The 115,343-nt window shown below is 62.9% G+C and carries 96 protein-coding genes, 2 tRNA genes and 1 riboswitch (2 of these 99 only partly in view); of the genes, 33 read left to right on the forward strand and 65 right to left on the reverse strand.

All coding sequences use genetic code 11. The features are described from left to right. Positions 1–623, forward strand: partial view of an ammonia-dependent NAD(+) synthetase gene (nadE, locus tag I8746_RS00545; RefSeq protein WP_003249583.1) — the 3' portion only. The gene continues 205 nt to the left of window position 1, outside the view; 623 of the gene's 828 nt are visible here — the last part of the coding sequence; its start codon lies off the left edge, out of view; the stop codon is at positions 621–623. Positions 624–733: 110 nt separating this feature from the next. Here nadE and azu read toward each other — a convergent pair whose 3' ends face one another. After that, complete coding sequence (gene azu, locus I8746_RS00550; RefSeq protein WP_003249580.1) at positions 734–1,183, reverse strand: azurin; 450 nt, start codon at positions 1,181–1,183, stop codon at positions 734–736. A gap of 349 nt (positions 1,184–1,532) precedes the next feature. On the opposite strand from azu, the gene I8746_RS00555 reads away from it, so the two are divergent. Then, positions 1,533–2,120 carry a TIGR00730 family Rossman fold protein gene (locus I8746_RS00555; RefSeq protein WP_003249578.1) on the forward strand — a complete coding sequence of 196 codons (588 nt, stop codon included), beginning with the start codon at positions 1,533–1,535 and terminating at the stop codon, positions 2,118–2,120. Positions 2,121–2,240: 120 nt separating this feature from the next. Here I8746_RS00555 and I8746_RS00560 read toward each other — a convergent pair whose 3' ends face one another. The 8 genes from I8746_RS00560 to rnr all read right to left on the reverse strand — a co-directional run bounded on the left by I8746_RS00560 (position 2,241) and on the right by rnr (position 12,095). Continuing rightward, entirely contained in the window at positions 2,241–4,541 is a 2,301-nt protein-coding gene (locus tag I8746_RS00560) for a YgiQ family radical SAM protein (RefSeq protein WP_003249577.1), read from the reverse strand. A gap of 388 nt (positions 4,542–4,929) precedes the next feature. Continuing rightward, positions 4,930–6,327 (reverse strand): replicative DNA helicase, encoded by a 1,398-nt coding sequence (gene dnaB / locus I8746_RS00565; RefSeq protein ID WP_003249571.1) that lies wholly within the window; start codon positions 6,325–6,327, stop codon positions 4,930–4,932. A 113-nt stretch (positions 6,328–6,440) separates the two neighbouring features. After that, positions 6,441–6,887 (reverse strand): 50S ribosomal protein L9, encoded by a 447-nt coding sequence (rplI, locus tag I8746_RS00570; protein WP_003249568.1) that lies wholly within the window; start codon positions 6,885–6,887, stop codon positions 6,441–6,443. Between the two features lie 20 nt (positions 6,888–6,907). Beyond that, positions 6,908–7,771, reverse strand: a complete 864-nt coding sequence (locus I8746_RS00575) for a hypothetical protein (RefSeq protein WP_012053856.1) — start codon at positions 7,769–7,771, stop codon at positions 6,908–6,910. Between the two features lie 33 nt (positions 7,772–7,804). Next, the gene (gene rpsR, locus I8746_RS00580; protein ID WP_003249563.1) at positions 7,805–8,035 is read right to left on the reverse strand and encodes a 30S ribosomal protein S18; all 231 of its coding nucleotides are present in this window, start codon (positions 8,033–8,035) and stop codon (positions 7,805–7,807) included. A gap of 28 nt (positions 8,036–8,063) precedes the next feature. Continuing rightward, positions 8,064–8,489 carry a 30S ribosomal protein S6 gene (rpsF, locus tag I8746_RS00585; RefSeq protein ID WP_003249557.1) on the reverse strand — a complete coding sequence of 142 codons (426 nt, stop codon included), beginning with the start codon at positions 8,487–8,489 and terminating at the stop codon, positions 8,064–8,066. Positions 8,490–8,778: 289 nt separating this feature from the next. After that, positions 8,779–9,525, reverse strand: coding sequence for a 23S rRNA (guanosine(2251)-2'-O)-methyltransferase RlmB (rlmB, locus tag I8746_RS00590; protein WP_014754614.1), 747 nt, complete (start codon positions 9,523–9,525; stop codon positions 8,779–8,781). Further along, positions 9,522–12,095 (reverse strand): ribonuclease R, encoded by a 2,574-nt coding sequence (gene rnr / locus I8746_RS00595; RefSeq protein ID WP_003249552.1) that lies wholly within the window; start codon positions 12,093–12,095, stop codon positions 9,522–9,524. Before rnr ends, rlmB begins: the two co-directional genes overlap by 4 nt. Positions 12,096–12,367: 272 nt before the next feature. Here rnr and I8746_RS00600 point away from each other — a divergent pair. The 4 genes from I8746_RS00600 (at position 12,368) to I8746_RS00615 (ending at position 15,448) form a co-directional block, all read left to right on the forward strand. Then, positions 12,368–12,454, forward strand: a tRNA-Leu gene (locus I8746_RS00600). An 88-nt stretch (positions 12,455–12,542) separates the two neighbouring features. After that, positions 12,543–12,629: transfer RNA gene (locus I8746_RS00605), tRNA-Leu, on the forward strand. A gap of 240 nt (positions 12,630–12,869) precedes the next feature. After that, on the forward strand, positions 12,870–13,883 hold the full coding sequence (locus I8746_RS00610) for an extracellular solute-binding protein (protein ID WP_003249550.1): 1,014 nt from the start codon (positions 12,870–12,872) through the stop codon (positions 13,881–13,883). Further along, positions 13,883–15,448 carry an iron ABC transporter permease gene (locus I8746_RS00615; protein WP_012053858.1) on the forward strand — a complete coding sequence of 522 codons (1,566 nt, stop codon included), beginning with the start codon at positions 13,883–13,885 and terminating at the stop codon, positions 15,446–15,448. The genes I8746_RS00610 and I8746_RS00615 overlap by 1 nt, the downstream gene beginning before the upstream one ends. 84 nt (positions 15,449–15,532) lie before the next feature. Here the strand turns inward: I8746_RS00615 and I8746_RS00620 are convergent, their stop codons facing one another. From I8746_RS00620 to I8746_RS00680, 13 genes are all read right to left on the reverse strand, one after another. Next, positions 15,533–16,000, reverse strand: coding sequence for a DUF2867 domain-containing protein (locus tag I8746_RS00620; RefSeq protein ID WP_012053859.1), 468 nt, complete (start codon positions 15,998–16,000; stop codon positions 15,533–15,535). A gap of 69 nt (positions 16,001–16,069) precedes the next feature. After that, positions 16,070–18,004: a methyl-accepting chemotaxis protein gene (locus I8746_RS00625; protein ID WP_012053860.1), complete on the reverse strand. Its 1,935-nt coding sequence runs from the start codon at positions 18,002–18,004 to the stop codon at positions 16,070–16,072. 339 nt (positions 18,005–18,343) lie between these two features. Further along, a complete protein-coding gene (locus I8746_RS00630) occupies positions 18,344–19,636 on the reverse strand; it encodes an adenylosuccinate synthase (RefSeq protein WP_003249542.1) in 1,293 nt (430 codons plus the stop codon). Between the two features lie 56 nt (positions 19,637–19,692). After that, positions 19,693–20,880: an ATP phosphoribosyltransferase regulatory subunit gene (locus I8746_RS00635; protein WP_010955481.1), complete on the reverse strand. Its 1,188-nt coding sequence runs from the start codon at positions 20,878–20,880 to the stop codon at positions 19,693–19,695. 301 nt (positions 20,881–21,181) lie between these two features. Beyond that, entirely contained in the window at positions 21,182–22,051 is an 870-nt protein-coding gene (gene hflC, locus I8746_RS00640) for a protease modulator HflC (protein ID WP_003249538.1), read from the reverse strand. Continuing rightward, positions 22,051–23,232, reverse strand: a complete 1,182-nt coding sequence (gene hflK / locus I8746_RS00645) for an FtsH protease activity modulator HflK (protein ID WP_003249536.1) — start codon at positions 23,230–23,232, stop codon at positions 22,051–22,053. The genes hflC and hflK overlap by 1 nt, the downstream gene beginning before the upstream one ends. A 96-nt stretch (positions 23,233–23,328) precedes the next feature. Beyond that, the gene (gene hflX / locus I8746_RS00650; protein ID WP_003249534.1) at positions 23,329–24,630 is read right to left on the reverse strand and encodes a ribosome rescue GTPase HflX; all 1,302 of its coding nucleotides are present in this window, start codon (positions 24,628–24,630) and stop codon (positions 23,329–23,331) included. A 12-nt stretch (positions 24,631–24,642) separates the two neighbouring features. After that, positions 24,643–24,903, reverse strand: a complete 261-nt coding sequence (gene hfq / locus I8746_RS00655; protein ID WP_003249532.1) for an RNA chaperone Hfq — start codon at positions 24,901–24,903, stop codon at positions 24,643–24,645. A 94-nt stretch (positions 24,904–24,997) separates the two neighbouring features. Beyond that, positions 24,998–25,969, reverse strand: coding sequence for a tRNA (adenosine(37)-N6)-dimethylallyltransferase MiaA (gene miaA / locus I8746_RS00660; protein WP_221099809.1), 972 nt, complete (start codon positions 25,967–25,969; stop codon positions 24,998–25,000). A 1-nt stretch (position 25,970) separates the two neighbouring features. Then, positions 25,971–27,869: a DNA mismatch repair endonuclease MutL gene (gene mutL, locus I8746_RS00665; RefSeq protein WP_003249528.1), complete on the reverse strand. Its 1,899-nt coding sequence runs from the start codon at positions 27,867–27,869 to the stop codon at positions 25,971–25,973. Further along, complete coding sequence (locus I8746_RS00670) at positions 27,869–29,299, reverse strand: N-acetylmuramoyl-L-alanine amidase (RefSeq protein WP_003249525.1); 1,431 nt, start codon at positions 29,297–29,299, stop codon at positions 27,869–27,871. Before I8746_RS00670 ends, mutL begins: the two co-directional genes overlap by 1 nt. Before the next feature lie 11 nt (positions 29,300–29,310). Beyond that, positions 29,311–29,784 (reverse strand): tRNA (adenosine(37)-N6)-threonylcarbamoyltransferase complex ATPase subunit type 1 TsaE, encoded by a 474-nt coding sequence (gene tsaE / locus I8746_RS00675; protein WP_003249523.1) that lies wholly within the window; start codon positions 29,782–29,784, stop codon positions 29,311–29,313. Further along, positions 29,772–30,632: an NAD(P)H-hydrate dehydratase gene (locus I8746_RS00680; protein WP_003249520.1), complete on the reverse strand. Its 861-nt coding sequence runs from the start codon at positions 30,630–30,632 to the stop codon at positions 29,772–29,774. Before I8746_RS00680 ends, tsaE begins: the two co-directional genes overlap by 13 nt. 65 nt (positions 30,633–30,697) lie before the next feature. On the opposite strand from I8746_RS00680, the gene queG reads away from it, so the two are divergent. Continuing rightward, positions 30,698–31,762 carry a tRNA epoxyqueuosine(34) reductase QueG gene (queG, locus tag I8746_RS00685; protein ID WP_014754621.1) on the forward strand — a complete coding sequence of 355 codons (1,065 nt, stop codon included), beginning with the start codon at positions 30,698–30,700 and terminating at the stop codon, positions 31,760–31,762. A 140-nt stretch (positions 31,763–31,902) separates the two neighbouring features. On the opposite strand, the gene I8746_RS00690 is transcribed toward queG, so the two are convergent. Next, on the reverse strand, positions 31,903–32,514 hold the full coding sequence (locus I8746_RS00690; protein ID WP_003249516.1) for a trimeric intracellular cation channel family protein: 612 nt from the start codon (positions 32,512–32,514) through the stop codon (positions 31,903–31,905). Between the two features lie 91 nt (positions 32,515–32,605). Next, the gene (gene orn / locus I8746_RS00695) at positions 32,606–33,148 is read right to left on the reverse strand and encodes an oligoribonuclease (RefSeq protein ID WP_003249514.1); all 543 of its coding nucleotides are present in this window, start codon (positions 33,146–33,148) and stop codon (positions 32,606–32,608) included. Positions 33,149–33,300: 152 nt separating this feature from the next. On the opposite strand from orn, the gene rsgA reads away from it, so the two are divergent. Then, positions 33,301–34,332: a small ribosomal subunit biogenesis GTPase RsgA gene (gene rsgA, locus I8746_RS00700; RefSeq protein WP_003249512.1), complete on the forward strand. Its 1,032-nt coding sequence runs from the start codon at positions 33,301–33,303 to the stop codon at positions 34,330–34,332. A 307-nt stretch (positions 34,333–34,639) separates the two neighbouring features. Here the strand turns inward: rsgA and motB are convergent, their stop codons facing one another. Both motB and motA read right to left on the reverse strand, forming a co-directional pair. Beyond that, positions 34,640–35,680: a flagellar motor protein MotB gene (gene motB, locus I8746_RS00705; protein ID WP_221099812.1), complete on the reverse strand. Its 1,041-nt coding sequence runs from the start codon at positions 35,678–35,680 to the stop codon at positions 34,640–34,642. Between the two features lie 3 nt (positions 35,681–35,683). Beyond that, positions 35,684–36,535, reverse strand: coding sequence for a flagellar motor stator protein MotA (motA, locus tag I8746_RS00710; RefSeq protein WP_003249507.1), 852 nt, complete (start codon positions 36,533–36,535; stop codon positions 35,684–35,686). Positions 36,536–36,665: 130 nt separating this feature from the next. Here motA and I8746_RS00715 point away from each other — a divergent pair, with 130 nt between their 5' ends. Genes I8746_RS00715 through asd form a run of 3 tightly spaced genes read left to right on the forward strand, consistent with a single transcriptional unit; the run spans position 36,666 to position 39,928 of the window. Then, the gene (locus tag I8746_RS00715; RefSeq protein WP_003249505.1) at positions 36,666–38,201 is read left to right on the forward strand and encodes an HDOD domain-containing protein; all 1,536 of its coding nucleotides are present in this window, start codon (positions 36,666–36,668) and stop codon (positions 38,199–38,201) included. A 44-nt stretch (positions 38,202–38,245) separates the two neighbouring features. Beyond that, a complete protein-coding gene (locus I8746_RS00720) occupies positions 38,246–39,055 on the forward strand; it encodes a rhodanese-like domain-containing protein (RefSeq protein WP_221099813.1) in 810 nt (269 codons plus the stop codon). A 9-nt stretch (positions 39,056–39,064) separates the two neighbouring features. Continuing rightward, positions 39,065–39,928: an archaetidylserine decarboxylase gene (gene asd, locus I8746_RS00725; RefSeq protein WP_010955490.1), complete on the forward strand. Its 864-nt coding sequence runs from the start codon at positions 39,065–39,067 to the stop codon at positions 39,926–39,928. 76 nt (positions 39,929–40,004) lie between these two features. On the opposite strand, the gene serB is transcribed toward asd, so the two are convergent. After that, entirely contained in the window at positions 40,005–41,219 is a 1,215-nt protein-coding gene (gene serB / locus I8746_RS00730) for a phosphoserine phosphatase SerB (protein WP_221099814.1), read from the reverse strand. Positions 41,220–41,353: 134 nt separating this feature from the next. On the opposite strand from serB, the gene I8746_RS00735 reads away from it, so the two are divergent. Beyond that, complete coding sequence (locus I8746_RS00735) at positions 41,354–42,811, forward strand: AhpA/YtjB family protein (protein WP_003249496.1); 1,458 nt, start codon at positions 41,354–41,356, stop codon at positions 42,809–42,811. A 264-nt stretch (positions 42,812–43,075) separates the two neighbouring features. Here I8746_RS00735 and I8746_RS00740 read toward each other — a convergent pair whose 3' ends face one another. The 9 genes from I8746_RS00740 to I8746_RS00780 form a co-directional block, all read right to left on the reverse strand. Beyond that, the gene (locus I8746_RS00740) at positions 43,076–43,786 is read right to left on the reverse strand and encodes a membrane integrity-associated transporter subunit PqiC (protein WP_003249494.1); all 711 of its coding nucleotides are present in this window, start codon (positions 43,784–43,786) and stop codon (positions 43,076–43,078) included. Between the two features lie 172 nt (positions 43,787–43,958). Next, positions 43,959–46,217, reverse strand: coding sequence for a DNA topoisomerase IV subunit A (gene parC, locus I8746_RS00745; protein ID WP_014754625.1), 2,259 nt, complete (start codon positions 46,215–46,217; stop codon positions 43,959–43,961). 10 nt (positions 46,218–46,227) lie between these two features. After that, positions 46,228–46,746 carry a TIGR02281 family clan AA aspartic protease gene (locus I8746_RS00750; protein WP_003249490.1) on the reverse strand — a complete coding sequence of 173 codons (519 nt, stop codon included), beginning with the start codon at positions 46,744–46,746 and terminating at the stop codon, positions 46,228–46,230. Beyond that, the gene (locus I8746_RS00755) at positions 46,743–47,729 is read right to left on the reverse strand and encodes an esterase-like activity of phytase family protein (RefSeq protein WP_014754626.1); all 987 of its coding nucleotides are present in this window, start codon (positions 47,727–47,729) and stop codon (positions 46,743–46,745) included. Before I8746_RS00755 ends, I8746_RS00750 begins: the two co-directional genes overlap by 4 nt. Further along, entirely contained in the window at positions 47,726–49,630 is a 1,905-nt protein-coding gene (gene parE / locus I8746_RS00760; RefSeq protein ID WP_012053866.1) for a DNA topoisomerase IV subunit B, read from the reverse strand. The genes I8746_RS00755 and parE overlap by 4 nt, the downstream gene beginning before the upstream one ends. Positions 49,631–49,665: 35 nt before the next feature. Continuing rightward, positions 49,666–50,274: a YqiA/YcfP family alpha/beta fold hydrolase gene (locus I8746_RS00765; protein ID WP_003249484.1), complete on the reverse strand. Its 609-nt coding sequence runs from the start codon at positions 50,272–50,274 to the stop codon at positions 49,666–49,668. 241 nt (positions 50,275–50,515) lie between these two features. Next, complete coding sequence (gene cpdA, locus I8746_RS00770; RefSeq protein ID WP_012053867.1) at positions 50,516–51,316, reverse strand: 3',5'-cyclic-AMP phosphodiesterase; 801 nt, start codon at positions 51,314–51,316, stop codon at positions 50,516–50,518. 85 nt (positions 51,317–51,401) lie between these two features. Continuing rightward, positions 51,402–51,854: a DUF1249 domain-containing protein gene (locus I8746_RS00775; protein WP_003249480.1), complete on the reverse strand. Its 453-nt coding sequence runs from the start codon at positions 51,852–51,854 to the stop codon at positions 51,402–51,404. Further along, positions 51,845–52,462 (reverse strand): NUDIX domain-containing protein, encoded by a 618-nt coding sequence (locus I8746_RS00780; RefSeq protein WP_179053250.1) that lies wholly within the window; start codon positions 52,460–52,462, stop codon positions 51,845–51,847. Before I8746_RS00780 ends, I8746_RS00775 begins: the two co-directional genes overlap by 10 nt. A gap of 185 nt (positions 52,463–52,647) precedes the next feature. On the opposite strand from I8746_RS00780, the gene I8746_RS00785 reads away from it, so the two are divergent. Beyond that, positions 52,648–53,394, forward strand: coding sequence for an RsiV family protein (locus tag I8746_RS00785; protein WP_003249476.1), 747 nt, complete (start codon positions 52,648–52,650; stop codon positions 53,392–53,394). Here I8746_RS00785 and cytX read toward each other — a convergent pair. Together cytX and thiC are read right to left on the reverse strand one after the other, a co-directional pair. After that, positions 53,363–54,646, reverse strand: coding sequence for a putative hydroxymethylpyrimidine transporter CytX (gene cytX / locus I8746_RS00790; RefSeq protein WP_221099815.1), 1,284 nt, complete (start codon positions 54,644–54,646; stop codon positions 53,363–53,365). The genes I8746_RS00785 and cytX overlap by 32 nt on opposite strands. Before the next feature lie 165 nt (positions 54,647–54,811). After that, positions 54,812–56,692 carry a phosphomethylpyrimidine synthase ThiC gene (thiC, locus tag I8746_RS00795; protein ID WP_003249473.1) on the reverse strand — a complete coding sequence of 627 codons (1,881 nt, stop codon included), beginning with the start codon at positions 56,690–56,692 and terminating at the stop codon, positions 54,812–54,814. Between the two features lie 154 nt (positions 56,693–56,846). Continuing rightward, positions 56,847–56,953, reverse strand: a riboswitch (TPP riboswitch). Positions 56,954–57,113: 160 nt separating this feature from the next. On the opposite strand from thiC, the gene I8746_RS00800 reads away from it, so the two are divergent. Continuing rightward, positions 57,114–58,547 carry a TolC family outer membrane protein gene (locus I8746_RS00800; RefSeq protein WP_012053869.1) on the forward strand — a complete coding sequence of 478 codons (1,434 nt, stop codon included), beginning with the start codon at positions 57,114–57,116 and terminating at the stop codon, positions 58,545–58,547. Between the two features lie 114 nt (positions 58,548–58,661). On the opposite strand, the gene waaA is transcribed toward I8746_RS00800, so the two are convergent. Then, on the reverse strand, positions 58,662–59,933 hold the full coding sequence (waaA, locus tag I8746_RS00805) for a lipid IV(A) 3-deoxy-D-manno-octulosonic acid transferase (protein WP_221099816.1): 1,272 nt from the start codon (positions 59,931–59,933) through the stop codon (positions 58,662–58,664). An 11-nt stretch (positions 59,934–59,944) separates the two neighbouring features. Further along, positions 59,945–60,835, reverse strand: coding sequence for a LysR family transcriptional regulator (locus I8746_RS00810; protein ID WP_003249460.1), 891 nt, complete (start codon positions 60,833–60,835; stop codon positions 59,945–59,947). An 86-nt stretch (positions 60,836–60,921) separates the two neighbouring features. On the opposite strand from I8746_RS00810, the gene I8746_RS00815 reads away from it, so the two are divergent. The 4 genes from I8746_RS00815 to I8746_RS00830 all read left to right on the forward strand — a co-directional run bounded on the left by I8746_RS00815 (position 60,922) and on the right by I8746_RS00830 (position 64,354). Beyond that, positions 60,922–61,254: a multidrug efflux SMR transporter gene (locus I8746_RS00815; protein WP_004577390.1), complete on the forward strand. Its 333-nt coding sequence runs from the start codon at positions 60,922–60,924 to the stop codon at positions 61,252–61,254. A gap of 88 nt (positions 61,255–61,342) precedes the next feature. Continuing rightward, a complete protein-coding gene (locus I8746_RS00820) occupies positions 61,343–62,518 on the forward strand; it encodes an FAD-binding oxidoreductase (protein ID WP_221099817.1) in 1,176 nt (391 codons plus the stop codon). Beyond that, complete coding sequence (locus tag I8746_RS00825; protein ID WP_003249454.1) at positions 62,515–63,327, forward strand: aldo/keto reductase; 813 nt, start codon at positions 62,515–62,517, stop codon at positions 63,325–63,327. The genes I8746_RS00820 and I8746_RS00825 overlap by 4 nt, the downstream gene beginning before the upstream one ends. A 58-nt stretch (positions 63,328–63,385) precedes the next feature. Further along, the gene (locus I8746_RS00830; protein ID WP_221099818.1) at positions 63,386–64,354 is read left to right on the forward strand and encodes a metal ABC transporter ATPase; all 969 of its coding nucleotides are present in this window, start codon (positions 63,386–63,388) and stop codon (positions 64,352–64,354) included. 81 nt (positions 64,355–64,435) lie between these two features. On the opposite strand, the gene hldE is transcribed toward I8746_RS00830, so the two are convergent. The 3 genes from hldE to I8746_RS00845 form a co-directional block, all read right to left on the reverse strand. Then, the gene (gene hldE / locus I8746_RS00835) at positions 64,436–65,857 is read right to left on the reverse strand and encodes a bifunctional D-glycero-beta-D-manno-heptose-7-phosphate kinase/D-glycero-beta-D-manno-heptose 1-phosphate adenylyltransferase HldE (protein ID WP_003249449.1); all 1,422 of its coding nucleotides are present in this window, start codon (positions 65,855–65,857) and stop codon (positions 64,436–64,438) included. Between the two features lie 130 nt (positions 65,858–65,987). Continuing rightward, on the reverse strand, positions 65,988–67,796 hold the full coding sequence (gene msbA, locus I8746_RS00840) for a lipid A export permease/ATP-binding protein MsbA (RefSeq protein ID WP_012053874.1): 1,809 nt from the start codon (positions 67,794–67,796) through the stop codon (positions 65,988–65,990). A gap of 15 nt (positions 67,797–67,811) precedes the next feature. Continuing rightward, complete coding sequence (locus I8746_RS00845) at positions 67,812–68,987, reverse strand: O-antigen ligase (RefSeq protein ID WP_014859636.1); 1,176 nt, start codon at positions 68,985–68,987, stop codon at positions 67,812–67,814. A 100-nt stretch (positions 68,988–69,087) separates the two neighbouring features. Here I8746_RS00845 and I8746_RS00850 point away from each other — a divergent pair, with 100 nt between their 5' ends. Continuing rightward, entirely contained in the window at positions 69,088–69,693 is a 606-nt protein-coding gene (locus I8746_RS00850; protein WP_076402325.1) for a toluene tolerance protein, read from the forward strand. Positions 69,694–69,696: 3 nt separating this feature from the next. Here I8746_RS00850 and I8746_RS00855 read toward each other — a convergent pair whose 3' ends face one another. The 9 genes from I8746_RS00855 to putP form a co-directional block, all read right to left on the reverse strand. After that, positions 69,697–70,788 (reverse strand): glycosyltransferase, encoded by a 1,092-nt coding sequence (locus I8746_RS00855; RefSeq protein WP_221099820.1) that lies wholly within the window; start codon positions 70,786–70,788, stop codon positions 69,697–69,699. Positions 70,789–70,825: 37 nt separating this feature from the next. Further along, positions 70,826–71,599, reverse strand: a complete 774-nt coding sequence (locus I8746_RS00860) for a glycosyltransferase family 2 protein (protein ID WP_012053878.1) — start codon at positions 71,597–71,599, stop codon at positions 70,826–70,828. A gap of 65 nt (positions 71,600–71,664) precedes the next feature. Beyond that, a complete protein-coding gene (locus I8746_RS00865) occupies positions 71,665–72,621 on the reverse strand; it encodes a glycosyltransferase (RefSeq protein WP_003249439.1) in 957 nt (318 codons plus the stop codon). A gap of 48 nt (positions 72,622–72,669) precedes the next feature. Next, positions 72,670–74,073: a PIG-L deacetylase family protein gene (locus tag I8746_RS00870; protein ID WP_041168539.1), complete on the reverse strand. Its 1,404-nt coding sequence runs from the start codon at positions 74,071–74,073 to the stop codon at positions 72,670–72,672. Further along, complete coding sequence (locus tag I8746_RS00875) at positions 74,070–74,966, reverse strand: antimicrobial resistance protein Mig-14 (RefSeq protein ID WP_012053880.1); 897 nt, start codon at positions 74,964–74,966, stop codon at positions 74,070–74,072. Before I8746_RS00875 ends, I8746_RS00870 begins: the two co-directional genes overlap by 4 nt. Continuing rightward, on the reverse strand, positions 74,966–76,096 hold the full coding sequence (locus I8746_RS00880) for a glycosyltransferase (protein WP_221099822.1): 1,131 nt from the start codon (positions 76,094–76,096) through the stop codon (positions 74,966–74,968). Before I8746_RS00880 ends, I8746_RS00875 begins: the two co-directional genes overlap by 1 nt. Next, positions 76,080–77,837, reverse strand: a complete 1,758-nt coding sequence (locus I8746_RS00885; RefSeq protein WP_003249431.1) for a carbamoyltransferase — start codon at positions 77,835–77,837, stop codon at positions 76,080–76,082. Before I8746_RS00885 ends, I8746_RS00880 begins: the two co-directional genes overlap by 17 nt. Positions 77,838–78,029: 192 nt before the next feature. After that, entirely contained in the window at positions 78,030–78,866 is an 837-nt protein-coding gene (locus I8746_RS00890) for a 23S rRNA (adenine(2030)-N(6))-methyltransferase RlmJ (protein ID WP_221099824.1), read from the reverse strand. Between the two features lie 106 nt (positions 78,867–78,972). Continuing rightward, the gene (gene putP, locus I8746_RS00895; protein ID WP_088513307.1) at positions 78,973–80,451 is read right to left on the reverse strand and encodes a sodium/proline symporter PutP; all 1,479 of its coding nucleotides are present in this window, start codon (positions 80,449–80,451) and stop codon (positions 78,973–78,975) included. Positions 80,452–80,806: 355 nt separating this feature from the next. On the opposite strand from putP, the gene putA reads away from it, so the two are divergent. Further along, positions 80,807–84,760 (forward strand): trifunctional transcriptional regulator/proline dehydrogenase/L-glutamate gamma-semialdehyde dehydrogenase, encoded by a 3,954-nt coding sequence (gene putA / locus I8746_RS00900; protein ID WP_003249419.1) that lies wholly within the window; start codon positions 80,807–80,809, stop codon positions 84,758–84,760. 535 nt (positions 84,761–85,295) lie between these two features. Here the strand turns inward: putA and I8746_RS00905 are convergent. Next, positions 85,296–85,979: a hypothetical protein gene (locus tag I8746_RS00905; protein ID WP_221099827.1), complete on the reverse strand. Its 684-nt coding sequence runs from the start codon at positions 85,977–85,979 to the stop codon at positions 85,296–85,298. A gap of 141 nt (positions 85,980–86,120) precedes the next feature. Here I8746_RS00905 and I8746_RS00910 point away from each other — a divergent pair, with 141 nt between their 5' ends. The 7 genes from I8746_RS00910 to yccS all read left to right on the forward strand — a co-directional run bounded on the left by I8746_RS00910 (position 86,121) and on the right by yccS (position 97,382). After that, a complete protein-coding gene (locus tag I8746_RS00910) occupies positions 86,121–87,923 on the forward strand; it encodes an acyl-CoA dehydrogenase (RefSeq protein ID WP_088513290.1) in 1,803 nt (600 codons plus the stop codon). A gap of 31 nt (positions 87,924–87,954) precedes the next feature. After that, entirely contained in the window at positions 87,955–89,397 is a 1,443-nt protein-coding gene (locus tag I8746_RS00915) for a TldD/PmbA family protein (RefSeq protein WP_088513291.1), read from the forward strand. Further along, a complete protein-coding gene (locus tag I8746_RS00920; RefSeq protein ID WP_221099829.1) occupies positions 89,397–90,716 on the forward strand; it encodes a TldD/PmbA family protein in 1,320 nt (439 codons plus the stop codon). The genes I8746_RS00915 and I8746_RS00920 overlap by 1 nt, the downstream gene beginning before the upstream one ends. Before the next feature lie 109 nt (positions 90,717–90,825). Then, positions 90,826–92,253 (forward strand): multidrug transporter subunit MdtD, encoded by a 1,428-nt coding sequence (gene mdtD / locus I8746_RS00925; RefSeq protein ID WP_003249408.1) that lies wholly within the window; start codon positions 90,826–90,828, stop codon positions 92,251–92,253. 112 nt (positions 92,254–92,365) lie between these two features. Next, on the forward strand, positions 92,366–93,703 hold the full coding sequence (dbpA, locus tag I8746_RS00930; protein ID WP_259674043.1) for an ATP-dependent RNA helicase DbpA: 1,338 nt from the start codon (positions 92,366–92,368) through the stop codon (positions 93,701–93,703). A 122-nt stretch (positions 93,704–93,825) separates the two neighbouring features. Then, on the forward strand, positions 93,826–95,007 hold the full coding sequence (locus tag I8746_RS00935) for an NAD(P)/FAD-dependent oxidoreductase (protein ID WP_054889350.1): 1,182 nt from the start codon (positions 93,826–93,828) through the stop codon (positions 95,005–95,007). Between the two features lie 191 nt (positions 95,008–95,198). Further along, a complete protein-coding gene (yccS, locus tag I8746_RS00940) occupies positions 95,199–97,382 on the forward strand; it encodes a YccS family putative transporter (protein WP_012053890.1) in 2,184 nt (727 codons plus the stop codon). Between the two features lie 18 nt (positions 97,383–97,400). Here yccS and I8746_RS00945 read toward each other — a convergent pair whose 3' ends face one another. Next, on the reverse strand, positions 97,401–98,138 hold the full coding sequence (locus tag I8746_RS00945) for an ABC transporter substrate-binding protein (RefSeq protein WP_041168540.1): 738 nt from the start codon (positions 98,136–98,138) through the stop codon (positions 97,401–97,403). Positions 98,139–98,291: 153 nt separating this feature from the next. Between I8746_RS00945 and I8746_RS00950 the strand changes: the two genes are divergently transcribed. Continuing rightward, positions 98,292–98,744, forward strand: a complete 453-nt coding sequence (locus I8746_RS00950; protein ID WP_012053892.1) for a GNAT family N-acetyltransferase — start codon at positions 98,292–98,294, stop codon at positions 98,742–98,744. A gap of 116 nt (positions 98,745–98,860) precedes the next feature. On the opposite strand, the gene I8746_RS00955 is transcribed toward I8746_RS00950, so the two are convergent. The 9 genes from I8746_RS00955 to tkt all read right to left on the reverse strand — a co-directional run bounded on the left by I8746_RS00955 (position 98,861) and on the right by tkt (position 108,298). Then, entirely contained in the window at positions 98,861–99,157 is a 297-nt protein-coding gene (locus I8746_RS00955) for a helix-turn-helix domain-containing protein (protein ID WP_003249396.1), read from the reverse strand. Between the two features lie 12 nt (positions 99,158–99,169). Continuing rightward, entirely contained in the window at positions 99,170–99,670 is a 501-nt protein-coding gene (locus tag I8746_RS00960) for a M48 family metallopeptidase (protein ID WP_003249394.1), read from the reverse strand. Positions 99,671–99,709: 39 nt separating this feature from the next. After that, a complete protein-coding gene (locus I8746_RS00965; RefSeq protein ID WP_221099833.1) occupies positions 99,710–101,836 on the reverse strand; it encodes a bifunctional diguanylate cyclase/phosphodiesterase in 2,127 nt (708 codons plus the stop codon). 212 nt (positions 101,837–102,048) lie between these two features. Further along, positions 102,049–103,113, reverse strand: a complete 1,065-nt coding sequence (fba, locus tag I8746_RS00970; protein ID WP_010955535.1) for a class II fructose-bisphosphate aldolase — start codon at positions 103,111–103,113, stop codon at positions 102,049–102,051. 100 nt (positions 103,114–103,213) lie between these two features. Continuing rightward, positions 103,214–103,543 (reverse strand): MliC family protein, encoded by a 330-nt coding sequence (locus I8746_RS00975; protein ID WP_004576614.1) that lies wholly within the window; start codon positions 103,541–103,543, stop codon positions 103,214–103,216. A 78-nt stretch (positions 103,544–103,621) separates the two neighbouring features. Next, positions 103,622–103,873: a hypothetical protein gene (locus tag I8746_RS00980; protein ID WP_003249384.1), complete on the reverse strand. Its 252-nt coding sequence runs from the start codon at positions 103,871–103,873 to the stop codon at positions 103,622–103,624. Next, entirely contained in the window at positions 103,873–105,036 is a 1,164-nt protein-coding gene (locus I8746_RS00985) for a phosphoglycerate kinase (protein WP_003249382.1), read from the reverse strand. The genes I8746_RS00980 and I8746_RS00985 overlap by 1 nt, the downstream gene beginning before the upstream one ends. Before the next feature lie 12 nt (positions 105,037–105,048). Further along, positions 105,049–106,110 (reverse strand): erythrose-4-phosphate dehydrogenase, encoded by a 1,062-nt coding sequence (gene epd / locus I8746_RS00990; RefSeq protein WP_003249381.1) that lies wholly within the window; start codon positions 106,108–106,110, stop codon positions 105,049–105,051. Between the two features lie 190 nt (positions 106,111–106,300). Then, positions 106,301–108,298, reverse strand: a complete 1,998-nt coding sequence (gene tkt / locus I8746_RS00995; protein WP_012053896.1) for a transketolase — start codon at positions 108,296–108,298, stop codon at positions 106,301–106,303. Positions 108,299–108,549: 251 nt separating this feature from the next. Between tkt and I8746_RS01000 the strand changes: the two genes are divergently transcribed. The 4 genes from I8746_RS01000 to I8746_RS01015 all read left to right on the forward strand — a co-directional run bounded on the left by I8746_RS01000 (position 108,550) and on the right by I8746_RS01015 (position 113,206). Continuing rightward, entirely contained in the window at positions 108,550–109,542 is a 993-nt protein-coding gene (locus I8746_RS01000) for a metalloregulator ArsR/SmtB family transcription factor (protein WP_003249377.1), read from the forward strand. Positions 109,543–109,560: 18 nt separating this feature from the next. Then, positions 109,561–110,751: a methionine adenosyltransferase gene (gene metK, locus I8746_RS01005; protein WP_003249375.1), complete on the forward strand. Its 1,191-nt coding sequence runs from the start codon at positions 109,561–109,563 to the stop codon at positions 110,749–110,751. Between the two features lie 229 nt (positions 110,752–110,980). Further along, the gene (ligB, locus tag I8746_RS01010; RefSeq protein WP_221099836.1) at positions 110,981–112,681 is read left to right on the forward strand and encodes an NAD-dependent DNA ligase LigB; all 1,701 of its coding nucleotides are present in this window, start codon (positions 110,981–110,983) and stop codon (positions 112,679–112,681) included. A gap of 132 nt (positions 112,682–112,813) precedes the next feature. Next, a complete protein-coding gene (locus I8746_RS01015) occupies positions 112,814–113,206 on the forward strand; it encodes a DUF1090 domain-containing protein (protein WP_012053898.1) in 393 nt (130 codons plus the stop codon). Between the two features lie 188 nt (positions 113,207–113,394). On the opposite strand, the gene I8746_RS01020 is transcribed toward I8746_RS01015, so the two are convergent. Beyond that, entirely contained in the window at positions 113,395–113,853 is a 459-nt protein-coding gene (locus I8746_RS01020; RefSeq protein ID WP_012053899.1) for a cytochrome c, read from the reverse strand. Between the two features lie 119 nt (positions 113,854–113,972). Here I8746_RS01020 and I8746_RS01025 point away from each other — a divergent pair, with 119 nt between their 5' ends. After that, complete coding sequence (locus tag I8746_RS01025) at positions 113,973–115,124, forward strand: murein transglycosylase A (protein WP_004576621.1); 1,152 nt, start codon at positions 113,973–113,975, stop codon at positions 115,122–115,124. 50 nt (positions 115,125–115,174) lie between these two features. Here the strand turns inward: I8746_RS01025 and I8746_RS01030 are convergent, their stop codons facing one another. Next, positions 115,175–115,343, reverse strand: partial view of an MAPEG family protein gene (locus I8746_RS01030; RefSeq protein ID WP_003249368.1) — the final stretch only. It continues 218 nt past the right edge of the window; only the last 169 of its 387 coding nucleotides appear in the window; its start codon lies beyond the right edge, outside the window; the stop codon is at positions 115,175–115,177.

Raw genomic sequence — 115,343 nt, forward strand, 5'->3', positions numbered from 1 at the left:
ACGAGCTGCGCGCCGAGACCGGCGACAAGGCCTACACGTTCATTGCCGTGCGCCTGCCGTACCAGGTACAGCATGACGAGCATGACGCCCAGGCATGCCTGGATGTGATCAAGGCAGATGAAGTTCACACGGTGGATATCGCCCCGGCAGTGCGTGCATTGGCAGCTGAAGTGGCGGCGCTGAAGAATGGCTCGCCGACGTTGGTGGACTTCGTGGTTGGCAACGTCAAGGCACGTACCCGGATGGTCGCCCAGTACACCATCGCTGGCGCCCGCGCAGGTCTGGTGATCGGAACCGACCACGCCGCCGAGGCGGTGATGGGCTTCTTTACCAAGTTTGGTGATGGTGCCTGCGACCTGGCGCCGTTGAGTGGGCTGGTGAAGAATCAGGTGCGGGCGATTGCGCGCAGCTTCGGTGCGCCGGAGTCACTGGTGGAAAAGGTGCCAACGGCCGACCTCGAAGACCTGGAGCCGGGCAAGCCGGACGAGGCGTCACATGGCGTGACCTACGCGCAGATCGATGCCTTCCTGCATGGGCAGCCGGTTGACCAGGCAGCGTTCGACATCATCGTCGCCACCTACCGCAAGACCCAGCACAAGCGCGAACTGCCGTTCGCTCCTTGATAGGCGATAGAAAGACCTGTAGGAGCGGGTTCACCCGCGAATACGAGGGTGAACCCACCGACGCATTCGCGGGTGAACCCGCTCCTACAGGGTTCGCCGTCAGCCTTTGATTACTTGACGATGACCTTGCCTTTCATCATCGAGATGTGGCCCGGGAAGGTGCAGAAGAAGCTGTAGTCACCACCGGCTTCCAGCTTGGAAGTGTCGAACTTCACTTCGGTTTCTTTCTCAGGCGCGCCGATCATCTTGGTGTGGGCGATGATCGCGGCGTTGTCAGCCTTCAGGTAGTCCTTATCCAGACCCTGGCTCATGCCTTCGGTGGCAATGGCCTGCATGTCGGCAGTCTTGCTGATCACCAGGTTGTGGCCCATGACGTTCTTCGGCAGGTTGCCAGAGTGGGTCAGTTTGACGGTGAATTCCTTGCAGCTCTTGTCGACAGTGAATTCCTTGCTGGTGTAGGACATCTGGTCAGTCGAGTCGACAGTGACCGAGCACTCGGCGGCGAAGACAGAAGCGCTGGCGAGGGTCAGCAGGGATACCGCTACAGCTTTCGCAAACATCATGAATCTCCTTGGCAGGGTTTTATCAATTGCGAGACTGCCTGAAACCGTTCAGCCCCTTGCTGATATGGGTCAAGGGGGTGTCAAGCGGTCAGCCAGTAGAATTGTTCAATGGATTGTATACAACCAATCTAAGGGCACATCATGCCCTTTTATTAGACGATGGGACAACCTCTCATTTAGGAGCAATACCAAATGCCCATCTCCAACTTCCTCAATAGCCTGCTCGCTGCCTACGCCCACGGCACCACAGGAGCCATCTGCGAATTCTCCCGACCAGAATGAACCCGGCCTTGGAAGCGACGGGCATGCGCCGTACCCTGTGCGCCTGAGTGACAGGAGATGAGCAATGCCCGTACGTTCCGTTTGTGTGTTCTGCGGCGCCAGCATGGGCGCCAACCCTGCCTACCGTGAAGCAGCCGTCGCGCTAGGCCAGGCCATTGCCCGCCGTGGCTTGACCCTGGTGTATGGCGGTGGCGCGGTCGGCTTGATGGGCGTGGTGGCCGACGCGGCCATGGCGGCCGGCGGCGAAGTGGTCGGGATCATTCCACAGAGCCTGCTGGACGCTGAAGTCGGCCACAAAGGCCTGACCCGCCTGGAAGTGGTGGATGGCATGCATGCGCGCAAGGCCCGCATGGCCGAGCTGAGCGATGCCTTCATTGCCTTGCCGGGAGGGCTGGGTACGCTGGAGGAACTGTTCGAAGTGTGGACCTGGGGGCAGCTGGGCTATCACGCCAAGCCACTCGGGCTACTGGATGTGAACGGTTTCTACGACAAGCTGGGCGGGTTCCTCGACCATATCGTCGAAGAAGGCTTCGTGCGCCCGCAACACCGGGCGATGTTACTGCTGGGGCAGCAGCCGGACGAGCTGCTGGACGGGATGGACAGCTTTGTGGCGCCGGTCGCGCCTAAGTGGGTCGACAAGCAGCCTGATTGAAGCTGAGACTTTTGGGACCGCTTCGCGGTCCTTTCGCGACACAAGGCCGCTCCCACAAAGGCAATGGGGGAGCGGCCTTGTATCGCGATGGGCTGCAAAGCAGCCTCAATAGTCGATCAGTTAACGCGGAATGACAGGCTGACGCGGCTTCTTGTTGCCCTTGCCGCCCTTGCTCGCCTCTTTGCGCTCCTTGGCCGCCTGCTGGTTACGCGCAAACGCCTCGGCCTTGGCCTTTTCGCGCTTGTCCCACGGCTTGCTGCCATCGCTGCCACGCGGCGGCAGGCCGGTGTGCTGGGTGAGGATCTTCTGGTCCTTGCCCACCTTGTGGCTCCCCGCCGGGGTCGAGTTCTTCCGGCGCGCGCTCTGGTAGCTGTCGGTCTGCGGCTGGTGCGCCGGAATCAGCTGGTGCTTGCCCGGCCCGATCAGGTCGGCGCGCCCCATACGCTGCAGCGCTTCACGCAGCATCGGCCAGCCCTTCGGGTCGTGGTAGCGCAAGAACGCCTTGTGCAGACGGCGTTGCTCGTCGCTCTTGACGATCTCCACCCCTTCGCTCTTGTAGGTCACCTTGCGCAGCGGGTTCTTGCCTGAGTGGTACATGGCCGTAGCCGAGGCCATTGGCGACGGGTAGAACGCCTGTACCTGGTCGGCACGGAAGCCATTGCCCTTCAGCCACAGGGCCAGGTTCATCATGTCTTCGTCGGTGGTACCGGGGTGCGCGGCAATGAAGTACGGGATCAGGTACTGCTCCTTGCCCGCTTCTTTCGAGAATTTCTCGAACATGCGCTTGAAGCGGTCATAGGTGCCGATACCCGGCTTCATCATCTTGTCCAGCGGGCCACGCTCGGTGTGCTCCGGGGCAATCTTCAGGTAGCCGCCTACGTGGTGGGTGACCAGTTCCTTGACGTACTCCGGCGATTCCACCGCCAGGTCGTAGCGCAGGCCGGAAGCAATCAGGATCTTTTTCACACCCGGCAAGGCACGGGCCTTGCGGTACAGCTCGATCAACGAGCTGTGGTCGGTATTGAGGTTTTCGCAGATACCCGGGAATACGCACGACGGCTTGCGGCAGTGCTTCTCGATTTCGGGGCTTTTGCAGGCGATGCGGTACATGTTGGCAGTCGGCCCGCCAAGGTCCGAGACCACGCCAGTGAAGCCCGGCACCTTGTCACGCATCTCTTCGATTTCGTGCAGGATCGACTCGTGCGAGCGGTTCTGGATGATGCGGCCTTCGTGTTCGGTGATCGAGCAGAAGGTACAGCCACCGAAGCAGCCGCGCATGATGTTCACCGAGAAACGGATCATCTCGTAGGCCGGGATGCGCTCCTTGCCATAGGCCGGGTGCGGCACACGGGCGTAAGGCATGCCGAACACGTAGTCCATTTCCTCGGTGCTCATGGGGATGGGTGGCGGGTTGAACCACACATCCACTTCGCCGTGCTTCTGCACCAGCGCGCGGGCGTTGCCTGGGTTGGTCTCCAGGTGCAGCACGCGGTTGGCATGGGCATAGAGCACCGGGTCGTTACGCACCTTTTCGAACGATGGCAGGCGGATCACCGACTTTTCCCGGGTCACGGCCGGGCTGTCGAGAATCTGCACCACCTTGGCTTCGTTCGGGTCTTCCTGGTCGCCCTTGGCCTGTTCTATGGCGCAGGCCTGGGTGTCCTGGGTGTTCACGTACGGGTTGATGATCTTGTCGACGCGCCCCGGGCGGTCGATACGGGTGGAGTCGATCTCGTACCAGCCCTGCGGGGTATCGCGGCGCACGAAGGCAGTGCCGCGCACGTCGGTGATGGTCTCGATCTTCTCACCGTTGGACAGGCGCTGGGCCACCTCGACCACCGCACGCTCGGCGTTGCCGAACAGCAGGATGTCCGCGCTGGCGTCGATCAGGATCGAGTGACGAACCTTGTCCTGCCAGTAGTCGTAGTGGGCGATGCGGCGCAGCGAAGCCTCGATGCCGCCGAGCACGATCGGCACATGCTTGTAGGCTTCCTTGCAGCGCTGGCTGTACACCAGGCTGGCACGGTCCGGACGGCTGCCCGCCAGGCCACCCGGGGTGTAGGCATCGTCGGAACGGATCTTCTTGTCCGCGGTGTAGCGGTTGATCATCGAGTCCATATTGCCGGCGGCCACACCGAAGAACAGGTTCGGTTCGCCGAGCTTCATGAAGTCGTCTTTCGACTGCCAGTTCGGCTGGGCGATGATGCCCACGCGGAAGCCCTGGGCCTCCAGCAGACGGCCAATGATGGCCATGCCGAACGACGGATGGTCAACGTAGGCATCACCGGTCACGATGATGATGTCGCAGGAATCCCAGCCGAGCAGATCCATCTCCTCCCTGCTCATTGGCAGGAAAGGTGCTGGCCCGAAGCATTCGGCCCAGTACTTGGGATAGTCGTAGAGTGGTTTGGCTGCTTGCATGTCAGTGACCGGTTCTGGTGTGCAGGGAAATCGCGGGCGCGGAATATAGCACAAATTTTGACCAAATCCGACTGGATTCGTGGGGATTGGTGGGTAGAGCGACAGTTGGGGGGGGCGTCAGGTGGTTGGTTTGGTGGGTGTGGTGAGGGCGCGAGGTGTACGACACAGCAGTTTCAGCGCCTGTGAAATCGAGCGCCGCCCGCGCGGCGCATCGCGACGCAAGGCCGCTCCCACATTTGTTGCAACGCGCCAAACCTGCAAGGCCATGGTCGCCCGTTGCGCGTTGCCCTTTGCCCGCCTTGGCCGAGTTGCAACGAATGCGGGAGCGGCCTTGCGTCGCGATGGGCCGCAAAGCAGCCCCTACAAGGGCCCCTGCTAACGCAATGAGTTATTCGTCGTCATCGAAGTTGTACATACCCGGCGCCAAGTTCTCGAACCGGGTGTACTTGCCGATAAACGCCAAACGCACGAAGCCGATGGGGCCGTTACGCTGTTTGCCGATGATGATTTCCGCCACGCCCTTGTGCTCGGTCTCGGGGTGGTACACCTCGTCGCGGTACACGAACATGATCACGTCGGCGTCCTGCTCGATTGCACCGGATTCACGCAAGTCGGAGTTCACCGGGCGTTTGTTCGGGCGCTGTTCCAGCGAGCGGTTCAGCTGCGAAAGGGCAATGACCGGGCAGTTGAATTCCTTGGCCAGGGCCTTGAGCGAGCGGGAAATCTCGGAAATTTCGTTGGTACGGTTGTCACCGGCCGACCCCGGAATCTGCATCAGCTGCAGGTAGTCGACCATGATCATGGCGATTTCACCATGCTCACGGGCCAGGCGGCGGGTACGTGCGCGCATTTCCGAGGGGCTGATACCCGCTGTATCGTCGATGAACAATTTTCGGTCGTTGAGCAGGTTCACTGCCGAGGTCAGGCGCGGCCAGTCGTCGTCATCCAGCTGGCCGGAACGGACCTTGGTCTGGTCGATACGCCCCAGAGACGAGAGCATACGCATGATCAGCGACTCACCTGGCATCTCGAGGGAGAACACCAGCACCGCCTTGTCGGTCCGCAGTACGGCGTTTTCCACCAGGTTCATGGCGAAGGTGGTCTTACCCATCGACGGACGGCCGGCGACGATGATCAAGTCCGCCGCCTGCAGGCCGCTGGTCTTTTCGTCGAGATCGGTGTACCCGGTGGAAATACCGGTGATGTCGCTGTCGGAGTTGAACAGCGTATCGATGCGATCGATGGCCATGGTCAACAGTTCGTTGACGCCCACCGGGCCGCCGGTTTTTGGCCGCGCCTCGGCAATCTGGAAGATCTGCCGCTCGGCATCGTCGAGAATCTCGGCAGCGTTGCGCCCCTGCGGGTTGAACGCGTTGTCGGCGATGTCGGTACTGATGCTGATCAGCTGGCGCAACGTGGCCCGCTCGCGAATGATCGCGGCGTAGGCCTTGATGTTGGCCACCGAAGGGGTGTTCTTGGCCAGCTCGGCCAGGTAAGCCAAGCCGCCGATCTGCGAGGACAGGCCTTCCTTGTCCAACTGCTCGTGCAGGGTCACCACGTCGAATGGCTGGTTGGCGTCGGCCAACTTGTGCACAGCGCGGAAGATCAGCCGGTGGTCATGCCGGTAGAAATCGCCGTCCGACACCTGGTCCAGCACCCGCTCCCAGGCATTGTTGTCCAGCATCAGGCCACCGAGCACGGCCTGTTCGGCCTCGATGGAATGCGGCGGTACCTTCAGGGCTGCGGTTTGCAGGTCAAGCTGTTCGGAGGTGGTGATCTCGTTCATGGCCACGAAAGAATTCTGGAGGATGAAAAAGACAAAGGGCACGGCCTGTCAAAAACAGGACCGTGCCCGATGTTAACCGCCTGACTCGCAAGGAGCCAGCCAGTTAGCGCAGCTTAGGCAGCTACGACGACCACGCGTACGGTGGCTTCAACGTCGCTGTGCAGGTGCACGGCTACGTCGTATTCGCCAACCTGACGGATGGTGCCGTTCGGCAGACGAACTTCAGCCTTGGCCACTTCAACGCCGGAGGCGGTCAGGGCGTCAGCGATGTCGTGGGTGCCGATCGAACCGAACAGCTTGCCTTCGTCGCCAGCGGTGGCAGTGATGGTCACTTCCAGCTCGGCCAGTTGGGCAGCGCGGCTTTCAGCCGAAGCTTTCTTGTCAGCGGCTGCTTTTTCCAGCTCGGCACGACGCTCTTCGAACGCAGCCAGGTTGGCGGCGTTGGCAACGGTGGCCTTGCCGAATGGCAGCAGGAAGTTACGGCCGTAACCAGCCTTAACTTTTACTTTGTCGCCCAGGTTGCCCAGGTTAGCGACTTTTTCCAGCAGGATCAGTTCCATTTGGTAAAACCTCTTAACTTTTAACCTTCACCGTTCGCGGAGTCTTTCCCCGGAGGGGACTTGCGACCGCGAAAATCAATCAGGCTGTCGACAATGGCCAAAACCATCAGCAACGGATAAATCAGCTGCATGATCAGCGGTAGCGTCACGTACATCCCCACCAGCCAGAAACCGGCCAGTCGGCCCTGTGCCACCAGCCCGTGCATCAAGGCGATGCCGGCCAGCACCAGTACCAGGCTGGAAGCCGATGCCAGGATGATGAACTGCGGGCCGATAAACGGCGCCACCACCATCACTGCCACCAAGACCGCCATGGTCTGTTTCGGCAACTTCAGTTCGCGAAACTCGCGACCGAAGCCTCCAGGGTTGTACAACGCTGCCTGCCAATAGCGCGCCAGCATCAACGCCAGCACACTGAACAATTGCACCGTCACTGCTGTGGAAGCGACCAGCACAGGGCGGATCAGCTCACCGGAGAGCACCGGTTGCCCTTCGATTTGCGGCATGGCTTCGGCAAACGCCTTGGCCAGCACATCGAAGGTTTGCGCCAGCGCCAGATCAAGCACGAGGCTGAAAGCCACGGCGAACACGGCACTGGCGAGCAACACCCGGCTCCAGGGATGCTCGGCACGCAACATGGCGGCCAGGGCCAAGGCACCCGCAATCACCAGAAAGGTGATGGGATCGCCCATGACCCACACGGCCAGCCCGGCCAGCAAGCCGCCGGCGATGACCGATGTAGCATCCTTGAACCCACGCCGCAGCAGCACAAGGCTGCCGGCAGCGGCACTCAACCAGAACAGCAGCGGCAGTACCGCGCTGATGACCACCACCAGGGTGGCCTGCACACGACCGCGCATGATGAAACTTGCTAACGCTCGCATGCTAATCCCTTACTGCTTGTCGACGACCCGGTCTCAGCGGCCGTGGCTGTCGGTGTAGGGCAGCAGGGCCAGGAAGCGGGCGCGCTTGATAGCGGTAGCCAGCTGACGCTGATAACGAGCTTTGGTACCGGTGATACGGCTTGGAACGATCTTGCCGGTTTCGGATACGTAAGCTTTCAGGGTGTTGAGATCTTTGAAGTCGATCTCTTTCACGTCTTCAGCAGTGAAGCGGCAGAATTTACGACGACGGAAGAAACGTGCCATTTAATAGGCTCCTCTAAAGGTCCGTGGATTACTCGTCAGCGTTATCGCTGGAGTCGCTGTCATTGCTGTCGTCGCCTTCGGCGGAGTCAGCATGCTCAGGACGCTCGCGACGCTCACGGCGCTCGCTGCGGTTCTCTTCAGCCTTCAGCATCTCGGACTGGCCGGTAACGGCTTCGTCGCGACGGATGACCAGGTTACGGATAACGGCATCGTTGTAGCGGAAGTTGTCTTCCAGCTCGGCCAGGGCCTTGCCGGTGCACTCAACGTTCAGCATCACGTAGTGAGCCTTGTGAACATTGTTGATTGCGTAGGCCAGTTGACGACGGCCCCAGTCTTCCAGGCGGTGGATTTTGCCACCATCTTCTTCGATCAGCTTGGTGTAACGCTCAACCATGCCGCCGACTTGTTCGCTCTGGTCCGGGTGAACCAGGAAGATGATTTCGTAATGACGCATGAATGCTCCTTACGGGTTAGTAGTCTGCCAGTGAATCTGGTCAGACAAGGAGTGAATGACACTGTATGTCTTGCACGGAGGGGAGGCACATGAGCGCCTGCCAGCTCGGCAAGGGGCGCAATTGTAGAGAAGCCGGGGCGCACAAGCAAGGTGATTGGTGAATATTTGAACAGCCTGAAACATATTTACAGGCTGCGGGCCCTTTCGCGGGTGAACCCGCTCCTACAGGGGAACGCAATCACCCTGTAGGAGCGGGTTCACCCGCGAAGAGGCCGGAACAGGCCGAGAATCAGCGCTTGGCCCGACGCTGACGCACGGCCTCGAACAGGCAAACCCCGGTCGCCACCGACACGTTAAGGCTGCTGACGCTACCTGCCATCGGCAACTTCACCAGGAAGTCGCAATGCTCACGGGTGAGCCGGCGCATGCCCTTGCCTTCCGCCCCCATGATCATCACCAGTGGCCCGGTCAGGTCTTGCTGGTAGATCTCCTGCTCGGCCTCGCCAGCGGTACCCACTACCCACAGGCCACGCTGCTGCAACTTCTCAAGCGTACGCGCCAGGTTGGTCACAGCCACCAGCGGAATGACTTCTGCGGCACCACAAGCCACCTTTCGCACAACCGGCGTCAACGTTGCGGACTTGTCCTTGGGCACGATCACTGCCGTGGCACCGGCCGCATCCGCGGTACGCAGACAAGCGCCGAGGTTGTGCGGGTCGGTCACGCCGTCCAGTACCAGGATCAGCGGCGGCGTTTCTGTGCGCTCAAGCAGCTCTTCGAGCATCAGCTCGCCCCACACCTGGCTCGGACTGACCTCGGCTACAACGCCTTGGTGCACACCTTCGACCCAGGCATCCAACTCACGGCGCTCGGCCTGGCCGACCGGCACGCGGTTTTCCGCGGCCAGCGCCAGCAAGGTTTCGAGGCGTGGCTCACTGCGCCCTTCCGACAGCCAGATCTGCTTGACCCGCTTTGGATGGTGCTGCAGCAATGCCTGCACGGCGTGTACGCCGTAGATTTTTTCCAGCTGACTCATGAATTGCTCTTGTTTTTGCGTGGTGCGCCGGACTTCGGCGGGCCTTTACGGTGCTTGGTCGGTTTGCCGGACGGCTTGCCACCTTTCTCCGATTTGCTGCCAGCACTGCTGCGCGCGTCGGTCATCAGCGCTTTTTTCATCTCGCGGCTTTTACGCACTTCAGCGTTTCGCTGCACAGCATCCTTGGGGAAGTACGCTTCGGACGCTTCGCTTTTGCGGCTGCGCGGCTTGGGCGTGGCTTTCGCTTCGGTTGCCGGCTGCTGCTCGGCTTTTTCGGCAACCGGCGCGGCGCCACGCTGCTTGCGGCCGATCGGTGCGGCGAGGGTCTTTTCCGACACTTCGAAGTCGATCTTGCGCTCATCCAGATCAACACGCATGACCTTGACTTCGATGGTGTCGCCCAAGCGGAAGCTGCGACCGGTGCGCTCGCCAGCCAGGCGATGGTGTACCGGGTCGAAGTGGTAGTAGTCACCTGGCAACGCACTGACGTGCACCAGGCCCTCTACATAGATATCGGTCAGCTCGACGAACAGGCCGAAACCGGTCACCGCCGTGATCACACCCGGGAAGGTCTCGCCCACGCGATCTTTCATGAACTCGCACTTGAGCCAGTTGACCACGTCACGTGTGGCCTCGTCGGCCCGGCGCTCGGTCATCGAGCACTGCTCGCCAAGTTGCTCCAGGGTGTTTTCGTCGTACGGGTAGATACGCGCCTTGGGGATGCTCATGGCGCCGGCACGCTTGACGTGCGGGGTATCGACCTTGGAGCGGATGATGCTGCGGATGGCGCGATGCACCAGCAGGTCCGGGTAACGACGGATCGGCGAGGTGAAGTGGGTGTACGCCTCGTAGTTCAGGCCGAAGTGGCCGTTGTTCTCGGTGCTGTACACGGCCTGGCTCAGCGAGCGCAGCATCACCGTCTGGATCAGGTGGAAGTCCGGGCGACCGGCAATGCTCGCCAGCAGGGCCTGGTAATCCTTCGGCGACGGGTCCTTGCCCTTGTGCAGGCTCAGGCCCAGCTCGCCGAGGAAGGCGCGCAGTTTTTCCAGGCGCTCCGGCGGCGGGCCATCGTGCACGCGGTACAGGGCCGGTACGCCGTGCTTCTGCAGGAACTCGGCCGTGGCCACGTTGGCCGCCAGCATGCATTCCTCGATCAGCTTGTGAGCATCGTTGCGCACGGTCGGGCGAATTTCGGCGATCTTGCGCTCGTCGCCGAAGATGATGCGGGTTTCCTGGGTTTCGAAGTCGATGGCGCCACGTGTGTGACGCGCCTCCACCAGCACCTTGTACAGGTTGTACAGGTTCTTCAGGTCGGGCACGACTTCCTTGTATTCCTCGCGCAGCGCCTTGCCCTCACGGGTACGCGAGTGCTCGAGCATGCTGCTGACCTTGTTGTAGGTCAGGCGGGCATGGGAGTGGATTACGCCTTCGTAGAACTGGTAGTCGACCATCTGGCCGGCTTTGTTCATGGTCATTTCACAGACCATGGCCAACCGGTCGACATGCGGGTTCAGCGAGCACAGGCCGTTGGACAGCTCTTCGGGGAGCATCGGCACCACGCGCTCGGGGAAGTAAACCGAGTTGCCGCGCTGCTGGGCTTCGACATCCAGGGCAGAGCCCAGACGCACGTAGCTGGACACGTCAGCGATGGCCACGTACAGGCGCCAGCCACCGGAGAACAGACGCAGCTTGCCCAGCGGTTCGCAATAAACGGCATCGTCGAAGTCGCGGGCGTCTTCACCGTCGATGGTGACGAACGGCAGATGGCGCAGGTCGACACGCTTCTCTTTGTCCTTCTCCTCGACTTCGGAGCGGAACTTGCGTGCCTCCTTGACCACATCGTTGGGCCAGACGTGCGGAATGTCGTAGCTGCGCAGGGCAACGTCGATTTCCATGCCTGGTGCCATGTAGTTGCCGATGACTTCGACCACATCGCCTTGCGGCTGGAAGCGCGGCGTTGGCCAGTGGGTGATCTTGATCTCGACGAACTGGCCGATCTTGGCACCGCCGTTACGCCCGGCAGTCACCAGCACTTCCTGCTGGATCTTCGGGTTGTCCGGGGTTACGTAACCGATGCCGCCTTCTTCGAAATAGCGGCCGACCACGCTTTCGTGGGCACGGGAGATGACTTCGACCAGCACGCCTTCACGGCGGCCACGGCGGTCGACACCGGAGACGCGGGCCAGGCCACGGTCGCCGTCGAACACCAGTCGCATCTGCGACGGGCTGAGGAACAGGTCTTCGCTGCCGTCATCGGGAATAAGGAAGCCGAAGCCGTCGCGGTGGCCGGAGACGCGACCGCAGATCAGGTCCAGCTTGTCTACCGGGGCATAAGTGCCGCGCCGGGTATAGATAAGCTGGCCATCGCGCTCCATGGCACGCAGGCGGCGGCGCAGGGCTTCGATCTGGTCTTCTTCATACAGACCGAACTCTTTTGCCAGCTCCTCGCGGGCAGCAGGTTCGCCTCGGTCGGCGAGACGCTGCAGGATCAGCTCACGGCTGGGAATGGGGTTGTCGTATTTTTCCGCTTCGCGAGCGGCCTCGGGATCGAGGGATTGCCAATCGGCCATCAGAAGGGGTTCACCTTGGGGTATATAGATATGAATTCTGGCATAGGCGTATTGAAACCGGAAATGTCTGCCTTGGACAGCCCCCGCTGCAGTGCATAAACAGCAGAAATAGGCTTGTGGAATCAACAAGTTGAATTTTTTGAATTTTTTTTCGATTGGGGGCTTTACAGCCTTGGGGAGCGTCCGTATAGTGCGCACCACAACGACGGACAACCCCGAAGTTGTAGTAGAGATGAACGACGCTGTAAAGCATCAAGTAACCTCGAATGTGTGCCCAGGTGGCGGAATTGGTAGACGCGCTGGTTTCAGGTATCAGTGACCGCAAGGTCGTGGAAGTTCGAGTCTTCTCCTGGGCACCAAGTATTTTCAAGTAGCAGATGACCAAGGATCTGTTACTACTGTGTGAAAGCGAACGATAGTCGCCTTCTGCAGATGATGTAAAGCTTTGCCCAGGTGGCGGAATTGGTAGACGCGCTGGTTTCAGGTATCAGTGACCGCAAGGTCGTGGAAGTTCGAGTCTTCTCCTGGGCACCATACAAAAACCCACTAGCTTGCTAGTGGGTTTTTTCTTGCCTGCGTTTTTTGTGCCCCCTCCCCCGATACGCGCACGTCGTAGGAGCGGGTTCACCCGCGAAGAGGCCCGTACAGGCAACACACGCCCAGCCCCCCTTGCACCATGGTCTGACCATGAATTTCTCGTCACCCGGCCACTTGAGAAACAATTTCGTTTACCATTGTTTCCAAATATGTAGCCGTAAGCGAGGAAGTACCCGCATGACGATCCGCCCGCAACCGCTGATGCGTACCCTGGCCGCCGCAGTGCTGAGCCTGGTCATCGGCGCTCCGGCCGCCATGGCAGACGCACCGGTCACGCTGACCATGTACAACGGTCAGCACAAGGAAATCGGCGAAGCCATTGCCAAGGCCTATGAGGCCAAGACCGGCATTCACATCGACATCCGCAAAGGCAGCAGCAACCAGCTGGCCAGCCAGATCATCGAGGAAGGCGACCGTTCGCCAGCCGACATCATCTATACCGAAGAGTCCCCGCCCCTGAACAACCTGGGCGAGCTGGGCCTGCTGGCCAAGATTGACGACGCCACGTTGAACATGATGCCCAAGGAGTACGTTGGCGCCAACGGCACCTGGATGGGTATCACCGCCCGTACGCGCATCGTGGTGTACAACCCCAAGAAAGTCGACGAGAAAGACCTGCCAACCACGGTGATGGACTTCGCCAACCCTGAGTGGGAAGGCCGCGTCGGCTACGTCCCTACCAGCGGTGCGTTCCAGGAGCAGGCCGTGGCCATTCTGAAGATGCACGGGCGTGAAGCCACCGAAGAATGGTTGACCGGCCTGAAAGCCTTCGGCAAGACCTACACCAACAACATGGTCGCCCTGAAAGCCGTGGAAAAAGGTGAAGTGGCTGCGGTACTGGTGAACAACTACTACTGGTACGCGCTTGAACGCGAACGCGGCAAGCTGGACACCAAGCTCTATTACCTGGCCGACGGCGATGCTGGCAACCTGGTCACTATCTCCGGCGCAGGCGTGGTCAAGGCCAGCAAACACCCGAAAGAAGCCCAGGCCCTGCTCAACTGGATGGCCAGCGAAGAAGGCCAGCGCGTGATCACCCAGACCACCGCCGAGTACCCGCTGCACAAGGGCATGGTTTCTGACCGCGGCCTGAAGCCGTTCGACGAACTGCGCCCGCCGAAGATCTCGCCAGCTGACCTGGGCAATGCCGAGGAAGCCATCGAACTTGAGCGTGAGGTCGGCCTGCTCTGATGACTGCCGCCCTGTCCGAACCGGTGCCGGTACGCTTCGTACCGCGCCGCAAGCGCCCTTCCATCTGGGTAGTGCTGCCTGTGCTGTTCCTTGTGGCAATGAGCTTGCTGCCACTGGCTTATGTCGCCATCAAAGCCTGGGAGGCCGGCTGGCGCGAAGCTTTGCACCTGCTGTGGCGGCCCTTTGTCTGGGGGCTGATGCGCAACACCCTGATGCTGATGGTCGGGGTGACACTGACCTGCATGGTGGTCGGCCTGGCACTGGCCTGGCTGCTGGAGCGCAGCAACCTGGCCGGCCGCCGGTTGTGGGGCGTGGTGCTGTGCCTGCCATTCGCCGTGCCGTCGTTCGTCAGCAGCTTCACCTGGGTGTCGCTAAGTTCGGACTTTGAAGGCCTGGGCGGCGCGATCATGGTCATGGCCCTGTCCAAATACCCACTGGTGTTCCTGCCCGTTGCCGCGACCCTGCGCAACCTCGACACGTCGCTGGAGGAGTCGGCACGCACCCTGGGTTGCAGCCGCTGGGGGGTGTTCAGCAAAGTCACCCTGCCGCTGCTGTGGCCGTCGATGCTCGGCGGTGCGCTACTGATTGCCCTGCATATGCTGGTGGAGTTTGGCGCGCTGTCGATACTCGGCCTGCAAACCTTTACCACGGCGATCTACCAGCAGTTCGAACTGGAGTTCAGCAACGCCAACGCGGCCATGCTGTCTGCCGTGCTGCTGGCGATGTGCTTGGCAATGCTGTGGCTGGAACTGCGGGTGCGCGGCAAAGCCCGCCATGTACGTATCGGCCAGGGCGTAGCGCGACGTGCGCAACCGGTGCGGCTGCGCGGCTGGGCGGTGCTGGCGCAACTGTTCTGCGTGGGCCTGGCGGCGCTGGGCAGCGGCATTCCGCTGGCGATGCTCGGTTACTGGCTGAGCGTGGGTTCGTCGGCGGCATTCCCGGTGGCGGCCATCTCGAAGGCGTTGTTCACCTCGCTGTCGGTGTCGCTGGGCGGTGCCGGCTTCTGTGTGCTGCTGGCTCTGCCTATCAGCTTTTTGGTGGTGCGCTACAAAGGCCGCCTGGCGATTTGGGCTGAGCGTCTACCCTATCTGCTGCACGCCCTGCCCGGCCTGGTGATTGCCCTGACGTTGGTGTTCTTCGCCCTGCACTACGTGCCGGCGCTGTACCAGACCACGGCCTTGCTGCTGTTGGCCTATGCGCTGCTGTTCCTGCCGTTGGCGCAATCACCGGTGCGCACCGCGCTGAACAAGGCTTCGCCGACGCTGGAAGAAGCCGCACGCACGCTAGGCGCGAGCAGCTTTGCCGCGTTCTGCCGGGTGACCTTGCCGATCATCTTCCCGGCCATGGCGGCAGCCTTTGCGCTGGTGTTCCTGGATGCCATGAAAGAGCTGACGGCTACCCTGCTGCTCAGCCCGACCGGCATGACCACCCTGGCCACCGAGGTGTGGGCACACACAGCCAACGTCGAGTTCGCGGCAGCGGCGCCTTATGCTGCGTTGCTGATCGTGGTGTCGGGGTTGCCGGTTTACTTGCTGACTACGCGGATGTATCTGAACAAGGCATGAACTTCTTCGCGGGTTTGCCCTCAGGTACAGCACCGGTCTCAGGGCCTGCGCTGTACCTGTGGGGGCTCGCCGATGATCAGGCCATCAGATGTTACGCAGCATGCGCCGCACAATTGGCCCATGGGCCTTGCCGACCGGCAACATGTAAAGCCGGCCGAAGGTGTTGAAGCACTGCACCGAGGTGGTCACGCCCAAGCGCTGACACCCCTCCCCCTGATCATCTAGATCCACACTCACCATTACAGCCAGGTGCGTATCACGCGAGGTCAGGACCAGTTGCTGGTCGCTGATGGCCTCGACAGTGAAGAAGTCCAGGCGCTCACCGACGGCTGGCACATGCGTTGGATCGCCGCGAGAGAAGCCGTGGATATCGGCGACATTGAAACGGCGTGAGATAAAGTCGCGAATGCGGAAGGCCCGGGCCAGCCAGCCGGGGACGTCCGAGGTCATGGCGCAGTAGGCTTGCAGGGCGGTCATCGGGTCAGTGAGCCGTACGCTGTCACTGTGCAGGAAATTCAGGTCGGCCTGGGCAGCGATTAGTTGGGCGGACATGAGCAACTCCTTTTGTCATGTGTCGCCGACAGCATAGCAACACCGCTCCCACAAAGGACCGCGCAGGACTCAGGCCCGGAACTGGCCCAGGCTGGCGCGCAGCTGAGCCGCCAGATCATCCAGCACCTTGCTACTGGCCGTGGTCTGCATCACCACCTCAGCCGAACGCTCAGCCTGAGCATGGATAGTCTCCACTCGCCCACGCACTGCCTGCGCGCCATTCGCCTGCTGCTCGGCCGCACGGGTGGCCAAGCCAATGGCCGCATGCACCTGCTCCACCGCCGCCTGCACTGACTGCTGCCGACGCTCGTTGTCACGCAGCACCAGCAAGCCTTCGCTAGCCTTGAGCCCAGCCTGGCTGATGGTGGCCACAGCTTCCTTGGCGCCCTTCTGCAATGCTGCGATGTGCGCCTGGATATCGCCCGTAGAGCTTTGCGTCTTGCTCGCCAGTGCCCGTACCTCATCGGCCACCACGGCAAAACCACGCCCGGTTTCACCCGCACGGGCTGCCTCGATGGCAGCATTCAGGGCCAGCAGGTTGGTCTGTTCGGCAATCCCGTGAATCACCGTCAGCACCACTTCGATCTGCTCGCTCTGCTTGGCCAAGCGCTCGATCACCTGAGAGCCGGCATCCACCTGCCCGGCCAGGTTCTCGATCAAACCCGCCAGTTGGGTCGAAGTGCGGCTGTTTTCATCCGTGGCCTGGCGGATATCCACCACCTGCTGCAACGCCGCCTGCATCGCATGACTTTCGGCTTGTGCTTCATCAGCCATGCTCGACAGGTCGCGCAGGCTCGCCGCTACTTCGTCGCGCTGCAACGCGGCGGCAGCATCGGCACCGGCATTACGCTGGGCCATCGCGCCAATCTCGACACCGGTGCGCTGCGCCACTTCACCCGCCTCGCGCACAATCGGCTGCAACTTGTCGACAAAGCGGTTCACTGCTGAGGCCATGTCGCCGATTTCATCCCGGCTGTCGAGCGGCACGCGCTTGGTCAAGTCACCTTCGCCGGCTGCCAGGTCATCGAGGGCGGTAATCAACAGGCGCAGCTTGCTCAGTACCCGTCGACCAAGTACCAGGGCCACCACCAGCAGCACCCCAAGGCCGACCAGCACCAGGCCCAGACCGATACGCCAGCGCAGCTCTGCAGCGGCATCGCGCACAGTTTGCGCGGTATTGGCCTGCATGGCGGCAGCACTGCCCTGCGCCTTCTCCAGGCGCTCACGCAGGGTTTTGCCGCTGTCGGCTGCGGCACCCACCAGGCTGTCGCCAACCAGTTGCTCACCGCTGGCAATCAGCGCCGCGAAGCGCTGGTCCAAGGCCTTGAGCTCCTGGTCGATGCCCGCCGTGGAAACCCCCATCACCACCTTACCGATTTCTGCGCCATTGGGGTTGATCGAAGCTTCGACAAAGTACACCGCCGGGTCTTGTCGGGCGGCATTGATCACCTTGTCCAGCGCACGCTCGCCCTGGCCCTTGTCCATCAAAGCCTGGTTGATCGGGTTTTGCCGGTTCAGGTAACGGGTCAGGTGCTGGCCCTGTGCATCGTCGTAAACCACGAACAGCACGTTGGGGTTGCGCTGGGCACGCCGGGCAAAGTCGGAGAGCACTGGCACATCGTTGTCCCAGATCGCCCGCGGGGCAACCGAAGCCAGCAGTTCGGCCATGTCGTTGGCGGAGTCCTTGAGGTTCTTTTCCAGGGTGCTGCGCAGTTGCTGCTGTTCGCTTTGCAGGCGCTCCGACAACCCTGCGCTCAGGCGCTGGCGGGTACTGCTGGACAGGCCGTCGAGCCCAGAGCGCACATCTTGCCCGGCTTGCTCCAGATCGCTTGCGAGTTGGCGACTGTCATTACCCAGTCGCTCGCCAAGGTCAGCCTCCAGGGCAGTGACCGTGCTTCGGGTGAGCGCAACGGCAACCAGCACCTGCACCAAAAGAGCGATACCAAGGGCAACAAACACAGGCCGCAAGAGGCGGCTTCGTAACAGTGAGAGGATGGCAGACACGGTGTAACCCTCGTGTTTTCTGGCGCCACTATTTTGATGGCATCTACAGAAACTTCTTACAGCAAGGGTTGTGCCGTAGGCAGCAGGGAAATGCGCCAAGGTCTAGCAATGGGGTTTCGTGTGCCGGCCCATTCGCGGGTAAACCCGCGCCTACAACGGCCTGCGCCCAACCGCCGTTGTGTGCCCACACCCAACCAGTGTAGGAGCGGGTTTACCCGCGAATACGGCAGCGGCGGCAACGGTGGATTGCCAGTGGATTGGCCAGCCCCGGCATACCCACAAATGAAAACGCCGCGGCCCTTCTCAGGGCCACGGCGTCAGATCAGCCTGGAGGGCAGATCAGGCGAACGGATGACGCAGCACGATGGTCTCGTTGCGGTCCGGGCCGGTCGAAATGATGTCGATCGGCGCGCCAACCAGCTCTTCGATGCGCTTGATGTAGTCACGCGCAGCTTGCGGCAGCTCTTCCAGGGTTTTCACACCCAGAGTCGACTCGCTCCAGCCTGGCATCTCTTCGTACACAGGCTCCAGGCCAATGTAGCTGTCGGCATCGGAAGGCGCGTCGATGACGGCACCGTTCTCGTTCTTGTAGCCAACGCAGATGTTGATGGTTTCCAGGCCGTCCAGTACGTCCAGCTTGGTCAGGCAGATGCCCGAGATGCTGTTGACGTCGATGGCGCGACGCAGGATCACGGCATCGAACCAGCCGCAACGACGGGCACGGCCGGTGGTGGAACCGAACTCGTGGCCACGCTTGGCCAGGGTAGCACCAGTCTCATCGAACAGTTCGGTCGGGAACGGACCGGAACCTACGCGAGTGGTGTAGGCCTTGGTGATGCCGAGGATGTAGTCGAGGTACATCGGGCCGACGCCGGAACCGGTGGAAATACCGCCAGCCGTGGTGTTGGAGCTGGTGACGTACGGGTAGGTACCGTGGTCGATGTCCAGCAGCGAGCCTTGGGCGCCTTCGAACATGATGTCCTTGCCGGCGCGGCGCAGGTTGTGCAGCTCGGCGGTGACGTCGAGCATCATCGGCTTGAGCTGTTCGGCGTAAGCCATGCACTCGTCCAGCGTCTGCTGGAAGTCGATGGCTGGCTCTTTGTAGTAGTTCACCAGCTGGAAGTTGTGGTAATCCAGCAGCTCACCCAGCTTGGCGGCGAAACGCTCGCGGTGGAACAGATCACCCACGCGCAGGCCGCGACGTGCCACCTTGTCTTCGTAAGCTGGGCCGATACCACGGCCGGTGGTGCCGATCTTGGCTTCGCCACGGGCTTTTTCGCGGGCCTGATCCAGGGCCACATGGTACGACAGGATCAGCGGCGCAGCCGGGGAAATGCGCAGGCGCTCGCGCACCGGTACGCCTTTCTCTTCCAGCTTGGTGATTTCACGCATCAGTGCATCCGGGGCAACGACCACGCCGTTACCGATCAGGCACTGTACGCCTTCACGCAGGATGCCGGATGGAATCAGGTGCAGAACGGTCTTTTCACCGTTGATCACCAGGGTGTGACCCGCATTGTGGCCACCCTGGTAGCGCACTACGGCGGCAGCATGTTCGGTCAGCAGATCGACGATCTTGCCTTTGCCCTCATCACCCCACTGGGTGCCCAGGACGACGACATTCTTACCCATTACATTGGTCCTCATTCACGCAAACTTGGTTGCCGGCCTGTTGCCGACGCAGAAACTCACTGGGCCAGCGGCAGAACCTGCCAGCGCCCGTCTTGCTGAATCAATTGCCGATCACAATCCGCCTCGAGAGCAGCACTCAACGGCTGGCCAGGCAGAGCCTGAACCACACGCTGGCCCTCGTTGCGCAACTGGCAGACTTGCTGCCAGAGGGCCGCATCGCCACTGTCCGGCATCCAGATGCCGCCAGTTGGCAATACGACCTCCGCTCGCCCCAGTGTGACCAGGGTCTTCAAATCCGTGGAGAAACCAGTGGCCGGGCGCGCCCGGCCAAAGTCGGCGCCGATATCGTCGTAGCGCCCGCCCTGGGCGATCGATTGGCCTTCGCCTGGCACGAACACGGCGAACACCACGCCCGTGTGATAGTGGTAACCACGCAGCTCGCCGAGGTCGAAGTACAGCGGCAGGTCCGGGTAGCGCGACGCCAGGCGATCAGCGATCGCCAGCAGGTCGTCCAGCGCCGCCAGCACGCTGGCCGGGGCGCGACCGAGGCGCACGCGGGCTTCAGCCAGTACTTCACGACCACCGCACAGCTCGACCAGGGCGCGCAGCATGCTGCCCAGGTCTTTCGGCAGGTCGGCGGTCAGCGCCTGCACTTCATCGACAGCCTTGCGTTGCATGGCGTCGAACAGCTGCTGTTCGACCGCGCCAGACAGGCCGGCGGCACGGGCCAGGCCGCGGTAAATACCGACGTGGCCCAGGTCCATGTGCACATCCGGCACATCGGCCAGTTGTAGCGTGGCGAGCATCAGGCTGATGACTTCGACGTCGCTGGTAGGGCTGGCATCGCCGTACAGCTCGGCACCCAGCTGGATCGGGCTGCGCGAGGTGGACAGGGCACGCGGCTGGGCGTGCAGCACGCTGCCGGCATAGCACAGGCGGCTCGGGCCCTCACGGCGCAGTGTGTGCGCATCGATACGCGCTACCTGCGGGGTGAAGTCGGCGCGGAAGCCCATCAGGCGGCCGGACTGCGGGTCCACTACCTTGAAGGTGCGCTGATCCAGGTCCTGGCCGGCGCCGGTAAGCAGCGACTCCAGGTACTCGATATGCGGGGTGACGACCAGTTCGTAGCCCCAACTCTGGAACAGGTCCAACACCTGGCGGCGCGCGATCTCGATGCGCGCAGCCTCAGGTGGCAGTACTTCCTCGATGCCATCTGGCAGCAGCCAGCGGTCTACCGTTGCCATTACGCCATTTCCCCTCTGGTCCGGGCGGCTTGCCAGCAGGCAAACCGTCAGAAAAGCCGGTATCGCGCACAGCAGCGGGCAGCACTGATCCCAGCGCAGCCACCGTACCCGACACCCTCAAATTGCCTTGCGAGCTGACCAAACTGTCAACCGGCGCTGTGCCAATCAACCTTGCAGACGCAAAAAAGCCGGGAAATTTCCCGGCTGCCTCATCATACACCCCTTTTCATTCAGGATGCACCCCGCCTGGTGCATTAGCTGCCAGGCGGGGTGCCGCTGCATGAAAATCAGGGCCTGAGCATCACGGTCTGCTCTTGTCCAGGTAACGGAAGAATTCGTTCTTCGGGTCCAGGACCATCACGTCGCTCTTGCTCGAGAAGCTCTCGCGGTATGCCTGCAGGCTACGGTGGAACGCATAGAAATCAGCGTCCTGGCTGTAAGCCTTGGCATAGATAGCGGCCGCTTGGGCATCGCCATCACCACGGGTTTCTTCTGCTTCGCGATAAGCCTCGGCCAGCAGCACACGGCGCTGACGGTCGGCATCGGCACGGATACCCTCAGCCAGCTCGTTACCCTTGGCACGGTGCTCGCGGGCTTCACGCTCACGCTCGGTGCTCATGCGGTCGAACACGCTGCGGTTGACTTCCTTCGGCAGGTCGATGGCCTTGACGCGCACGTCGACCACCTCGATGCCCAGTTCCTTGCTCGCCATGCGGTTCAGCGATGCAGTGATGTCAGCCATCAGTGCATCACGTTCACCGGAAACCACTTCGTGCAGGGTACGTTTACCGAACTGGTCGCGCAGGCCACTTTCCAGACGACGCGACAGACGCTCGTCGGCGATCTGCTTCATGCCGGACGTGGCGGTGTAGAAGCGTTCAGCGTCCTTGACGCGCCACTTGGCGTAGGCGTCGACCATCACCGCTTTCTTTTCCAGGGTCAGGAACCGCTGGGTAGGCGCGTCGAGTGTCATCAGCCTAGCGTCGAACCTGCGCACCTGGTTCACGTACGGAATCTTCACGTGCAGGCCTGGCTGAACATCCGCCTGGACCACCTTACCGAAACGCAGCAGTACCGCCCGCTCGGTCTGGGACACGATGTAGAAGCTGTTCCAGGCCACAATGGCCAGGACCACGGCGGCGATCAGGGCGATCAGCGATCTATTGCTCATCAGCGGCTCTCCCTAGTACGCAGCGGCTGCTGTTGCTGTTGCATGTCCTGCGCGGCACGAGCGGCCGCATCGTTAGCCGATGGCGACGCGCTGGTGGTTGGCACGGACGGCTTGCGGCTGCCTTCGACCATCTTGTCCAGCGGCAGGTAGAGCAGGTTGCTCTGCCCGTCCTTGGTTGCCACCATGACCTTGCTCGAGTTGCTGTAGACCTCTTGCATGGTCTCCAGATACAGACGCTCACGGGTTACGTCAGGTGCCTTGCGGTACTCGGCAAGCAGCTTGGTGAAGCGGTCTGCCTCACCCTTGGCGCGGGCAATGACTTCGTCGCGGTAACCATTGGCATCCTCGATGATGCGCTGGGCCTGACCACGGGCTTCCGGCACCACGCCATTGGCATAGGACTCGGCCTGGTTGCGGGCACGCTGCTCGTCTTCGCGGGCGCGGATCACGTCGTCGAAGGCTTCCTGCACTTCACGCGGGGCTGCCGCGCTCTGTACGTTGACCTGGGTAACGGTGATACCGGTGCGGTAGTTGTCGAGGAAGCGCTGCAGGCGTTCGCGGATATCCACGGCCATCTGCTCACGACCTTCGGTCAACACCTGGTCCATCGAAGTGGAACCCACCACGTGGCGCAGGGCGCTGTCGGTCGCGTGCTGCAAGCTCACCTCAGGCTGGTCGACGTTGAGCACGAAGTCCTGCAGGTTGCTGATCTTGTACTGGACGGTCAGCGGCACCTCGACGATGTTCTCGTCTTCGGTCAGCATCTGGCCCTGCTTGGTGTAGGCACGCTCACGCGTGACGTTTTCCATGTACTTGCGATCAATCGGCGGGAAGTAGATGTTCAGGCCGGGACCGACCGTCTCATAGTACTTGCCGAAGCGCAGCACAACCGCCTGCTCCTGCTCGTCGACCACATACACGGCGCTGTACAGCCAGATTGCAGCCAGCACCGCCAGGCCGATGCCCAGCAGGCCCAGGCCACCGCCCTTGCCGACATTGCGATCACCGCCGCCACGTTTCTTGCTGCCGCCGAACATGCCATTCAGGCTGTCCTGCAGTTTGCGGAAGGCCTCGTCCAGATCCGGTGGACCTTTCTTGTCACCACCGCCGCCACCGCCACCGCGGCGGCCGCCCCAGGGATCCTGATTGTTCGAGTTGCCACCCGGCTCGTTCCAAGCCATAGCGCTCTCCATCTGATAAAGCAAAGACGCGCCCACGGCGCGCCGTCCAATGCTACAGAATGCCTGTCACTGCTGCCCGGCGACCTCGACGAGCATTTATTGCAAAGTGTGTTGCTGGACAAACACTTGCGGCTCCATGCCTTCGCGGCTGACCAGGCGATTCAGTTCGACCATGGGCAGTCGCACGCTCAGCAGGCTGCGCCCTTCTTCATCATGCTCTTCACTCTGCACGGCACCCAAGGCAAAGAATTGCGCGCGCAAGCGGGCAAAACGCTGCTCCAGGCACAGGGTACCGACAAACAGATCATCCCCCAGCAACTCGGCAACCGCCTGGCCAACCAGCTCCAGGCCACGCCCATCGCGTGCCGATACCCAGACCCGTTCCGGCTTGCCATCGGCATTGCGCTGGATCTGTGGCTCGACATCTTCGAGCAAGTCGAGTTTGTTGTACACCTCCAGGATCGGCAACCCCTCGGCACCAATCTCACCCAACACCGCCAGCACCTGCTCGATCTGCTCCATGCGCTCTGGCTCATGGGCGTCGATCACATGCAGCAGCAGGTCGGAGTTGCTCGACTCTTCGAGCGTAGCCCGAAATGCCTCGACCAGCTTGTGCGGCAGGTGGCGAATGAAGCCTACGGTGTCGGCCAGCACGATCGGCCCCAGGTCGTTGAGCTCGAGCCGGCGCAGGGTCGGGTCGAGGGTGGCGAACAACTGGTCCGCGGCATACACCTCGGATTCGGTCAGGGCGTTGAACAGCGTGGACTTGCCGGCGTTGGTATAACCCACCAGCGACACCGAGGGGATATCCGCGCGCTTGCGCCCGCGACGCGCCTGCTCACGCTGGCTGCGCACTTTCTCCAGGCGTGACTTGATCTGGCGTATACGCACCCGCAACAGGCGGCGGTCGGTTTCCAGCTGGGTTTCACCCGGGCCGCGCAGGCCGATACCACCTTTTTGTCGCTCAAGGTGAGTCCAGCCGCGCACCAGCCGCGTGCTCATGTGCTCCAGCTGGGCCAGTTCGACCTGCAGCTTGCCTTCATGGGTACGCGCCCGTTGGGCGAAGATATCGAGGATCAGCCCGGTACGGTCGAGCACACGACACTCGAACACACGTTCAAGGTTGCGCTCCTGACTGGGCGTGAGGGTGTGATTGAAAATCACCAGGTCTACCTGTTCGGCATGGACCAGGTCGTGCAACTCTTCGACCTTGCCACTGCCAATCAGGTATTTGGCGGAAGGCTGATGCCTTGTCACCGTGACCAGCGAGACGATGTCGGCACCGGCCGACAATGCCAACTCCTGAAACTCCTGCGGGTCTTCGCGCGCCTCAGGGTTCTGACCTTCCAAGTGAACGAGCAACGCCCGCTCACCACCACCGTGGCGCTCAAAGAACAATGCAGGCTCCTATCAGGCGTTGCCTGGCTCGCTGTCGCCGTGCTCGCTGTCGGTCGGGCTTGGCAGGCGGACCGGACGGGCCGGAACTACGGTCGAGATGGCGTGCTTGTAGACCATCTGGCTGACGGTGTTCTTCAGCAATACCACGAACTGGTCGAACGATTCGATCGAGCCCTGCAGTTTGATACCGTTGACCAGGTAAATGGATACCGGGACCTTTTCTTTTCTCAAGGTGTTCAAGTAAGGGTCTTGTAGCGAATGCCCTTTTGACATATGCCGCACTCCTGTAAGGATAAATAATAGAAAATCAATAAAAACCATAAATTAGGCCGCCCCTTCGCAAGAATAGACGGCAATCAGCAGGGACTCAGCTCAATATGGAGATGGCCCCAAGGTATTTCAAGGTGCGGGACAGATTGTCGCAGGCCAGGCTGTCAAGCCAGTGCACGTCAGGCCAGCCACGCAACCAGGTGAACTGCCGCTTGGCCAGCTGCCGGGTAGCAATGATACCGCGTTCACGCATCTCATTCTCAGTCAGCTTGCCATCCAGGTAATCCCACACTTGCCGATAACCCACTGCCCGTATAGACGGCAGCCCGGCGTGCAAGTCACTTCTGGCTCGCAGCGATCGGACCTCATCAACGAAGCCCTGTTCCAGCATCTGCGAAAATCGTAACGCAATTCGCTGATGCAAAATGTGACGATCTGTAGGAGCAATCGCCAAACTGGCGACAGTATAGGGCAAATGTCCGCCGGCGCCTGCGTCTGCGCCGCGACTTTCCGCGAATTGACGCCGACGATGAGCTGTCATGCTCTCGCCGCTCACCCGGTACACCTCCAAGGCCCGGATCAACCGCTGCGGGTCATTGGGGTGGATACGTGCCGCGGACTCCGGGTCGACTTCGGCCAACTGGCGGTGCAGCTCGGCCAGGCCCAGGGCTTCAGCCTGCGCTTCCAGCTCGGCGCGCACCGTCGCATCGGCGGCCGGCATATCGGCCAGGCCATCGATCAACGCCTTGTAATAGAGCATGGTGCCGCCGACCAGCAGCGGGATCTTGCCGCGCGCGATGATCTCGGCCATGGCCTCCAGGGCGTCGGTACGGAACTGCGCGGCGGAATAGCTCTGGGCCGGGTCGCGAATGTCGATCAGCCGGTGCGGGTGGGCAGCGAGGACTTCTTTCGACGGCTTGGCCGAACCGATATCCATGCCACGGTACACAAGTGCCGAATCGACGCTGATCAGTTCACACGGCAGCACCGTGGTCAGTTCGATGGCAAGGTCGGTCTTGCCGGCCGCCGTCGGACCCATCAGGAATATTGCAGGGGGCTTGCCGCTCATTTCATCGACCGCGCAGGAAAAGTTTGTCCAGATCGTCCAGGCCCATCTGAGTCCAGGTAGGACGGCCATGGTTGCACTGGCCGCTGCGCTCGGTGTTTTCCATGTCGCGCAGCAGGGCGTTCATCTCGGGAATTGCCAGGCGCCGGTTGGCGCGCACGGCACCGTGGCAGGCCATGGTACCGAGCAGTTCGTTGAGATGCGCCTGAATGCGATCACTGGTGCCGTACTCCATAAGGTCGGCAAGCACGTCCTGCACCAGGCGGTTGGCTTCAGCCTGCTTGAGCAAGGCCGGGATCTGGCGAATCGCCAGGGTCTCAGGGCCCAGGCGCTGCAATTCGAAGCCCAGCCGCTGAAACCACTGTGCATGCTCTTCGGCACAGTCGGCTTCACGCTGGCTAAGGGCCAGGGTCTCCGGCACCAGCAGCGGCTGGCCACTCAGGCCCTCGCTGGCCATGGCCACCTTGAGGCGCTCGTACATTATCCGCTCGTGGGCAGCGTGCATGTCCACCAGCACCAGGCCAACAGCGTTCTCGGCCAGGATGTAGATACCCTTGAGCTGCGCCAGGGCATAGCCTAGCGGGGGAATGTCGCCTTGGCTTTCGGGCAGTGCCGTCGCAGGCGCAGCACCGGTGTCCAGCGGCTTATAGAACTCGCGGTACACCGCCTGTGCCTCTGCGGCCGGCAGCGGCTGTGAGGGACGTGGGGTGTATTGATACTGGTAACCGGCGCCACTGCCACCATTGGAAAACGACTGTTGCGGGGCTCGAGGCTGTTCAAGCACCGGCGAGGCCAGGCGCATTTCACCCTGGGGCCCGAACTCACCGGCCTGCTGGCCCGTGGGACGAACCAGCTCAGGTACGGCAGCAGGCGCGGCCAGCTGGTCTTCCGGACGTACATCGGCCAAGGCACGGTGCAAGGTGCCATACAGGAAGTCATGCACCGAGCGCCCTTCACGGAATCGCACTTCATGCTTGGTAGGGTGCACGTTCACATCGACGCCGTTGGGCTCCAGCTCCAGGAACAGCACGAACGTGGGGTGGCGGCCGTTGAACAGCACGTCCCGGTAGGCCTGACGCACGGCATGGGCGACCAGTTTATCGCGCACTGCCCGGCCATTGACGAAGAAGTACTGCAGGTCTGCCTGGCTGCGCGAGAACGTCGGCAAGCCGACCCAGCCCCAAAGGCGCAGGCCGTTGCGCTCGACGTCGATCGGCAGTGCCTGCTCCATGAAGCCCGGGCCGCAGATGGCACCCACCCGCCGTGCACGGGCGGTTTCGTCGTGGGCCTCGTGCAGGCTGAGGATGCTCTTGCCATTGTGGCGCAGGTGGAAGCCGACATCGAAACGGGCCAGCGCCAGCCGCCGGATCACTTCCTGCAAGTGATCGAATTCGGTTTTCTCGGCTTTGAGGAACTTGCGCCTGGCCGGGGTATTGAAGAACAAATCGCGCACTTCCACCGAGGTACCGACCGGGTGCGCCGCCGGCTGCACGCGCGGCGTCATGTCACGGCCTTCGGTTTCTACTTGCCAGGCCTCACTGGCACTGGCGGTACGCGAGGTCAGGGTCAGGCGCGCCACCGAACTGATCGAGGCCAAGGCCTCGCCACGGAAGCCCAGGCTCAATACCCCTTCAAGGTCTTCCAGCTCGCGGATCTTGCTGGTGGCGTGTCGGGCCAGGGCCAGCGGCAGGTCGTCGGCAGAAATACCGCTGCCATCGTCCCGCACCTTCAGCAGTTTGACGCCGCCCTGCTCGACTTCGATATCGATGCGCCGGGCACCGGAGTCCAGGCTGTTTTCCAGCAGTTCCTTGGCTACAGACGCCGGCCGCTCGACAACCTCGCCGGCGGCAATCTGGTTGGCCAGCCGCGGGCTGAGCAGCTGAATTCGCGAACCGCCACTCATCATTGCGCGGCCAAGGTTGTGGCGGGTACATCGAGGCGCTGGCCAACCTTCAGCTCATCGGTCTTAAGGCTGTTGATGCTGCGCAGGCTGGCCACGCTAACCTGGTAACGCACGGCGAGCATTGCCAGGGTTTCGCCAGGGCGCACGGTGTGTTCACGCGGGCCGGCGGCGATCTTGCCGGTGTCACGCAGCCAGGCGATGTAGGTGCCAGGTGGCGGGTTCTGCTGGAAGTACTGGTGCACCCCAGTGCGGATCGACCGGGCCAGCGCCTGCTGGTGGCTGGAGGAGGCCAGTTTGGCTGCTTCGTTGTTGTTCGAGATGAACCCGGTTTCAACGAGGATCGACGGAATATCCGGCGACTTCAGCACCATGAACCCGGCCTGCTCCACACGCTGCTTGTGCAACGAAGTGACACGCCCCATGTTGCCCAATACCTTTTGCCCCACGTTGAGGCTGGAGCTGAGCGTAGCGGTCATCGACAGATCAAGCAGCACGCCCGCGAGCATGCGGTCCTTGTCGTCGAGGCTGACATTACCCGCACCACCGATCAGGTCAGAACGGTTTTCCGTGTCGGCCAGCCAGCGCGCCGTCTCGGAGGTGGCGCCACGATCGGACAGGGCGAACACCGAGGCGCCAAAGGCTGCGCGCGACGGGGCCGCGTCGGCGTGAATCGAAATGAACAGGTCGGCGCCTTTCTTGCGGGCGATTTCCGTACGCTTGCGCAGCGGAATGAAGTAATCACCGGTGCGGGTCAGCTCTGCACGGAAACCTTTTTCGCTGTTGATCTGACGCTGCAGCTCCTTGGCGATCTGCAACACGATGTCTTTTTCGTGCTGGCCACGCGAGCCGGAAGCGCCAGGGTCTTCGCCGCCGTGCCCGGCATCGATGGCAACCACGATGTCACGCTTGCCACTGGGTACCGGTGGCAGCTTGATCGCCGGCTGGGTCGGCGTCACTGGCACCGCGGGCGTTGTCGCAGGCGTTTGTACCGGGGCCGGCGCAGGTGGCGGCGTGCTGGCCGCGATAGCGTCAGCCTCCTGGTCATACAGGTCGACCACCAAGCGGTTGCCGTACTGTGCGTTGGGCGCCAGGGTGAAGCTTTTCGGGGTAACCGACTTTTTCAGGTCGACCACAACCCGAAGGTCGGTTGGCGTACGCTGAGCCGAACGCACACTGCTTATCGGCGTGTTGGAGGTGGCCACATTCAGTGGCGCGGCCAGTGTTGCGCCATTGATGTCGATGACCAGGCGATCGGGTGCGCTCAGGGTGAAGACACTGTGCTGCACGGGGCCAGACAGGTCGAAGACCAGCCGCGTGTTGTCCGGTGCGCGCCACAGGCGCATGCTCTTGACTTGAGTGACGGCCAGAGCCTCAACGGTCACCGTTGTCAGCAGCAGCCCAACGATGGCGACCAGTGCGCGTATGCGCATACCTACCCCACTTACTGTTTATAGTGTTCGGCCAGTGCCACGCACCAGGCCTCGCCGCGAGCCCCCTGCGGCGAAAGGTTCAGCGAGCGTCCACTCGCTTGGGGGCTTATGGTAATGGTCAGGTCAGGCTTTGGCAAAACGCCCGCACCCTTTTGTGGCCATTCGAACAGGCACAGCGGGTCGCCCTCGAAATAGTCACGAATGCCCATGAACTCAAGCTCCTCCGGGTCGACCAGGCGATACAGGTCGAAGTGAAAGGCTCGGACCTCGCCGATTTCATAGGGTTCGACCACGGTGAACGTCGGGCTTTTCACAGCCCCAGTATGGCCCAGACCGCGGATCAGGCCACGCGACAGGGTTGTTTTACCCGCGCCCAGGTCGCCCTCGAGGAAAATCACGCCGCGACCGCCGGTCACCTCGGCCAGCGCTGCACCGAATTTGACCGTGGCCTCTTCATCGGCCAGAAACAGATTTAAGCCAGACACGCAGAATGCTCCTCCAACAACTCACGAATGACCGGCGCCAGATCACTGGCCGCCAAGCCTCTACCTTTTTTCCCAAGGCGCTCGCCGGCACAGGCGTGCAGCCACACCCCCAGACAGGCTGCGCCCCAGGCATCCAGGCCTTGGGCCAACAGGGCTGCCAGCACGCCAGTCAGCACATCGCCCAGGCCGGCGCCGGCCATCGCCGGGTGCCCGCGCTCGCACAACGCCAGCTGCCCGCTCGGGGCTGCCACCAGGGTGCCGGCACCTTTGAGTACACAGACGCTGTTATAACGGCGCGCCAGCTTGCGCGCAGCACCAGGGCGGTCGGCCTGCACGGCCTCAGTGGCAATGCCCAGCAGCCGCGCCGCCTCCCCCGGGTGCGGAGTAAGGATGCTGCCACTGGGCAGGGCCAGCGGGGTTCGCGCCAGCAAATTCAAGGCATCGGCATCCCACACTTGCGGCCGCTCGGCGTTGGCCACCGCCGACAACAGGCTACAGCCCCACGCCGCCTGCCCCAGGCCGGGCCCGACCACCAGGACGGAGGCGCGCTCCAGCACACCCATCAGTTGGTTGGCCGAACGGACACCCAGGCACATGACCTCGGGCAGGCGCGCCAGGCTGGCCGACACGTGCTCGGGCCGGGTTGCCACGCTGACCAGCCCGGCGCCGCAACGCAGGGCGGCTTCGGCACTGAGCAACACAGCGCCTCCGGTACCCAGGTCGCCACCGACCACCAGTACATGGCCAAAGTCGCCTTTGTGGGCATGCGCCTGCCGCGCCGGCAGGCGGGCAACCGTCACGCTGCTGAGCAATTGTGGGGCATTACTGGGGTGTTTGGTCTGCGGCATGGGGTCAAAGGCTCCAATGTCTGGCAGAATTATACGCACCTGAGCCCGTATTGCCTTGCCCATCCATGTCCGCCTCTACACCTGACCTCGCCCAACTGGCCCAATCGATCAAGATTTGGGGCCAGGAACTCGGTTTTGCCCATGTTGGCATCGCCGGGGTCGACCTTGGCGAACACGAACACCACCTGCAGCGTTGGCTCGACGCCGGTTATCAGGGTGAAATGGAATACCTGGGCGCCCACGGCAGCAAAAGGTCACATCCCGACCAGCTGATCCCCGGCACGGTACGCGTGGTCTCGCTACGTATGGACTACCTACCCGGCGACACGCAGATGGCGCAGCGCCTTGCCCAGCCCGAGAAGGCCTACGTGTCACGCTACGCGCTTGGCCGGGACTACCACAAGCTGGTGCGCAAGCGCGTGCAGTTCCTCGCCGACCGCATCCAGGAAGCCATCGGCCCGTTCGGCTACCGCGCCTTCGTGGACAGCGCCCCGGTACTGGAAAAAGCCCTGGCCGAACAGGCTGGGCTGGGCTGGATCGGCAAGAACACGCTATTGCTCAACCGCAAGGCGGGGAGCTACTTCTTCCTTGCCGAACTGTTCGTCGACCTGCCGTTGCCGGTGGACGAAGCCACCACCAGCGAGCACTGCGGGCGTTGCCAGGCCTGCCTGGACATCTGCCCGACACAAGCGTTTGTCGGGCCCTATGTGCTGGATGCGCGACGCTGCATCTCATACCTGACCATCGAGCTGAGGGGCGCGATCCCTGTCGAGTTACGCGCAAAGATGGGCAACCGGGTGTTCGGTTGCGACGACTGCCAGATCGTCTGCCCCTGGAACCGTTTTGCCAAGCACAGCCAGGAGCAGGACTTCCAGCCACGGCACGGGCTGGAAAATACCGACCTGGCGGCGATGTTCCTGTGGGATGAACGCACCTTCCTGCGCAAGACCGAGGGCGGGCCTTTGCGGCGTGCGGGGTACGAGCGGTTCTTGCGCAACCTGGCGGTGGGATTGGGCAATGCGCCCTCCACGATTCCGGTGATCGAGGCGCTGAAGGCCAGGCGTGACGATGAATCGGAATTGGTGCGCGAGCATGTGGAGTGGGCGCTGGCCCGACACGGAGCTCAATAGCGACCAGCCTCAGAGCATGCGCCATCCTTGTGGGAGCGGGCGCGCCCGCGAAGCAGGCAACACAGGGAATGGCACCGGCTTCGCCGGTGTTCGCGGGCACGCCCGCTCCCACATGGGCCATGTTGCGCTTGTAAATTGCGTCACTGCTGGTCGTTGTAGTGGAACTTGGGCATTTCCCAGTGGAAGCGTATCGCCAACAGGCGCACCAGGAAGCCGCCGAACAGAGTCAGCAACATCGCCTGCTCCGCCGGCACCTTGAAATACACGCATCCCAGATAGAACCAGGCCGCCGCAAATGACACACTGGCATACAGCTCACGGCGGAACACCAGCGGGATGTCGTTGCAGAAGATATCCCGCAGGATCCCGCCAAACACCCCGGTGATCACCCCGCTGATCGACGCCACCAGCATGCCCTGCCCCATCTCCAGCGCCGTCATGCAACCTATCAGGGTAAACGCCACCAGCCCCAGGGCATCGAGCACCAGGAACAGCGAGCGAAGGCGGCGCATCATTGGCGCGATGAAAATGGTCAGCAGCGCCGCAAAACTGGTCAGCACCAGGTACTCAGGGTGCTTCACCCAGGTCAGCGGGTAGTGCCCGAGCAGCACATCACGCACCGAGCCGCCCCCAAGCGCAGTGACGCAGGCGATCAGCACCACGCCAAACCAATCCATGCCGCGACGCCCGGCAGACAGCGCGCCAGTCATGGCTTCGGCGGTAATGGCGATAAGGTAGAGCATCAACAACATGGTGCGGGCCCGTGCAGGAAAGGCGCGCAGTCTAACCAGTTGCCCAAGGCACCAAAAGGGGGCGCAGATACAATATCTGCGCCGTTTCGACTCACAGCTTGATGAAGTGCTCGCGATAGTGACGCAGTTCGGCGATCGATTCGCGGATATCGTCCAGCGCCAGGTGGGTATTGCCCTTCTTGAAGCTGTCACGCACGTCCGGCGCCCAGCGCGCGGCCAGTTCCTTGAGGGTGGAGACATCCAGGTTGCGGTAGTGGAAGTAGTTTTCCAGGTTGCGCATGTGGCGATAGAGGAAACGACGATCCTGGCAGATGCTGTTGCCGCAGATCGGCGACTTGCCCTTAGGCACCCACTGCTCGAGGAAGGCGATGGTCTGTGCCTCGGCTTCGGCCATGCTGACCTTGCTCTCGCGTACGCGCTGGGTCAGCCCCGAAGCGCCATGGGTGCGGGTGTTCCACTCGTCCATGCGCGCCAGCACTTCGTCACTGTGGTGGATGGCGATTACCGGGCCTTCGGCCAAGGTATTGAGCTCGCTGTCGGTGACGATGGTGGCCATTTCGATGATGACGTCGCTGTCCGGATCCAGGCCGGTCATTTCCAGGTCGATCCAGATCAGGTTCTGTGGGTTTTGCATGCAGGGGCTCCTCATATAGGCGGTCATATTAGCCTAGTGGCCAAGGCACGCCCATTCACGGCACAAAGGTGAGCAGAATAGTCCAGCGGCTGGCGTGCTAAACTGCCTGCCGTTTTCAATGCCCCACGCCGGGCCTCTCTTACGGTACCTTCATGGCCAAACGCCAGCTCAATCGCCGCCAAAACTGGCGGATCGAAAAAATCCAGGGCGAGCGCGCCGCTCGCGCGGCCAAACGCGAGCAGCATGCACTGCAGGAACTGGAAGGTGGCGACCTGGGGCCTGAGCAACTGGGCCTGGTGATCGCGCACTTCGGCGTGCAGGTAGAAGTTGAAGCTCAGGATGGCGAAACCGCAGGCCAGGTGTTCCGCTGCCATTTGCGCGCAAACCTGCCAGCACTGGTCACCGGCGACCGTGTCGTGTGGCGTGCGGGTAACCAGGGCATCGGCGTAATCGTGGCGCAGATGCCGCGCAGCACCGAGCTGTGCCGGCCGAACAACCATGGTCAACTCAAGCCGGTGGCAGCCAACGTCGACCTGATCGTGATCGTGTTCGCCCCGGCGCCGGAGCCGCACCCGAACCTGATCGACCGCTATCTGGTAGCGGCCGAGCACGCCGGCCTGCGCCCGCTGCTGCTGCTGAACAAAGCCGACCTGATCAACGACGAGAACGGCCCCGGCCTGCATGCGCTGCTGGAGGTCTACCGCGAACTGGGCTACCCGCTGCTGGAAGTTTCGGCACACCACGGCGATGGCATGCAGCGCCTGCAACAACAACTCGACGGCCATATCAGCGTGTTCGTCGGCCAGTCGGGGGTGGGCAAGTCGTCGCTGGTCAACAGCCTGCTGCCAGACGCGGGCACCCGCGTCGGCGACTTGTCGGAATGGTCAGGCCAGGGTACTCACACCACCACCACGGCGCGGCTTTACCACTTCCCCAATGGCGGGGACCTGATCGACTCGCCGGGTATCCGCGAGTTCGGCCTTGGCCATGTCAGCCGCGACGACGTGGAGGATGGCTTCATCGAGTTCCGCGACCTGTTCGGCACCTGCCGCTTCCGCGACTGCAAGCATGACCGCGAACCGGGCTGCGCGCTGCTCAAGGCACTGGAAGAGGGGCGCATCAAGCCACAGCGCATGAACAGCTACCGCTCGATCATCGCCAGCCTGGCAGAAGACAGCTACTGAAACGCTCGAAATGAAAGTTGCCGCGATCCCTTGTAGGGGCGGGTTTACCCGCGAATACGGTGGCGACTGCAACGGTGAACGGCGGGTGGAAATTGGCCAGCAGGTCCGGCCCTTTCGCGGGTGAACCCGCTCCTACGACGGCCTGCGCCCAATCACCGATGCGTATGTAGGAGCGACTTTAGCCGCGAACACCGGCAACGCCGGTGCCATTCACCGCACTGGCGGCTTCGCGGGTAAACCCGCTCCTACAATGATCGCGCCAGCGTTCAGGTGGTGGGTAGCACAGTTGCCCACCCCAAAAAGCCGCTTACTGATCCTTGGCTTCATCCATCTTCAGCGTGCCATCTTCAAAGATGTTCAGCTTCTGGCGCAGCTCGCGCGGTTGCATCGGTGCCTGTTCAGTTGCCCCTGGGGCAGCCGGTGCCGAAGCCCCTGGCGCAGCACCACTGGCTGGCGCTGCAGGTGCCGTTGGCGTAGCTGGCGGTGTTTCCGGCGCACCCTGCTCACCTTCGATATTGCGCTGGGCTTTCTTGGTCAGCACGATGATGTCGATACGGCGGTTGACCGGGTTGAACGGGTCCTTGCGGTCGAACAGTGACGACGAGGCGTACCCCACCACCCGTGCCACCTGGCCGTCGGGGTAACCACCCGCTACCAGGGCACGCCGCGCGGCGTTGGCGCGGTTGGCCGACAGCTCCCAGTTACCGTACTCGCCAGTGCCAGCATACGGCTTGGCATCGGTATGGCCGCTGATGCTGATCTTGTTCGGCACCGCTTTGATGGTGTCGGCCATGGCCAGCAGGATATCTTCGAAGTAAGGCTGCAGGCGCGCGCTACCGATGTCGAACATCGGTCGGTTCTCAGCATCCATGATCTGGATGCGCAGGCCGTCCTGGGTGATCTCGAACAGGATCTGGTCCTTGAACTTCTGCAGTTGCGGGTTCTCTTCCACCTTGTTCTGCAGCTCCTGCAGCAACAACTCCAGACGCTCGCGCTCGACCTGCTCGGCCATGGTCTCGACCTGGTCCTTGTTCAGCTGAGTGGGGGACTGCTGCGTCGGCTCGGTCTTCACTTCCGGATTGATGGTTTTGTCCGGCGCCATCTCCGGGGAACCCCCAAGGTCGATGACATAAGGCGTGCCACTCTCGGAGAAACCAATAGGGTCCTGGAAGTAGCCGGCAATGGCGATCTTCTGCTCAGGCGTGGCCGTGGACAACAGCCACAGCACCAGGAAGAACGCCATCATCGCCGTGGCGAAGTCGGCAAAGGCGATTTTCCAGGCGCCACCATGGTGGCCGCCGCCAAAGCGCTTGACGCGCTTGACGATGATGGGCTGATTGTTCTCCATGACTCAGCGACCGCGAACCGCTTGTTCCAGTTCGGCGAAGCTTGGGCGGTGCTTGGGGTACAGCACCTTGCGCCCGAACTCGACCGCCAGCGAAGGTGGCATGCCCGACGCCGAGGCCACCAGCGAAGCCTTGATCGATTCGTAGAGGTTCAGTTCTTCCTTGGCATCGTGCTCCAGGCACTTGGCCAAAGGGCCGAAGAACCCGTAAGCCGCCAGAATACCGAAGAAGGTACCCACCAGCGCCGCACCTACGTGCATACCGATGGCCGCCTGATCGCCATCGCCCAGCGAGGCCATGGTCACCACGATACCCAGTACCGCCGCAACGATACCGAACCCGGGCATACCGTCGGCGATGCCGGTCACCGCGTGGGACGGGTGCTCCAGCTCTTCCTTCATGCTCAGCAGTTCCATGTCGAACAGGCCCTCGAGCTCGTGCGGGGCCATGTTGCCGGTGGACATGATGCGCAGGTAATCGCAGACGAACGCGGTCATGCGCTCATCGGCCAGTACCGTCGGGTACTTGGCGAAGATCGGGCTGGCAGCGGCGTCCTCGATGTCGGCCTCGATGGCCATCATGCCTTCGCGACGGCTTTTGTTGAGGATTTCGTAAACGAGGCCCAGCACCTCCAGGTAGAAGGCATGGCTGAAGCGCGAGCCGAACATCTTCATCGACTTCTTGATGACGTGCATGGTCATGTGGCCAGGGTTGGCCTGCAGGAATGCACCAAAGGCCGCACCGCCGATGATCAGTACTTCGAACGGCTGGATCAGCGCTGCGATCTTGCCGTGGGAGAGCACGTAGCCGCCGAGCACGCTCGCGAATACGACGATGATGCCGATAATTTTAGCCATAGGTTCAAAGCACTTGCTGTCGTGGTCAGGGGAAGAGACGGGAGCTTTAAAACTCTTCTTCTACTTATCGGCAGAACTGCGCCAGACTATAGCCACTCAATGCGAAAAGCCAGTTCGGACTGATGTCAAAATGCCAATTGAAACCAAGGTGCCCACTCAGGCCCCGCGTACGCTAGAGGCCTGGGTAAAGCTGCTCGAGAGTGTTCGCATCCCCGTGCCGAAGCACAGCTACGACCGGGTCATGGCTGCCATCCACGATAGCCGTCGCTCGCTGCGCGATATCGCCGAACTGATGCAGGATAGCCCGGCACTGGTGCTGTCAGTGATGCGCGAAGCCAATCACCCCACCAATGCCAGCCTCGCCGAACCCGCCGAAAGCCTGGAAGTCGCCCTCAACCGCCTGGGCCTGGAGCGCAGCGAGCAGCTTCTCAAACGCTTGCCGGCACTGCCCGTGGAGGAAATTCCGCCGGTATTGTGCCAGTTCCAGATGATCAGCCAGCATGCGGCACAGCAGGCCAGCGGCCTGTTCGCCAGCCGCCTGGCACGGCTGTGGCAAGAGATTCACTGGGGCAGCCTGCTGTTCCTGTCGCCACTCTGGCCACTGGCACTGGCCTACCCCAAGCTGCTTGACACTTGGGAACTGCGGGTTATCCACAAAGGTGAAGACGCCGCCCACGTCGAGGAAGAACTGTTTGGCGTGCGCATCATGGCACTGTGCCAGACCATGGCCGAGTATTGGCGCCTGCCCCAGTGGGTCACCCAGGGTTATCGCCTGCTACTGGAAGAGCGCGAACAACTGGCCCAGGTGCTGAATATCGCCCGCGACGAAGACCTGCTCAGCCAGCAACACCGCCTGGACGCCGAGCCCGGCCTGCGGCGCTGGTTCAACCAGCCGGCCAATACCGTACTGCTGGCCAACAACCTGGCCCTGGCGGCACAGGTCGGCTGGGACAACCCGCACCTGCTGCGCTGGCAACTGCTGACCGCGCTGTACCTGCAAACCTCGCTGGAAGATGTGCAGCAGCAGGTGCACCAGCAGGCTGCCGCCAGCGCCCGCCGCCACGCCCGGCATGCCCTGTTCCACCCGGCCGAGGCCTTGATCTGGCCGTGGCACCAACGCCGGCCGCACCCGGACATGCTGGCTCCACCACCGCCCAGCAGCGACGACCTGGCACGCTGGCGCACGCTGTGCCAGCACCTGCTGGCCCAACCCAGCCCGTTCACCAACACCGTGCACCTGGCCACGCAGGCCCGTGAGGCCCTGCTGGCCTGCGGCATGCAACGCATCATGCTGCTTAGCCTGGACAAGGCCAGTGACTACCTGCGCGTGCAGCAAATTGCCGGCCTGCCCAAGGAGGCCGGGGCTCTGGCCCTGCAGGTATCGCAGAACAAGCTGCTGCAAAAGCTGCTGAGTCAGGCCGGGCAGTTGCGCATCACACCGGAAAACCACAGCCAGTTCTCGGCGCTGTTGCCCGCCCCGCTGCGCACCTTGTTCCGCAGCGAACATGTACTGCTTCGCTCGCTGGCTGCGAACGACCAGGTGCTGATGCTGTTGGTGGCCGACCAGGGCTGCCGGCCTTTGGCCGATATCAGCGTGCAAGCCTTCGGCAAGACCGCGCAATGCATCGAGCGGGCCTTGTCGGTGTTTACCAACCGCAAGGGTTGAGCCTTGCGCTACAATCGCCCCTCTTTCCACACTGGAGACCGTGGATGACCGACTTTTCCGGCCTGCCCCTGGTGATCGAAGCTGCAGACCTGCTGCCACGCCTGGATTCGCCGCAGCTGATCCTGGTCGACCTGAGCAGCGCCAACCGCTATGTCAGCGGGCATATCCCCGGCGCGCGCTTTGTCGAAGGCAAGCGCACCCAGCTCGGCCAGCCCCCGGCGCCCGGCCTGCTGCCAGCCCTGGGCGAGCTCGAAAAACTGTTCAGCGAACTCGGCCACCGCGCCGATGCCGTGTATGTGGTGTACGACGATGAAGGCGGCGGCTGGGCCGGGCGCTTCATCTGGCTGCTCGATGTCATCGGCCACAAGCACTACCACTACCTCAATGGCGGTATCCAGGCCTGGCCGGCAGACAAACTGTCCACCGCAGTGCCTGCCATTGGCAGCGCCCCGGTGCACCTGCACATAGACAGCGCACCCACTGCCACCCGCGAGTACCTGCAAAGCCGCCTGGGCGCCGATGACCTGGTCATCTGGGACGCGCGCGGCCCGCAGGAATTCAGCGGCGAAAAAATGCTGGCAGCCAAAGGCGGCCACATCCCCGGCGCAATCAACTTCGAGTGGACCGCCGGCATGGACCTCAACGACCACCTGCGCATTCGCCAGGACATCAAACAAGTCCTCGAGCAACTGGGCATCACCCCTGACAAGGAGGTGATCACCCACTGCCAGACCCACCGCCGCTCCGGTTTCACTTACCTGGTGGCCAAGGCCCTCGGCTACCCACGCGTCAAGGCCTACGCCGGCTCGTGGAGCGAATGGGGCAACCACCCGGACACGCCTGTAGAAGTCTAAGGAACCTGCATGAAATCCCGTCTGTTCATCATCAGCCAGTACCTGCTGCCGCACCACCTGCTGTCGCGGCTGGCCGGCTGCATCGCCGAGTGCCGCGTGCGCTGGTTCAAGAACGCCTTCACCGCATGGTTCGCCAAGCGCTACCAGGTGAACATGAGCGAGGCGCTGGTCGAAGACCTGAGCGCTTACGAGCACTTCAATGCGTTCTTCACCCGCGCCTTGAAACCTGGTGCCCGTCCGCTGGACGAAACCCCGGGCGCCATCCTGTGCCCGGCCGACGGTGCGGTCAGCCAGCTTGGCCCGATCGAGCACGGTCGTATCTTCCAGGCCAAAGGCCACGGTTTCAGCGCGCAAGAGCTGCTGGGCGGTGATCCGGCCATGGCCGCGCCGTTCATGGGCGGCGAGTTTGCCACCATCTACCTGTCGCCCAAGGACTACCACCGCGTGCACATGCCGCTGGCCGGCACCCTGCGCGAAATGGTCTATGTGCCGGGCCGCCTGTTCTCGGTCAACCAGACCACTGCAGAGAATGTCCCCGAGCTGTTCGCTCGCAACGAGCGCGTGGTCTGCCTGTTCGATACAGAGCGTGGGCCAATGGCTGTGGTACTGGTCGGCGCGATGATCGTCGCCTCGATCGAAACGGTATGGGCCGGGCTGGTCACGCCGCCCAAACGTGAGCTGAAGACCTTCCGCTACGACGAAGCCAGCCGCACGCCGATCCACCTGGAGAAAGGTGCCGAACTAGGCCGCTTCAAGCTGGGTTCGACCGCCATCGTGCTGTTCGGGCCGGAGCAGGTGAAGTGGGCTGAGAGCCTGGGTGCGGGTTCTGCAGTGCGCATGGGGCAGCAACTGGCGGCGCCTGCGCAGGCTTGATTCGAGCCATATGAAAAAGGCCCTGCATATGCAGGGCCTTTTTCGTTGGGCCGCCATGCGGCCCCGGATTCACGGATCAGCCGCGGGCGTCGCGATCACGCAGGCCCAGCAGATACAGCACCCCGTCCAGCCCCAAGGTGGAAATCGCCTGCTTGGCCGACTGGCGCACCAGCGGCTTGGCACGAAACGCCACACCCAAACCGGCCAGCGACAGCATCGGCAGGTCATTGGCACCATCGCCCACGGCGATGGTCTGCTCCAGTTGCAAGCCTTCGTCACTGGCCAGCTGCTTCAACAAATCGGCCTTGCGCTGGGCATCGACAATCGGCTCAACAGCCACGCCCGTCACCTTGCCATCGACCACTTCAAGTTCGTTGGCGAACACATAGTCGATACCCAGACGCGCCTGCACCTGACGAGCGAAATAGGTAAAGCCACCGGACAGAATCGCGGTCTTGTATCCCAGGCGCTTGAGCTCGGCAAACAGGTTCTCGGCACCCTCGGTCAGGCGCAGCGATGCCCCGATCTCGTCCAGTACCCCCACATCCAGGCCCTTGAGCAGCGCCATGCGCTCTTTGAAGCTGGCGCGGAAGTCCAGTTCACCGCGCATGGCGCGCTCGGTGATCGCCGCCACCTGCTCACCCACACCCGCCGCCTTGGCCAGTTCGTCGATGACTTCGGCCTCGATCAGCGTGGAGTCCATGTCGAACACCGCCAGGCGGCGGTTGCGGCGGAACAGATCGTCCTTCTGGAAGGCGATGTCGACGCTCAGCTCTTCAGCCAGGGCAAAGAAGTCGGCACGCAGGGCCTGGGCATCGCTCGGCACACCGCGCACGGAGATCTCGACGGCTGCCTTGCCCTTGTCGGTTTCGGCATCCAGTGCCACCCGGGCCGACAGGCGCTCGATACGCTCGATGGTCAGGCCGTACTGGCTGATCACCGCACTCACCCGCTGCAGTTGCTCGGGAGTGATCTTACGGCTGAGCAGGGTAACGATGTGGCGCGCTTCGCCATGCCCATCAGCCCAATGCTGGTAGTCCGCCTCGGAAATCGGCGTGTAACGGGCCTGCAGGTTCAGTTCGTGGGCTTTAGCCTGCACGCTTTGCAACAGCGCGGTAGCCACTTCGTTGTCCGGGATGTCGACCAGGATGCCAAACGACAAGGTGCCGTGCATGACCGCCAGGCCGATGTCGAGGATACTCACACCGCCCTGCAGCAGGACGCCGGTGATAGCCGCAGTGAGACCGGGACGGTCCTCACCGGTGATGTTGATCAGGACGATTTCGCGCACAACCTGGCTCCGACTTCGATGAAAAATGCGCATTCTACCGATTTTCCATGACCATCGGGCGCCAACGATACTTTGCCGACAAAACCCGGCTCGCTATACTCCCCCCACTTTCATGCCATTAAGAGCCGAGCTCTGTGAACCGGCCCACGCCAGTCAAACCAGACAATTTCTTCCTGATGATCTATCGCGCCCTGAGTCAACGTCGCGTGCCGCTGGCACTGCGCATCGCCTGCACCAACATTTTCCTGGTGGCGCTGGCGCTGGTGATCTACGCCTGCGTGATGGGCCTGCAGTTCAAGCAGGCCATGCATGAGCAGGCCGATGCCTTGGGCCAGAGCCTGACCACCCAGACGGCCACATCGGCAACCGAGCTGCTGGTGTCCAATGACATCCTCAGCCTCAACGTGCTATTGGGCAACCTGGTTAAAAACCCGCTGGTGGCCCATGCCGCAATCTACAGCGTGGATAACCGCATCCTCGCCGAAGCGGGCCAGCGCCCGCGCAACAGCCTGCTGGGCGAGGCCGAAGGCCTGTACCAGACCAAAATCACGTTCCAGGACGTGACGGCCGGGCAGCTGCGCATCAGCCTGGACATGAGCCAGTTCCAGCAACCGATGCTGATCAGCCTGCAGAGCATGGGCATTCTGGCCGCTATCCTGCTGGCCCTGGCCTTGGCCCTCAGCTTGCGTCAGGGCCGCTTCATCACCCTGCCACTGCTGCAGCTGCGGGTGTGGCTGCGCGACCCGCAGCCCTATACCCCGGCCACCGACCGCCAGGACGAAATTGGCGACATCGCCCGCCAGCTACATGCACGCCTGGCCCCGCCTCCGCCCCCGGAGCCGGAGCCTGAGGAAGAAGACGACGAGCAGTTCGACGACCTGCCCGCCGCTGCCCCGGCACCCAAGGCCGTACCGCGCGCCAAACCTGCCCTGGAAGACGAGGATGACGACGAGGCCTTCGCCGGCCTGCTGGACGACGACACTGCACCCAAGGCCGCCGCAGAGGTCGAGTCCGACGAGCCGCAGTACAGCGCCGTACTTGCCGTGCAGCTGGGCTCGCAGGAGCAACTGCGTCGCCTGCCACGCACACGCCTGGCCGAGCTGACCGAGCGCTACCGCGATTGCCTGGAGCACGCGGCCTCGCTCTACGACGGTGAAACCCACACGCTGAACGACGGCAGCACCTTGGTGCTGTTCCACAGCCGCGAGTGTGGCGAGGACTACCTGACCAACGCCATTTGCTGTGGCGAACTGTTGCGCGCCCTGGGCCACGCCCTGCAGATCGAGGTAGCCGACAGCGGCATTACCCTGCAACTGCAGCTAGGCCTGGTCTTGGGCAACGACCTGCATGGGCTGGAACTGGTTGACCTGTTGATGGCCGAGAAGGTCCAGGATGCCCTGGCACTGTCGCAGCACAGCCGTAACCTGTTGCTGGTAGAGCGGCAGATCAACGATGACGCCCTCATTCGCCAGCGTGCGCGTATTCGCCCGATCGCCAGCCCCGAAGGCGCCTGCTGTGTGGAGCGACTGATGGAGCCTTACCCGTCAATGCTGGAACGGCAACTGGCACGCATGCATGAGCACCGCGCCTGACAGGCATACGCTGCATCTACAGCGCATGTCTTGAGCCAGGCTGGTTTCCTTGCGATCACGTGCCTGGCGCAAGATCCAGCCGATAGCGCCACCCCCGGTAGGAGCGGGTTTACCCGCGAATACGGTAGCGGCGGCAACGGTGAACGGCGGGTGCAAATTGGCCAGCAGGGCCGGCCTCTTCGCGGGTGAACCCGCTCCTACGAAGACTGGCAGATACAAAAAAGCCCGCAGCGAATGCGGGCTTTGTCGTATCTGGCCGCTTGATCAGAACCGATAAACTTCCATATCGGTGCGAATCGGCGAGGCCATCGGGATTTTGGGTTTCTCCGGCCCCTTCTTCACCTGCGTCGGTGCAGCGGGCTTTTTCGGTGCTTCTTCGGCAATCGCCGGCTGGTTGGCCAGCGGCTTCACCGCCGTGCTCAGCTGTTCGGCCAGCTTCTGCAGCAGTTGGCCCTGAGCCTGCACCTGCGACGACTCACTGCCCTCATGCTGCTGCTCGAGGTGAATGATACGGTTGTCACGCACACGGCCACGGCGGTCAAGCAGACGCCACTGGGCATCCAGGATGGCCGGCTGGTTCTTGCCCGAGTCCAGGCGTGTAATCGACAGCAGCACTTGCACGTCCGGGCTGAAGCCTGCGGTCGCCGGGGCCAGTACTACGCGTTGGCTGTCCAGGCGCCAGGCCAGTTGACGCACCAGCAGCTGGTCGATATCCGATGACAGGCTGCCAGCCCAACGACCGTCGGTCGCCGCGCTCAGGCTGCCATCAGGTTGACGCTGCAGGAACGTCTCACGCTGAAGGTAATCGGCCACCGATACCGGGCCGAGTACCACGGCCATGCCCGCACTCTGCGACGGCTGGCCAGGATCACCACTGTCGAGCTGATACAGGGCAACCGGCTGATGCATGGTGCACCCGCCAAGGCCCAGCAGGCCAGTCATCAACAGCGCAAATGGAAGGCGCAGAAATTTCATCATCCCATCCAGGCGGCTGCCACAAGGCACACCGCAGTGATACATGTAGATTCAAACGGGCACACGGCCACGCCGGCACCGCAAGGGGCATATCATCCGCGAAATAACCGTCCGACTCCAGCATTTCTGCCCGAAACGGCGTTGAAATTGCCGTTCCAGACATTACAACCGGTTATGTCGGCACTTCCACCTGCAACCCATCGACGCGCTGGAACCCGCGTGGCAGCTTGCTGCCGCGCCGACCGCGCTCGCCCTTGTAGTGCTCCAGGTCGTCCGCCTTCAAAGACAGGGTACGCTTGCCGGCCTGCAATACAAGGGTCGCGCCTTCGGGAATCACGGCCAGATCGGTAACAAATTCTTCACGACTGGCCACCCGGTCACCCGGCACGCCAATGATCTTGTTGCCCTTGCCTTTACCCAGCTGCGGCAAGTCGCTGACCTTGAACACCAGCAGGCGACCTTCGGTGGTCACGGCCGCCAACCAGTCCTGCTCGCGATCAGCCACTGGACGCGGGGTCATGACCTTGGCCCCGTTGGGCAAGCTGAGCAAGCCCTTGCCGGCCTTGTTCTTGGCCTGCAGGTCTTCACCCTTGACCACGAAGCCGTAACCGGCATCCGAAGCCACCACGTACAGCGCATCGTCGTCAGGCAACAACACACATTCGAAAGTCGCCCCCGGTGGCGGCGTCAGACGGCCAGTCAGCGGCTCGCCCTGGCCACGTGCCGATGGCAGGCTATGGGCCGCCAGCGAGTAGCTGCGGCCGGTGGAATCGATAAGCACGGCAAACTGGTTGGAGCGCCCGGCCGCGGCGGCCTTGAATCCGTCGCCGGCCTTGTAGGAAAGGCCAGTGGCGTCAATATCGTGGCCCTTGGCGCAGCGCACCCAGCCCTTCTCCGACAGCACCACAGTGACGGGCTCGGTCGGCATCAGCTCGTTTTCCGACAGGGCCTTGGCTTCGGCACGCGCTACGATCGGCGAGCGACGATCATCGCCATAGGTTTCGGCATCCTTGATCAGCTCGCTGCGCACCAGCTTGCGCAGTTTGGCCTCGCTCCCCAGCAAGGCCTGCAGCTTGGCTTGCTCCTTCAGCAACTCATCCTGCTCACCGCGGATCTTCATCTCTTCCAGGCGCGCCAACTGCCGCAGGCGGGTCTCGAGGATGTAGTCGGCCTGGATCTCGGTCAGCTCGAAACGTTCGATCAGGGCCTGCTTGGGGTATTCCTCAGTACGGATGATGTGGATCACTTCATCCAGGTTGAGGAATGCGGTGAGCAAACCGTCCAACAGGTGCAGACGCTTCTCGACCTTATCCAGACGGTGCTGCAGGCGGCGACGAACGGTATTGGTGCGGAATTCCAGCCACTCCACCAAGATGGTTCGCAGGTTTTTCAACTGCGGCCGGCCGTCCAGGCCGATGATATTCACGTTGACCCGGTAGGTGCTTTCCAGGTCGGTGGTAGCGAACAGGTGCTGCATCAGCTCGTCGACATCGACGCGGTTGGATCGCGGGATGATGACAATACGGCAAGGGTTCTCGTGGTCCGACTCGTCGCGCAGGTCGGCGACCATCGGCAGCTTCTTGGCCTGCATCTGCGCGGCAATCTGCTCCAGCACTTTGGCCCCGGAGACCTGGTGCGGCAGCGCAGTGACGACGATGTCGCCATCCTCGACGCGGTACACGGCGCGCATGCGGATCGAGCCGCGGCCGCTTTCGTACATCTTGAGAATTTCAGCCCGCGGCGTGACGATCTCCGCCTCGGTCGGGTAATCCGGCCCTTGGATGTGCTCGCACAACTGCTCGATGGTTGCCTTGGGCTCATCGAGCAGTCGCACACAGGCACTGGCCACCTCTCGCAGGTTGTGCGGCGGCACGTCGGTGGCCATGCCCACGGCGATACCGGTGGTACCGTTGAGCAGGATGTTGGGCAGGCGCGCAGGCAGCACGGCCGGCTCCTGCAACGTGCCGTCGAAGTTCGGCACCCAGTCCACGGTGCCCTGGCCGACTTCGCTGAGCAGCACTTCAGCGTAGCGTGACAGCCGCGCCTCGGTGTAGCGCATGGCGGCGAACGACTTCGGATCATCCGGCGCACCCCAGTTGCCCTGGCCATCGACCAAGGTGTAGCGGTAGCTGAACGGCTGCGCCATCAGCACCATGGCCTCGTAGCAGGCCGAATCGCCATGGGGATGGAACTTGCCAAGCACGTCACCGACGGTACGTGCCGACTTCTTGTGCTTGGCATCGGCATCGAGCCCCAACTCGCTCATGGCGTAGACGATGCGGCGCTGCACCGGCTTCAGGCCGTCGCCGATGTGCGGCAGGGCACGGTCCATGATCACGTACATGGAGTAGTTGAGGTAGGCCTGTTCGGTGAATTCAGCCAGCGAGCGGCGTTCTACGCCGTCCAGGCTGAGTTCCAGTGAGTCGCTCATGCGGGCCTCGTCATTTCAGGTTCTGGCGCAGCAACATGGTGCCACCGCGCTGGGTAAATTCAAGTTGTTGCAGGGCACTCATACCCAGCAGTACGGTGGCCCCATCCAGGCCCGGCACCACGATGGCGCGTACGTTCTGCAGGCGGATATCGCCCAGTTGCAGGCTGGTCAGGCGCGTGCGGTAACCTTCAGTACGGCCATTGGCGGTGCTCAGTAGCACCGGGCTACCGCGCTCCAGGCTCAGTTCATGAGCCAACGCCTCCGGGATCGCCACATCGGTGGCGCCGGTGTCGAGCATGAAATGCACCACCTGGCCGTTGATGGCACCATCCACCACGAAGTGGCCCTGGCCATTACTCAGCAGGCGCACTTCGATAAAGCCTTGACCATGTTCGGATTGCACCTGGCTGTTGGGATTACGCTGGCTGTCTTCCCACTGGCCGAAAAAACGCGTGGCAAGAAACAGCGCCGCCGCCCAAGCGACGATCATCAGCAACTTGCCCGCGCGCTTGCCCGGCGCCTGGCTCATGGTTTGGCGCTCCAGCCGCCTTCCGGTGCGTCGAAGCGCCAGACAACTGGGCGGGTTTCACCGTCGGCACGGGCGCCGTTGTTATTGTCCAGGCCAATCCAGGCGCCCTTGGCATCGATCACCAGTGCTTCGGCCAGGCCAAACGGCTGCGCGTAGCGCCGTGACTCGACCAGCGCATCAGCAGCGAACGACCAGCACCGCTCGACCTTGCCACTGTCGACATCACGTCGGCACACCCGGTAGGCGTTGCGTTCGAGGGTAAACAGCTTGCCCTCGAACCAGGCCAGGTCAGCGAAGTCGCGCGACAGGGCCCTGGCATTGGGCATCTGCGCGGGTTGCATTTCGACCCCCGCCTCGCTCAGCAGCACGCAACCACGCCCGCAGGTCCAGACCGACTGCTGGCGCTCGATGGCCACCAGGCCACGGCGCTCACGCTCCGCAGCCAGCCACAGGCGGTCACCCGTCGGGTTGATCGCCAGGCCTTCGAACAGGGCATTGAAGTTCAGCAGCATGCCGCTTGCCCGGGCCTGGCGCACCATGGCCGAGTCGATCCTCAACCAGTCCGGCTCGCCTTCCAGCGGCAATTGCAGCACCGCGGCATGCGCCTCGCTGACCAGATAGAGGTTACCCGCCTGATCACAGGTGATACCTTCGAAATCCAGCTCGCCACCGCGAATGTACGATGCCGCCCAATTGCGCGACTTCAACCCCCATGGGAGGCCGCTTTCCGGGACAGCCGGCGGGGTGAAGGTAAGCGGCTGCGCGCGCCAGGTGGGGTTCTGCTGATCGAAGCGGTAGATACGGTCGTCGTCACGGTCGGACACGCCCCACAACCCGCCCCGGCATTCCACCAGCCCCGACAGGTTGCCACCGCGCATACCGTCGATCGGGTGCTCGGCTGTCATCTTCAGCTCTGGCCAGTTGCCCGCCAGGCAAGGCAGGGCGACCAGCGCCAGGCAAACGGCAAGTACTTGCCGAATCAAACCATGACCTCGGCCAGGTTGCCCTTGGTTTCCAGCCAACTCTTGCGGTCACCGGCGCGCTTCTTGGCCAGCAGCTTGTCCATCAGCTCGCAGGTGGCTTCTACGTCGTCCAGGGTAAGCTGCACCAGGCGCCGGGTGTTCGGGTCCATGGTGGTTTCGCGCAACTGCGGCGGGTTCATCTCGCCCAGGCCCTTGAAGCGTGTTACCTGCGGCTTGCCGCGCTTCTTCTCGGCCACCAGGCGGTCGAGGATGCCGTCACGCTCGGCTTCGTCGAGGGCGTAGTAGATTTCCTTGCCCAGGTCGATGCGGTACAGGGGCGGCATGGCCACATAAACATGCCCAGCTTCGACCAGTGCCCGGAAGTGCTGAACAAACAGCGCACACAGCAGCGTGGCGATGTGCAGACCATCGGAGTCAGCGTCGGCGAGGATGCAAATCTTGCCATAGCGCAGCTGCGCAAGGTCGGTTGCCCCCGGATCGACGCCAATGGCCACGGCTATGTTGTGCACTTCCTGGCTGGCCAGGACTTCGCCACCGTCCACTTCCCAGGTGTTGAGGATCTTGCCGCGCAGCGGCAGGATGGCCTGGAACTCCTTGTCCCGCGCCTGCTTGGCCGAACCACCGGCCGAGTCACCCTCGACCAGGAACAACTCGGCACGCATCGGGTCCTGGCCCGCACAATCGGCCAGCTTGCCGGGCAATGCCGGGCCCTGTGTGATGCGCTTGCGCTCGACCTTCTTGCTGGCCTTGAGGCGGCGCCCGGCGTTGCTGATGGCCAGTTCTGCCAGTTGCATGCCCAGCTCGGGGTGGGCGTTGAGCCACAGGCTGAAAGCATCCTTGACCACACCGGAGACGAACGCGGCGGCCTCGCGCGATGACAGGCGCTCTTTGGTCTGCCCGGAGAACTGCGGGTCCTGCATCTTCATCGACAGTACGAAGGTGATGCGCTCCCAAACGTCTTCCGGCGCCAGCTTCACCCCGCGCGGCAGCAAGCTGCGGAACTCGCAGAACTCACGCATGGCATCCAGCAAGCCTTGGCGCAGGCCGTTGACGTGGGTGCCGCCCTGGGCGGTGGGGATCAGGTTGACGTAGCTTTCCTGAATGCTGTCGCCGCCTTCGGGCAGCCACAGCAAAGCCCAGTCAACCGCTTCCTTGTTACCCGCCAGGCTGCCACAGAACGGCTCGTCGGGCAGGCGCTGGAATTCGTTGACCGAGTCGACCAGGTAGGAGCGCAGGCCATCCTCGTAGTGCCATTCCACCTTTTCGCCGCTGGCCTTGTCCTCGAAGCTGACCAGCAGCCCCGGGCACAATACCGCCTTGGCCTTGAGCACGTGCTTGAGACGGCTGATGGAAAACTTGGGCGAGTCGAAGTACTTCGGGTCTGGGCTGAAGTACACGCTGGTGCCGGTGTTGCGCTTGCCGACCGAGCCGACCACTTCCAGCTCGCTGGCCTTGAAGCCATCGGCAAAGGTCATCTGGTATTCATTGCCGTCACGCTTGACGCGCACGCGCACCTGCGTCGACAAGGCGTTGACCACCGAGATACCCACCCCGTGCAGGCCACCGGAAAACTGATAGTTCTTGTTGGAGAACTTGCCGCCGGCGTGCAGCTTGGTGAGGATCAGCTCGACCCCGGACACGCCCTCTTCCGGATGGATGTCCACCGGCATGCCGCGGCCGTCGTCGCTGACTTCCAGCGAATGGTCGGCATGCAGGATGACCTGCACCGAACGCGCGTGGCCGGCCAGTGCTTCGTCGACACTGTTGTCGATGACTTCCTGGGCCAGGTGGTTGGGGCGGCTGGTATCGGTGTACATGCCCGGCCGCTTGCGGACCGGATCAAGGCCCGAGAGGACTTCGATGGCGTCTGCGTTATAGGCGCTAGCGCTGGGATTGGCCATAGGGTCTCGTCGTCAGTCTGGTGAATGCAAAAAAGTCAAAATACAGAAAAATCGAGCGCCGCATACTGCCCACGGGCAATGCCGGCGAAGGCCAGCAGTGCCGGCAGGCGCTCGGCGAAGCCCTGGAAGCTGTGGTCGCCACCGGCCTGGATACGCAGGGCACAAGCACGGTAATAGCGCTCGGCGTGGCGATAGTCCAGGGTTTCATCGGCGGTCTGCAGCCACACTTGATAGCGGTCGGCATCGGCCGGGGCCGCGACTTCCAGCTCGGCCAGGGCCTGCACGTGATCGTGGGTCAGCTCCCAGGTTTCACCGCTGTAATGGTTGCGCTGGGTGCCCAGGTAACCGTCGAAATGCTTGTGCGGGGTTACCGCCGGGTTGACCAGAAGGGCCTTGAGGCCATGGCGCTCGGCCAGATGGGTGGCATAGTAGCCGCCGAGCGAACTGCCCACCAGCAGTGGCGCACCCAGTTCGGCGATGGCCGCTTCGAGCTGGACCATGGCTTGCCGTGGGTGGTGGTGCAGGGCCGGCACTCGCAGCTGGTCGGCCAGGCCGAGCTGCTGCATGACTGCCTCCAGCTGACGCGCCTTGGTCGAAAGCGGCGAGCTGTTGAAGCCATGGATATAGAGGATGGAACCCGACATGCTGCCCCCGGAATCTGTGGCTTCGCGCCTGATAATGCGGGCGCAGGGACGCGCAGTGTAGCGCGTTCGCCGGGTTTTGGCGCCGCACAGGGGTTTTAGCAACACATTCTTCAACAGCTTTTAGAGTGCCGGGGGGGCTTTGCGCCCCTATCGCGACACAAGGCCGCTCCCACAGGGGTACGCGATCTCCTGTGGGAGCGGCCTTGTGTCGCGATAGGGCTGCGCAGCAGCCCCAAAATCATCAATAGCCAGGGCTATCGAAGTCGAGCTGCACCTCGAAATCCAGCGCCCGCTCCACCCCGGTTTCCAGCCGCCCGTCGGCATGCAGGCGCAACCAGCGATACCCCGGAGGCTCTTCGCTCACCTGGAAGTCTTCGCTGCGCGCCGCGAACTGAATGCAGGTCGACGGCGTGGCCAGCAGGCGCCGCCCCCCTCGGACCTCATCCCATTCCTGATGCACATGCCCCCATAGCAAAGCCCGTACCTGTGGATATCCTTCAACGATATCGAACAGCGCCTGGGCATTGCGCAAGCCGATCGGCGCGATCCAGGCGCAGCCGATGTCCACTGGCTGATGGTGGAAGCACACCAGGCAATGCCGCTCGCCAGCCTCTTTCAAGGCGGCTTCCAGCACGGCCAGCTGGTCGTCTTGCAGAAACCCGTGGGTAGCACCGTGCACGGCGGTGTTGAGCATGACTACCCGCCATGCGCCAATATCGGTCACCGCCTGCACCAGTTCCGGCGCCACCTGCGCCATCACCTGAGCCTCGTCATGGTTACCCGGCAGCCAGCGCGTGGGCACGGCAAACGGTGCGGTCAGCTCCCGAAACGCTTCATAGGATGCCACGCTGGCATCCTGGGACAGGTCGCCCGTGCACAGCAGCAAGTCGACAAGCGGCTGCTCGCGCCGCACCTGGGCCACCACGTGGCGCAGGCTGTCTCGGGTCTTGAGGCCCAGCATGCTGCCAGCCGGGTCGGCGAACAGGTGGGCATCGGTCAGTTGCACCACATGCACGGGGCGGGATTGGTCTGGCGGCGACAACGGCCATCTCCTCGAATGGATTCAGCGGGAATTATGGCTGTGCGACGGTGACGAGCAAACACCCGCAACCGACTCACGTCACAATTCAGCGAACACTTGCCAGTTCGTGGCCGCAGGCCAGGCAGTGGCTGAGCCATTCCCCCAGGAAAAGGTTGAGCTGAGCCTTTTCGTCCGGCTGGTGCATGGCGTCGTTCGGATACGGGTAGATGCTGCGCAGGCGCCGGGTGTGTTCGGCGCTGACCACTTCGGCCATGCGCGCATCGTGATACACCTGCACTTCCAGGTGGGGCACTGGCAGCCACGGCAGGCTGTGTTCCTGGCGCACATGCAGGGTGGTGGTATACGGGCAGGCCAGCACCACGTCGAGCACCAGCACGCCAAGCATCTGGTCACCCTGGGTCATGCCGATGCGGCGCGAGCTCTGGGTGGTGCGCATGTCGGGCAACAAGCGCATCAGCCGGGCATAGTTGGCCTCGCAGGCTGCCTGCAGCCCGACCAGGTCAACTCGATAGCGCTCGCGCAGCAGGTTCACTTCCACATACCTCTTACTTCGTCACGGTTCAGCGCCAGCCATTGCAGGCCAATGATGGTGGCCGCATTGCAGATGCGCCCGTCGCGCACCGCCTGCAGGGCATCCTCGAACGCCCACACGCGTACGCGAATGTCTTCGCCCTCTTCCTCCAGGCCATGCAGCCCTCCCGCGCCCTCGCTGCTGCAACGGCCTAGGAACAGGTGAACGTATTCGTCACTGCCGCCAGGCGACGGGAAGTAGCGGGTCATCGGCCACAGGGCGCTGAACGTCAGGCCTGCTTCTTCTTCAGCCTCGCGATGGGCGACTTCCTCGGGCTGCTCGTCTTTGTCGATCAGCCCGGCAACCATCTCGATCAGCCAAGGGTTGGCGACCTTGTCCAGTGCGCCCACGCGGAACTGCTCGATCAGCACCACTTCGTCCCGCACAGGGTCGTACGGCAGCACGCATACCGCATCGTGGCGCACAAACAGTTCGCGACTGATCTCGCGCCCCATGCCCCCGGCAAATAGCTCGTGGCGCAGGCGTAACTTGTCGAGCTTGTAAAAGCCCTGGAAGCAATTGGCCCGCTCGATGATTTCGAAGCCCTTGGGCACAGCGTTCAACGCGTCTGACATGGAAATCCTCATTACCTCGAATACTGCTTCGCGCCATCCTACTCCGCACGCCTGTTGGTTTCACCCCTTTCCAGCAACCGCTGGCGCACTCGGGACAGCAGCCCTTCACTCTGTTAGCTTAGTGGCGAACTGAAGGCCGCGCAGACGGTCAAAGGCCGACTTTTCCCTGTTCTGCAAGGATCATCATGACACTTGTCAAACTGACTTCCGTGGCCGTGCTGGCACTCGCTCTGGGCGCCTGCCAGAGCCTGTTCACGCCCAACTACCGGGCCCCGCTCGAGGTCAAGCGCGACGCCTGGGAGCATGTCAAACCCGGCTGCAGCGAGAGCGACTGCCCGCTGGTGAACATCGACATGATCCACTTCCCGGCCCTGCCCAAGCTCGACGGCATCGTCGAAAAACGCCTGCTGCAACTGACCGAAGACAATCAGCATGGCACCGCACCAGCCACCCTGCAGGCCTACGAACAGCAATATCTGGCCAGTGCCGACAAACGTAACAGCAGCTACTTGCAAGCCAAGGTACGCGAGCAGCATGACGGGCTGGTGATCATCGAGTTGTCCAGCTACCTGGACAGCGGTGGCGCCCACGGCATGCCCGGGCGCGGCTTCATCAACTATTCACGCAAACTGGACAAGGTGCTGACCCTGCAGGACATGCTGGTGCCCGGCCAGGAAGACACCTTCTGGAAAACCGTCGAAGAATCGCACCGTGCCTGGCTGATGAGCGTGGGAATGGACAAGGATGCCGAGTTCGTCAAGACCTGGCCGTTCAAGAAATCGCCGCACGTCGCCCTGACGTACGGCGCGGTAGTGGTCAAGTACGAGGTCTATGCCATCGCGCCCTATTCCATGGGCCACGTGGAACTGAAGATCCCCTACCCGCGCCTGAATGGCGTACTCAAGCCTGAACTGTTTCCCGGCCGCGGCTGAGGCTTAGCAGCCCATGCAGCACACCTGCCAGCAGCAATGCGGGCAGGGTAGCGCCCAGTTCCGGCGCCTTGGCGGCAATCAGGTGATAGGCCACCGCCCCGGCAAACCAGGCCACCAACGCCTGCCAGTGCAAGCCATTGACCTGCGCTGGCAGACGGCGTCGACGGACCACGTAGTGGTCCATCAGCACCACGCCGAACAGCGGCGCGAACACCGAGCCGATCAACAACAGGAAGTTTTCGTACTGTGCCAGCGGCGCCAACAGGGCAATCAGGGTGCACAACACGCCGATGGCCAACGCCAGGTGCTCGACCTTCAGCGGTAGCAGCACACCAGTGGAAACCGCCGCCGAGTGAATGTCGGCGAAAGCCTTTTCCGACTCGTCCAGCAGAATAAGCAGCAGCGGAATCCCCATGCCGGCGCCTGCCAGGGCCAGCAGCAGGGCATTGACTTCGCCACTGGCGGCGAACGCCAGCGTGTACGCCACGCCCAGGCTCATCAGCCAGGTGTTGCCGATGAAGTAGCCAACGATCGTGCCGCCGAACACATGCTTGCCATTGCGGGCAAAGCGCGAGTAGTCCGCGATCAGCGGCAGCCAGGACAGCGGCATGGCGATGACGATATCGAAGCCAACCGCCAGCGACATCGAACCATCCCCGGCACGGTTCCACAGCTCCGCCAGGTCAGCCTTGGCGAACAGGTTCCAGGTCAGCCACAGGCAAGCGCCCAGCAACAACCAGATGCCCCAGGCGCGCAGCACTTTGCGCACGAAGGCCAGTGGCCCGCTGACGGCCAGCAGGGTGGCCAGGGCACCGAAGCACAACGTCCAGAGCATGGGGCTGTTCCAGGCACTGTCCTCACCGAACGCTCGCGCCCCCAGCAAGCTGGCAGCATCGCGCATGACGATAATCTCGAAAGCGCCCCAACCCACCAGTTGCAGCAAGTTGAGCAGCGCCGGCAAGCGCGCGCCATGGCTGCCCAGGCTGAGTTTCAGGGTGCCCATGGCGGACAGGCCGGTGTCGCTGCCGATAACCCCCGCCGCACCCAGCAACAGCACACCGACACCGGTGCCCAGGGCGATGGCCAGCACGGCGCCAGCAAGGCCCAGGCCTGGCGCCAGCATGGCGCCGACCTGCAGTACCATCAGGCCGATGCCGAGGGAAAACCACAGTGAAAATAGGTCGCGAGCACCGAAAATGCGCTGCTGGATGGGGATTGGATGGTCGGGAGAGAACTGGCTGGGTGATGTCATGGTTGGCGCTCGCCGGCAATATTGTTGGTGTTCCTGGCGAGGACTTCGTCCTCGTATCGCGACGCAAGGCCGCTCCCACAAAAACCACGCAGGCTTCGAGGCTTGCGCGGTCCTTGTGGGAGCGGCCTTGCGTCGCGAAAGGGCCGCAAAGCGGCCCCAGCGTGCTTAGACTTTGTGGTACAGCTGGCTGCCTTCCTGGCGGAACCGCTCGGCCTGCTCACGCATGCCTTGCTCGACCGTCACATCCACGGCCTCGATCTTGGCTGCGTACTCACGCACTTCCTGGGTGATCTTCATCGAGCAGAACTTCGGCCCGCACATCGAGCAGAAGTGCGCGACCTTGGCCGATTCCTTCGGCAGGGTCTCGTCGTGGAAAGCGCGGGCAGTGTCCGGGTCGAGGCCCAGGTTGAACTGGTCTTCCCAACGGAACTCGAAACGCGCCTTGGACAAGGCGTTGTCGCGAATCTGTGCACCCGGGTGGCCCTTGGCAAGGTCGGCGGCATGCGCGGCGATCTTGTAGGTGATGATGCCGGTCTTGACGTCGTCCTTGTTCGGCAGGCCCAAGTGCTCCTTCGGCGTGACGTAGCAGAGCATGGCGCAACCGAACCAGCCGATCATCGCCGCACCAATGCCCGAGGTGATGTGGTCGTAACCCGGCGCGATGTCGGTGGTCAGTGGGCCGAGGGTGTAGAACGGCGCCTCGTCGCAGCACTCCAGCTGCTTGTCCATGTTCTCTTTGATCAACTGCATCGGCACGTGGCCGGGGCCTTCGATCATGCATTGCACGTCGTGCTTCCAGGCAATTTTGGTCAGCTCGCCGAGGGTTTCCAGCTCACCGAATTGCGCGGCGTCGTTGGCGTCGGCAATCGAGCCAGGGCGCAGGCCGTCGCCCAGCGAGAAGCTGACGTCGTAGGCCTTCATGATTTCGCAGATTTCGTCGAAGTGGGTGTACAGGAAGTTTTCCTTGTGGTGCGCCAGGCACCACTTGGCCATGATCGAGCCACCGCGGCTGACGATGCCGGTGACCCGCTTGGCGGTCAGGGGCACATAGCGCAGCAGCACACCGGCGTGAATGGTGAAGTAGTCCACACCCTGTTCGGCCTGCTCGATCAGGGTGTCGCGGAACAGTTCCCAGGTCAGGTCCTCTGCCACGCCGTTGACCTTTTCCAGGGCCTGGTAGATCGGCACGGTACCGATCGGCACCGGCGAGTTGCGAATGATCCACTCGCGGGTTTCGTGGATGTGCTTGCCGGTGGACAAGTCCATGACCGTGTCCGAGCCCCAGCGGATGCCCCAGGTCAGCTTGGCCACCTCTTCCTCGATCGAGGAACCCAGGGCGCTGTTGCCGATGTTGCCGTTGATCTTCACCAGGAAATTGCGGCCGATGATCATCGGCTCTACTTCCGGGTGGTTGATGTTGGCCGGAATGATCGCGCGGCCACGGGCGATTTCCTGGCGGACGAATTCAGGGGTAATTTCTTTCGGGATGTTGGCACCGAAGCTGTGGCCGGCATGTTGCTCATTCAGCAGGCCGGCGGCGCGGGCCTCCTGTAGCTTCATGTTCTCGCGGATGGCCACGTATTCCATTTCGGCGGTGATGATGCCCTGACGGGCATAGTGCATCTGCGAGACGTTGGCGCCGGCCTTGGCCCGGCGCGGGTTGCGCACATGGGCGAAACGCAGCTTGGCCAGCTCCGCATCGTTCAGGCGCTGCTGACCGAAGTCGGAGCTCAGGCCTTCCAGGCGCTCGGTGTCACCGCGGGCTTCGATCCACGCCGAACGCACATCGGCCAGGCCTTTGCGCACGTCGATGATCACGTCGGGGTCGGTGTACGGGCCAGACGTGTCATACACCAGCACCGGGGCGTTGGACTCGCCGCCGAAATCGGTCGGGGTGTCATCCAGGCTGATTTCACGCATGGGGACACGGATGTCCGGGCGCGAGCCTTCGACATACACCTTGCGCGAACGCGGGAACGGTTGCACGGACTGCTGATCGACTTGTGCCGATTCGCTGAGGTTGATCGCTTTTTCTTGTTTGGTCATCACAGGCTCTCCTGACGGCTTCCTAGCAGTGGAATGTCGGGGTGAACCTGAAACGCGCGGACGCACCCTCTTTGGGTGCAGTGCCGGACATGGGGGTGCCTGAAGCTGTATGCAGCTGTGACAATCCCGGACCTGGCACAAGAGGCTCCCCGGGAAGGCGAGCAATCTTGTTCCCTACGCAGGCGCTAACCTGATCAGGTTCAACGGGATCCGCACCTCTGCGATCTCAGCCTTTGCTTCAAGGCACCCCGACAAGAACATGCGCAGTCTAGACTGGAGTGGTCAGCAAAGCCAAGCAGGTAAATGCGCGGATGATGAAAGGCACACCGAGCGATTGTTGCCGGGTGCGCATGGCACTACACTGGCCCATCGCTCGATACTCAACAGTTCAGTAATTAAATTTCGTACAAGGATTGCCTCTATGCTGCGCAAACTCTCACTGGCGATAGCCGTGTCTTGTGCGTCCAACGGAGTGGTCTGGGCAGCGGACGTGCCTTCGACAGTCAAAACCGATCTGGTCAGCGTCTACCAGGAAGCAGTGGACAACAACGCCGACCTGGCTGCAGCCCGCGCCGATTACGGGGCGCGCCGCGAAGTGGTGCCGCAGGCCCGCGCCGGGTTGCTGCCAAACCTGTCGGCCGGTGCCGAGATGATGAACACCCGCACCAAGCTGGACGAGCCGTCCATGACGTCCAATCGCAGCGGCAACGCCTGGAGCGCGACCCTGGCTCAGCCCATCTTCCGCGCTGATCGCTGGTTCCAGTTGCAAGCCGCCGAAGCAGTCAACGAACAGGCAGCACTGGAGCTGTCGGCGACCGAGCAAAACCTGATCCTGCAAACCGCGCAAAACTACTTCGCCGTCCTCCGCGCCCAGGACAATCTGGCCGCCACCAAGGCAGAAGAAGCCGCCTTCAAGCGCCAGCTGGATCAGTCCAACGAGCGTTTCGACGTGGGCCTTTCGGACAAGACCGACGTGCTGCAATCCCAAGCCAGTTATGACACTGCACGGGCCAACCGGATCATCGCCGAACGCCAGGTGCAGGACGCCTTCGAGGCCCTGGTAACCCTGACCAACCGTGAGTACACCGCTATCCAGGGCGTGGTGCATAGCCTGCCGGTACAAGTGCCAACGCCCAACGATGCCAAAGCCTGGGTCGAAACCGCCGGGCGCCAGAACCTCAACCTGCTGGCCACCAACTACGCGGTTTCTGCCGCAGAAGAGACCCTGCGTCAGCGCAAGGCCGGGCATGCACCGACCCTGGACGCCGTGGCCAAGTACCAGAAGGGTGACAACGACAGCCTTGGCTTCACCAACCCATCGCAACTGGGGGTGCGCTACAGCGGCGACGTCGAGCAGACCAGCGTTGGCCTGCAACTGAACATACCGATCTACAGCGGCGGCCTGACCAGCTCGCAGGTACGCGAGGCTTACCAGCGCCTGAGCCAGAGCGAGCAACAGCGTGAAAGCCTGCGCCGCCAGGTCGTGGAGAACACCCGCAACCTGCACCGCGCAGTGAACACCGATGTGGAACAGGTACAGGCGCGCAAGCAGTCGATCATTTCCAACCAGAGCGCGCTGGAAGCCACCGAAATCGGCTACCAGGTCGGTACCCGCAACATCGTCGACGTGCTTGATGCCCAGCGCCAGCTGTACACCTCGGTGCGCGACTACAACAATAGCCGTTACGACTACATCCTCGACAACCTGAGCCTGAAGCAGGCAGCCGGCACCCTGAGCCCGCAAGACCTGCAGGACCTGAAGCGCTACCTGAAACCTGACTACAACCCGGACAAGGACTTCCTGCCGCCGGACCTGGCGGCAGCAGCGGCCAAGAACTTCGAGCGCAGGCCTTGAGGTAGGGGCTGGACCATTCGCGGGCTCGCCCGCTCCCACAGGGATAGCGCAGCCCTCGAGCCATGCATCCATCCTGTGGGAGCGGGCGAGCCCGCGAAGGCGCCAATGCAAAAATCAGCGGATAAGCGCCCCCAGCCCCTCGAGCAATCGCTGCAAAGCCCCCTGATTGGCCCGCATCACCGCCCTGCCCGCCTCGCCCATGCGCTGGGCGTCCTGCGGCAGTTCCACCAGACGGCGCACCGCACCGGCCAGCCCGTCAGCATCATCCACCAGCTGCAACGCACCCGCCTCGCGCAGCATCGCGCTGATTTCGAGGAAGTTGAACACATGCGGCCCCATGAGCACCGGCAAGGCCAGCGCCGCAGGCTCCAACGGATTGTGCCCACCGGTCGGCACCAGGCTGCCACCGACGAAGGCAATGTCGGCCAGGGCATACAGGAACAGCAGTTCGCCCATGGTGTCGCCCAGCAATACCCGCGTTTGCGCATCGACCAGCGTGCCGGCAGAGCGGCGCACGGTGGTGAACTGCTCGCTGCACAACGCATGCACTGCATTGAAGCGCTCGGGATGGCGCGGCACCAGGATCAGCAAGGCATCGCCATGCACCTGCAACAACTGCCGATGCGCCTGCAGGATCAAGGCATCTTCACCGTCGTGGGTGCTGGCGGCGATCCACACAGGGCGCTGGCCTCCCCCCCACTGTTCACGCAATGCCCTGGCGCGCGGCAGCAGCTGTTCGTCGATCGTCAGGTCGAACTTGATCGAACCGGTGACTTGCACACGCTCAGGGCGTGCACCCAGGTCACGGAAGCGCTGGGCCTCGGTTTCGGTCTGCACGGCAATCAGGCTCATCTCGGCCAGCATCGGCCGGGTCAGCCTGGCAAAGCGCCCATAGCCACGGGCCGAGCGCTCAGACAAGCGCGCATTGGCCAGCGCCACCGGAATGCCGCGCCTGGCACACTGGTGAATGTGGTTGGGCCAAAGCTCGGTTTCCATGATGATGCCCAGCTTAGGCTGCACATGATCGAGAAAACGCCCCGCCGCCCAAGGCAGGTCGTAGGGCAGGTAGCAATGCTGCACGCGTGGTTCGTTGGCGAACAGGGCGCGAATGCGTTCAGAGCCGGTAGGGGTCATGCAGGTCAGTGTGATCGGCAGCTCCGGGTAAGCCTTGAGCAAGGCACGCACCATGGGTGCGGCAGCAATGCTCTCGCCCACCGATACCGCATGTACCCAGATACCACCCTGGCGCATGGCCGGCAGCTTGAAAGCAAAGCGCTCGCCGATGCGCTGGCCATAGGCCGGCGCCTTGCGCGCGCGCAGGTACAGGCGCAGCGCAACCAGCGGCAGGCCCAGGTGAAACAGCAAGGTATAGAGAGTTCTGTTCATGGCGGCTAAGTCTACCCGATCGCGCGAAGGTGCACTGCAAAGCGCTCGGCCAGCCACTGCGCGGCCGGGCCCAGAGGTTCATCGCGGCGCCAGGCCAGCTCTGCCACGAGGGCCGGCGGCCGCCAGTCGCTGTCCAGTTCGACCATGTGCGCCTGGTAGGTCGGGTACTGCACCACATGCCGGGGTAACCAGGCCCAGCCCAGGCCGCGCATCAGCAGTTCGGCCATGGCGTAGAAGCTGTCGGCACGCCATACCTGCGGGCTGATCGCCTCGCCGCCAGGGTAACCGCTTTGTTGTGGCGTGATCAGCAACTGCCGGTGGCGGGCCAATTGTTGGCGGGTGACCCGGCCTTCGCCCGCCAGCGGGTGGCCGACCGCGCACACCGTGACCATCTCCACGCTGCCCAAGGCACGGCGTTCCAAGGAAGCCGGGATGCTTTCGTGGAGGAAGAACAGGCCCAGATCGGCGCGCCGCTCCACCAGCTTGCGCGCCACATCGCCCTGGGCTCCGCTGGCCAGTTGCACCTCCAGGAACGGGTAGCGGCTCGCCAGTTCGTCGAGGCTGTCGATCACCGGCTGATACGGCATGGCTTCGTCCTGCGCGACCCGCAGCAAGGCCTCCTGCCCGCGCATCAGGGCCAGGGCGCGGCCATCCAGGCGTTCGCACTGGCGTAACAATTCGCGGGCGTCTTCCAGCAAGGCGCTGCCGTTTTCAGTCAATTTCGGTTGCCGGCCGCTGCTGCGCTCGAACAGGGTGACCCCTAGGTCGGTTTCGAGCAGCGCGATGGCACTGCTGATCGCCGACTGGGCTTTGTGCTGCTCACGTGCCACCGCGGAGAACGAGCGCAGTTCTGCAACGCGCAAAAAGGTACGCAATTGTTCAAGGTTCCACTGCTCGGCCATCAACCTATCTCCCACATTGATAGGTAATGACTTTACCCCATCCAGGCAAGGTCTAGAATGCCCGCTCAGTAACGGAGGATCCCGCCATGAATGCCTACACCTACCTCGCCATTGCCATCTGCGCCGAAGTCATCGCCACCGCCTCGATGAAAGCGGTGAAAGGCCTGAGCACGCCGTTGCCACTGCTGCTGATGGTGGTTGGCTATGGCATTGCGTTCTGGATGCTGACGCTGGTAGTCCGCAGCATTCCGGTGGGGATTGCCTACGCCATCTGGTCGGGCCTGGGGATTGTGCTGATCAGTGTGGCGGCGCTGGTGATCTATGGGCAGAAGCTGGATATGCCGGCAATGCTTGGCATGGCCATGATCGTGGGTGGCGTGGTGGTGATTCAGCTGTTCTCGAAGACCGCTGGGCATTGAGAGCCCGTGTGCGGGGCTCGCCGACGATAGGGCCATCTCAGGTATAGCCTGTATACTTGCCAGCTGTCCCAGTCTTCGAGGTACCGCCATGCCATCTGCCATTTCCACTGACGTGCTGATCGTCGGCGCCGGGGTCGCAGGCCTCTGGCTCAATGCCCGCCTGCGCCGCCTGGGCTACTCGACAGTGCTGGTGGAGCGCGCCAGCCTTGGCGGCGAGCAGACCATCAAGTCGCAGGGCATTATCCACGGCGGCACCAAATACGCCCTGCACGGCGCCCTGACCGGCGCCTCGGAAGCCATCGCCGACATGCCGCGCCGCTGGCGCGAGGCCTTGGCCGGCAACGGCGAACTCGACCTCGGGCGTACCCGCCTGCTCTCCGATGCCCACTACCTGTGGTCGCCGGGCACCTTGGCCGGCAACCTCACAAGCTTCTTCGCCAGCAAGGCCGTGCGCGGCCGGGTCGACCAGGTCAAGGGTGACCAGTTGCCACCGGCACTGCAGGACCGCGCGTTCAAGGGCAAGGTGTATCGCCTGGCGGAGCTGGTGGTCGATGTCCCGAGCCTGCTGGCCAACCTGGCCGAGCTGGCCGGCGAGTCCTTGCTGGCAGGTGAGCGCATCGAACCCTTGCGTGAAGGTAATGCGTTGGTTGGCCTGCGCGTGGACGACCGGGAAATCCGTGCCCAGCGCATCGTATTGAGCGCCGGAGCCGGCACCGAAGGCTTGCTGCAGGCGCTGGGCCTGGATCAGCCGGCCATGCAAACCCGCCCGCTGCACATGGTCATGGCCAAGGGCCCGAACCTCAAACCTTTGTACGCCCACTGCCTCGGCGGCGGGCCCAAGCCGCGGGTAACGGTGACCACCCATCCGGCAGCCGATGGCCAGTGGGTCTGGTACCTCGGTGGGGACCTGGCTGAAGCCGATGGCGTGGCGCGCGAGCCTGCAGCGCAGATTGCTGCAGCGCAGAAGGAAATCGCCAACCTGCTGCCCTGGGTCGATCAGAGCCTGGTGCGCTGGGCCACACTGCGCGTCGACCGCGCTGAGCCTGCACAATCCGGCCTGGCACGCCCGGACAACGCCTTCCTTGCTGACCAGCAGCGCCTGCTGGTGGGCTGGCCGACCAAACTGGCACTGGCACCGGATTTCAGCGACCGGGTAATCAGCCACCTGGAGCGCGACGGCATTCGTCCACAAGCACAGGCCGACCTGGCCGACCTCCCACGCCCTCCACTTGGCATACCGGCCTGGGAGCAGTTGCTGCCATGAGCCTGCCAACCCTGCACGCATTCCATCGCCCGCTGGGCAGCACCGGCCTCACGGTCTCTCCACTGGGCCTCGGCACGGTCAAGCTGGGCCGCGATCAGGGCGTGAAGTACCCCACTGGCTTCACGATCCCCGGCGATGAGGAAGCCCGCCTGTTACTGGCCCAGGCCCGCGAGCTTGGCATCAACCTGATCGACACCGCCCCGGCCTACGGCCGTAGCGAAGAACGCCTGGGCCCGCTGCTGCGCGGCCAACGCGATGAATGGGTAATCGTCAGCAAGGTCGGTGAAGAGTTCGAGGAAGGCCTGTCGCATTTCGACTTCAGCGCTGCCCACACCCGCCGCTCGGTGGAGCGCAGCCTGCGCCGGCTCGAAACCGACCGCATCGAACTGGTGCTGGTGCATTCCGACGGCAACGACCTGGCCATCCTCGAACAGCAGGAGGTCTACCAGACCCTGGCCGAACTCAAGCAGGAGGGCAAGATCCTCGGTTTCGGGCTGTCCGGCAAGACCGTCGCCGGCGGCCTGAAGGCACTGGAGCAAGGCGACTGCGCCATGGTCACCTACAACCTCAATGAACAGGCAGAACGCCCGGTGCTGGACTACGCTGCCGAACACGGCAAGGCCATCCTGGTAAAGAAGGCCTTGGCGAGCGGGCATATCTGCCTGGCCCCGGGCGTCGACCCGGTGCAGGCCAGCTTCGAGCTGCTGTTCGCCCACCCGGGCGTCAGCAGTGCTATTGTCGGCACCATCAACCCGTTGCACTTGGCCCATAACGTGGCCACCGTCGCCCGTATCCTGGGCCAGCATTGAGTTACCTCAGGCTCCCGACTCAGGGACTGGAGACTGACCCGACGCAAGGAGGAGCCTCGTGGCGCGAACGCTGATCCGCAAGAACCCGAGCAACTTCAAGACACTACCACTGCATGTCGAGGCCACGCCCGAAGGCTTGATTTACCAAAGCATCGGCATGCCGCTGAACTTTGCCCAGACCCAGCAACGGCGCAAGGCCATCCAGTTACCCGATACACAACACTTCGTGGTCGAACTGGCCAACCTAGGCGTGTCAGTGCGCCTCACGCTGCATTGGCAGAACCGCGATTACTGGGTACTGGTGCGTCAGCGCCGACAAGACCGTGGCGATGTGGTACTGAAACTGATTTCCGGTTATGTACCGGCGCAGGAGCTGAACCTGCCGCTGCACACGGCCGTACAGGAAGTGGCCGAGGAGTGCCTGCTGGAAACCCCGGAAGGTTGGCTGGGCGGGCGCTTCAACGACACCTGGCTGCCCATCCCCTACGCCGCCGCCCTGCACTACCGCGAAACACCCCACTTCGTGCTGGCTCCGGAGTCCGGTGCCGCACGCCCGGTGCATTGCGGCAAGCTGATGCTACTGGAGCGACCACGGGCCTATGTGCACCTGCCCACCGCTTCGCTACAGCTGATCTATGACATGCGCCTGCAAGTGCCCCGGGACGCCAAGAAACTCAGCTTGTTCCACGTTGACGAGCGGCTGGAGGGCGACCAGCTGGTGGCGCGGCTCAACCGCAAACGGCCCGACCTGTACCTGATGCCATTGAAAGACGGCCAGCCACTGGCAGAGCTGTATGCGCTGAAAAAGGATGAGCTGGTGCCGGCGAGTACGCGTGGGCTGTACCTGGCAGAAAGTTTTGCCCGGCAGGAAGGCTGGGTGGTGGCAGATGAACGGGTACGCTGGAAGGATTGGGTGAAACAGCAGGGGTTGGTGGAAAGCAAGCCCGTAAGGGCGTCGCACTTGCAACGGTTTGGCGACAAGGCGCGAGCGCTGCTGGAGCGGGCGCGGACCTCGCTGCACAAGTGACATCCCGGGAGCTTTCGCCTGCTTGCTGGGGCGGGTAAACCCGCCCCAGCCGAGGGCCGCCGCAGCGGCCCCAAGGTCAGATCAGTTCTTGCGAATTTTCTCGACAATCGCTGTGGTCGAGCTGTTCTCGACCAGCCCCAGCACCTTCACGGTGCCGCCATAACCCTTGACGATATCAGCGCCAACCACCTGATCGATGCCATAGTCTCCGCCCTTGACCAACACATCCGGCTTGACCTGGCTCAGCAGGTTTTCCGGGGTGCCTTCCGGGAAACTGATCACCCAGTCCACCGCGCCCAAACCGGCCAGCACGGCCATACGCCGGTCAACGCTGTTGATCGGCCGGCCCGGCCCTTTCAGGCGGCTGACCGAAGCATCGTCGTTTACCGCAACGATCAGGCGATCACCCTGGGCCCGCGCCTGTTCCAGGTAGGTGACATGCCCGGCATGCAGGATGTCGAAGCAGCCATTGGTAAAGACGATCTTCTCGTTGTGCGCCCGCGCGTCATCAATGGCCAGCAGCAGTTGCTCAAGGCCCAGCACGCCGCGTTCGGAGCCTTCCTCACGCTGGATGGCCCGGCGCAGCTCAGGGGCGCTGATGGCAGCCGTACCCAGCTTGCCGACCACAATGCCCGCCGCCAGATTGGCCAGGGCCACCGCATGGGGCAGGTCCTCACCCGCGGCAATGGCTGCGGCAAGGGTGGAAATGACAGTATCGCCGGCACCGGTCACATCGAACACTTCGCGTGCTCGCGCTGGCAGGTGCAACGCCGGCTGACCAACGCGCAGCAGGGTCATGCCATGCTCGCCACGGGTGACCAGCAGGGCGCCCAGGTCCAGGTCCTGCAGCAACTGCAAGCCCTTGGCAACCAGTTCGGCCTCATCGACGCAACGGCCAACGATGGTCTCGAACTCGCTGAGGTTCGGGGTAATCAGGCTGGCGCCACGGTAGATGGAAAAGTCCTTGCCCTTGGGGTCGGCCAGCACCGGAATGCCCTTGGCCCGCGCCGCCTGGATCAGGTTTTGGTGGTTCTTCAATGCACCTTTGCCGTAGTCGGACAGGACCAGCACCTTGACGCCTTCGAGCAGGCTGTCGACCTCCGCGCCCAGCGACAGTGGGTCGGTGGCGAACGGCTCTTCGAAATCGATACGCAGCAGCTGCTGGTGACGGCTCATGACCCGCAGCTTGACGATAGTCGGCTGGTGCGCGATGCGCTGGAATACCGAACGGACACCGGCAGCCTGCAGGCTGTTGGCCAGGCTGTCGGCAGCCTCATCCTGGCCGGTGACGCCGATCAGCGAAGCCGGCGCGCCCAGCGCAGCAATGTTCAAGGCAACGTTGGCCGCGCCGCCGGGGCGATCCTCGATTTGATCGACCTTGACCACCGGGACTGGCGCTTCAGGCGAAATACGCGAAGTACCGCCATGCCAGTAGCGGTCGAGCATGACATCGCCGACCACCAGTACCGGGGCTTGATCGAAACGCGGCATGGACAACTTCATGGGCAACCCATATGGAAATAATGAACAGGGGCAGGATATTAGCACAGGGTAGTCAATGGCTTTATGGCCAGATCATCCCTGGAAAATTCCCGTGACAATCGGGGCCATAACGGCCCCGATCAAGGAGGGTTCAGGTGATATCGGCCTTGGCCGGCTCATCCAGCCCCATGGCATGCAGACGGGCATAATGGCCATTAGCCGCAAGTAGCTCGGTGTGAGTACCGCGCTCGACCAGGCGGCCCTGGTCCATGACCAGGATCTGGTCGGCCTTCTCGATGGTCGACAGGCGATGGGCAATCACCAGCGTGGTACGACCTTGCATCACGTGGTCCAGGGCGGCCTGGATATGCCGCTCGGACTCTGTATCCAACGCCGACGTCGCTTCGTCGAGGATCAGCAACGGCGCGTTTTTAAGCAGCGCACGGGCAATTGCCAGGCGCTGGCGCTGGCCCCCGGAAAGCAGTACACCGTTCTCACCCACTTCGGTATCGAAGCCCTTTGGCAGCCGGTCGACGAATTCCTTGGCATAGGCATCGGCCGCGGCGGCTTCGATGTCTGCGCGCGGCGCGCCGGCCAGATCGCCATACGCGATGTTGTTGGCCACGGTGTCGTTGAACAAGGTGACATGCTGGGTGACTTGCGAAACATGGCGACGCAGGTTGCGCAGGCGATAGTGCTCGATCTCCACGCCATCGAGCAGGATCTGCCCCTTGTCGTGGTGATAGAAGCGTGGAATCAGGGCCGCCAGGGTAGACTTGCCACTGCCGGAGCGGCCGACCAGGGCGATCATCTGCCCGGGCTCGGCGACAAAACTGATGTCGCTCAACACTTCACGCTCGGTACCCGGGTAAGTGAAGCTCAGGTTGCGCACTTCCAGGCGCCCTTCCACGCGCGCCTTCTCGACCGTACCAGTGTCCACTTCAGGCGCTTCGTCCAGCTGCTCGAAGATGCTTTCGGCACCTGCCAGGCCCTTCTGGATGGTCGAGCTGACTTCCGACAACTGACGAATCGGCTTGGGCAGCAGGCCGGCAGCGGTGATATAAGCCACCAGGTCACCGGCAGTGGACTCACCGCGCAGGAACAGTACCAGGAACATCAGCGCAGCCATGGCGCTGTAGATCACCAGCTGAAGCATCGGCGTGTACAGCGAGCCGGTCTTGGTCATGCGCAGTTGCTTGTCGGTGTTGCTCTGGCTGGCCTGGCCGAATCGCTGCTGTTCGTAGGCCTCGCCACCGAAGCTACGGACCACGCGGTAACCCTGGATGGTTTCCGAGGCAACGTGGGTGACGTCGCCCATGGCTACCTGGATCTTCTTGCTCTGCTTGCGGAATTTCTTGCTGGCGATGCTGACCATAACCGCGATCACCGGCAAGATGGCAACCATCACCAGGGTCAGGTGCCAGTTCATCCAAAGCAGGTAGGCAAACAGGAACACCACGGTCAGGCCTTCGCGGATTACCACCTTGATGGCGTCGGTAGCGGCGCCGGTGACCATGGTCACATTGAAGGTAATGCGCGAAATCAGGTGCCCGGAGTTGTGGTTGTCGAAGTAGCGGTTGGGCAACACCAACAGCTTGTTGAACAACGCCACCCGCAGGTCATGCACCAGGCTCAGAGAGACCTTGGCCAGGAAGTAGTTGCCGAGGAACGAGCCCAGGCCCTGCCACGCAGCGATCAGGATGATCAGCAGCGGCACCGCCTGCAGCAATTGCAGGTCACGCAGGTAGGGGACGTTGGGGAACAATACCGCTTCGGGGTTGCTCAGCCCATCGACGAAGTACTTGAGAATGCCGGCCAGCATTGGCTGGGTCGAGGCAAAGATCACGAAACCGACAATGCTCAGCAGGAAAATGCCGACATAGGGTTTCACATAGCTCAACAGCCGGAAGTAGATCTTCAGGCTGGAGGTGTGCTCCGCTGGTCGCGGTGTTTCGGCCATTATCGAGCTCGCTGTTCAGGTTGAACCGGCAATTTTACCACAGGCGTCATTTTCGGCACGCCCCCATGGCAGCAACATGGCAAGGCCCACCGGCAGCCAGCTGATGAACCATTCGGCACGTGGCGTACCGGTGAGGCTGGCGGCATCGAACTGCATGGCCAGGGTCGAATAGACCCAGAAGCCCAGCAGGACCTTGCCGAGCAGGGTGCCACGGGCGCGCACGATTTCGCCCAGCGTGAACAGCCACACCATTACCCACAGCAACATGCCGGGCAAGCCCATCTCAACGGCAACATGGGTGAACATGTTGTGGGTGTGATCGAAGTGCATGCCGACGGCGCTCACTTCGTAAGCAGCCCCCAGACCAAGACCAGTCCAAGGGTGCGCGGCTATCATCTGGACCACGGCATGGAAAATTTCCGGCCGGTAGGACGAGCCCCGTTGGGCGATAACGTCGTACACGGCCCAAAAGGCCAGGCCGGTGGCAAGCAGTGCCAGAACAGAGAACACCCGGCTGTGGCGGTCACGGAACCACAACGGCGCCATCACCACGGTAATCACCAGTGCCAGAACCGCACCACGGCTCTGGCTGAGCATGGCGAAGGCCCCCAGGCAAGCCAGTGCCGCCAGCCACAACACCTGCAAGCCACGCCGCCGAGGAGGCTCGTAGAGCATCAAGAGCACAGCCGAACCAATGACATAGGCCCCCAGGATGGGGTGGGATATTTCGCCGATACCCGCCAGCCTGAACAGCAGAGGCGCACGCTGCACCCCATAGAACTTGATGATGGAGACTAACGCAGCGATGGCCAGCAGCGCGCTGCCAAGCAGCAATAACTGACGAATGCGGGCTTGGCCAAGCTGGGCCAACAGCGGAAACGCCAGCAGGAACACCAGGATGTAGAGCAAGCGCTTGAGCTCGCGCATGGGCTCCTCGGCGGGCGACCATGCCAGGCTCAGGCCGCTCCAGGCCAACAGCAGCAGCACACTCCCCCACAGCGCCGGTTGCCGCCTCCAGGCTTGCACCAGCACACCTCGGGCCGACCAGGCCAATACCAGCGTTGGCAGCCATAAGAACAACACCAGACCTTGCTGATAAACCTTGTTGCTGGGTGCCAGGGCAATCGCCGCCAGGAACCAGACCAGGCCCAAACCTAACCATGCTTGTGCCCAGTTTTTTTGATACAACATCCTTTCCCCCGATGAATCAGAAACACCATCCATGGTGCTACAGCATTATTTTCGGCATTATTGCCGGTCATTTTGCTCGCCAGACGACAAGGCTCTATTCATGCAATGCTCCCGGCTCACCCAGGTCGACTTCGATCAGCTGACACTCGGCGCACAGGTGCTTGAGGCAGACAGCCATGGCGCCAAAGTCTACCTGCTCACAGATGGAAATTTCCTCAAGGTTTTTCGTAGGAAGCGGCTGATTTCATCTGCACTGCTACGTCCCTACTCGCAGCGTTTCGTCGATAACGCCGCGCGCCTGACGCAACTGGGCATCCCTACCCTCGAAGTGATCAGCCAGCACAAGCTCGACCTGCCGGGCCGCACTGCGGTGCTGTATCGCCCGCTACCTGGGCGGACGCTGCTGCAGATGTCGCGCGATGACGGCTTCAGCTGGGACACTTACCTGCCACGCCTGATCGAACTGATCCGCCAGTTGCACCGCAGCGGCGTTTATTTCCGCTCGCTGCACTTGGGCAACGTGGTGGTCACCCCCGACCAGCGTCTGGGCTTGATCGACGTGGCCGACATGCGCTTTCTGCGCCCGCCACTGTCAGCCCGCATGATTCGACGCAATGTGCAGCACATGGTGCGCTATATCGAGCGGGAGAACCTGGGCGACCGGTTCCCCCTTGCCGCCTTCGAGGCAGCCTTGCTGACACGCTGAGCGTCAACTGCGCAACAGGCTCTGCGAGCCGCTGCAGAACGCCTGCCAGGCCTGCTCCGGTGCCAGTGCCTGGCGCTGCTTCGCGGCGATCGTCGATGCACTGAGCACCGCACAGCGCTCGATCGCCTCAGCCCAGGCGCTTTCGTCGGCAACCGGCAGGTAGCCACCCGTGTCGCGCAACTGCTCGCGGAACACCTCCAGGTCGCTGCACACCACCGGTACGTCGGCCATCACCGCCTCTTGCACCACAAGCCCCAGGCCTTCGGAACGCGAAGGTACCAATAGCCAGTCGAATGCCCGATACAGCTGCTGCAGGTCTTCGCGGTGACCGCGCAGATGAACGCGCTCGGCCAGGCCCAACGCGTCGATACGCTGCTGCAGCACGGCATGCTGCGGCCCCTCGCCAATGATCGCCAGCTGCAAGCAGGGTTGCCGTGCACTGGCTCTGGCGAATGCCTCGATCAGCATTTCGAAGCCTTTGCTCTCTACCAGTCGCCCTACCGCACCCAGCATCACCTCGGCGCCCTGAGGCAACTTCAGCGCCTGCCTGGCCTGGTCCCGGCTCAGCAAAGGCTCGACGAATGCAAGCGGATCGAGCGCCATGCGCAGCGTCTGCACCGGCCTGCCCAGGTCACGCTCCAGCGACTCGGCCAACGTCTGTGATACCGCCGCGATACTCAGACGCTCGGACGGAAACATCTGCAACAAGCGGATATCGCTGGCATGCAGACGCGTCTTGCCATGGAACAGTACCTTTGCACGCACGTGCGCGATGCGCTGCAACAACGGCAGCACCAACCGGGCGACACCAATACCGTCGAGCAGCACCACTTCTGCCCCGGCCTCGGCCAAAGCCTTGCGCAAGCGCAGGCGCAGCCACGGACGCAGCAAGCGCCACAAGTGCCGCCCTTTGAGCGCACGTGAGGGCATATGCCATTCCCGGGTCGAGCCGAGCCCACAGCAGAGCCCGCTCCCCAGCAGCAGCCAGTTACTGATCCGGGCATCGGCACCCGCGTTCGACAAAACCTGCCGGTGCACTTTGTGGATGGACATGTAAGGCGTTCCACCCGCCCACATCATATTGACGATGTTCATGGGCCCTCTCCCGCTCAAGTCAGGTGGGACAGCGACTTCATTGAACAAAAATGGTGATTCCCATGCCGATCAAGGCACCCGCAACCAGCGTCAATGCCAGCTTCATCCGATCACGTTGACGACGCTTGGCCTTACGCTCCACTTCAATGGGCAAGGTCACGTGATTGCCGAATCCAGTGTGCAATACTGCGTCACCCTCCAAGGTGACCGCTGTCAGATTTAACTCAGCGTAGCGACGGGAAAGCGCCTTTTCTCCAGCATAGGCGGCAAATGGCGCACAGCGCTGGTAATCGCTCAATCGGCGCAGCCCAGGGTTGAGCGAGAACGCCTGCCACTCGGCCTTGTCGGACAGCAGCGGATAACACGGCACCCCGGCGATCACCTGGCGATCGCCCAAATGAATGTACGGGCTGTGGATGGCCAGGTCGTGGGCATGGCTGCGCAACCAGACCTGCAAGAGGTTGGGGCTGACATCCAGGATGGCCTGCGAGTCTTCGACAAAGCCTTGGCGATAGAATTGCCAGTCGTCTTCGCAGTGAAAAATGTACGGCGTCTTGACCTGGCTGTAGGCCAGGTCGATAGACGGCAACTGGCCAAGTTTGGGCCGGTTCACGAACACCTTGCAGTGCGGCTTCCAGTGCGCCGGCACAGCGGCATGCACAGCATCGTCGCCAGAGTCTTCGGTGATGAATACCTCGCGAATGGGCGCGGTGTTGTAGCGATCGAAACTCTCAAGGGTGTCTTTGAGCAGATCGAACCGCCCACAACTGGTCACGACAAGCGTGACGTCACTCTCATTTGAAAAGCGCACCGGATTCCCTCCGCATTACGACTATCGGCCTTCAACAACCCGCTCCTGGGCGTGAAAGCTCTTATTTAGATGCCCAGCTTCAGACGCAGCCGCTGCCATGCAGACAATGGCGGATGGGGCCTGAGCGCCGGGCGCATGTGGTCGACGATGCTACGTCCAACTGCGCCGAAACTAAAACGGGAAACCGCCAGATGGCGGCCATTTTCTGCAATCTGCCGTGCTAGCTCGGGGTTGGCGCGCAAGCGACGGAGTTTTTCCTGAAGGGTCGGGATGTTGTCATAGAACACCACGTTGTGCATGTCTTGCAGGCCCAGCGCACGGTTCTCTTCCTCGCCCTGGTCGTATGCCAGCAACACACAGCCACAGGCCATGGCTTCGAAGTTCTTGATCATGTATTCGCCCATGCCGACATCGGCACTGACGAAGAAACGAATACGGTTGAGCGTGTTGCAGTAGTCCTCGCCCGACTTGGTACGGGTTACCAGCAGGTTCTCGACCTGCCCCAACTCGTCCAGCAGTGCCTTGCGGCCGCTGTAGGCCACGCTGTTGACGCTGCCGACAAAGGCCAGTTCGATATCACGCTCACGCCCTTGGTCGGCCAGCAACTGCTCGTCATAGCCCTTGGGCACGAACACCGCATCGAAACCTTCCTGGCGCAAGCGCTCGCTGACCATGTAGCCGGAGCTGATCACCCGTGCCCATGGCAACTGACGGTAATGAGCGCTGAACTTGCCGGTGTACTTGCACGGGATGTAGTTCTGGTAGGCGTCGTGCTCGAGAATCACCAGGTTCGGCACAGTGCGGATGAAGGCCACCTGGCGGATCTCCTGCTTGAAACGCAGGAAGAACACGATCCGGTCATAGCGCTCGACCTGCACCTCACGCTTGAAGTAACGGCGCAGGTTGCGCTGATCCTGGCTGGTCAGCCAGCGCAGGTCGCACTCGCAGTTGGCCGCGACGCCATCGTACAGGCGGTCAAGAATCGCCCGCTGTTCCTTCTGCACCAGAAATAGGACTTTCATTGCTTTCCTTGGGCGCTCTGCGCCTTCGCGGTCAACCATGGGGCGTGCTTACAGCTCACGCCGCCAGAACAGTTCGTGCCGGCGCACGGCCTTGCGGAAGAATTCGTTCTCCCCAAAAGGCGATGGCTGTCGCCCGGCAAGCCAGCGTTGCAGCAGACGGCGCAGGCGGCGCTTGAACGGTGCCGCCGGCTGCAGGTCGTGCATCATGCCCAGGGCCATGGCCTTGTCGCGCTGGGTCGCGCAGTCCAGCACCAGGCTGCAGGGCGCCCAGGCCTGGGCAGCGCTCAATTGCGGCGGCAAAGCCACGCCATCGCCACTGTCGCCCATCGGCCAGCGGTCGTTATCGTGCAGGTGGTTGGCGTAGCACAGCAAGGTTTGTGGCTGCCAGGCCATACCTTGCAAGGCTTCCAGCACCGCCGCCTGAGCGCAGATATGGTCCGGATGGGGGTCTAGCTGCGGGTGCGGCATCACCAGGACTTCTGGCTTGGCCCGCTCCAGCAAGGCTCGCAGGTCGGCCAGCAGGTTGTGCCAGGTGGGTGCGCCATCACGGTCGCCCGGTAACGGGAACGGGTTGAACTGGCGGAACACGCGGATATCGGCCAGGTCGGCTTCACGTGAGGCCGCTGGCTGGTCGGGGGCGGCCTGCATGGCAGGCAGCTGCAGGCAAAAGTAGCCCAGCTGTATGCAATGCGACTCCGGCACCCCGGCCCAACGCGGCACGGCGATGCTGTCCCAGGCACGCAGGCGCCCCTTCAACCGCGCGGCCTCGGCCTTTGCCAGGCCCATCTGCTGGTAGTGCTCGGCCTCTATCTCACCGGCGGTCAGGGTCACCACCCAGCTTTCGTCGGCCTGGCTGTACAAACCATACGCGGCCAACTCGGCGTCGTCGGCATGTGGCGCGATCACCATCACTCGGCGCCGCTGCAGCTCGACCGAGGGGGTTATCCACAGACGCAGCTGACCCTGCAGCCGGCAATGCCGGCCGCGCAGTCGCAACGTACCGGCCTGCAGTGGCGCAGCAAGGCCGGTCAGGTTAAGGAAGCGCACCCCATCGACGCCACGCTCGAACGTTTGCCGATCGGCCTGTTCGCCAGCCAGCAGCTCGACCCGAGGGTCGAGAAAGCGCCCCAACCAGCTGCTCTTTAGCCGCAGCTCAAGCACCAGGGTTTCGTTGCCCTGCAACGTGCAATCAGCCTTGAGCCAGCCATCGTGCAGGCTGGCAGGAACCTGCCGCACCTGATCGCCGAAGTCGTAGGCATAGTCCTCACCCGGTGCATAGAACAGGTGGTCGGCAAACCAGGCCTCATGGGCAGCCCAGAGCAGCGGCAACAACAGCAGTGGCAACCACCACCAGCTGAATACACCGAGGGCGACCAGCGCAACCAGGCCCGCCAGCAGCCCTAGGCGTTTGTTGCGCCGGTGGCGCTTGAGCAACTGCTGCTTGCGGCTCACGCTTGATACACCGGCACAGGGTTGCACCAGCGGTCCTTGTACTCACGGTCAGCACGGCCGAACGAGAACCGCAGCGGCTTGTTGCGCGCCCGGGCATCTTCCCAGGCGGCCTGGGTATTGAGGAAGCTCAGCACGCTGCCTGGGCTGAAGGCCTTGGTTTCAGGGTCGACGCCGCCATTGATGTACTCGACGCTAATCCATTCCGGCGCTTCGACTCGGTACACCAGCTGAATGGCAATCGGTTTACCGTCCAGCAGCAGCACCGAGCCGATCAGCAGCTCGCGCAAGCGGCCCAGCACATCGGCCATACGCTCGGCACCGGTGGCAGGGAACCCCCAGCGGCGCAGGAACAGGTCGCAGTACATGCTGGCGATTTCCTGAGCACTGAAGTCGCTGATCGGGCGTACCACACCACCCGCCTCTTCCAGCAGGCGAAGTTCACGGCGCTGGTTGTAGCGGAACTTCTTCGACAGGTCTTCAGGCGCCCGGGCCATGGCCAACTGCTCCTTCTGCGCCTTGAGGCCGCTGAAGCGGCCCTGGTTCAGTTCGGACAGGTAACGCATTGTATGGCGCAACGGCGCAGCGGCATCAGACGCCGCCGGCAGAATGATCTCGGCATTACCGAGGTCGAACAGGGCCTTCTTGCCAGCACGCTTCAGCACGTCCTTGGACAGCGCCAGGTGACGCCCCCAGGCCGGGATGGCGGCTTTCAGCTCGCCAGCCTGGTGCCAGCCCAGGTAACGCACCGGGATCTGTGCCAGGTCCGCCAATTGCTCGACCACCAGCGGATGGGTGGCAACACTGCCGCCAAAGCGCGCCCACGCCTGGGCATAAGCCTTGGCATCGATAGCTTGCCAACCGCGTTCGCGGAAGGCCTGGATACGATTGAGCATCAGGCCTGCCCCACCAACGCGCGCACCTGCGGGAGTTGCCAGAAGGCCTCGCGCACCGCCTGGTCAGAGAAACGCTCATTCAGGCGCTGCAGCATGTGCCTGGCACAGGCCTGGCGCTGCTCAGCGTCCAGTACAGCCATGTGCTTCAGGCCCTGAGCCAGCTGCGCGGCGTCGCCCAGCGGGAACAGCACGCCAACGCCCTCGACCACTTCGCGGGCACCACCACAGGCCGTGGCCAACACCGGTACACCGGCAACCATCGCTTCGAGCAGGACCATGCCGAACGGCTCGTGATCGGAACTCAACGCGAACACGTCGAAAGCCTGGAAATAACGGCGCGCATCCGGTACCTGGCCAAGAAAGTCGACTTGCCCGGCAATACCAAGTTCGGCGGCCAACGCCTTGAGCTTGGCCTCCAGGCGCCCCTTGCCGAGGATTGCCAGGCGGGCGCCAGCCGGCAGCCCCGGCAATGCCTGGGCAAAACCGCGCAACAGGGTGGCCTGGTCCTTGTCCGGGTGCAGGCGCCCAACATTGCCGACGATCCACGCCTGAGCATCCAGGCCCAAGGCCTGGCGTGCGTCAGCGCGCGGCACCAGGGCTGCTTGCAGGGCGTCGATGTCGATGCGGTTGTACAGGGTCTGGATGCGTTCGGCCGGCCACTGCGGCAAGCAACGGCGCATATCGTCACGTACCGCGTCCGAAACACCCAGCAGGCTCAGACGCTTGCTGAACAGGTTCGCGAACAGGCGGCGGCCTTTGCGCTGGTAGTCGCCAAAGGCATGGTGCACACCAATCACCGGCAGGCCGGTCCCCAGCAGGGCAACGTAGATCGGCTTGAAGCGATGGGCGATGCAGAAAGCGAAATTGCGCTCGGCCGCAAGGCGCCGCAATGCGCGGATGGCGCCGAGTTTCAGGCCACGCACGGCCTTGGAGCTGAACTCAAGGAACAGCACCTCGTCCGACGCACAGCCAGCCGCCACCTGCGCGTCGGCGGCGCCGGTGAGGAACACCGTAGTCACCCGGTACCCACGCCCCTGAAACAGGCTGGCGTACTGACGGGCGCAGTCCAGGAACGGCCCGTCATAGCCATGGCAGAACTGCAGGATGCGCGGTTCAGAGCGGCTGGTCATACGGGGCCGCGCCGTCCTTCACAACCAGGATGTCTTCCATGATCAGGTACTGCAGGTCCGAGCCGAAGAACATGTTCAGGGCATCGGTCGGCGAGCAGATCATCGGTTCACCACGACGGTTCAGCGAGGTGTTCAGCGACACGCCGTTGCCCGTCAGGTCTTCCAATGCCTTCATCATGTCGTAGTAGCGCGGGTTGTACTCGCGCTTGAGCACCTGGGCACGCGAAGTGCCGTCCTCGTGCACCACTTCCGGCACGCGGGTTTTCCACTCTTCAGCGACTTCGAAGGTGAAGGTCATGAACGGCGCGGGATGGTCGACCTTGATCATCTGCGGGGCGACAGTGTCGAGCATCGACGGGCAGAAAGGTCTCCAGCGTTCACGGAACTTGATCTGGTGGTTGATGCGGTCAGCCACGCCTTCCACGCTTGGGCAGCCGATGATCGATCGGCCACCCAGGGCACGCGGCCCGAACTCCATGCGGCCCTGGAACCAGGCAACCGGGTTGCCATCGACCATGATCTGGGCGATCTGCTGCGGCATGTTCTCGAGTTTGCGCCACTTTGGCTGGTTCGGGTGACGGGCGCAGGCGGCGATCACGTCTTCGTTGGAGTACGACGGGCCGAGGTAGACGTGCTCCATTTTCTCGACCGGAACGCCACGGGCGTGGGAAACATAGGCAGCGGCGCCAACGGCAGTCCCGGCGTCGCCGGAGGCCGGCTGAACGAACAGCTCTTTCACGTCCGGACGGGCGATGATCTTCTGGTTGAGCTTGACGTTCAGCGCGCAGCCGCCGGCGAAGGCCAGCTTGCCGGTTTCACGCAGGGTGTCGCCCAGGTAATGGTCGATCATCTGCAGCGCCAGTTTCTCGAACAGCGCCTGCATGCTGGCGGCGTAATGGATGTACGGCTCGTCGGCGATGTCGCCTTCGCGCTTGGGGCCCAGCCATTCGATCAGCTTTGGCGAGAAGTAGAAGCCCTTGCCCTTCTCTTTGTAACGGCGCAGGCCGATAACGTTGGCGTACTCGGTATTGATGACCAACTCGCCGTTTTCGAAGCTGGCCAGACGCGAGAAATCATACTTGCTGGCGTCGCCATACGGCGCCATGCCCATGACCTTGAACTCGCCATCGAGCATTTCGAAGCCCAGGAACTCGGTGATGGCACCGTAAAGGCCACCCAGCGAGTCCGGGTCGAAGAATTCCTTGATCTTGTGGATCTTGCCGTTTTCGCCGTAGCCAAAGAAGGTGGTGGCGTACTCGCCCTTGCCGTCGATGCCGAGGATTGCGGTTTTTTCCTTGAAACCCGAGCAATGATAAGCACTGGAAGCGTGGGCCAGGTGGTGCTCGACCGGCTCGATCTTGACCTTTTTCGGGTCGAAGCCCAGTTGCTCCAGGCACCAGACGATCTTCTTGCGATAGCGCTTGTAACGACGGTTGCCCATCAGGATGGCATCGAGTGCACGATCCGGGGCGTACCAATAGCGCTTGGCATAGTGCCACCGCGCCTTGCCGAACAGGCTGATCGGGGCGAACGGGATGGCTACCACGTCGACGTCGGACGGCTTGATGCCTGCCTGTTCCAGGCAGAACTTCGCCGACTCGTAGGGCATGCGGTTCTTCGCATGCTTGTCACGCACGAAGCGCTCTTCTTCGGCGGCGGCAATCAGCTTGCCGTCAATGTACAGGGCCGCGGAAGGGTCATGGCTAAGGGCGCCGGACAGGCCAAGAATCGTCAATGCCAAGGGATTAGCCTCTTCATTCGGTAAAAATGCGCCAGCGGCCTCTTGGGCGGATGGCGGCTAAAGGGCGGGATTATAACGCAAACATTGGAGGCACACCGCCCCCTTGTAGGAGCGGGTTCACCCGCGAAGCAGGCAACGCGGTGGATGGCACCGGCGTAGCCGGTGTTCGCGGGAAAACCCGCGCCTACAGGTTTACTCGGCGATCAGCCAGTCCATGCGGTAACTACCGGCGGTCTGTGCCAGCTCTTTGGCCAGCCATGGCAGCAGCTCCTTGAGTTCATCCTCCAGCCCCCATGGTGGGTTGGCAATGGCCAGGCCCGAACCATTCAGGCCCTGCGGGCTGTCCTGGTGATGCACATACAGCTCGACCCGCAGCAGCTTTGGCGCGCCGGTGCTGGTCAGGTCCTGGTAGTAGCGGGTCAGCGAGCGCTGGTCCTTGATCGGGTACCAGATGGCCGCAACGGTCTGGCGCATGCGGCCGATCGCCTCTTTCATGGCCGTGGTGCAGCGCTTGAGCTCATCGGCCTGCTCGAACGGCGGGTCGATCAGCATGATCGCGCGCTTTTCCTGCACCGGCAGCAAGGCCCGCGGCACATGCCAGCCTTCACCCAGGTGCACGGTCACGCGCGGGTCTTTTTTCATGTTTTCTTTAAGGAGCGGCCCGTCTTCGGGGTGCTTCTCGTTGAGCAGGGCGCGATCCTGCTGGCGCATCAGGCGACGGGCCAATTCGGGCGACCCCGGGTAGTAGCGCAGTTCGCCATCGGCATTCAGGCGCTTGATGATGCGCAGGTAGTCGCCGGCCATGGCCGGTAGGTCATCGCGATTCCACAGGCGGGCTACGCCTTCCAGGTACTCGCCGGTACGGCTTGCCTGGTCGCCCTGCAGGTCGTACAGGCCGAGCCCTGCGTGGGTATCGATATAGGCGAACGGCTGCTCCTTGCGCGACATCAGGGCGATGAGGCGGGTCAGCACGATGTGTTTGAGGACGTCGGCGTGGTTGCCGGCGTGGAAGGCGTGACGATAGTTCATGGCAACTCCTGCGAAGGCGGCAAGTTTACCTTGCCTTGCAGGCGGAGTCAGGCCTGGCTGCTGATTGGCGGCACCCGCAAAGCAGGCGCCGCCAATTCAACGGGTGTTACTTGTCGGCGTGATACGCCGCATCAGCCGCTTCGAAGCGCTTGACCATCGCCTGCGAAGGGCTGCCCAGCTTGCTCACCAGAACAATGGCGATGCTGGCGAACAGGAAGCCCGGGATGATTTCGTACAACCCGAGGGTGTCGAAGTTCTTCCACAGGATCACCGTCAGCGCACCCACCACGATACCGGCCAGCGCACCGTTACGGGTCATGCCTTTCCACAGCACCGAAATCAGCACCACCGGGCCGAAGGCGGCACCGAAGCCAGCCCAGGCATAGGCCACCAGGCCCAGCACGCGGTTTTCCGGGTTGGCGGCCATGGCGATGGCGATCAGGGCCACGGCCAGCACCATCAGACGGCCGACCCACACCAGTTCGACCTGCGAAGCATTCTTGCGCAGGAAGGCTTTGTAGAAGTCTTCGGTCAGGGCGCTGGAGCACACCAGCAGCTGGCAGCTCAGGGTACTCATGACTGCGGCCAGGATGGCCGACAGCAGGACACCCGCAATCCATGGGTTGAACAGGATCTTGGCCAGCTCGATGAACACACGTTCGTGGTTCTCGCTAACCGGGCCTGCCAGTTCAGGATGAGCCGAGAAGTAGGCGATGCCGAAGAAGCCAACGGCGCAGGTACCCGCCAGGCACAGGATCATCCAGGTCATGGAAATGCGGCGCGCCTTGGCGATGGACTTCACCGAATCAGCGGCCATGAAGCGCGCCAGGATATGCGGCTGGCCGAAGTAACCCAGGCCCCAGCCCATCAGCGAGATGATGCCGATGAAGGTGGCACCTTTGAGCATGTCGAAGTTCGCCGGGTTCACCGCCTCGATAGCGGCGAAGGTCTGGTCGAAGCCACCGGTGGAGATCAGCACGATTACCGGGGTCAGGATCAGCGCGAAGATCATCAGCGAAGCCTGTACGGTATCGGTCCAGCTCACCGCCAGGAAGCCACCCACGAAGGTGTAGGCGATGGTCGCCGCTGCACCAGCCCACAAAGCGGTTTCGTACGACATGCCGAAGGTGCTCTCGAACAGACGGGCACCGGCCACGATGCCGGAGGCACAGTAGATGGTGAAGAACACCAGGATGACGATGGCGGAAATGATACGCAGCAGCCCGGTATTGTCTTCGAAACGGCTGGAGAAGTAGTCCGGCAGGGTCAGCGCGTCACCGTTGTGCTCGGTCTGCACGCGCAGCCGGCCGGCCACGAACAGCCAGTTCAGGTAGGCACCCACCGTCAGACCGATAGCGATCCAGGCCTCGGACAGGCCCGCGAAGTAGATGGCACCGGGCAGGCCCATCAGCAGCCAGCCACTCATGTCGGAGGCACCGGCAGACAGCGCGGTAACCACGCTACCGAGGCTGCGACCGCCCAGAATGTAATCGGAAAGGTTGTTGGTAGCGCGATAGGCGGCGAAGCCGATCAGCACCATTGCTGCGATGTAGATCACGAAGGTGATCGTTAGTGGATTGCCCATGCGTGTGCCCTGGCGTTTGTTTTTATCATGCGCAACCACAGCGATGGCGGTTGCACCCAGGCGGCGAATGCTATGCAACAACGCAAAGAAGGTGCAACCATTTTTCTTTTGCAAGTTGCACCTGCCCGTGCATTTTCCGACAAAGCCCGTTTCTTGCTCCTTCCGGGAGCAAAAAACCGCTTTTTCAGAATAAATCGCACCGAAAACGCCCCTTTTCAGGGTATGGGAATAGCTGTCGGACGAGTTGCACCTTCCACACGAAAAATTAGGGTTGCACCTGGTTGCACCCGAATTGTCCTACAGATACTCTTGACGCCAGCTTAGGCCACAACCGTGGCAATAACGAGGATAAGAAATGGCGACTACCACCCTTGGGGTCAAACTCGACGACCCGACCCGTGAGCGACTCAAAGCAGCTGCGCAGTCCATTGACCGCACGCCGCACTGGTTGATCAAGCAAGCGATCTTCAACTATCTGGAGAAGCTCGAGGGTGGCGCCACCCTGACCGAACTCAACGGTCATGTCAGCAACCTGGCCGACGATGCCGGTGAAGTCCAGGCCGACCACAGCCACCAGTGCTTCCTCGAATTTGCCGAAAGCATCTTGCCGCAGTCGGTACTGCGCTCGGCGATCACCGCTGCCTACCGCCGACCGGAGCAGGAAGTGGTGCCGATGCTGCTGGAGCAGGCGCGCCTGAGCGCGCCACTGGCCGAAGCCACCAACAAGCTGGCCGCGGGCATTGCCGAAAAGCTGCGCAATCAGAAAAGCGCCGGCGGCCGTGCCGGTATCGTCCAGGGCCTGCTGCAGGAATTCTCGCTGTCGTCTCAGGAAGGCGTGGCGCTGATGTGCCTGGCCGAAGCCCTGCTGCGTATCCCCGACAAAGGTACCCGTGATGCGCTGATCCGCGACAAGATCAGTACCGGCAACTGGCAGCCGCACCTGGGCAACAGCCCGTCACTGTTCGTCAACGCCGCCACCTGGGGGCTGCTGCTGACCGGCAAGCTGGTCAGCACCCATAACGAAACCGGCCTCACCTCCTCGCTCACCCGCATCATCGGCAAGAGCGGCGAACCGATGATCCGCAAGGGCGTCGACATGGCCATGCGCCTGATGGGTGAGCAGTTCGTCACCGGCGAGACCATTGCCGAAGCCCTGGCCAACGCCAGCCGTTTCGAGGCCAAAGGCTTCCGTTACTCCTACGACATGCTCGGCGAAGCCGCACTGACCGAGCACGACGCGCAGAAGTACCTGGCGTCCTACGAGCAAGCCATCCACTCGATCGGCAAGGCCTCGCATGGCCGTGGCATCTATGAAGGCCCAGGTATCTCGATCAAGCTGTCGGCACTGCACCCGCGCTACAGCCGCGCCCAGTACGAGCGCGTGATGGAGGAGCTGTACCCGCGCCTGCTGTCGCTGACCCTGCTGGCCAAGCAGTACGACATCGGCCTTAACATCGACGCCGAAGAAGCCGACCGCCTGGAGCTTTCGCTGGACCTGCTCGAACGCCTGTGCTTCGAGCCATCCCTGGCTGGCTGGAACGGCATCGGCTTCGTTATCCAGGCCTACCAGAAGCGCTGCCCGTACGTGATCGACTACGTCATCGATCTGGCCAAGCGGAGCCGCCACCGCCTGATGATCCGCCTGGTAAAAGGCGCCTACTGGGACAGCGAGATCAAGCGTGCCCAGGTCGAAGGCCTGGAAGGCTACCCGGTCTATACCCGCAAGGTGTACACCGACGTGTCCTACGTCGCCTGCGCCCGCAAGCTGCTGGCCGTGCCAGAAGCCATCTACCCGCAGTTCGCCACCCACAACGCCCACACCCTGTCGGCCATCTACCACATTGCCGGGCAGAACTATTACCCGGGCCAGTACGAGTTCCAGTGCCTGCACGGCATGGGCGAGCCGCTGTACGAGCAAGTGGTCGGCAAGATTGCCGATGGCAAGCTGAACCGCCCGTGCCGCGTGTATGCACCGGTCGGCACCCATGAAACGCTGCTGGCCTACCTGGTGCGCCGCCTGCTGGAAAACGGCGCGAACACCTCGTTCGTCAACCGCATTGCCGACCACTCGATTTCCATCCAGGAACTGGTCGCCGACCCGGTGGCCAGCATCGAGCGCATGGGTACCCAGGAAGGCAGTATCGGCCTGCCGCACCCACGCATTCCCCTGCCGCGCGACCTGTATGGCACCGAACGGGCCAACTCGGCCGGTATCGACATGGCCAACGAACACCGCCTGGCATCGCTGTCCTGCGCCATGCTGGCCACCGCTCACAATGACTGGAAGGCTGCCCCGCTACTGGCCTGCGCCGCCAGCGAGAGCGCAGCCGCACCGGTGCTGAACCCGGCTGACCACCGCGACGTCGTCGGCCATGTGCAGGAGGCCACCGTTGCCGACGTGGACAACGCCATCCAGTGCGCACTGAACGCCGCACCGATCTGGCAGGCCACCCCGCCAGCCGAGCGTGCTGCCATTCTGGAGCGCACCGCCGACCTGATGGAGGCCGAGATCCAGCCGCTGATGGGCCTGCTCATCCGCGAGGCCGGCAAGACGTTCGCCAACGCCATTGCCGAAGTGCGTGAAGCCGTGGACTTCCTGCGCTACTACGCGGTGCAAGCACGTAACGACTTCAGCAACGACGCCCACCGCCCACTGGGCCCTGTGGTGTGCATCAGCCCATGGAACTTCCCGCTGGCGATCTTCACCGGCCAGGTGGCCGCAGCCCTGGCTGCCGGCAACCCGGTACTGGCCAAGCCTGCCGAGCAAACCCCACTGATCGCCGCCCAGGCCGTGCGCCTGCTGCTGGAAGCTGGCATCCCAGAAGGCGTGCTGCAGCTGCTGCCTGGCCGCGGTGAAACCGTCGGAGCCGGCCTGGTCGGGGACGAACGCGTCAAAGGTGTGATGTTCACCGGCTCCACTGAAGTGGCCCGCCTGCTGCAGCGCAACGTCGCTGGCCGTCTGGACAACCAGGGCCGCCCGATCCCGCTGATCGCCGAAACCGGCGGCCAGAACGCGATGATCGTCGACTCCTCGGCACTGACCGAACAGGTCGTGATCGACGTGGTGTCCTCGGCCTTCGACAGTGCCGGCCAGCGTTGCTCGGCCCTGCGCGTACTGTGCCTGCAGGAAGACTCCGCCGACCGCGTAATCGAAATGCTCAAGGGCGCCATGGCTGAAAGCCGCCTGGGCTGCCCGGACCGCCTGGCCGTGGACATCGGCCCGGTGATCGATGCCGAAGCCAAGGCCGGCATCGAGAAGCACATCCAGGGCATGCGCGAGAAAGGCCGCCCGGTCTACCAAGTCGCCATTGCCGATGCTGCAGAGATCAAGCGCGGCACCTTCGTCATGCCAACCCTGATCGAGCTGGACAGCTTCGACGAGCTGAAGCGCGAAATCTTCGGCCCCGTGCTGCACGTGGTGCGCTACAACCGCCGCAATCTGGACCAGTTGATCGAGCAGATCAACAACTCCGGCTACGGCCTGACCCTCGGCGTGCACACCCGTATCGACGAGACCATCGCCAAGGTGGTGGAAACCGCCAACGCCGGCAACATGTACGTCAACCGCAACATTGTGGGTGCAGTGGTGGGCGTGCAGCCGTTCGGTGGTGAAGGCCTGTCGGGTACCGGCCCGAAAGCCGGCGGCCCGCTGTACCTCTACCGCCTGCTGTCGACCCGCCCGGCCGACGCCATCGGCCGCCACTTCCAGCAGCAGGACGGCGAAGGCAAGCCGGATCGCACCCTGCACGAACAGCTGGTCAAACCACTGCACGGCCTGAAGGCCTGGGCCGAGAACAACCAGCTGGCCGACCTGGCCGCGCTGTGCAGCCAGTTCGCCAGCCAGTCGCAGAGCGGCATCGCCCGCCTGCTGCCTGGCCCGACCGGCGAGCGCAACAGCTACACCATTCTGCCGCGTGAGCACGTGCTGTGCCTGGCCGACAACGAAACCGACCTGCTGGCGCAGTTCGCCGCAGTACTGGCCGTTGGCAGCTCGGCGGTGTGGGTTGACGGTGAACCGGGCAAGGCCCTGCGCGCCCGCCTGCCGCGTGAGCTGCAGGCCAAGGTGAAGCTGGTCGCGGACTGGAACAAGGATGAAGTAGCGTTCGACGCCGTGATCCACCATGGCGACTCGGACCAGCTGCGCGGCGTATGCCAGCAGGTGGCCAAGCGAGCCGGGGCGATCGTTGGGGTGCACGGGCTGTCCAGCGGTGATCACCAGATTGCGCTGGAGCGCCTGGTCATCGAGCGCGCGGTGAGCGTGAACACTGCGGCGGCGGGTGGTAACGCCAGCCTGATGACCATTGGCTAATGGCTGAGGGTTGTTGAAGAAGAAGGAGAGCCTCGGCTCTCCTTTTTTATGCGTGCATGTCCTGAAGCAGGGGCTGGTCTAACAGGTGCTCACCAGAACGTGGTCATGCCAACGGTGACTTGGTGTCTTCTGTTGTTACCGTTTATCCCCTGGAGATTCTCGGCTGCCTGGGCCGGTCCTTTCGCGGGTAAACCCGCCCCTATACACATGCACAGGCCGTCGTGTAGGAGCGGGTTCACCCGCGAAGAGGCCGGACCTGCCGGCCAGTTTCTACCCGTCGTTCACCGTTGCCGCCACCACCGTATTCGCGGGTAAACCCGCTCCTACACCGGATCAGTGCCGGACACACATCGGGGGTTGGACACAGGCCGCTGTAGGGTTTACCCGCGAAAGGCCCCGTCCAGACAGACCTATCAAAAAAGCCTTGCAGCAGGCTTCTACCCAGCATCGTATTGTCTTCAAGGCAAGTGGAAACGCGGGGTGGATCGGGGACTATCCGGAGCTCCCCTCAGACAGAGCTCCGGCCAAAAATTGCTCAAACCATTGGTGAAAGCGCAATCAAAGCAAACAGCTGTGCTGCCATAAGCGCAATACCCAGCAGCATCCAAAGCCAATTGGCCAGCGTGAACCGGCTGTTGGCCTTCCCTTCTTTGTCACCCGCACTGAAATTGATGCCCTTCTGCATGAACACCAGAATGATCAGCCAAGCTGCCTGAATGGCTAAGCCTGCAAAATAGGCCGGCCACAGTTGGCCTTCCAACACGACGCTGGCAGCCACCCAGACAACGCAAAAACCGTAATAGCCCAGCGTGAGCCCCAGGATCGACCACGGATAGGTTTTACCTGAGTCGCGAATATGGTCATTTACCCTTCTCAATAATGGATAGATGAAGAACACTGCAAAAGCGCTTCGCCAGAACGGACTTACGCGCTCTCCCGTTTTCTCTCTATGCAGACTCCAACTTTGATAGAAGCAATAAACCCAGTAGAAGCCCAAGGTAAAGAAAGTCATTACACCAAATTTCATGGGTGAGACTACGAAGAAGGGAACCTGGTTGCCGTTGGCCTCAGCCAAGTCACCGTGGTGGGCATCACTCATCTGAAACGTTTCCTTGTGAACACCAAAACGCACATTCAAGGCCAACTGATATTCGATCCGCAGCAGTCCATTTCCGATCGGGATTGTGGGAAACGTCTCTATATTCTCCCGAGCAGGCATTACACGATCTGACCTTGCGTGGTTTCACCAATAATCGGCAGGCTTCCCGGCGTTCTCAACCCATATCACGCAAACCTATTAACCTGTCCCCAGTCTCACCACGCTCCTACACTCGCAGCATCCCGCCTCAGGACCGCCACCATGCCCGAGACCTTGCTCAGCCCCCGCAACCTCGCCTTCGAGCTCTACGAAGTCCTCGACGCCGAAGCCCTGACCCAACGCCCGCGCTTCGCCGAGCACAGCCGTGAAACCTTCGATGCGGCACTGACCACCGCCCGCACCATCGCCGAAAAGTATTTCGCCCCGCACAACCGCAAGGCCGACGAAAACGAGCCACGCTACGTGGACGGCCGCGCCGAGCTGATTCCCGAGGTGAAGCCCGCCGTCGATGCCTTCCTCGAAGCCGGCTTCCTCAACGCCAACCGGGACTTCGAGGTCGGCGGCATGCAGCTGCCCAGCCTGGTCTCGCAAGCCTGCTTCGCCCACTTCCAGGCCGCCAACGCCGGCACCACGGCCTACCCGTTCCTGACCATGGGCGCGGCCAACCTGATCGAGAGCTTCGGCTCCGATGAACAGAAGCGCCTGTTCCTGCAACCGATGATCGAGGGCCGCTACTTCGGCACCATGGCGCTGACCGAACCCCACGCCGGCTCGTCGCTGGCCGACATCCGCACCCGCGCCGAACCAGCAGGCGACGGCAGCTACCGGCTCAAAGGCAACAAGATCTTCATTTCCGGCGGCGACCACGAACTGTCGGAAAACATCGTGCACATGGTGCTGGCCAAGCTTCCGGACGCCCCGCCCGGGGTCAAGGGCATTTCGCTGTTCATCGTGCCCAAGTACCACGTAAACCCGGACGGCAGCCGTGGCCCGCGCAACGATGTGCTGCTGGCCGGGCTGTTCCACAAGATGGGCTGGCGCGGCACCACCTCGACCGCGCTGAACTTCGGCGACAATGGCCAGTGCGTCGGCTATCTGGTCGGCCAGCCGCACCAAGGCCTGGCCTGCATGTTCCAGATGATGAACGAGGCGCGGATAGGCGTAGGCATGGGCGCGGTGATGCTGGGTTACGCCGGCTACCTTTACTCCCTGGAATACGCTCGCCAGCGGCCGCAGGGCAGGCGGCCAGACAACAAGGACCCACACAGCCCGGCGGTGCCGATCATCGAGCACACGGATGTGAAGCGCATGCTTCTGGCGCAGAAGGCCTACGTAGAAGGCGCCTTTGACCTGGGCCTGTACGCCGCGCGCCTGTTCGACGACACCCATACGGCCGCTGACGAAAACACCCGCAAGCTGGCGCAGGACCTGCTCGACCTGCTGACCCCGATCGTCAAATCCTGGCCCTCGGCGTTCTGCCTCAAGGCCAACGAATTGGCGATCCAGATTCTTGGCGGCCACGGCTACACCCGCGAATACCCGGTGGAGCAGTACTACCGTGACAACCGCTTGAACCCGATCCACGAAGGTACCGAGGGTATCCAGTCGCTCGATCTGCTCGGTCGCAAGCTGGCACAGCACAATGGTGCCGGCCTCAAGCAGCTGATCCGCCTGATCGCCACCACCTGCGAACGTGCCAGCCATCACCCGAACCTTGACCCACTGCGTCAGCCGCTGGAGCAACTGGCCAACCGCCTGCAGGGGGTCACCCTGGTCCTGCTCGGTGACCTCGCCCACGGCAAAGTCGCTGGTGCCTTGGCCAACTCTGCCTTGTACCTCAAGGCCTTCGGCCACTGCGTGATCGGCTGGCGCTGGTTGGAGCAGGCGGTTCACGCCGAACTTGGTCTGCTCAAGGGAACCGCTGCTGATCGCGACTTCTACCTCGGCAAGCTGCAAGCTGCGCGTTATTTCCTGACCTGGGAAGTACCGGGCTGCCATAATGAGCTGGCATTGCTCGAGGCACACGACGATACCTGCCTCGGCATGCAAGACGGGTGGTTCTAGGGGGAGCCACCGTGTACACGGAGGCATCCGCATGTTCGATTCCAGCGCCCTGCTGCGCCAGCGCTTTGCTGCGCTGCGCAGTACGGCCGAGTTGTTTTCCCTGCGCCATGTGAAACAGTCTCACCAGGCGCTTTCGGTACGCCGCAACGTCGCCGAACCGCCCTTCTTCAGCCAGGATGAGGGCGCCATGCTCACCGTGCGGGTCAATGGCGTGGAGGCCTACGCTGCCACCGCCGACCTGTCCCAGGCTGGCCTGCAGCGCGCGCTTGAGCAAGCCGAGGCGCTGGCGCGGCAGATCGCCCGGCACAGCCTGCTGGACCTGCGCGAACACGCCGTGACCAGTGCACGCCACGACCATGTTTCGCCCAACTTCGACCAACCCGTACCCAGCCTCGCCGACTGCCTTGGCCTGCTCGCCGCCGAATCGGCCAGCGTGCCCAGGGACAGCCGTTTGGTGGACTGGCAGGCCAGCCTGGGGCTGAGCCTGGTCGAGCAAACCTACCTGAACTCGGCCGGCGCCGAACTGCGCCATGCCCAGCGCTTCCTGTTCCCGGGCATGGGGGTGACCGCCAGCGACGGCCAGGACAGCCAAAGCCGCAGCCTGGGCCGCGACAACTTCGGCCAACAGGGTGGTTTCGAGATCATCGAGCGCTGCGGCCTGGTCGGCGCGGCCAGTCGGGTGGCCGACGAAGCACTGCAACTGCTGCTGGCACCGAACACCCCCAGTGGCCCGCGTGACCTGCTGTTGATGCCGGACCAGATGATGCTGCAGATTCACGAATCCATCGGCCACCCGCTGGAGATGGACCGCATTCTCGGCGACGAGCGCAACTACGCCGGCACCAGCTTCGTCAAAGCCAGCGACTTCGGCCACCTGCAGTACGGCTCCAGCCTGCTGAACGTGACCTTCGACCCGACCATTGGCGAAGAGCTGGCCAGCTACAGTCATGACGACGACGGCACCCCGGCCAGCAAAGCATTCCTGATACGCGGCGGCCTGCTGCTGCGCCCGCTGGGTGGCGCGCTGTCGCAGTTCCGCTCTGGCCTGGACGGCGTGGCCAACAGCCGTGCCTGCGGCTGGAACCGCGCGCCGATCGACCGCATGGCCAACCTCAACATCGAGCCGGGCGACCAGTCTTTCGAGCAACTGGTCGGAGGCATCGAGCAGGGCATCCTGATGCGTACCAACCGTTCCTGGTCCATCGACGATGCGCGCAACAAGTTCCAGTTCGGCTGCGAATGGGGCCAGTTGATTGAAAATGGCGAGCTCAAGGGCATCGTCAAGAACCCCAACTACCGCGGCATCTCCGCGCAGTTCTGGCGCAACCTGTCGGCGGTTGGCGACCACAGTACTTTCCAGGTGCTGGGCACGCCCAACTGTGGCAAGGGCGAACCCAATCAGGTGGTGCGGGTCGGCCACGCCTCGCCGGCCTGTGTGTTCCGCCAGATCGATGTATTCGGAGGAGACGCCTGATGAAGCACGCTTTCGAAACCCTGGTCGGGGAGGTGCACGCCGCCCTTCAGGCGGGCGAGCAGTTCACCCTCGGTTACAGTGCCGAGCAATCGCAGTTCGTGCGTTTCAACCATGCCAAGGTGCGACAGGCCGGCGAAGTCAGCCAGGCCAGCGCGCAACTGCGGCTGGTGCGCGATGGGCGCCAGGCGGAGCAGCAGGTGACCTTGAGTGGCGACGTGCAACTGGATCGCCAGCGCCTGAACGTTGCGCTCGAGCAGCTGCGCCAGACCTTGCCGCTGCTGGCACTCGACCCTTACCTGCGCCTGGACGAAAACGCCTGGCACAGCCATAGCCTGCAGGAACACCCCCTGCCCGCACTGAACGAAGTACTGGCCCTGCTCGAGCGTGAAGCAGGTGACCTGGACCTGGTCGGCATCTACGCCGCCGGCCCGGTCTGCCGCGGCTTCGCCAGCTCGTTCGGCGCCTTCGGCTGGCACCAGGCCAACAGTTTCAACGTCGACTGGAGCCTGTTCCACGATAATGGCCAGGCAGTGAAGGCCAACTATGCCGGCCAGGCCTGGAGTGCCGACGACTTCGCCGCACGCCTGCGCCAAGCACGAGAGCAGTTGGGTTTCCTCGGCCGCCCGGCAGTTACCCTCAAGCCCGGCACCTACCGCGCCTACCTTGCACCTGCGGCCATGGACGAAGTCGCCGGCATGTTGTGCTGGGGCGGCTTTTCCGCGCAGGCCCTGGCCACTGGCAACAGCGCTCTGCAGCGCCTGTACAACGGCGATGCACGGCTCAGCCCGCTGGTCAGTTTTACCGAGCAGGTCAGCGGCTCGCTTAGCCCGGCGTTTTCCGATGAAGGTGCGCCGCGCCTGGATGTGCCGCTGATCCAGCAAGGCGAGGCCCGGCAGCGGTTGATCAGTGCGCGCAGTGCGGCCGAGTTCGAGCTGCAGGCCAATGGCGCCGACGGCTACGAATCGCCCTGTGCGCTCAGCCTGGCGCCGGGCAGTCTGGCCAGTGCGCAGATCCTTGAGCGTCTAGGCACCGGGCTGTACATCAGCAACCTGTGGTACCTGAACTACTCAGACCTGCCAGCGGCGCGCATGACCGGGCTGACCCGCTTCGCCACTTTCTGGGTAGAAGACGGGCAGATCCAGGGGCCGGTGAGTACCATGCGCTTCGATGACAGCCTGTACAGCTTGCTGGGCAGCCAGCTGGAGGACCTGACCCAGGAGCGCGAGATGATTCTGTCGACCAGTACTTATGGACAGCGCAGTACCGGGTCGAGTCATTTGCCCGGAGCACTGGTCAAAGGCCTGACCCTGACATTGTGACTGGACTTGCCGGCCCTTTCGCGGCTAAAGCCGCGCCTACAAGGAACGCGTAACCCTTGTAGGAGCGGCTTTAGCCGCGAAAGGGCCGGCACTGACAAACGAGGACGTCATGCCCGAACGCACCCCGCTGGACCCCGTCACCGCCCGCTGGATCCCTTGGGTGGTGGCCATCGCCTTCTTCATGCAGTCCCTGGACGGCACCATCCTCAACACGGCGCTGCCGGCCATGGCCCGCTCGTTGGCCGAAGACCCCTTGCGCATGCAAGGTGTGATCATTGCCTACATGCTCACCGTGGCCCTGCTGATCCCTGCCTCAGGCTGGATCGCCGACCGTTTCGGCACCAAGCGCATCTTCTTCAGCGCTATCTTGCTGTTCAGCTTTGGCTCGCTGCTGTGCGCCGCAGCCAACAGCCTTGGCTTCCTGATCTTCGCCCGCGTGGTGCAGGGGCTGGGCGGTGCGCTGATGCTGCCGGTCGGGCGGCTGGTGGTGCTGCGCGCCTACCCACGCAGCGAGCTGGTGCGGATCATGAGTTTCATCACCATCCCCGGCCTGCTCGGGCCATTGCTGGGCCCAACGGTCGGTGGCTGGCTGGTGGAAATCCTCAGCTGGCACTGGATCTTCCTGCTCAACCTGCCTGTCGGCCTGCTTGGCTGCATTGCCGTGTGGAAGTTCATCCCGGACTTGCGCGGCGCCGAGCGCACCACCTTCGACGGCCCTGGTTTCCTGCTGTTCGGCGCAGCGATGGTACTGATCACCATTGCCATGGAAGGCCTGGGCGAGCTGCACCTGCCGCACTTGCGGGTAATGTTGCTGCTGTTCGCTGGCATGGCCTGCCTGGCCGCGTACTGGCTGCGCGCCGGGCGCGACCCGGAGCCGCTGTTCTCGCCAAGCCTGTTCCGCGTGCGCACCTTCGCCATCGGCATCCTCGGTAACCTGTTCGCCCGCCTGGGCAGCGGCGCGCTGCCGTTCCTGGTGCCGTTGCTGCTGCAGGTTGCGCTGGGCTACTCACCCGCCCAGGCAGGCATGAGCATGATCCCGCTGGCGGCGGCGGCCATGCTGGCCAAATCCATTGCCCGACCGCTGATCGAACGGTTCGGCTATCGCATCATCCTCACCGGTAATACCTTGCTGCTGGGCATCCTGCTGGCAAGCCTGGGCCTGGTGGACGAGCAGACCCCTTATTGGCTGCTGTTGGTGCAACTTGGCCTTCTGGGGGCAGTGAACTCCATGCAGTTCACTGCGATGAACACAGTGACGCTCATCGATCTCGACGACGCCAGCGCCAGCAGCGGTAACAGCCTGCTGTCGGTGGTCGCGCAACTGTCGCTGAGCCTGGGTGTGGCCTGCGCCGGCGCACTGTTGGGCGGCTTTACTGCGGCAGGCAGCGCCGAGGGCGTGGAAACCACCCTGGGCGCGTTCCAGCTGACCTTCGTCACCATCGGCGTAATGGCCATGCTGGCAGCGGCGATCTTCCTGCAGCTGGCGCCGACGGACGGAAGGCGTGCCCGTCGTCCGGAACAACACATGGAGTCGTAGGGCGAATGGCCACGAGGCTGGTAGACTATGCGGCATTTTTCGCTTCGCACCGCAGGCCCGCCTCGTGACCACCGAATCCACCGCCTTTGCCACCTTGCCGCTGTCCACTGCCATGCTGGCCAACCTGGAAGCCCTCGGCTATGCCTCGATGACGCCGATCCAGGCCCAGAGCCTGCCTGTCATCCTCAAAGGCCAGGACCTGATCGCCCAGGCCAAGACCGGTAGCGGCAAGACTGCCGCCTTCGGCATCGGCCTGCTCAACCCGATCAACCCGCGCTACTTCGGCTGCCAGGCGTTGGTGCTCTGTCCTACCCGCGAACTCGCCGACCAGGTGGCCAAGGAGCTGCGCCGCCTGGCCCGTGCCGAGGACAACATCAAGATCCTGACCCTGTGCGGCGGCGTTTCACTGGGCCCACAGATCGCTTCGCTGGAGCACGGTGCGCACATCATCGTCGGCACCCCAGGGCGCATCCAGCAGCACCTGGACAAAGGCACCCTGGTCCTGGACGGGTTGAACACCCTGGTGCTGGACGAAGCCGACCGCATGCTCGACATGGGCTTCTTCGACGCCATCGCCAGCATCATCGGCAAGACCCCTTCGCGCCGCCAGACCCTGCTGTTCTCGGCCACCTACCCGGCCGGCATCAAGCAACTGGCCGCCGACTTCATGCGCAACCCGCAGCAGGTCAAGGTCGAAAGCCTGCACACCGACAACCAGATCGAGCAGCGTTTCATCGAGATTGACCCGCAGCAACGCCTGGAAGCCGTCACCCGCGTGCTCGGCCACTACCGCCCGCAGTCGTGCGTAGCGTTCTGCTTCACCAAGCAGCAATGCGAGGACGTGGTTGCCCACCTGACCGCCAAGGGCATCGTCGCCCAGGCCCTGCACGGCGACCTGGAGCAGCGCGACCGTGACCAGGTGCTGACCATGTTCGCCAACCGCAGCAGCTCGGTGCTGGTGGCTACCGACGTGGCCGCGCGCGGCCTGGACATCGATGGCCTGGACATGGTCATCAACGTGGAGCTGGCGCGTGATGCGGAAATCCACGTGCACCGCGTGGGCCGTACCGGCCGCGCCGGCGAGAAAGGCGTTGCGGTCAGCCTGGTGGCACCGGCCGAAGGCCACCGCGCCCAGGCCATCGAAGCGCTGCAGAAGAGCCCGCTGCGCTGGGACCAGCTGGACAGCCTGAAAAACAAGGGCGGCGAGCCCCTGCTGCCGGTGATGACCACACTGTGCATTGCCGCTGGCCGCAAGGACAAGCTGCGCCCTGGCGACATCCTGGGGGCCTTGACCGGTGATGCCGGCATCCCGGCCAAGCAAGTGGGCAAGATCGCCATCTTCGACTTCCAGGCGTTTGTGGCCGTGGAGCGTGCGCTCGCCAAGCAGGCCATGCAGCGACTGAACAGCGGCAAGATCAAGGGTCGCGCCCTGAAAGTCCGCATTATCTAAAGCCAGGCAAAGCCCCCTGTAGGAGCGGGTTTACCCGCGAATGCGGCAGTAAATGCATCGTCGCATTCGCGGGTGAACCCGCCCCCACAGGGTTCAGCATTTCAAATCTGAAGGTTCATACCGTGCACTCCACCGACGTGATCATCCTTGGCGCCGGCGCCGCCGGCCTGATGTGCGCCCAGCTCAGTGCCCGTCGCGGCCGCCGGGTGCTGCTGCTCGACCACGCCAACAAGCCAGGCAAGAAAATCCTCATGTCCGGCGGCGGGCGCTGCAACTTCACCAACCTGTACACCGAGCCGGCCAACTTCCTTTCGCACAACGCGCACTTCTGCAAGTCGGCCCTGGCCCGCTACACCCAGTGGGACTTCATCGAGCTGGTGTGCAAGCACGGCGTGGCGTACCACGAGAAGAAGCTCGGCCAGCTGTTCTGTGACAACAAGGCCAGCGACATCCTCGACATGCTGCTGGCCGAGTGCGACGAGGCCGGTGCCGAGATCCGCATGCACACCAGCATCGAACAGATCGAGAAGACCGAAAGCGGCTACCTGCTGCAGACCAGCGGCGGCCAGTTCACCTGCCAGTCGCTGGTCATCGCCACTGGCGGCCTGTCGATCCCGACCCTAGGCGCCACCGGTTTCGGCTACCAGGTGGCACGCCAGTTCGGCCACACCCTGCTGCCAACCCGCGCCGGGCTGGTGCCATTCACCATCACTGAGCCCCAACTCAAGGCGATGTGCACCGAATTGTCCGGCACCTCACTGGACTGCACCGCCAGCTGCAATGGCACCAGCTTCCGCGAAAACCTGCTGTTCACGCACCGCGGCCTTAGCGGCCCGGCGATCTTGCAGATCTCGTCGTTCTGGGAAGCCGGTGACACGGTCGAGATCAACCTGCTGCCCGACCGGGATGCGCTGACCTGGCTGCAACAGATGCAGGCCGAGCGCGCCAATGCCGAACTGAAGACCGTGCTGGGCGAGGTGTTCACTCGCAAGCTGGCTAACTTGCTGGCCGAGCAGTGGTTCGAATCGAAGCCGATGAAGCAGTACACACCGGCGGAACTGGCGCACATCGCCGAAAAGCTGGCGAACTGGCAAGTGGTGCCAGCCGGCACCGAAGGCTACCGCACCGCCGAAGTGACCCTGGGCGGCGTGGATACCCGCGAGGTGTCGTCCAAGACCATGGAGTCGCTGAAAAGCCCCGGTTTGTACTTCATCGGTGAAGTGCTGGATGTCACCGGCCACCTGGGCGGTTTCAACTTCCAGTGGGCCTGGGCATCGGCGAACGCCGCCGCGCAGTTCGTGTAGAGTAGAATCCTTTCAGCAGCACGGAACGCTTCTTGCTGGCCCGTGCTTGGAGCCGTTATCAGGGCCGCTGCGCGCCCCCACTGGGACCTGTGTCGTACGTGTGGGAGCGGGCGTGCCCGCGAAGGGGCGCGAAGCGGCCCCAATAACCGGCCCTGAAAGGTATTCTTCTGATCACCGCCTGGCAGGCCATCATGTCATCGAGCTCGTTCCGTCAGTCACTGCGTCGCCTGTGGGGCCAAGACAAGTTCAGCTACAGCATCCGGGTCACCATTGCCCTCACCGGCAGCCTGGCCCTGTGCTGGTACCAGAACGAGATGGCCCTGCTGATTCCGCTGTTCCTCGGCATCATCGCCAGCGCCCTGGCCGAAACCGACGACAGCTGGCAGGGCCGCCTCAGCGCCCTGGCCGTTACCCTGGTGTGCTTCGCTATCGCTGCACTGGCAGTCGAGTTGCTGTTCCCCTACCCCTGGATCTTCGTCATTGCCCTGGCCCTGGCGGCCTTTGGCCTGACCATGCTCGGGGCGCTGGGCGAGCGCTACGGCGCCATCGCTTCGGCCACCTTGATCACTTCGGTCTACACCATGATCGGCGTGGACCAGCGCGGCGGTCAGGTCACCGACTTCTGGCACGAACCGCTGCTGCTGGTGGCAGGTGCGGCCTGGTACGGGCTGTTGTCGGTGCTGTGGCAGGCGCTGTTTTCCAACCAGCCGGTACAACAGAGCCTGGCCAAACTGTTCTTCGAGCTGGGCAGCTACCTGAAGCTCAAGGCCAGCCTGTTTGAACCGGTCCGCACGCTCGACGTCGAGGCACGGCGCCTGGAACTGGCCCAGCAGAACGGCAAGGTGGTGGCCGCGCTGAACGCAGCCAAGGAGATCATCCTGCACCGGGTGGGCAACAGCCAACCCAACTCGAAGGTAAGCCGCTACCTCAAGCTGTACTTCCTGGCCCAGGACATCCACGAGCGTGTCAGTGCCTCGCACTACCCCTACAACGCACTGACCGAGGCGTTTTTCCACAGCGACGTCATGTTCCGCTGCCAGCGCCTGTTGCGTAAGCAGGGTTCATCCTGCCAGGAACTGGCCCGCTCGATCCGCCTGCGCCAACCATTCGTGCTGGCCAGCGGTTATCCAGAAGCCCTCGAAGACCTCAACGCCTCGCTGGAGCACCTGCGCATCCAGAGCAACCCGGCCTGGCGCGGCCTGTTGCGCTCACTGCGGGCACTCGCCGCCAACCTGGCAACACTGGACCGCCTGCTCAGTGCCGCCAGCAACCCGGACAGCCTGGCCGACGCCAGCGACAGCAGCCTGCTCGACCGCTCGCCGCGCTCGCTGAAGGACGTGTGGACGCGCCTGCGCACCCAGCTCACACCGACCTCGCTGTTGTTCCGCCATGCCTTGCGCCTGCCGCTGGCGCTGTCGATCGGCTATGGCATGGTGCACCTGATTCACCCGACCCAGGGCTACTGGATCATCCTCACCACGCTGTTCGTGTGCCAGCCCAACTACGGGGCCACGCGGCGCAAGCTGGTGCAGCGAATCTTCGGCACTGCCGTTGGCCTGACAGTGGGTTGGGCCTTGTTCGACCTGTTCCCCAACCCGGTCATCCAGTCGTTGTTCGCCGTGGTTGCCGGGGTGGTGTTCTTCGTCAACCGCACCACCCGCTACACCCTGGCCACTGCCGCGATCACCCTGATGGTGCTGTTCTGCTTCAACCAGATCGGCGATGGCTACGGCCTGTTCCTGCCACGCCTGTTCGATACCCTGGTCGGCAGCCTGATTGCCATTCTTGCAGTGTTCCTGTTCCTGCCTGACTGGCAGGGCCGACGGCTGAACAAGGCGCTGGCCAATACCCTGGCCTGCGCCAGCGTTTACCTGCGCCAGATCATGCAGCAGTACGCCCACGGCAAGCGCGACGACCTGGCCTACCGCCTGGCCCGGCGCAATGCCCACAACGCTGACGCGGCGCTGTCCACCACCTTGGCCAACATGCTGATGGAGCCGGGGCATTTCCGTAAGGAGGCCGACGTTGGCTTTCGCTTCCTGGTGCTGTCGCACACGTTGCTCAGCTACCTCTCGGGGTTAGGCGCGCACCGCGACACGGCGTTGCCAGCAGAGGTGCAGGAGCAGTTGATCGAAGGCGCCGGGCAAAGCCTGGCCAGCAGCCTGGATGAGATTGCCAACGGCCTGGCCGCACGGCTGCCGGTGGCGATTCACAGTGATGCCGAAGAGGCGCTGGCCAATGCCCTGGAGCAGATGCCGGAAGATCTGGATGAGCATCAGCGGCTGGTGCAGACGCAGCTGGCGTTGATATGCCGCCAGCTGGGGCCACTGCGGACCCTGGCGGCACACCTGATCAAGGAGAATGCCCCGGCCTGATCGTTTTAGTGCCTGTGCTCAAAAGCCATACTGACGCAGCAGCCGGGCATAGCTGCCATCGGCCTTCATCGCCGCTATCGCCTGCTCGAAGCGCTCGACGATCCGATCATGCTCCGGGTGCTTCAGGCTGACCAGAATATGCAGGGTGTTCTCCCCCAGCGGCGGATCCACCAGCATCACCCCATCACGCACATCCTGCGGCTCACGCTGCAGGTTGTAGCGGGCCACGTACTCGTCTTCCACCGCCAGGCTTACCCGCCCTGCCGCCAACATGCGTACCGCAGAAGAAAAGTTGCGCACCGGCACTTTGTGCAGACGGGGATCCCCGTCGAATTCCGGTGAATAGGCGTAATCACGCACTACGGCAATGCTATAGGCATAAAGGTCAGACAGACGCTTGTAGCTAAACGCCTCGCCCTTACGCTGCAGCAGGCGAATACGATTACTCAGGTAGGCGCTGGAGAATTGCCCGATATTGGCGCGCGAGTCGTTGTACCAGGCATTGATCAGCACGTCGTAGCGCCCTTCACCTACCCCCAGCAACGCACGCGCCCACGGCACCTCTTCATAGCCGCTGGCGTAGCCGGCACGCGCCAGTGCCGTGGTAACGATGCTGGTCGCAAGGCCGCCGCCCGGCATCTTGGCATCGGTGAACGGTGGCCAGTTGTCGGCCACCAGGCGTAGCTTGGCGTGACCCGGGGAAGGTGTTGCCAGCATCGTTGCCAGTAAACCCAGAACACAAAGCAGTGGCCGCATGCTCACGTCCTTTCGCAATGGAGGGCAACACTGCCAGTGAGATTACACAAAGCGCTTGCCGAGGGCAGCGGCCAATAGTGTCATTTAGCCTCTATTTTGGCCGAAGCACGTGCAGCATGCGATGATCGAGCCTCATCCAAGGAGTTCGTGCCCATGTCAATCGACTGGCTCTGCAAGCACCACACCGACCTCGGCAAGGAGCAGCTCTATGCCATTTTGCAGCTACGCACTGAAGTACTCGTGGTGGAGCAGCGCCACGCCTACCAGGAAGTCGATGGTCAGGACCTGACTGGCGATACCCTGCACCTCATGGCCTGGCAGGAAGACAAGCTGGTGGCCTACCTGCGCCTGCTGGATCCGCAGTCACAAGGTGGGGATGTGGTGATCGGACGAGTGGTGACATCAGCGCAGGCACGAGGTTTGAACCTTGAAGAAAGCTTGCTGCTGAAGGGGCTGGAGGCGGCGGAGCATTGTTGGCCGGGGGTGCCGGTTTTTCTGTCGGCTCAGGCGCACTTGCAGGATTTCTATGCCCGCCATGGGTTTGCGGTGGTGAGCGGCGAGTCGCTGGTGGACGGCATCTCGTCTATCGGCATGCGTAGGGGTTGAGTCAACCGTGTGGTAGCGGGCCTGCCCGCGAGGCAGGCACTGAGGGGGATGGCACGGGCTTCGCCCGTGTTCGCGGGGAAACCCGCTCCTACGGGCGACCGCGCAGGCTTTTCAAATCAGGGGTAGCCCAGCACTTCGCGGATTTGCCGCAAGTGACGGATGATCCACTGCTTGTCGATCGCTCCCCAATCATGAATGCGATAATGCCCGGCGTGGTTGCGTGCGCCTTCCTGCTGTTCGAACTCGCAGACGATGTCCAGGTCGGCCAGCGCGGCGATAGTGTCCTGAGCTGTACGACGGGGCATGCCGGTGGCCTCCATCAGGGCGGGCACGCTGGTCGCGGTCTGGCTATCGATCAGCCAGGCCACGTACAGGCGGCGGTAGAAGCTGCTCTTGGTCTTGCTCACTTCCATGCTGCATGTTCCTTAGAGGTTGCCCGGCAGCTCCCGGTAGGTCAGGTAGACGCGCAGGTCGAATTCCAGTTGGTGATAGTCCGGCTCCATGTGCTGGCAGAGCTGGTAGAACGCTTTGTTGTGATCTCGCTCGCGCAGGTGCGCCAACTCGTGCACAACAATCATGCGCAAGAACTGTGGCGCGGCCTCCTTGAACAGCGAGGCAATGCGGATTTCCTTCTTCGCCTTGAGCTTGCCACCCTGCACCCGCGACACCGCCGTGTTCAAGCCCAGGGCCCGATGCGTCAGATCGAGGCGGCTGTCGAACAATACCTTGTCCAGGTTTGGCGCACTTCGCAGGTACTGTTGGCGCAGATCCTGGGCATAGCCATACAGCGCCTTGTCGCTTTGCACGTCATGGCGGTCAGGGTAACGGCGCTGCAGGTATTCACCCAGGCGGTCGCTGTCGATCATCTGCCGCACCTGCGCCTGCAGGTGCGGGGGGTAGGCTTGCAAGTAACGTAGTACGGTCATGGCGCTGTATTCGGCGTAACGAATGCCGATTCTAGCCAATCACGGCCCTGGCCAGGAGAAAATTGCCGGGAAGCCGCTAGCGTCAGCAGCGGTCATCGGATAAGCCACCAGGAAACCCTGAACGTATTCGCAACCATTGGCCTTGAGCCAGGCGGCCTGCGCCGGGGTCTCCACACCCTCGGCGATCACCGTGATACGGTAGTCGGCGCACAGGCCGATCACGCTGCGAACCAACGCAGCATCTACCGCCGAATCGGGCAGACGGGCCACCAGATGCCGGTCAAGCTTGAGGGTGTCGATAGGCAGGTCGCGCAGCATGCGCAACGAACAGTCACCCGCACCAAAGTCATCCAGGGCCACCCTCACGCCCAGCTCACGCAAGCGGTGTATCTGTTTGACGGCCGCGTCGATGTTATACATCAGCGACGTTTCCGCCACTTCCACCTCCAACTGCGTCGGGACAAGCTGGTAAAGCTGGATGACCCGTTGCAGTTCCTCGACCAGGCCAGGCATGACGAACTGCGCGCGGCTCAGGCTGATGCCGAGCACAAGGTCCGGCGGAAACCTGTCGTACCAGGCCTGCCGCTGCGCGGCCCCCTGGCGGTAGATCCAGCTGGCCAGGCGATTGATCAGCCGCGCTTCTTCCAGCAACGGGATGAACAGCCCCGGCGGTACATCGCCAACGCTGGGGTGCTGCCAGCGCAGCAACGCCTCGAAACCACGCAGGCGGCCATCGTGGAAGGCGACCTGTGGCTGATACACCAAGGTAAAGTCCTGCTGCTCGATGGCCGTGCGCACGCTGTCCTCGAGCATCAATCGCGAGCGCGCCCGTCCGTTGAGTTCCTGGTCGTAGAAGCGGTATTGCTGACGCCCCGCTTGCTTGGCTGCGTACATCGCTGCATCGGCCGAACGCAGCAGGCCTTCAACATTGGCGCCACAGTCCGGGTAGGTGGCAATGCCGATGCTGACCCCAAGGCATACATCGAGCCCGTCGACCTCATGGCTGATGGAAACACGCTCGAGCAACCGCTCGGCATAACGCCCGGCCTGCTCCGGGTAGGGCAAGCTGTCGAACAGTGCAGTGAACTCATCCCCGCCCATACGCGCCAGCAAGGCCTCACTGCCCAGGCAGTCCTTGAGCTGCTCGGCCACCCAGCGCAACACCCGGTCGCCCGCGTCGTGGCCGAGCGAGTCGTTGATGCGCTTGAAGCCATCCAGGTCCATGTACATCAGCGCCTGCGCCTTGTCCGAGCGCTCGTTGCGCAACAGAGCACCTTCAGCAGCCTGGTAAAAACCACGGCGGTTGAGCAGGCCGGTGAGCGGGTCGGTAATGGCCTGGTATTCCAGCTGCTGGTGCAAGTTACGCACCACCGACATGTCCAGCACAGTCACCACCATGGCCTGTTGGTCGGCCGGCAACGGCGCACAGGACAGCGCCACCGGCACAAGCTCCCCCCCTTGGGTCCGCAGTTGGGCATCATGTACGCGGAAGATCTGCCGCCCCTGGTAGGCCTTGTAGAAGTCCGACTCGCGCCACAGGCTGGTACTGGTCAGTTGCACAACGTCGAGCAATGGGGTGCCCTGCAGTTGTTGCACCGGTGCCGCCAGCAAACGGGAAATGGCCGGATTGGCAAAACTGATGATGCCATGGGCATCAACCACCAGAATGCCTTCGGCGGCATTCTCCAGGATGGACGCATTGAATGCCCTGGCCGCCTCCAGTTCGCGACTGAGCTGCTGCAGCATGCGCCGGTTGCGCTGCTGGTCGAGCAGCGCCTGGACTTTGGGTTTGAGTATTTGCGGGTCGAACGGTTTGAACATGTAGTCCACGGCGCCGCTGGCGTAGCCTTTGAGCACGGCCGCGTCGGACTGTTCGTTGGCGGTGAGGAAAATGATCGGGGTCAGTCGAGTACGCTGATTGCCGCGCATCAGCCGGGCGACTTCAAAGCCGTCCATTTCCGGCATCTGTACATCCATCAACACCAGGTCGACTTCGTACTCAAGCAACGCGCTCAAGGCTTCTATCCCAGAGCTCGCCGTCAATACTTGCCAATCCTGCCGGGCCAGCAAGGCCCGCATGCTGATGAGGTTCTCGGGGTAGTCGTCTACCACCAGAAGAACTGAGCCGCCATCCAGTGGCTGCTGTTGAGGGTAAGCGCCATCCATGCTGCTTCTCTGTTATGTGACCGACTTCAAAATACGGTTGGATCCATTAGTACTCTAGTCCTGAGGCTGCAACACGCAATGCAATCAGAACGCTATCAGTGGTTAAACTGTACGGTAGCCGACTAACGGTCGGTCTGCCGGAATTATGTACGGGTTTCCATCGCCCATAAAAAAACCCGCATCACTGCGGGTTTTTCAGGGTTACCTGTCGATCAGTTGACCTTGGCGGCCAGTTCACCTTTCAGGTAGCGCTGGTACATACCTTCCAGAGAGATCGGCTTGATCTTCGAAGCATTGCCCGCGGTGCCGAAGGCTTCATAACGTGCGATGCACACGTCGCGCATGGCCTTGATGGTTTCACCGAAGAACTTGCGTGGGTCGAACTCGCTCGGGTTCTGCGCCATCAGACGGCGCATGGCACCGGTAGAGGCCAGACGCAGGTCGGTATCGATGTTGACCTTGCGCACGCCATGCTTGATGCCTTCAACGATTTCTTCGACCGGTACACCGTAGGTTTCTTTGATGTCGCCGCCGTACTGGTTGATGATCGCCAGCCACTCTTGCGGTACCGAGGACGAACCGTGCATCACCAGGTGGGTGTTGGGGATGCGCTTGTGGATTTCCTTGATACGATCGATGGCCAGCACGTCACCGGTTGGTGGCTTGGTGAACTTGTAGGCACCGTGGCTGGTACCGATGGCGATCGCCAGGGCGTCGACCTGGGTCTTCTTGACGAAGTCGGCGGCTTCTTCCGGGTCGGTCAGCATCTGGCTGTGATCCAGCACGCCTTCGGCGCCGATCCCGTCTTCTTCACCGGCCATGCCGGTTTCCAGGGAACCCAGGCAGCCCAGTTCGCCTTCAACCGAAACGCCGCAGGCGTGAGCCATGGCAACGGTCTGCTGGGTAACGCGGACGTTGTACTCGTAGTCGGTCGGGGTCTTGCCGTCTTCACCCAGCGAACCGTCCATCATGACCGAGCTGAAGCCCAGCTGGATCGAGCGCTGGCAGACGTCAGGGCTGGTACCGTGGTCCTGGTGCATGCACACCGGGATGTGCGGGAACTCTTCGATGGCAGCCAGGATCAGGTGGCGCAGGAATGGCGCACCCGCGTATTTGCGGGCACCGGCCGAAGCCTGAACGATCACCGGGGAGTCGGTCTTGTCGGCCGCTTCCATGATGGCGCGCATCTGCTCGAGGTTGTTGACGTTGAAAGCTGGTACGCCGTAGCCGAACTCGGCGGCGTGGTCCAGCATCTGGCGCATGCTAATGAGTGCCATTGTGTATCTCTCTCCCGACAAGCGTCGTTTGTTTCGTGCAAGCCTGCCGCAGGGGCGGTTGCTGTTCAAGTAGTGTGGGCCACCCTCGCGGCCCGGCCAGTCACGGTGCCTTGCAGCCCCGCCCAATCAGATCGTTGGTTGCCACCCAGTACACCAGGCCTTCTTCGCCCTTGGTGTGGAAGGCCAGCATGCCATCGCTGTACAGCGCACCCGAGGCACCCGGTTCAGCCTTGAGCCGGTACACCTGGTCGCCGCCGCCAAGGCGCACGTCAACCTGGTCACGTTGCGCATCGGCGAAGCGCCAAAGCACCTCAGCCTGGGTGTCGCAGACCCAACGGGTCCAGTTGTCTGCCGGGGCCGGTTGCGCCGGCTGCAGCAGTGAGCATCCTGCCAGTGTCGCCAGGGCCGTCACGGCCAAAAGCGCTTTCATTCAGTTTCCTCGATTTGGGGCTGCTGTGCAGCCCTTCCTCAAGACCACAAATCAACGTTCAGGTTGCCTATTACCCGATCAAGGGCAACCCGGCGCCTTGCGCTGGTGGTCTTCGTCGTACTTTTCCAGGCCTTCCGGGCCCACGCGCTTGCCGATGACCGGCACAGTCTCGGCCTGCCAGTCGGACTGATAGCAACCGCCCTTGTGCGACTGCGCCGGGTCGGCATCCGAGGCCGGGCTGCCCGCGCAAGCGCTCAGCAGACCGGCCAGCATCATCACAGGCAATTGTTTGACCACCAGGCCACTCCCTTTGCCAAGCGCCGACGTCATCAGGCCTTGGCCCGCTCTTCCAGGATTGCCACAGCTGGCAGGACCTTGCCCTCGACGAACTCGAGGAAGGCGCCACCACCGGTAGAAATGTAGGAGATTTCCTTGCTGACGCCATATTTGTCGATGGCTGCCAGGGTGTCACCGCCACCGGCGATGGAGAACGCGGCGCTGTCGGCGATGGCCTTGGCCAGTACCTTGGTGCCGTTGCCGAACTGATCGAATTCGAACACGCCCACCGGGCCGTTCCACAGAATGGTTTTCGACGATTTCAGCAGCTCGGCGAAGTTGGCCGCGGTTTGCGGGCCGATGTCCAGGATCATGTCGTCGGCAGCAACGTCGGCGATGGCCTTGACGGTGGCTTCGGCGGTCTCGGCAAACTCCTTGGCAACCACCACATCAACTGGCAGCGGCACGCTGACCTTGGCAGCAATGGCCTTGGCGGTGTCGACCAGGTCAGGCTCGTACAGCGACTTGCCCACCGGGTGGCCAGCAGCGGCCAGGAAGGTGTTGGCAATACCGCCACCGACGATCAGCTGGTCGCAAACACTGCTCAGGCTGTTCAGCACGTCCAGTTTGGTGGAAACCTTGGAGCCGGCAACGATGGCCGCCATTGGCTTGGCCGGGGCCTTCAGGGCCTTGCCCAGGGCGTCCAGTTCGGCAGCCAGCAGCGGGCCTGCAGCAGCGACTTTGGCAAACTTGGCTACACCGTGAGTGGAACCCTCGGCGCGGTGGGCGGTGCCGAAGGCGTCCATGACGAACACGTCGCACAGGGCAGCGTACTTCTGCGCCAGCTCGTCGGCGTTCTTTTTCTCGCCCTTGTTGAAGCGCACATTCTCGAACAGCACCAGTTCACCGGCCTGTACCGCGACACCGTCCAGATAGTCGGCAACCAGCGGCACATCACGGCCCAGGGCCTTGCTCAGGTAATCGGCGACCGGCTTGAGGCTGTTCTCGGCAGAGAATTCGCCTTCGGTCGGGCGGCCCAGGTGCGAGCAGACCATTACCGCTGCGCCCTTCTCCAGGGCCAGCTTGATGGTCGGCAGCGCTGCCAGGATACGCGCATCGCTGGCTACCACACCGTCCTTCACAGGCACGTTGAGGTCTTCGCGGATCAGTACGCGCTTACCTTGCAGGTCGAGGTCGGTCATCTTCAACACGGTCATGAATGCAGTCCTTCAGGGCTGTTTGTTGCGGGTTGGGTGAACGACGTGCAGAAAGTGTTCGGCAACGTCGAGCATACGGTTGGCAAAACCCCATTCGTTGTCGAACCACGCCAGCAGGTTTACCAGGCGGGGCCCGGAAACACGCGTCTGGCTGGCATCGACGATCGCCGAATGTGGGTCATGGTTGAAATCACAACTGGCGTGCGGCAGCTCGGTGTAAGCCAGCAAGCCTTTAAGCGGACCTTCCAGCGCAGCCTCGCGCAGCACTCGGTTGACTTCGGCCGCACTGGTGTCGCGGGCAGTCTGCAGGGTGATGTCCAGGCACGAGACGTTGACGGTCGGTACACGTACCGCTTTGGCCTGGATTCGCCCGGCAAGTTCCGGAAGCAGGCGCTCGATGCCACGCGCCAGGCCAGTGGAGACGGGAATCACCGACTGGAAGGCCGAACGCGTGCGGCGCAGGTCTTCGTGGTGATAGGCATCGATCACCGGCTGGTCGTTCATCGCCGAGTGGATGGTGGTGATCTGCACATATTCGATGCCGAACGCCTGGTCCAGCACACGCAGCAGCGGCACGCCGCAGTTGGTGGTGCACGAGGCGTTGGACACCAGGCGCTCGCTGCCGGTAAGGCAGGCCTGGTTGATGCCGTAGACCACCGTGGCGTCAACGTCGGCCTCGCTGGCCATGGGCTGCGAGAACAGCACCCTTGGCGCACCGGCGTCGAGGAAACGCTGGCCATCGGCACGGGTGTTATAGGCACCGGAACACTCCAGCACCAGGTCGATGCCCAGCGCAGCCCAGTCGATGCCTTCGGGGGTGGCACTGCGCATTACCTTCACGCAATCGCCATTGATGTGCAGACAGTCGCCGTCGACCTTGACCTCGCCGGGAAAACGCCCGTGGGTGGAGTCGAAGCGTGTCAGGTATTCCAGGCTGGCCTGATCGGCCAGATCGTTCAGCGCGACGATCTCGAAACCGGCCTTTGCCCCCCGCTCGAACAGCGCGCGCAGGACACAGCGGCCGATACGGCCATAACCGTTGAGTGCAACTTTGTAGGGACGCGGGTGGGGCATTGGTTGGCTCGCTAACGCATGATGGCTTTGAGGCCGCGTTGCGGCCCATCGCGACGCAAGGCCGCTCCCACAGGGACCGCGCCATCCGGAGGACAGCACCGTTTCTGTGGGAGCGGCCTTGCGTCGCGATGGAGGGCAAAGCCCTCCCCTTGCACGACCTGGAGGGCGTCACTGCCCTCCATTTGTTACATCAGTCTTCCAGCAGCTCTTCGGCAGTACCGAGGATGTTCTCCAGGGTGAAGCCGAACGCTTCGAACAATGCCGAAGCCGGCGCCGACTCACCGTAGGTGGTCATGCCGATGATACGACCTTCCAGGCCGACGTACTTGTACCAGAAGTCAGCGTGGGCAGCTTCGATGGCGATGCGCGCACCGACTTCCAGCGGCAGCACGGACTGCTTGTAGGCAGCGTCCTGGGCATCGAACACGCTGGTGCACGGCATGGAAACCACGCGCACCTTGCGGCCTTGCTCGGTCAGCTTGTCGAAGGCCTGAACAGCCAGGCCCACTTCGGAACCGGTGGCGATCAGAATCAGTTCAGGCTCGCCGGCGCAGTCCTTGAGCACATAGCCACCGCGGCTGATGTCGGCGATCTGCTGGGCATCGCGGTCCTGGTGCTGCAGGTTCTGGCGCGAGAAGATCAGCGCCGATGGGCCGTCCTTGCGCTCCAGGGCGTTTTTCCAGGACACGGCGGATTCCACCGCGTCGGCCGGGCGCCAGGTGTCCAGGTTCGGGGTGCTGCGCAGGCTGGTCAGCTGCTCGATCGGCTGGTGCGTCGGGCCGTCTTCGCCCAGACCGATGGAGTCGTGGGTGTACACGTGGATCACGCGCTGCTTCATCAGGGCCGACATGCGCACGGCGTTGCGGGCGTATTCCATGAACATCAGGAAGGTCGCGCCGTAAGGCACCAGGCCACCGTGCAGGGCAACGCCGTTCATGATGGCGGTCATGCCGAACTCGCGCACGCCGTAGAACACGTAGTTGCCGCTGGCGTCATTGGCTTCGACGCCCTTGCAACCTTTCCACAGGGTCAGGTTGGAGCCGGCCAGGTCGGCCGAACCACCGAGGAACTCGGGCAGCAGCGGGCCGAAGGCGTTCAGGGCGTTCTGGCTGGCCTTGCGGCTGGCGATGGTTTCGCCTTTGGCAGCCACTTCATTGATGTAGGCCTGGGCCTTTTCGCTGAAGTCGGCCGGCAGCTCGCCGCTGGCACGGCGCTTGAACTCGGCAGCCAGCTCCGGGTAGGCCTTGGCGTAGGCGTCGAAGCGCTGGTTCCACTCGGCTTCAACCTTGGCACCGGCGGCCTTGGCATCCCACTCGGCGTAGATGTCGGCCGGGATTTCGAACGGGCCGTGGTTCCAGTTCAGGGCCTGGCGGGTCAGGGCGATTTCGTCGTTGCCCAGCGGGGCACCGTGGCAGTCTTCCTTGCCCTGCTTGTTCGGCGAACCGAAACCGATGGTGGTCTTGCAGCAGATCAGGGTCGGGCGATCGCTCTTGCGGGCGGTCTCGATGGCCATCTTGATTTCTTCGGCATCGTGGCCGTCGACGTTGCGGATCACCTGCCAGTTGTAGGCCTCGAAGCGCGCGGGGGTGTTGTCGGTGAACCAGCCGTGCACTTCGCCATCGATGGAGATGCCGTTGTCGTCATAGAAGGCGATCAGCTTGTTCAGGCCCAGGGTGCCGGCCAGCGAGGCGACTTCATGGGAGATACCTTCCATCATGCAGCCGTCGCCGAGGAACACGTAGGTGTTGTGGTCGACGATGGTGTGGCCGTCACGGTTGAACTGGGCAGCCAGTACTTTTTCTGCCAGGGCGAAGCCCACGGCGTTGGCGATACCCTGGCCGAGCGGGCCGGTGGTGGTTTCAACGCCTGGGGTGTAGCCGTACTCCGGGTGGCCCGGGGTGCGGCTGTGCAGCTGGCGGAAGCCTTTGATGTCATCGATGGTGACGTCGTAGCCGGTCAGGTGCAGCAGCGAGTAGATCAGCATCGAACCGTGGCCGTTGGACAGCACGAAGCGGTCACGGTCGGCGAAGCTCGGGTTGCTCGGGTTGTGCTTCAGGTAGTCGCGCCAAAGCACTTCGGCGATATCCGCCATGCCCATGGGGGCACCTGGGTGGCCGCTGTTGGCCTTTTGCACGGCATCCATGCTGAGGGCACGAATGGCGTTGGCACGTTCACGACGGCTGGGCATCGCTGATCTCCTAGGGGGCTTGAATAGGTGGTGTCACGAAAAAGGCGGCCATTTTCGCCCACTGGGGGCGCTTGGGGCAAACATTTAAGCGCCAAGCGCCAGCTTTAAGCCGCAACTGAAGAAGCAGAGCGCGACTCGGGGCGCCCCAAAGCGTGTCACTTGAGGCTTTCGGCTTGCAGCTCATCGCCAATATCAAAACTTTTTGATATTGGCCTTGCTAGGGCATCGATGCCTGTCTAGACTGCCGCCCCATGAATCTGCGTGCGCAATCGATCCCCGAGCAACGCGAAACATTGGCCGCCCTGTGCAAAGCCAGTGGCGATGCGTTGCGCCTGAACGTATTGCGCGCACTGGCCAACGACTCGTTCGGCGTGCTGGAACTGGCGCAGATCTTCGACATCGGCCAGTCAGGCATGAGCCATCATCTCAAGGTGCTGGCTCAGGCCGACCTCGTGGCAACCCGCCGCGAAGGCAACGCCATCTTCTACCGCCGTGCCCTGCCCGATGGCCTGCGCCTGGGGGGGCGGCTGCACGCGGCGCTGCTCGAAGAAGTCGACGACCTGGCCCTGCCGCCCGATGTGCAGGCGCGCATAGCCCATGTCCAGCAGCGCCGGGCGGCCACCAGCCAGGACTTCTTCCTGCGCGTGGAAGAGAAATTCCGTGCCCAGCAGGACCTGATCGCCGGCCTTCCGCAGTACCGCGACAGCCTGCTGGCGCTGCTCGACAAACTGCATTTCGACCCGGCCGCCAGCGCGCTGGAAGTCGGGCCCGGCGACGGTGGCTTCCTGCCCGACCTGGCCCGGCGCTTCGCCCAGGTCACCGCCCTGGACAACAGCCCTACCATGCTCGAGCTTGCGCGCCAGGTGTGCCAGCGCGAAGGGCTCGACAACGTGAACCTGCAGTTGGCCGACGCACTGGGTGCAACGGATGTGGCCGCCGACTGCGTTGTGCTGAACATGGTGCTGCACCATTTCAGCGACCCGGCCCTGGCCTTGCGCCAGCTGGCCAAACGGGTGAAGGCAGGCGGCAGCCTGCTGGTCACCGAACTGTGCAGCCATGACCAGGGGTGGGCGCGCGAAGCCTGCGGCGACCTCTGGCTGGGCTTCGAACAGGATGACCTGGCGCGCTGGGCCAACGCTGCCGGGCTGGCCCATGCGGACAGCCTGTACGTGGGCTTGCGTAACGGTTTCCAGATCCAGGTCCGCCATTTTCAGCGGACGGCTGGCGACATACACCATCGGTAAATTTCAGGAACCTTCGAGATGAGCGAATACTCCCTTTTCACCTCCGAGTCCGTGTCCGAAGGGCATCCGGACAAGATCGCCGACCAGATTTCGGACGCTGTCCTTGATGCCATCATCGCCCAGGACAAATACGCCCGCGTAGCCTGCGAAACCCTGGTCAAGACCGGTGTCGCCATCATCGCCGGCGAAGTCACCACGTCGGCCTGGGTCGACCTGGAAGACCTGGTGCGCAAAGTCATCATCGACATCGGCTACAACAGCTCCGACGTCGGCTTCGACGGCGCCACCTGCGCCGTGATGAACATCATCGGCAAACAGTCGGTAGACATCGCCCAGGGCGTGGACCGCTCCAAGCCGGAAGACCAAGGCGCCGGTGACCAGGGCCTGATGTTCGGCTATGCCAGCAACGAAACCGAAGTCCTGATGCCTGCACCGATCTGCTTCTCGCACCGTCTGGTAGAACGCCAGGCCGAGGCACGCAAGTCCGGCCTGCTGCCATGGCTGCGCCCGGATGCCAAGTCGCAGGTCACCTGCCGCTACGAGAACGGCAAAGTGGTCGGTATCGACGCCGTGGTGCTGTCGACCCAGCACAACCCGGAGGTTTCGCAGAAAGACCTGCAAGAAGCCGTGATGGAGCTGATCGTCAAGCACACCCTGCCTGCCGAACTGCTGCACAAGGGCACCCAGTACCACATCAACCCGACCGGCAACTTCATCATCGGTGGCCCGGTGGGTGACTGTGGCCTGACCGGCCGCAAGATCATCGTCGACTCCTACGGCGGCATGGCCCGCCACGGTGGTGGTGCGTTCTCCGGCAAGGATCCGTCCAAGGTCGACCGCTCCGCCGCCTACGCCGGCCGCTACGTGGCCAAGAACATCGTCGCCGCCGGCCTGGCAGAGCGTTGCGAGATCCAGGTGTCGTACGCCATTGGCGTAGCCCAGCCGACGTCCATCTCGATCAACACCTTCGGTACCGGCAAGGTCTCCGACGACAAGATCATCCAGCTGGTGCGCGAATGCTTCGACCTGCGTCCGTACGCCATCACCACCATGCTCGACCTGCTGCACCCGATGTATCAGGAAACCGCTGCCTACGGCCACTTCGGCCGCACCCCGCAGCAGAAGACTGTCGGCGACGACACCTTCACCACCTTCACCTGGGAGCGCACCGACCGCGCCCAGTCGCTGCGTGACGCTGCCGGCCTGTAAATTTTCCTGCAGCGCTGGACGAAAGCCCCTGCCGAGCGATCGGCAGGGGCTTTTTTGTGCCTGTCACGGCATTTTCATCGCCTGTGAGATCGAGCGCCGCGCTGGTTTTTTGCGCAACCTCGGGATGGGAGACGAGCACCCGCGAAATATCACCTGACAACTGCACGCACCGTCCGCCCCGCTACCTGCCTACGCTAAGCGCTTCCCCGCCATGCAAGGATGCCAGGCCATGCCGTACCTGTTGTTGTTCGCCCTGCTATTTGCACTGAACGCCCCATTGGCCAGGGCTGCCTCATGCCCACAGTGGAGCCCGCAACAGGCCAAGGCCGAAGTTGCGCAACTCCGCGCCACGCTTGCCCGATGGGACGAGCACTACCATCGCCAGGGCATAGCCCTGGTGGCCGACGAACTGTACGACCAGAGCCGCGAGCGCCTGAACCACCTGCAGCAGTGCTTCGCGGTTGGCACCAGCCCCTCCCCCCTGGCCAGCGCTCGCGGCCCGGTCCTCCACCCCGTGCCGCATACCGGCGTCGACAAGCTGGCAGACCGCCAGGCCGTGGCGCGATGGATGGCCGGCAAGAGCGGCGTGTGGGTTCAGCCCAAGGTCGACGGCGTAGCCGTTTCCCTCACCTACCAACAGGGCCGATTGGTGCAGCTGACCAGCCGGGGGGACGGTGTACACGGCCATGACTGGAGCCTACACATCCCACAGCTCGGCGCTGTCACCCGGCAGTTGCCCGAGGCGGTCGACCTGCACTTGCAAGGTGAGCTGTATCTGCGCCTGGACGACCATGTGCAAGCCAAGGCAGGCAGCGCCAACGCCCGGGGTACCGTGGCCGGGCTGCTCGCACGCAAGCAACTGACTGGCGCACAAGGCAACGCTATCGGCCTGTTCGTGTGGGGCTGGCCGCACGGCCCCGAGCAACAGGCCGAACGCCTCGCCCAGCTGGCACGGCTGGGGTTTCCGGACAGCCAGCTTTACAGCATCGCCATCGACACGCTGGAGGATGCAGCACACTGGCGCGAGCACTGGTATCGCTCTGCTCTGCCCTTCGCCACCGACGGTGTAATCCTGCGCCAGAGCAGTCGGCCACCTGCCGAGCGCTGGCAGGCCAAGGCGCCCTACTGGATCGCGGCCTGGAAGTATCCCTATGCACAAGCCTTGGCCGAAGTACGCGACGTGCGCTTTCGGGTTGGCCGCACCGGCAGGGTCACGCCCGTGTTGCACTTGCTGCCGGTCACCCTGGACGACCGACGGATTACCCAGGTAAGCCTGGGTTCGCTGGCGCGCTGGCACACCCTCGACATCCGCCCCGGCGACCAGGTGGCCATCAGCCTGGCCGGGCTGACCATTCCACGCCTGGAGCAAGTGGTGCATCGCACGGTCGAACGCCAGGCGGTCGCCGCGCCTGCGCCCGACCGCTATCATGCCCACAGCTGCTGGCAAGCCAGCGAGGGCTGTGATGAGCAATTCATTGCCCGCCTCACCTGGCTTGGCGGTAAACAGGGCCTGGCCTTGCCCCGCACCGGGCCCGGCACATGGCGTCGGCTGGTCGAAGCGGGCTTGGTAACGTCCATGACCGATTGGCTGCAGCTCGATGCCGAGCGCCTGCAGCAGGCCCCCGGCATCAGCAGACTCACCGCGGCACACCTGCTGGGCAGTTTCGACGAAGCCCGCTCACGCCCCTTCGATCAATGGCTGCGCGCCCTTGGCGTGCCCATTGGCAAGCATTTGCCACTAACTGGCGACTGGCAGGCGCTGGCTTCACGCAGCGCCGGGCAATGGCAAACTGTGCCCGGCATCGGCGCAAAACGCTCGCGCCAACTTGTGGAATTTTTCGCGGCCTCTGAGGTGCAAGCCATCGCCGCACAGTTGGCCGAAACCGGCATAGAAGGTTTCCGGCCCCCACCCCAGCGCATTGAGCAATGATTTTTTACCAAATAGTGCGTAGGAAAAACCTGAGACTCGAGCAGAAAACCTCACCAAGGGTTTCTAAATGGGCAAAACCAAGGCAGGATTTCCCCCAACTTTTGCTGCCCCGCCCCGTTCAGGAGGCTTTTCATGAAACGTATTTCGACTCTTTTCCTGCTCGCAACACTGGGCCTGGCTGCGGGTACTGCTCAGGCTGCCCAGCCGGACGCCGGGCTGACCGGTTGCGCCGCCAAGCGCAGCGCCATCGAAAACCAGCTGAAAATTGCCCGTGACCACGGCAACAGCGGCCAGGTTGCAGGGCTGGAAGAAGCTCTGCGCGGTGTGGACAACTGCACCGACGCCAGCCTGCGCAAGGAACGTGAGCAGAAGGTGCTCGATGCACGTCACGAAGTGGCGCAGCGGGAAAAGGACTTGAAGAAGGCCGAGAAGAAAGGCGACGCCGAGAAGATCAACAAGCGCAAGGACAAACTGGCCGATTCGCGTAAAGAGCTGCAGGAAGCGGTCGACGATCTCGACCGTTAAGGCATCTGGCCAGCAAGCCTGGTCTTTGTGGGAGCGGCCTTGTGTCGCGATAGGGCCGCGCGGCGGCTCCAGCTATGCATGCATTTTTGCTGAAATACTGGGGCCGCTGAGCGGCCCTATCGCGACACAAGGCCGCTCCCACAGGAATTTGTACAAGCCCCGAAGGTTTGCGCGAACAGCACAGCCATTCAATGATTACGAAATTCGTTATGACAGGCCTTGCACGCAGACTCGACCTTGTCCATCGGCGCCTTCAGTTGCGCAGCATCCAGTGGCTGATTGCGGGTGACATCGACCAGTTCGCCGGTGACGCCCTCAAGCTGCCGGGCCAGGTCATGGAACCGCGCCTGGCGCTCCCACACTTCGGCGCGGGCGGCGCTGTCACCACCATCGCGCACCTGTGGAAAATGCTGCCACGGCTGATGCGACAGGCTGTCCAGCTTCAGCGCACCGTCGGCAAACTTCACCCCGTCGAACGGCAACCGGCCACGCAGCATGCCACCCAGGTCTTCGCTGGTCTTGAGCATGTCCTTGAAGATCACCTTGCGTTTACCCAGCGGCGAGTTCGGGTCAACCCGGTCACACCCCGTCAAAGCCCCTACCAGGGCAAGTGCAGCCAGCAGAACAACGGTCAATCGCTTCAACATCACGCTCACTTCGGCCTACGCAAATGGGCGGCCAGTATCGCTGCCACTGGGCCAAACACCAATAGCCACATAAAAGACAGGGGCGAACCTTCATGTTCGCTCATGACAGGAATGCACACATGAAATCTGCCCTGCGCCACCTGGCCTGGACACTGCCGGTGCTGGCTTTGCTGGCCGGCTGCAACGGCGGCGAGAGCGCCAAGCCCGAGCCCCACGCTGTCGCCACCTATGCCCCGGCCACTTGGAAAGACTTGCCGGCCGTCAGCGATGAAGACCTGCTGGCCGGCTTTTATGCATGGCGCAACGGCTGCGAAAAACTCAAGCGCGACCCGGTGTGGGCCGCCACCTGCGAAGCGGCCGGCAGCGCCACAGCCAGCGCCGCCCAAGTGCGAACCTTCCTTGAACAGAACCTGCAGGTGTACGGCCTGCGCTCTGCAGAAAACAATGCCAACGGCCTGATTACCGGCTACTACGAGCCGGTCTACCCTGGCAGCCTGAGCCAATCGGCAACCAACCATGTGGCGGTCTACGGCATCCCTGATGACATGATCGTGGTCGACCTGGCCAGCGTGTACCCCGAACTGAAGGGCAAACGCCTGCGCGGCCGTCTGGAGGGTCGGGTGCTCAAGCCCTATGACACGGCCGAGGTCATCAACCGTAACGGCGTCCAGGCACCGGTGCTGGCCTGGCTGACCGACCCGATGGACCTGCAGTTCCTGCAGATCCAGGGTTCTGGCCGGGTGCAACTGGAAGACGGTCGTCAACTGCGCCTGGGCTACGCCGACCAGAACGGCCACCCCTATCGGCCGATCGGCCGCTGGCTGGTGGAGCAGGGTCAGCTGAAAAAAGAAGACGTGAGCATGGGCGCCATTCACGCCTGGGCCCAGGCCAACCCGCAGCGCGTACCAGAGCTGCTGGCCAGCAACCCCAGCTATGTATTCTTCAGCACCCGCCCGGACAGCAACGAAGGCCCGCGAGGCTCGCTGAACGTACCGCTTACCGCCGGCTACAGCGTGGCCATCGACCGCAAGGTGATTCCCCTGGGCAGCTTGTTGTGGCTGTCTACCACACGCCCGGACGGCTCGCCGGTGGTACGACCGGTTGGCGCGCAAGACACCGGCGGGGCGATTACCGGCGAAGTGCGCGCTGACCTATTCTGGGGCACAGGGCCAGAAGCCGGCGAACTGGCCGGGAACATGAAGCAGCAAGGGCAGATCTGGATGCTGTGGCCCAAGGGCCAGCCACTGCCTGAGGTGCCCAAGGTACCTTGACCGTTGCTGCCTTCTTCGCGGGAGCTGCCCGCGAAGAAGGCCACTCGGTTTCAGATGGAAACCACGAAGAACGACACGATAAGTGCCAAGCCGGCAAGCCACACCAGCGACCGCAAGGCAGCCCAGTCGGCCAGGTAGCAGATGATGTAAAGCAAGCGGCTGGTGATATACATCACCCCCAGTACATCCTGGGTCACCTGCTCGGCATTGCCGACGATA

The organism is Pseudomonas sp. USTB-Z (assembly GCF_019691255.1).
Classification (GTDB): Bacteria; Pseudomonadota; Gammaproteobacteria; order Pseudomonadales; family Pseudomonadaceae; genus Aquipseudomonas; species Aquipseudomonas alloputida.

Coding starts and splice junctions, on each gene's coding strand:
- parE (WP_012053866.1), bottom strand. CDS start 49,630: ATGGCCAATCCCAGCGCTAGCGCCTATAACGCAGACGCCATCGAAGTC.
- I8746_RS01020 (WP_012053899.1), bottom strand. CDS start 113,853: ATGTTGAAGCGATTGACCGTTGTTCTGCTGGCTGCACTTGCCCTGGTA.
- I8746_RS00610 (WP_003249550.1), top strand. CDS start 12,870: ATGACGATCCGCCCGCAACCGCTGATGCGTACCCTGGCCGCCGCAGTG.
- dnaB (WP_003249571.1), bottom strand. CDS start 6,327: ATGAACGAGATCACCACCTCCGAACAGCTTGACCTGCAAACCGCAGCC.
- ligB (WP_221099836.1), top strand. CDS start 110,981: ATGCCGTACCTGTTGTTGTTCGCCCTGCTATTTGCACTGAACGCCCCA.
- I8746_RS00720 (WP_221099813.1), top strand. CDS start 38,246: ATGACCGACTTTTCCGGCCTGCCCCTGGTGATCGAAGCTGCAGACCTG.
- I8746_RS00810 (WP_003249460.1), bottom strand. CDS start 60,835: ATGGCCGAGCAGTGGAACCTTGAACAATTGCGTACCTTTTTGCGCGTT.
- azu (WP_003249580.1), bottom strand. CDS start 1,183: ATGTTTGCGAAAGCTGTAGCGGTATCCCTGCTGACCCTCGCCAGCGCT.
- fba (WP_010955535.1), bottom strand. CDS start 103,113: ATGGCACTCATTAGCATGCGCCAGATGCTGGACCACGCCGCCGAGTTC.
- rpsR (WP_003249563.1), bottom strand. CDS start 8,035: ATGGCACGTTTCTTCCGTCGTCGTAAATTCTGCCGCTTCACTGCTGAA.
- I8746_RS00785 (WP_003249476.1), top strand. CDS start 52,648: ATGACACTTGTCAAACTGACTTCCGTGGCCGTGCTGGCACTCGCTCTG.
- thiC (WP_003249473.1), bottom strand. CDS start 56,692: ATGACCAAACAAGAAAAAGCGATCAACCTCAGCGAATCGGCACAAGTC.
- waaA (WP_221099816.1), bottom strand. CDS start 59,933: ATGAACAGAACTCTCTATACCTTGCTGTTTCACCTGGGCCTGCCGCTG.
- orn (WP_003249514.1), bottom strand. CDS start 33,148: ATGCAAAACCCACAGAACCTGATCTGGATCGACCTGGAAATGACCGGC.
- I8746_RS00950 (WP_012053892.1), top strand. CDS start 98,292: ATGTCAATCGACTGGCTCTGCAAGCACCACACCGACCTCGGCAAGGAG.
- I8746_RS00800 (WP_012053869.1), top strand. CDS start 57,114: ATGCTGCGCAAACTCTCACTGGCGATAGCCGTGTCTTGTGCGTCCAAC.
- dbpA (WP_259674043.1), top strand. CDS start 92,366: ATGCTGGCCAACCTGGAAGCCCTCGGCTATGCCTCGATGACGCCGATC.
- I8746_RS00750 (WP_003249490.1), bottom strand. CDS start 46,746: ATGAGCCAGGCGCCGGGCAAGCGCGCGGGCAAGTTGCTGATGATCGTC.
- putA (WP_003249419.1), top strand. CDS start 80,807: ATGGCGACTACCACCCTTGGGGTCAAACTCGACGACCCGACCCGTGAG.
- I8746_RS00905 (WP_221099827.1), bottom strand. CDS start 85,979: ATGCCTGCTCGGGAGAATATAGAGACGTTTCCCACAATCCCGATCGGA.
- mdtD (WP_003249408.1), top strand. CDS start 90,826: ATGCCCGAACGCACCCCGCTGGACCCCGTCACCGCCCGCTGGATCCCT.
- I8746_RS00955 (WP_003249396.1), bottom strand. CDS start 99,157: ATGGAAGTGAGCAAGACCAAGAGCAGCTTCTACCGCCGCCTGTACGTG.
- rsgA (WP_003249512.1), top strand. CDS start 33,301: ATGGCCAAACGCCAGCTCAATCGCCGCCAAAACTGGCGGATCGAAAAA.
- rpsF (WP_003249557.1), bottom strand. CDS start 8,489: ATGCGTCATTACGAAATCATCTTCCTGGTTCACCCGGACCAGAGCGAA.
- I8746_RS00680 (WP_003249520.1), bottom strand. CDS start 30,632: ATGCCGCAGACCAAACACCCCAGTAATGCCCCACAATTGCTCAGCAGC.
- I8746_RS00815 (WP_004577390.1), top strand. CDS start 60,922: ATGAATGCCTACACCTACCTCGCCATTGCCATCTGCGCCGAAGTCATC.
- I8746_RS00945 (WP_041168540.1), bottom strand. CDS start 98,138: ATGCGGCCACTGCTTTGTGTTCTGGGTTTACTGGCAACGATGCTGGCA.
- hfq (WP_003249532.1), bottom strand. CDS start 24,903: ATGTCAAAAGGGCATTCGCTACAAGACCCTTACTTGAACACCTTGAGA.
- yccS (WP_012053890.1), top strand. CDS start 95,199: ATGTCATCGAGCTCGTTCCGTCAGTCACTGCGTCGCCTGTGGGGCCAA.
- I8746_RS00975 (WP_004576614.1), bottom strand. CDS start 103,543: ATGAAAGCGCTTTTGGCCGTGACGGCCCTGGCGACACTGGCAGGATGC.
- I8746_RS00825 (WP_003249454.1), top strand. CDS start 62,515: ATGAGCCTGCCAACCCTGCACGCATTCCATCGCCCGCTGGGCAGCACC.
- I8746_RS00630 (WP_003249542.1), bottom strand. CDS start 19,636: ATGGGTAAGAATGTCGTCGTCCTGGGCACCCAGTGGGGTGATGAGGGC.
- I8746_RS00865 (WP_003249439.1), bottom strand. CDS start 72,621: ATGAAAGTCCTATTTCTGGTGCAGAAGGAACAGCGGGCGATTCTTGAC.
- I8746_RS00620 (WP_012053859.1), bottom strand. CDS start 16,000: ATGTCCGCCCAACTAATCGCTGCCCAGGCCGACCTGAATTTCCTGCAC.
- queG (WP_014754621.1), top strand. CDS start 30,698: ATGTCCGCCTCTACACCTGACCTCGCCCAACTGGCCCAATCGATCAAG.
- I8746_RS01015 (WP_012053898.1), top strand. CDS start 112,814: ATGAAACGTATTTCGACTCTTTTCCTGCTCGCAACACTGGGCCTGGCT.
- msbA (WP_012053874.1), bottom strand. CDS start 67,796: ATGGCCGAAACACCGCGACCAGCGGAGCACACCTCCAGCCTGAAGATC.
- hflC (WP_003249538.1), bottom strand. CDS start 22,051: ATGAGCAATAGATCGCTGATCGCCCTGATCGCCGCCGTGGTCCTGGCC.
- rplI (WP_003249568.1), bottom strand. CDS start 6,887: ATGGAACTGATCCTGCTGGAAAAAGTCGCTAACCTGGGCAACCTGGGC.
- I8746_RS00670 (WP_003249525.1), bottom strand. CDS start 29,299: ATGCGCATACGCGCACTGGTCGCCATCGTTGGGCTGCTGCTGACAACG.
- I8746_RS00820 (WP_221099817.1), top strand. CDS start 61,343: ATGCCATCTGCCATTTCCACTGACGTGCTGATCGTCGGCGCCGGGGTC.
- I8746_RS00635 (WP_010955481.1), bottom strand. CDS start 20,880: ATGGCAACGGTAGACCGCTGGCTGCTGCCAGATGGCATCGAGGAAGTA.
- I8746_RS00875 (WP_012053880.1), bottom strand. CDS start 74,966: ATGCTCAATCGTATCCAGGCCTTCCGCGAACGCGGTTGGCAAGCTATC.
- I8746_RS00985 (WP_003249382.1), bottom strand. CDS start 105,036: ATGACCGTGTTGAAGATGACCGACCTCGACCTGCAAGGTAAGCGCGTA.
- tkt (WP_012053896.1), bottom strand. CDS start 108,298: ATGCCCAGCCGTCGTGAACGTGCCAACGCCATTCGTGCCCTCAGCATG.
- I8746_RS00615 (WP_012053858.1), top strand. CDS start 13,883: ATGACTGCCGCCCTGTCCGAACCGGTGCCGGTACGCTTCGTACCGCGC.
- I8746_RS00765 (WP_003249484.1), bottom strand. CDS start 50,274: ATGTCGGGTTCCATCCTCTATATCCATGGCTTCAACAGCTCGCCGCTT.
- cytX (WP_221099815.1), bottom strand. CDS start 54,646: ATGACATCACCCAGCCAGTTCTCTCCCGACCATCCAATCCCCATCCAG.
- I8746_RS00980 (WP_003249384.1), bottom strand. CDS start 103,873: ATGACGTCGGCGCTTGGCAAAGGGAGTGGCCTGGTGGTCAAACAATTG.
- hflK (WP_003249536.1), bottom strand. CDS start 23,232: ATGGCTTGGAACGAGCCGGGTGGCAACTCGAACAATCAGGATCCCTGG.
- putP (WP_088513307.1), bottom strand. CDS start 80,451: ATGGGCAATCCACTAACGATCACCTTCGTGATCTACATCGCAGCAATG.
- I8746_RS00715 (WP_003249505.1), top strand. CDS start 36,666: ATGCCAATTGAAACCAAGGTGCCCACTCAGGCCCCGCGTACGCTAGAG.
- motB (WP_221099812.1), bottom strand. CDS start 35,680: ATGGAGAACAATCAGCCCATCATCGTCAAGCGCGTCAAGCGCTTTGGC.
- I8746_RS00740 (WP_003249494.1), bottom strand. CDS start 43,786: ATGAAATTTCTGCGCCTTCCATTTGCGCTGTTGATGACTGGCCTGCTG.
- I8746_RS00560 (WP_003249577.1), bottom strand. CDS start 4,541: ATGCAAGCAGCCAAACCACTCTACGACTATCCCAAGTACTGGGCCGAA.
- metK (WP_003249375.1), top strand. CDS start 109,561: ATGAGCGAATACTCCCTTTTCACCTCCGAGTCCGTGTCCGAAGGGCAT.
- I8746_RS00690 (WP_003249516.1), bottom strand. CDS start 32,514: ATGTTGTTGATGCTCTACCTTATCGCCATTACCGCCGAAGCCATGACT.
- I8746_RS00845 (WP_014859636.1), bottom strand. CDS start 68,987: ATGTTGTATCAAAAAAACTGGGCACAAGCATGGTTAGGTTTGGGCCTG.
- I8746_RS00780 (WP_179053250.1), bottom strand. CDS start 52,462: ATGTCAGACGCGTTGAACGCTGTGCCCAAGGGCTTCGAAATCATCGAG.
- I8746_RS00890 (WP_221099824.1), bottom strand. CDS start 78,866: ATGAACTATCGTCACGCCTTCCACGCCGGCAACCACGCCGACGTCCTC.
- I8746_RS00915 (WP_088513291.1), top strand. CDS start 87,955: ATGTTCGATTCCAGCGCCCTGCTGCGCCAGCGCTTTGCTGCGCTGCGC.
- I8746_RS00855 (WP_221099820.1), bottom strand. CDS start 70,788: ATGAACATCGTCAATATGATGTGGGCGGGTGGAACGCCTTACATGTCC.
- I8746_RS00880 (WP_221099822.1), bottom strand. CDS start 76,096: ATGACCAGCCGCTCTGAACCGCGCATCCTGCAGTTCTGCCATGGCTAT.
- I8746_RS00850 (WP_076402325.1), top strand. CDS start 69,088: ATGCAATGCTCCCGGCTCACCCAGGTCGACTTCGATCAGCTGACACTC.
- rnr (WP_003249552.1), bottom strand. CDS start 12,095: ATGGCCGATTGGCAATCCCTCGATCCCGAGGCCGCTCGCGAAGCGGAA.
- asd (WP_010955490.1), top strand. CDS start 39,065: ATGAAATCCCGTCTGTTCATCATCAGCCAGTACCTGCTGCCGCACCAC.
- I8746_RS00575 (WP_012053856.1), bottom strand. CDS start 7,771: ATGCGAGCGTTAGCAAGTTTCATCATGCGCGGTCGTGTGCAGGCCACC.
- I8746_RS00555 (WP_003249578.1), top strand. CDS start 1,533: ATGCCCGTACGTTCCGTTTGTGTGTTCTGCGGCGCCAGCATGGGCGCC.
- I8746_RS00960 (WP_003249394.1), bottom strand. CDS start 99,670: ATGACCGTACTACGTTACTTGCAAGCCTACCCCCCGCACCTGCAGGCG.
- I8746_RS00965 (WP_221099833.1), bottom strand. CDS start 101,836: ATGGATGGCGCTTACCCTCAACAGCAGCCACTGGATGGCGGCTCAGTT.
- mutL (WP_003249528.1), bottom strand. CDS start 27,869: ATGAGTGGCGGTTCGCGAATTCAGCTGCTCAGCCCGCGGCTGGCCAAC.
- hldE (WP_003249449.1), bottom strand. CDS start 65,857: ATGAAGTTGTCCATGCCGCGTTTCGATCAAGCCCCGGTACTGGTGGTC.
- miaA (WP_221099809.1), bottom strand. CDS start 25,969: ATGAGCGGCAAGCCCCCTGCAATATTCCTGATGGGTCCGACGGCGGCC.
- parC (WP_014754625.1), bottom strand. CDS start 46,217: ATGAGCGACTCACTGGAACTCAGCCTGGACGGCGTAGAACGCCGCTCG.
- I8746_RS00910 (WP_088513290.1), top strand. CDS start 86,121: ATGCCCGAGACCTTGCTCAGCCCCCGCAACCTCGCCTTCGAGCTCTAC.
- I8746_RS01025 (WP_004576621.1), top strand. CDS start 113,973: ATGAAATCTGCCCTGCGCCACCTGGCCTGGACACTGCCGGTGCTGGCT.
- epd (WP_003249381.1), bottom strand. CDS start 106,110: ATGCCCCACCCGCGTCCCTACAAAGTTGCACTCAACGGTTATGGCCGT.
- I8746_RS00920 (WP_221099829.1), top strand. CDS start 89,397: ATGAAGCACGCTTTCGAAACCCTGGTCGGGGAGGTGCACGCCGCCCTT.
- I8746_RS01000 (WP_003249377.1), top strand. CDS start 108,550: ATGAATCTGCGTGCGCAATCGATCCCCGAGCAACGCGAAACATTGGCC.
- rlmB (WP_014754614.1), bottom strand. CDS start 9,525: ATGAGTCAGCTGGAAAAAATCTACGGCGTACACGCCGTGCAGGCATTG.
- motA (WP_003249507.1), bottom strand. CDS start 36,535: ATGGCTAAAATTATCGGCATCATCGTCGTATTCGCGAGCGTGCTCGGC.